The organism is Serratia sp. BNK-17 (assembly GCF_048684935.1).
Classification (GTDB): Bacteria; Pseudomonadota; Gammaproteobacteria; order Enterobacterales; family Enterobacteriaceae; genus Serratia; species Serratia nematodiphila.
Map to the genome: position 1 here is coordinate 3,520,037 of NZ_JBLQTR010000001.1, position 110,181 is coordinate 3,630,217.

The following is a 110,181-nucleotide window of genomic DNA, read 5'->3' on the forward strand; positions in this document are numbered from 1 at the left end:
CCCTATACCACCTTGCTGGGCGCCGGGCTGATGACGGCGCTAATGATCTCGACGGCGTTTACCGAATTCTTCCGCATGACGCTGTGGTTCGGTATTCCGTTCACTCTGCTGCTGGTGGTGGCTTATCACTTCCAGAGCCGCCGCGCGGCTGCGCCGTCGCCGCTCAAGGCGCCGGAAGTGGAGTAATGCGGGAAGGGGCTGAGGCGCACCTCAGCCCTGGGGATTAAAGCTGGCTTTTCGGGATCAGGTGATCGCCGAAGCTCAGGCGCTGGCGGCCCGGTTCGATTTCGGTCAGCGGCGCCACTTCGTGCAGCGAGGATTTGCAGCGCTGCACCAGATCCTGATACTCGCGGGTGCCGGCAATCTTCCAGGCCAGCTCCTGTTCGGTCAGATCGCGCAGCACGCGCGCCGGGCTGCCCACCACCAGCTTGTTGGCTTCGATCGTCGCAGCGGCTTTGACGAACGCCATCGCGCCGACGATGGTGTTCTCGCCGATCTCCGCGCCGTCCATCACCACCGCGTTCATGCCCACCATCGCGTTGCGGCGAATGCGGCAGCCGTGCAGGATGGCGCCGTGGCCGATATGGCCGTCTTCTTCCACCACCGTGTCCTGCTGCGGGAAGCCGTGCATTACGCAGTTGTCCTGAATGTTGGCGCCGTCGCAGATCACCAGGCGGCCAAAATCGCCGCGCAGGCTGGCGTTCGGGCCGATATACACGTGTTTGCCGACGATCACGTCACCGATCAGCACCGCCGTCGGGTGCACGTAACTGCTGGGGTCAACGACCGGCGTCAGGCCGTCAATCTGATACACAGGCATAGCGTGAGTTCCTTAATATGTAGGGTCGCGCGGCAGGCCGCCGAAGCGCCGATAGTAACCGGCGGCCGGCGCGGGCAGGGCGCCGATGGTGGTCTCCGCCAGCGAGCTGACGTACTCCGTCGCGGCGCGATCGACCTGCTGGTAGAGATTGATGCACAGGTTGCGGGCGATTTGGCCCTCCCACTGCGCGGGCAGCAGCGCGTCCGGCAGCAGCGGATCTTTCAACACCACGCGACGGAAGAAGTGAATCAATAATAGCTTAATCTGGAAACAGCGCAGCGGCGTCAGCGCCGCCGGGTCGACTTCGCGCAGCAGCGCCATCAGCGGCCGGAAAGAGACGATAAACTCATGATAACCGGCCGCCACCTCGCTCAATGACCAGCAGTCGGCCACCAGTTTCTGCAGCGTTTGCTCGGAGCGGTTGTAGGGGTAATCGGCGCGGAAGTAGATCACCTGCTCGCTGGCGTTCAATTCGCCGAGCAGCGCCGTCACGTCGGTTTGCGCATGGGTGGGGGCGGCCATCAGGTTGTTGGCGATCTGCCCGAACCCGAGCCAGCCCAGCTCTTTTTTCAGCCGCGCGCGCGCGCTTTTTTCGGCGCATTCCAGCAGCAGCAGCTCCCACTTGCCGTCCCAGGCGGGCTGCTCGCGCAGATAGATCTTCGATTCGGCGTGGCGGAACTGGCGCATCCCCTGCTCGGTCACGCGGTAGAAGCTGCGGCGGCCGATTCTCTCCACCGCCAGCCACCCCTCTTTCTGCAGGCGGAACACCGAGGTGCGCACGAAACGATCGCCGAAGCCGAAGGCCTCCAGCAGCGCGCTCAGGCTGCCGAGCCACACTTCGCCGCCGCGGTGGCTGAGCGCGTCGCCGTACAGCGAAATGATCAGCGAGGTGCCGCTGATCGGCTGCGCGTCGACGGCGTGGCGAATGAACTCATCCAGTTTATGTTCCATATTTTTCCATGGGTTAGCCTTCGATGAGCCACAACATTAACATAATTTGGGGCGGCGTCATCCGTGACGCCGTGCGCCTCAGCGCGGCCGCAGATCGACCACGCGCTGCGCCTTGCCTTCCGAGCGCGGGATATCGCCGCAGTTGGCGATGCTGACGTCGGTGCTGACGCCCACGATCGATTTGATGTGGTGGCGCAGCTGGTGGCAGATGTCGCAACGCTGTTGGTGGCTGAGGCTGAGCGCCGATTCTTTCAGCTCGACGCGCACCGCCAGCGTGTCCAGGTGCCCGCTGCGGCTGACCTGCAGTTGATAGTGCGGCGACAGCTGCTCGAACTGCATGATCTGTTCTTCCACCTGCGACGGGAAGACGTTGACGCCGCGGATGATCAGCATGTCGTCGGAGCGGCCGGTGATCTTGCCCATGCGGCGCATTTGGCGCGCGTCGCCCGGCAGCAGCCGGGTGAGATCGCGGGTGCGATAGCGGATCACCGGCAGCGCCTCTTTGGTCAGAGTGGTGAACACCAGTTCGCCGTGCTCGCCGTCCGGCAGGGCGACGCCGGTCTCCGGGCAGATGATCTCCGGCAGGAAGTGGTCTTCCCAGATGGTGGGGCCGCCGCCGCTTTCCAGACACTCCATCGCCACGCCCGGCCCCATCACCTCCGACAGGCCATAGATATCCAGCGCCTTGATGCCCATGCGGGATTCGATTTCGTGGCGCAGGGCTTCGGTCCAGGGTTCGGCGCCGAACACGCCGAGCCGCAGCGAACAGCCGCGCGCGTCGCCGCCCATCTTGCGCTCCAGTTCGTCGATCAGCGTCAGGCAATAGGACGGCGTCACCATGATGATGTCGGGTTTGAAGTCGAGGATCAGCTGCGCCTGGCGTTCCGTCTGCCCGCCGGACATCGGGATCACCGTCGCGCCGAGCCGCTCCGCGCCGTAGTGCGCGCCCAGGCCGCCGGTGAACAGGCCGTAGCCGTAGGCGACGTGCACCTTGTCTTTGGCGGTGGCGCCGCCGGCGCGCAGGCAGCGGGCGACGATATCGGCCCAGTTATCGATGTCGCGCTGGGTGTAGCCCACCACCGTCGGGCGGCCGGTGGTGCCCGAGGAGGCGTGGATGCGCACCACCTGCTCCATCGGCACCGCGAAGGTGTCGAACGGGTAGTTGTCGCGCAGATCCTGCTTGGTGGTGTAGGGGAAGCGCGCCAGATCGCTCAGCTGCTTAAGATCGTCGGGGTGTACGCCGGCCTGATCGAACTTGCGCCTGTACATCGGCACATTGTCGTAGGCGTGGTGCAGCGTCCACTTCAAACGCGCCAACTGCAACGCTTCAATCTCATCGCGCGAGGCGAATTCGATCGTTTTGAGGGGCTGTGGATTTATTGTCATGGTTAGCCTCAGGGGTCAGACACGCTCAATGATCATGGCGATGCCTTGGCCGACGCCGATGCACATGGTGCAAAGCGCGTAGCGGCCGGCTCGCCGTTCCAGTTCAAACAGGGCGGCCAGCGCCAGGCGCGCGCCGCTCATGCCCAGTGGGTGCCCCAGAGCGATCGCGCCGCCGTTGGGGTTAACCTGCGGGGCATCGTCCGGCAGGCCAAGCTGGCGCATCACCGCCAACGCCTGGGCGGCGAACGCTTCGTTCAGTTCGATGACGTCCATCTGCGCCAGGCTCAGCCCGGCGATCTCCAGCACCTTGCGGGTGGCCGGCAGCGGGCCGATGCCCATCAGCCGCGGCTCCACGCCGCAGGTGGCGGTGGCAACGATGCGCGCGCGCGGCGTCAGCCCCTGGCGCACCGCCATTGCTTCGGAGGCGACGATCAGCGCCGCCGCGCCGTCGTTCAGGCCCGAGGCGTTGCCGGCGGTGACGCTGCCGGGCTGACGGAATGGGGTTTTCAGCGCCTGCAGCTGCTCGAAGGTGGTGTCGGCGCGCGGGTGTTCATCCTGGCTGAACAGGGTGACCGCGCCTTTTTTACCGGTGAGGCTGACCGGGGCTATCTCCTGCGCCAGGTGGCCCAGCGCCTGCGCCCGGGCGGCGCGCTGCTGGCTGCGCAGCGCAAAGGCGTCCTGATCGGCGCGGCTGATATTGAACTGCGCCGCGACGTTTTCGGCGGTCTCCGGCATCGAATCGGTGCCGAATTCGGCCTGCATCCGCGGGTTGACGAAGCGCCAGCCGAGGGTGGTGTCGTACAGCTGCGCCTGGCGGCTGAAGGCGCTGTCGGCCTTGCCCATCACCAGCGGCGCTCGGGTCATCGATTCCGCGCCGCCGGCCAGCAGCAGCCCGGCGTCGCCGGCTTTGATGCTGCGCGCCGCCATCGCCAGCGCGTCCAGGCCCGAACCGCACAGGCGGTTCACGGTGGTGCCGGAAACGCCGACCGGCAGCCCGGCCAGCAGCAGCGCCATGCGCGCCAGGTTGCGGTTGTCTTCCCCGGCCTGGTTGGCGCAGCCGAGGATCACGTCGTCCAGCTGTGCCCAATCCACCTGCGGATGGCGCTCCAGCAGCACGCGCAGCGGCAGGGCGGCGAGGTCGTCAGCGCGCACTTGCGCCAGCGCGCCGCCGTAGCGGCCGATCGGGGTGCGCACGCCGTCGCAGATAAATGCCTGATTCATGCCTGATCTCCTAAAATGCTGTGGCCAAGGCGGTGCGCGCGGCCGCGAAACCAGGCGACGGTTTTGCCCTGTTGATTGACGATTTCGACGTCATACAGCCCGGTGGCTTTGCCCTGATGGCGCATCTGCGCGCTGGCGGTGAGGCGATCGCCGGCCAGCGCCGGGCGGACGAAGTCGATGCTGCAGCCGGAGGCCACCGCCGCCAACCCCTGGCTGTTGCAGGCGTAGGCGAAGGCGGTGTCCGCCAGGCTGAACAGTTGGCCGCCGTGGCAGGTTTGGTGGCCGTTGAGCATCTGCGGGCCGACGGTCATGCTGACCTGCGCGTATCCGGCGTCGACGGCGTCGATGTGCATCCCCATCGCCTGAGCGCAGGTATCTTGCTGGAACATCTGTTCGGCGCAGCGCTGAGCCAGCGCGCGCGGCGTATTGGCGTTCATCGTTCGGCTCCTGAGAAAGAGGCGGGGGAAGCGTAGCGGCGCAGCAGCGGCATCGGGCGATAGCGCGCTTCGCCGTAATAGCGTTGCAGGTTTTCCAGCGTCGTCAGAATGTGACGCCAGCCGAGTGCGGCGCCCCAGGCCAGCGGGCCGCGCGGATAGTTGACGCCGCGCAGCATCGCCAGATCGGTATCTTCGGCGCCGGCGACGCCTTTGTTCACCACGTCGAGCGCTTCGTTGGCCAGCATGGCCAGGGTGCGCATCGTCAGCAGGCCGGGATAATCCGGCAGTTGAATGACCTGCTTGCCGAGGGACTGCAGCAGGCGAATCGCGTTGGCATTATGTTGCGCGCCGTTTTGCGCCGCGCAGCTGATGGCGATGGCGGAGGCATGCGCATAGTCGGCACAGAGATCGAACAGCACCACAGGCGTTCCACGTTCGTCGGCCAGTTGGCCGGCGGTTTTACCATTGGTTAACATCAGTGTAACGTCGTCGATCGTGAGGTACGGGCTGGTCTGGCCAGGTTGTTTGATCGCCCCCGCATTTTCGATCAACAGTTCCGCGAAATCGGCCAGCGAAGACCAGTCGCCGTGCAGCGTGACGCGTTGCGGCGGCGCGGCCTGCGCCGGCGGCGCAAAGGCGATCATCTCTGCGGCGGAGCGCTGCGCGTCGTAGCGGTAAAAGCCGCGGCCGGATTTGCGGCCGAGATGTCCGGCGGCCACCAACTCCTGCTGCACCAGTGAGGGGGTGAAGCGCGGATCCTGGTAGAAGGCCTGATACACCGAGTCGGTCACGGCGTAATTGACGTCCTGGCCGATCAGATCGGTCAACTGCAGCGGGCCCATGGCGAAGCCGCCTGCGTCGCGCATGACTGCATCCAGGGTGGCGGCGTCGGCCACCCGTTCCTCCAGCGCGCGCAGGGTTTCGGCGTAGAACGGCCGCGCCACGCGGTTGACGATGAATCCCGGTGTTGAACGGCACACGACGCTTTGCTTACCCCAGCGCTGCGCCAGGGCCTGCAGCGCTGCGAGGGTCTCTGCCCCGGTCTCCAGACCGCTGACGATCTCCACCAGCTTCATCAGTGGCGCCGGGTTGAAGAAGTGCAGCCCGGCCATGCGCGCCGGGTGTTGCAAGGCGCCGGCGATGGCGGTGATCGACAGCGAAGAGGTATTGCTGGCGAACAGCGCCGTGGGCGAGCAGACCGCTTCCAGATCGCGGAACAGGCTCTGCTTAATCGCCAGATTTTCCGCCACCGCTTCAATTACCAGCGCGCTGTTGGCCAGTTGCTCGAGCGAATCGGCGCGTTCGAGGCGCGCCAGCAGCGCCTCGGTGGCGTTGGCGTCGGCCTTGCCGCCGTCGACCCGCTGCCGCAGGCGGCGAGCGAGTTCGTCTATCGCGCGCTGGGCAGCAGCGGGCGCGATGTCGAACAGCCGTACCGGGTGGCCGGCGGCGGCGGCCACCTGGGCGATGCCGATGCCCATGGTGCCGGCGCCGATCACTGCCACCTGGCCGTTAAGAAGGGGCGCGTTCATGGCTATTTCCCGCTGAAGTTTGGCGTGCGTTTGGCGAAGAACGCGCTGACGCCTTCGCGGTAGTCGTCGCTGCGGCCGCCCAATCGCTGCAGATCGCGCTCCAGATCGAGCTGCTGATCGAGGCTGTTGGTGGCCGAGCTGTAGATGGCTTTCTTGATAAGACCCAGACCGTAAGTCGGCTGGGTGGCCAGATGGCGCGCCAGCGTTTGCGTGCGGTCGGCCAATTCATCCGCCGGCACCACCTGCCAGATCATGCCCCACTCCAGCGCCTGTTGGGCGCTGATTTTGTCACCCAGCAAGGCCATGCCCATGGCGCGGGCGTGGCCGGCCAGCCGCGGCAGGAACCAGCTGCCGCCGGAATCCGGCACCAGCCCCAAACGGCAGAACGACTGAATAAAGCTGGCGTTGTCGGCGGCGATGACGATGTCGCACGCCAAAGCCAGCGCGGCGCCGGCGCCGGCCGCCACGCCGTTGACCGCGCATACCACCGGTTTCGGCAGGGCGGTCAGGCGGCGGATCAGGGGGTTGTAGAAACGTTCGACCGACAGGCCGAGATCCGGCGCCTGTTGATCGGCGCTGACGTTGCGATCGTTGAGATCCTGCCCGGCGCAGAAACCGCGCCCGGCGCCGGCGATCAGCAGGCAGCGCACGCTGTCGTCGCGCTCGGCCTGCGTCAGCGCTTCACTCAACTGGCGATGCATCTCGTCATTAAAGCTGTTGAGCCGATCCGGCCGGTTGAGGGTCAGCGTCAACACGCCGGCGTCGAGATGGCTGAGAATCAATGCGTTATCCATAAATCAGCGCCCCTGATAGTTTGGCGTACGTTTTTCGAAAAAGGCGGCGATGCCTTCGCGGCGATCGTCGGTGGCGGCCAGGGTGACAAATTGCTGACGCTCCATCGCCAGTCCCTGGCTAAGGCCGATTTCCTCGGCCTGTTTCAGCGCCTGCTTGGCGGCGCGCAGCGCCAGCGGCGCCTGGCGGCTGATGCGATCGGCAATCTGCTGCGTGCGCTCCAGCGTCAGGGCATCGACGCATACTTCGCTGATAAGGCCGGCCTGCAGCGCGATGCGGGCGTCGATGGCTTCGCCGGTCAGCACCATCTGGCTGGCGCGCGCCTTGCCGACGCAGCGGATCAGGCGCTGGGTGCCGCCGGCGCCCGGCATCAGGCCGAGGGTGATCTCCGGCAGGCCGAAGCGGGCGCTTTCGCCGCCGATAACGATGTCGCAGGCCAGCGCCAGCTCGCAGCCGGCGCCCAGGGCATAACCATTCACCGCCGCCAGCAGCGGCTTGCTGAACTGCGCCAGACGTTGCCACAGCTGCGGACGGCTGTCCGCCAGCGCGGCCGGCAGATCCTGTTGTTGCAGTTCGCGCAGATCGGCGCCGGCGGCGAAGAAGCGCGCCGCGCCGGCGATCACCACGGCGCCCACGCCGCTGTCGGCGTCAGCTTGCTCCAGCCGGGTAACCAGCTGTTCCAGGCACGGCGTGCTCAGGGCGTTGCGCGCCTCCGGGCGATGCAGCGTCAGCGTGACCACGCGGTGTTGCTGCTGATGCAAAATAAACGGGGTATCCATCGCGGCTCCTAGACGTCGAAGTCCAACACCACGCCGTCGCCTTTCGGCCACGACTGGCAGCTCAATACGTAGCCCGCCGCCAGCTGATCCGGCTCAAGGCTGTAGTTGACGCCCATCTCCACCTGGCCGGCCTTCAGACGGCATTTGCAGGTGGCGCACACGCCGCCTTTGCAGGCGTAGGGCAGATCGGCGCCCTGGCGCAGCGCGGCATCGAGAATGCTGTCGTCCTGTTCGCCGACCTCGATATCCAACCGGCGGCCGTCGAGCAGGATCGCCACCCGGGTGGCATTGCGATCGCCGCTGTGGCGCGGGCGGGCGACCAGGCCGCTGGTGTTGAAACGTTCGCTGTGGATGTGATTGGCCGGTACGCCGGCCTGTTCCAGCACGGTCTGCGCGTCGTCCATCATCGATTCCGGCCCGCAGATGAAGGCGTGGTCATAGTCGCGGAAATCCAGCAGCGCGCCGCCGATCGCCGCCAGGCGCTCACGGTCGATGCGGCCGCTGAGCAGCGGGCTGTCGAGGCTCTCCTGGCTGAACAGGTACAGCGGCTGAAAACGCTGCGGATAGCGGTTTTTCAGATCCGACAGCGCCTCTTTGAACATCATTGAACGGCTGTTGCGGTTGCCGTAGATCAGGGTGAAGCTGCTGCCCGGCTCAAGCTGCAGCGTCGCCTTGATGATCGACAGCATCGGCGTGATGCCGGAGCCGGCGGCGATCGCCAGATAGTTGCCGCGGCGCTCCGCCTGCGGCTGATAGCCGAAGCGCCCCTGCGGCACCATCACTTCCAGCGCATCGCCGACTTTCAGCATGCGGTTGACGAAGCCGGAGAAACGGCCCTGATCAATCGCTTTTACGCCGATCTGCAGCAGGCCTTCCTGCGGCGAACTGCAGATGGAATAGCAACGCCGCAGCTCTTCGCCGTTGACTAGCGCCTTGAGCGTCAGGTGCTGGCCGGGGGTGTAGCGGTATTGGTTTTGCAGCTCTTCGGGCACCCGCAGGGTGATGGCTACGGCGTCCGGCGTTTCGCGCTCGATGGCGGCGACGTTCAGGCGATGAAAGACCGTCATGGTGTCAGCGCTCCTATATGCATTTGAAATAATCGAACGGTTCCCGGCAGTCGCAGCAGCGGTACAGCGCTTTACAGGCGGTGGAGCCGAACTCGCTGATCTTCTCGCTGTGGGTGCTGCCGCAGCGCGGGCAGGCTACCGGGCCGTGGGCGTGCGGCCGATCGCAGGTGTGGCCCTGCGGCGGCGCTACGCCGTATTGCCGCAGCCGTTCGCGGGCGTCGGCGTTCATCCAGTCGGTGGTCCAGGCCGGGCTGAGGCGAATGTCCACCTGCACCGGGCTGAAGCCGGCGGCCGTCAGCCGCTGCTCAATGGCGTTGAGCAAAAATTCGGTGGCCGGGCAGCCGGAGTAGGTGGGGGTGAAGGTCACGCGCCAGCCGTTGCCGTCGCGCGCCACGTCGCGCACCATGCCCAAATCGGTGATCGACAGCACCGGCAGCTCGGGATCGCTGATCTGTTGCAGACAGTGCCAAATCTGCGGGATTTCAGCGGGTTGCAAACGAGTGACGTTCATCGCGGCCTCCTACCATTGGCCGTTTGGATAGGCGCGTTGCAGGAACTGCATCTCCGCCAGCAGCGGGCCGAGGTGTTCACTGTGTCGGCCTTGTTTGCCGCCGTGCCGGAACGCCTGCTCGGCGGGCAGCGTCAATGTCGCCTGGCGCAGTGTCTCTTCCACCTGCGCTTGCCAGGGAGCCTGCAGCTCGCGCGGATCGACGGCGATGCCCTGTTCCGCCAGCTCAAGCTCCAGCGCGTCGGCGTGGAACAGCTCGGCGGTGAAGCGCCACAGGTTATCCAGCGACTGCTGGATCTTGCGGTGGCTGACGTCGTTGCCGTCGCCGAGGCGGATCATCCAGCCGCGGCTGAAGCGCAGGTGGTAATCGGCCTCCTTCAACGACTTGGCAGCGATGGCGGCGATCTGCGCATCGCCGCTGCGGCTCAACGCCTGGTGCAGCTGCACGTGGTAGACGTCGAGCAGGAACTGGCGCACCAACGTGTCGTTGAAACCGCCGTTCGGCTGTTCCGCCAGCAGCAGGTTATGAAACTGGCGTTCGTCGCGCCCGAAGGCCAGGCTGTCTTCGCTGCAGGGCGGCCCGGCCAGTTCGGCGGCGTAGCCCAGGAAGTTGCGCGCCTGGCCGAGCAGATCGAGCCCGATGTTGGCCAACGCCAGATCGATCTCCAGCTCGGGCGCGTGGCCGCACCAGGCGCACAGGCGCTGGGCGAGGATCAGAGGCGTGTCGCCCTGGCGAAGCAAATAGCTGATGCGCGGATCGTTAACCGTCATGGTCGCCTCTACATGTTCTTGATGCCGTCGGGAATGGTGTAAAACGTCGGATGACGGTAGATCTTGTCTTCAGAAGGATCGAAGAAGGCGCCGCGATCTTCCGGCTGCGAGGCGATCAGATGGCGGGATTGCACCACCCAAATCGAGCAGCCTTCATTACGGCGCGTGTAGGCGTCGCGGGCGTTTTCCAGCGCCATTTGGTCGTCGGCGGCGTGCAGGCTGCCAACGTGGCGATGCGCCAGCCCTTGTTTGCTGCGGATAAACACTTCATACAGCGGCCATTCAACGTGGCTCATGATCTCGGTTCCTTATGTTGGCTATGCGGCGGAAGCGGCGTTTTTCGCGGCGTGGGCCATGGCGCCGTCACGCACCCAGGCGCCGTCTTCCCAGGCGCGGCGTTTGGCCTGCAGGCGTTCGTGGTTGCATTGGCCACGCCCTTTGATCACCTCATGCAGCTCGCTCCAGTCGATCTCGCCGAAGCGATAGTGGCCGGCAGCGGCATCCCAGTGCAGATCCGGATCCGGCGCCGTCATGCCCAGCACTTCCAGCTGCGGTACGGTGTTGTCGACGAACTTCTGCCGCAGCTCATCGTTGCTGTGGCGTTTGATTTTCCACGCCATGCTCTGGGCGCTGTGGGGGGAGTCGGCGTCGCTCGGGCCGAACATCATCAGCACCGGCCACCAGAAGCGATCGATGGCGTCCTGCAGCATGGCGCGCTGCGTGTCGCTGCCGTTGGCCATCGCCATCACCGCCTCGTAGCCCTGGCGCTGGTGGAAGCTCTCCTCTTTGCAGATCTTCACCATCGCCCGCGCATAGGGGCCGTAGGACGCGCGGCACAGCGCCACCTGGTTGACGATGGCGGCGCCGTCGACCAGCCAGCCGATCACGCCGATATCCGCCCAGTTGAGCGTGGGGTAATTGAAGATAGAGGAGTATTTCATCTTGCCGTCGAGCATCTTTTGGTAGATGTCCTGGCGCGAACAGCCGAGGGTCTCGGCGGCGCTGTAGAGGTACAGACCGTGGCCGGCCTCATCCTGCACTTTGGCCAGCAGCACCGCCTTGCGGCGCAGCGTGGGGGCGCGCGTCAGCCAGTTGGCTTCCGGCAGCATGCCGATGACTTCCGAGTGGGCGTGTTGGCCGATCTGCCGAATCAGGTTCTGACGATAGGCGTCCGGCATCCAGTCTTTAGCCTCAATGGCGATATCCGCCGCGATCTTGTCGTCGAAATGCTGCTGATACTGTGCGTCAGTTGTCATGCTTGCCTCTTGGTGATTCGTGTTTTTCACACTAAATATAAAATGTGAATCACTTTAACTAACCATAAGGCTACAAACTGATAACAAAAAGATCAAACGAGATTTATGTGGTTTTGCGAGCGTACTCACAAGTGTTTTTGTTAATTTTTTGATTTTATTTGATAAATATAAGCAGTGACTCCGTGTTAATGCCAGGGGAAACGGCTTGAAAGCGCTTCTTGTTCTCTTTTTGTTAAAATTGAGTTTGGCGTCGACTGGCATTTATGTGATACGTAATTAAGCTGTATTGTGAAAATTTATGAATTCCGGAGGGCACATGCAGCAGTTACACAGTTATCTTTCTGGCGCCTGGGTGTACGGGCAGGGAGAGGCGCGCGAGATCCGTCACGCCGTAACCGGCGAAGCGCTGTACCAGGTTTGCTCCGACGGCCTGCCGTTAGCGGCCAGCTTGAGCTATGCCCGCAGCCACGGCGGCCCGGCGCTGGCGCACATGACGTTCCAGCAGCGCGCCCAGATGCTGAAAGCGATGGCGAAACACTTGCTGGCGCATAAAGAGGCGCTGTATCAGATTTCCTATCAAACCGGGGCGACGCGCAGCGACGGCTGGGTCGATATCGAAGGCGGCATCGCCACGCTGTTCGCCTATGCCGGCATGGCCGGCCGCGATCTGCCGGACGATACGCTGTGGCCGGAAGATGAGCTGATCCCGCTGTCGAAACAGGCGCAGTTCGCCGCCCGCCACGTATTGACCTCGCGCCCCGGCGTGGCGCTGCATATCAACGCCTTCAACTTCCCTTGCTGGGGCATGCTGGAAAAACTGGCGCCGACCTGGCTGGCGGGCATGCCGGCCATCATCAAGCCGGCCACCGCCACCGCGCAGCTGACGCAGGCGATGGTCAGGCTGATCGTCGACAGTGGGCTGGTGCCGGAAGGCGCGCTGCAGTTGGTATGCGGCGGCGTCGGCGACATGTTTGCGCACCTGGATTATCAGGATGCGGTAACGTTCACCGGTTCGGCGCAGACCGGCCAGCGGCTGCGGGCGCATCCGCGGCTGTTGGAGAAATCGATCGCGTTCACCATGGAGGCGGATTCGCTCAACTGCTGCGTGCTGGCGGAAGACGTGACGCCGGAGATGCCGGAATTTGCGCTGTTTATCAAAGAAGTATGCCGTGAAATGACCGCCAAGGCGGGGCAGAAGTGCACCGCGATCCGCCGCATCATCGTGCCGGCGGCGCAGGTGGCGGCGGTGCGTCAGGCCTTGTTGCAGCGTCTGGCGGGGGTGACGGTGGGCGACCCGCAGTTGGAGCAGGTGCGCATGGGGGCGCTGGTCAGCCACGAGCAGCGTGATGATGTGCAAAGCAAGGTGGAGTTCCTGCTGCGCAACGGCTGCGAACCGCTGTGCGGCGCGTCGTTGGATAAGCTGGAAGTCATGGGCGACGGCGCGCGCGGCGGGGCGTTTTATCCGCCGACCCTGCTGTATTGCGCCGATCCGTTCACCCATCAGGCGGTGCACGGCACTGAGGCCTTCGGCCCGGTGGCGACGCTGATGCCGTATGCGGATACCGAGCAGGCGATCGCGTTGGCGTTGCTGGGGCAGGGCAGCCTGGCGGGATCGCTGGTGACCGCCGATCCGGCGCTGGCCAAGCGCTTTATCCGCGCGGCGGCCTGCGCTCACGGACGTATGCTGATTTTGGATGAGCAGGCGGCGGCGGAATCCACCGGCCACGGTTCGCCGTTGCCGATGCTGGTGCACGGCGGCCCGGGGCGCGCCGGCGGCGGTGAAGAGCTGGGTGGACTGCGCGCGGTGAAGCACTATATGCAGCGCACGGCGATCCAGGGCAGCCCGGCGATGCTGGCGGCCATCGGCGGCGAATGGGTGCGCGGCGCGCCGGTCGCTGAGCATCCGGTGCATCCGTTCCGCAAATATTTCGAGCAGCTGCAGCTGGGCGACAGCCTGTTGACCGCGCGCCGCACCGTGACCGAGGCGGATATCGTCAACTTCGCCTGCCTGAGCGGCGACCACTTTTACGCGCACATGGACAAGATCGGCGCTGCCGATTCGCTGTTCGGCGAGCGGGTGGCGCACGGTTACTTTGTGGTGTCCGCTGCGGCCGGGCTGTTTGTCGACGCCGCCGTCGGGCCGGTGATCGCCAACTATGGCATGGAGAATCTGCGTTTTATTGAACCGGTGAAGATCGGCGACACCATTCAGGTGCGGCTGACCTGCAAAAAGAAAATCCGCAAGCCGCAGAAAACCGCCGAAGATCGGCCGCACGGCGTGGTGGTGTGGGATGTTCAGGTGTTGAATCAGGAACAGCAACCGGTGGCGCTGTACAGCATCCTGACGCTGGTGGCGCGCCAGCAAGGGGACTTCGAGGCATAATGCGCGTTTCGCCGCCGCCGGCGCCCCGGCGGCGGCGAGCCATTCAGATCAGCGACTGCCCGCGCAGCTGTTCCAGCACTTTCAGCGGCGAACGCTGCGGATCCTGCATCTTGTTCACCGGCAACAGGAAGGTCTGTTCCAGCATAAACTGGCCGCCCATTGCGGCGTGCGGCGTTTGATCCGAGAAGCAAATCCAGCTGCTGCCCGGTGGGAATTCCAGCGCCAGCTGCGGACCCCGTTGCTGATAATCGCCGTCGGCCTTCATGGCGTCATGCAACTGCAGCATCAGGTGGTCATAATGGCTGCGGCGGGTCTTGGTGATGCGCACCTGATGCTGCAGCCAACTGCTGAGGGCGGAGTAGCGTGCGAGGCGCGGCATAAAGCGTGCCGCCAGCTCAGGGAACGGCTCGCCGACGCGCCATTGGCGAGGCTCGCCGTGCGGGTTGATGTTGGTGAAAATGCGCAGAATGCGTTCGCCGTAGTTCGGGCGCGACGGGAAAGCGTCAACGTGCAGGCGGCTGTCGTCTTTGCGCCAGGAACTGGTCGCACGCCAGGCGGAAACCGGGTGCAAACGCAGGCTGCCGGTCGGGTGGCGCAGCGCCTCCTGATACTCGGGCAACAGCCCGGCGATCAGCTGGCGGCAAGATTGATAATAGCGCTCCAGCAGTTGCTGAACCTGTTGCCGACGTTCCGCGACGGCGACGCCGGTCAGCTTGCCGGACAGCGGTTGATAGCTGATGTTTTTGCGCTTCGGATCGACCAGCGTCGGATCCAGCAGCGGCATTTCCTGCTCAGACAGGGTGAAGGCCAGTTCGGGCAGAAACAGTACCTTGCCCTGTTCCAGTTCGCTGACCGCGCTGGATGCTTCCGCTGCCGCCCATTGTCGCAACGGCAGCGTCAGGACGGCCTGTTCACGCATAATATCGCCAGTAGGCATGAGATCTCCTCGCAAATCTATATCGCTTTATTCCCGTCTTTCAGGTTGCCGCGTGATTGGCTGCACTGGCTTGCGCAGTGGCTGGCTGGAGCGGCGTCAGCAGGCCGCTCAATTGCAACGTGAAATTTGTGGGTTCTATTATGGATGTATCAGCAGGGCGCAGTGCGCCGAAGCGTGCGATGGCTTCCTGATATAGAGAATAGTCCTGATAAGGATATCACCGGCAATACCAATGAAAAGTAAACGAGGGCTAAACGGGGCTGTGCGTAGGCACGAATAATCAAAAATGGCACGAATTGTCTGTGGAATGGCGGTTTTTCATCTTGTTGAATTTTAATGGAAATAAATATTACGCTTATTATTGGCGTTATTTTATTCAGAGCGCAGGGTAACCCGGGAAAATAATGTTGCGGAGAGGAATTATTTCATTTTGGTTGGTAATAAATCGGGCCGCCAAAATTTGGTGGCCCGATTAATGATTAAGCGCCGTAAATGCAGTTTTTGCCTTTTTTCTTGGCCTGATACAACGCACTGTCCGCCTCATTGATAAAGCTGATCGGCGTATCGTTATACATATGCGGCACTTTGGCGCAGATACCGATGCTGATGGTGACGATGCCGTGCGGGTTGCCCAGATGCGGGATCTTCAGATCGCGCACCGCCTGGATGACGCGTTCGGCGAAAATCAGCGCGCCCTGCACGTCGGTATCCGGCAGGATAATCCCCATCTCTTCGCCGCCGTAGCGCGCCAGAATATCGTTGCTGCGGCACGCCAACCCTTTCAGCGTCTGGCCGATCTGCTGCAGGCACTGGTCACCGGCGACGTGGCCATAGCTGTCGTTATACTGCTTGAAATAGTCGATATCCAACATCAGCAGCGCCACGCTGCGATAGTTGCGCGAAGCCCGCGCCAGCTCGTTCTTCAGCGCGATATCAAACTGGCGGCGGTTGGCCAGCCCGGTCAGGCCGTCCAGCAGCGCCAGTTCTTCGAGCATCTGGTTGATGCTGGTCAGCTGATCGCGGGTGCGCATCAGCTCGGCTTCGGTTTGCATGCTGTGCTTGATTTGCCGCAGCAGCACCATGCCCATCGCCAATAGGATCATCAACAGAGAGAGGCCACCGGCGGCGAACAGACCCGCGTCGGTGCGCCAGTCCGCCAGCACGTCGCGTTTCGACAGCCCGGCGGCGATCACCAACGGAAAGCGATTGACCCGCGAATAGCCGTAGATGCGTTCCACTTTGTCGTACAGCGAGGTGATGGTGGCGTTACCGAATTCCGAATGCGGCAAAATTTCGCTGAACAGCACACCCTTGGCGATGTTTTTACCGATCGACGCCGCCGAATATGGGCGGCGGTAAAGGATGGTGCCGTCCGCCAGCAGCAGGTTCAGTGAGGCGTCGGTGTTGAGGGCGAAGCTGTCGTAAAACTGGCGGAAATAATCGACGTACAGCGTCGCCAGCACCACGCCGCCAAAGCTGCCGTCCGGATTGTTGAAACGCCGCGAAACGGGAATGATCAGCTCGCCGGTGGTGCGGCTGCGGATCACCTTGCCGATGTACAGACCGCCGCCATCGCGGTTTTGATGGTATTTGAAGTAATCGCGATCGGCGTTGTTGGCGTCCTTGATGAATTTGCCCGAGGAGGTCGCCAGCCAGCGGCCATCCGCATCGTAGATGAACAGCCCATGCAGCTGCGGCAGATAGCTGACCTGCGTTTGCATCACCCGCTGCAGTCGCGTCAGCTGCGATGAGCCCAGCCCGTCGGTCTGGAGACGTTCGGTCAGATCGAGCAGATTGCCGTCCACCTGCATGAATGTATCGTCGGCATGCTGCGCCAACGAACGGGCGAGGTTGGCGGATTCATGTTCGGCGCTGCGCAGGTCGCGCTGGTGCGCGTTCCAGATTTGCCAACTGTTAAAGAGGATCAGCGTGGCGGCAACGATGATGACAAACACGCCGGCCTGAAATAATAATGGGGAGCTTTTAACGCTGCGCGCCGGCACGGCATCCTGTATGGGTTGCTGCTGAGTCATGTCACCCTTGTTGTGCGATTATCGCTCGATTTGAGTTAAGAGCAGTCTTATATTTTATGCATAAATGCGGCAGACCACTAGTCCTTAACGAGGCGGTAAGGCGAAAGGCCGATCGCAACCCGCATCAGCGGCGGTGTGAATACGTCGGAGTGAAAGAGCAATGTCGGATTATATCATTATCGCTTTACTGACGCTGGCGGTGTATTACCCCCTTACGCTGGGAACGCTGGCGGTAATGATGTACTTCGCCTGGCGCCGCCGCCGCTCGCCCTATTGGCGGTTGGGATTAGCGCTGTTGGCGCTGCTGTTCGTGTTGTTCGCCAAGGCGGCGTATGACTGGCACCGCTATAGTTAGCGGCGCCATGACGGGTTATTCGACGTTGATCATCCAGTTGACGCCGAATTTGTCGGTCAGCATGCCAAAACCTTTGGCCCAGAAGGTGGCTTGGTAAGGCATCGTCACCTGGCCGCCCTGCGCCAGATTGTCGAACAGTTTGCGTCCTTGTTCCGCATCGCTGGGGTTCAGCGACAGCGAGAAACCTTTGTGAGAAGCACCGCCGCTGTCATCTTGCGGACAGCCGTCGGAGGCCATCAGCACGCCTTCGCCGATCAGCAGGCGCGCATGCATGATCGCTTCCGGATTGACGTCCTGCGATCCGCCTTGCCGGGCTTCTTCGGGCATGTCTTTAAAGCGCATGACCATTTCAACTTTGGCATTCAACTGCTGTACGTAGAAGTTAATCGCTTGCTCACAGTTACCGCTGAAAAACAGATAGGGTTGTACCAGCATGACATTGACCTCGATTATGGCCCGACAGGCAACGACCGACTCTCGGGCGGACGAAATGATTGCTGGCGGCAATAATTGCCGTCGGTGACTTACTAGTGTAGTTCCCCTGGCGCAGAATGCTTGTGCGAGGTGAGCGCGCCTTCGCCGGCGGTGTGACGGGCAAAGGCACGTGGGGGTCAATACAGCGACGGTTCGCCGGGTGGGCGGGTTTTAAAGCGGCGGTGCAGCCACATGTATTGGTCGGGGGCCAGCAGCACCTGTTCTTCCACCACGCGGTTCATCTTGGCCGCCGCGCGCGTTTCATCATCCAGCGGGAAGTCCGTCAACGGCGGCTGCACGATCAGCTCATAGCCCTGAGCATTTGGCAGGCGGCGCGGCACGAAAGGCACGATCGACGGCCGCCCCATGCGCGCCAGGATAAAGGTGCCGGTGGTCGTGGCGGCATTTTCCACGGCGAAGAACGGTGTGAATACGCTACTTTGCGCCCCATAATCGTGATCCGGCGCATACCACAGGATTTCGCCCTGTTTCAGGTTGCGGATCATACCTTTGATATCTTTACGATCGATCATGAATTTATTCGAGCGCAGCCGGCCGCGGGTCTGTACCCATTCCATCAGCTTGTTGTTGTGCGGGCGATGCACACCGATGCCGGGGTTTTGCATGCCGAAAATGCGCGCGCCCAGTTCCAGCGTCAGGAAATGCAGACCGATCAGCAGAACGCCTTTGCCGTCCTGACGCGCCAGCCGCATGTTTTCCATGCCGCTCACCTTGAACCAGCGGGCGATGCGCCAGTCGGGCCAGAACCAGGCCATGCCGACTTCGAACAGGCCCATGCCGACGGACTCAAAATTTTTGACGATCAGCGCCTCGCGCTCGGCGGTGGGCATTGCGGGGAAACAGAGTTCTAAATTGCGGCGCGCTATTTTTACCCGGCGTTTCATTAGGCGCATGGCTATTCTGCCAAGGCCGTGTCCGAGCCGATAAATGAGCGGGTAGGGCAGTAATACCAAGAGATAGAGTATTCCCAGTCCTATCCACAACAACCAATAACGAGGGCGCAAGAATTCGCGCTCAAAACGTTGGTTAGAAAGCATTTTTCCTGTTATTCCTTTTCTTTGCCAATGGGACCTTAACCCAAATTGTCATGAGGAAGATGATAGAATATTTTGTGCTAAACAGGATTTTCCATTAATGCTTTTTTTTACGCTTTATTTAAACGCAGGCGAAAAACGAAGCGAAATAGGATTTTTACCGAGGGATGAGGGGATATTTTCCGCTATTTCAATCGGCTGGCGAAATTGAAAAATAAAGACACAATTAAGCGCATCGCAAAAGTGACAACGGCTATGTAACCTTAATGAAACAGTAACGCTACGGAACCGTCCCAAGCGGCGGCCAGTGCGTACAGTAGCGCGAGGATCAGGACAAAAGGTGCATTGAACATCGGCGTTTCCTCCCGGAGGATATGTTTAAAGTTTAGCCTTGCAAGATGACAGCGGGATGAAATCAGATCGTTTTTTGTATGGTGAAATTCAGACGGACGGAAATAGGTAAACCGCTGATTTTTTACTATAGTCATAGTGTGAAGTTGTGCGTTTGCCGCCGGACGCCTCCGCATTGAGCGGCAGCGGGCAGATTGCCCAGAGCAAGATCGCGGAGCGGATGGCACCTGGCGCGAAACATGTGACGAAATTCTCAGAGGGTTGGTCTGTAAGGATTTGACATGTCATATGAAAATGACGATCTAAACGGTGTTGAGCAACCGAGCGACTACGTGAAAACCACCGCCTGCGAAGTGAGCAGCGGTGTAAAAGCAGCGCTCGAGCAATCATGTGCCTGCCTCAAGGATAACCCTTGGGCGGGGATAGGCGCCGGCGCCGTCGTGGGCCTGGTAATAGGATTTCTGTTAGGCAAAAGGTAATAGGGAGAGTAAATATGGGCATCATTTCCTGGATCATTTTTGGTTTAATCGCCGGTATCCTGGCCAAGTGGATTATGCCGGGCAAAGACGGCGGCGGCTTTATTGTGACCGTTATATTGGGGATCGTGGGTGCCGTCGTCGGCGGCTATATCAGCACCTTCTTCGGTATGGGCCGCGTTGACGGTTTTAACCTGGGCAGCTTTGTGGTGGCGGTCATCGGTGCCCTGGTGGTGCTTTTTGTCTACAGGAAGATCAAAGGCTAAGCAGCCGTTGCTCAACAGGGTCGCCGCGGCGGCCCTTTTTCGTGAAATCAATCCGGCGGTGCGGCGCGGGCCGTACCCGCTGAAAGGGGAATATCATGGGTCTGTTCGATAGCGTATTGGGTAACATTCTGGGCGGCGGCGCCAACGGTGGTAAAGGTATCGACTACATCGCCATTATGCAGTGGGTCGAGCAACAAGGCGGCCTGCAGGCCATTTTGGACAAGTTCCGTCAGGGGCAGTTCGGCGATATCGTCGGTTCCTGGCTCGGCAATGGCGAAAATCAGCCGATTACCGGCGACCATGTGCAGCAGGCGTTGGGTAGCGACGCCATCAACCAACTGGCTGAAAAGCTGGGCATCGATCCTGCACAGGCGTCCAGCACCATTGCACAGTTCTTGCCAACGGTCGCGGATGCCGCCTCACCAAACGGTGAAGTGCAGCAAGACAGCAACGAGCTGGGCGATATGGTCGGTAAACTGTTCAAGTAATGATTAGGCTCCCGGCGTCTGGCCGGGAGCATTCACTCAGCTAATTCCCTCGATCGCCGTCAACGCCTGCTGCAGATGCGCCACCCAGGCGCGCACTTTCTCCGGAATAAAACGTAAAGCGGGATAGACCGCGTGCAGCGCCATGGGCGGGTAGCGGTATTCCGGCAAAACGGGCACCAGCGCCCCCGTCGCCAGTTGCTCGGCGATTAAAGGCCGTTGGGCGCCGCCGATACCGGCTCCAGCCTCAATGGCGGCCAGCAGCGATAGCGTATTGTTGGCGCGGAACGTGGGCCGCAGAGCGACCATCTCGGGGCCGTGCGGCCCGAACAGAGTGAGCGTATCGCCGTCGTTCAAACCGCTGTAACGAATGTGCGCATGTTTAGCCAGCTCCGCCGGCGAACGTGGAGCGCCATACTTGGCCAGGTAGGCCGGTGACGCCACCAGCAGGCGTTGCAGCTCGCCCAAACGTTTAGCCACCATGCCGGGCGCATGCAGTTCACCGAAACGCAGCGCCACGTCGATGCCTTCGCCGATCACGTCGGCGCGACGATCGTCCAGCAGCAGCTCGATGGCGAGGTTCGGATGACGTTGCTGGAAAGCGATGGCCAGCGGCGTGACGTGCAACTGCCCGAACCCGGTCGGGGCATGAATGCGCAGATTGCCCTGTAGCTGGTGGTGCTGGCCGTGCAGCGCTTCTTCCGCTTCGTCGACCGCCGCCAGAATCGGTTTGAGGCGCTGATAATAACTGCTGCCGGCATCGGTCAGGGTGACCGCCCGGGTGCTGCGAAACAGCAGTTGTGCCCCCAGTTGCTGCTCCAGACCGGCGATTTGCTGACTGACCGCCGGCTGCGTCAAACGCAGATCGCGAGCGGCGGCCGACAGGCTGCCCAGCTCCGCCACCCGCATAAAGGTTTTCATTGCGTTCAGCTTATCCATGTCGATCTTGCCTATAGATTTTTCTTATAAGTGTTAGTGTAAGGTCTCTTCTACCGCAAGTATTACTAATCAATGACACTCAGGGTATCGACAACCTGAGGAGTGGCAAGATGAATACAAAGCGACAGGCATTGGTGATCGGCGCCAATGGCGTGATTGGGCGCCGATTGATTGAGGAGCTGACCGGCCAGGGCTGGCAAGTGGTGGGCGTCTCGCGCCGGGGGGACAATCGGCGCCGGGGATGCGCCACCTTCAGATTGATCTGCTGGATGCGGCGGCGACGCGCGACGCGCTGCGGCCGCTGAGCGCGATTAGTCACGTTTTCTATGCCGCCTATCAGGATGCGCCGGACTGGGCGGGGCTGGTGGCGCCGAACCTGCAGATGTTGCAACACGTTGTCGAAGGGCTGGAGCCGATCGCGCCGGCGTTGGAGCACATCAGTTTGATGCAGGGCTATAAGGTGTATGGCGCGCATTTGGGGCCGTTTAAAACGCCGGCGCGCGAAAGCGATGCCGGGCATATGCCGCCGGAGTTTAACGTGGCGCAGCAGCAGTATCTGGCGCAGCGGCAGGCCGGCAAGCGCTGGCGTTGGAGCGCCATCCGTCCAAGCGTGGTGGGGGGCTTCTCCCTCGGCAACCCGATGAATCTGGCGTTAAGCATCGCGGTTTACGCGTCGATCAGTAAAGCGCTCGGGCTGCCGTTGCGCTTCCCGGGTAAACCGGGCGCTTACCACAGCCTGCTGGAAATGACCGACGCCGGGCTGTTGGCGCGCGCCACGCTGTGGGCGGCGACCGAACCTGCGGCGGCCAATCAGGCGTTTAATATCAACAACGGCGATCTGTTTCGCTGGAGCGAGATGTGGCCGAAAATCGCCGCTTACTTTGGGCTGGAATGCGCGCCGCCGCTGCCGATGTCGCTGGAGGTCATGATGACGGACAAAGCGTCGCTGTGGCGGGAGCTGGCGCAGCGGCACCAATTGGCCGAACCGGACTATCGCGCGGTGGCCGGCTGGCGTTTCGCCGATTTCGTCTTTTCCTGGGACTATGACATGTTCGCGGATGGCAGCAAGGCGCGGCGCTTCGGTTTCCACCAGTTTGTCGAAACCGAAGCCATGTTTTTCTCACTGTTCGATGAGTTCCGCCGCCGCGGCATCATTCCCTGAACGTGGCATTGGTTTCTCCGCAGCACCGGCCGCGGGGAATGGGCTCAGAACGTCAGCATGATCTTGCCGATGTGCTCGCTGGACTCCATCAGCGTATGCGCGGCGGCGGCTTGCTCAAGCGGGAAGGTTTTAAAAATTTGCGGTTTCAGCACGCCGCGCTCCAGCAGCGGCCAAACCTTTTCGCGCAGATCGGCGGCAATCTGCGCTTTGTCCGCCACGCTGCGCGAGCGTAGCGTCGACCCGGTATGGGTCAGGCGTTTCAACAGCAGCGGCATCAGATTGAGCTCTTTCACCACGCCGTTTTGCGTGCCGATTTGCACGATGCGGCCTTCCATCGCTGCGGCCTGATAGTTTTTGGCGACATAATCGCCGGCGATCAGGTCGACGATGACGTCGGCGCCTTTACCGTTGGTGGCGTCTTTGGTGCGTGCGACAAAGTCTTCGCTGCGGTAATTAATCGCCACGTCGGCGCCCAGCGCCAGGCTGGCCTGACGTTTCTCTTCGGAGCCGACGGTGGTGATCACCTGGGCGCAGAAGGCCTTCGCCAGCATGGTGGCGACCGTGCCGATACCGGAGGTGCCGCCATGGATCAACACGGTTTCGCCGGCTTTGAGATGACCGCGCTGGAACACGTTGACCCAGACGGTAAAGAAGGTTTCCGGCAGCGCGGCGGCCTCGGTCAGGCTCAGCCCCGCCGGCACCGGCAACGCATTGCTTTCATGCACGGTGCAGTATTCCGCATAGCCGCCGCCGGCGATAAGGGCGCAAACCCGATCGCCGAGCGCGAAGTGGGTCACGCCTTCACCGATGGCCACCACTTCGCCGGCAATTTCCAGTCCGGGGATATCCGAGGCGCCGGGCGGCGGCGCATAGTTCCCCTGGCGCTGCAGCACGTCGGGGCGGTTAACGCCGGCGGCGGCGATTTTCACCAGCAGTTCGCCCGCTTGCGGAGCGGGCACCGGGCGTTCGGTAACGACCAGAACGTCGGGAGCGCCCGGTTGGCTGATTTCAATCGCTTTCATCGTGCCGGGCAGCGCTGCATTTGTTGACATGGTTACTCTCCTCATCGTGGCGGACGTGGTTATCAGGCGAAACGTCCGCAATAAAGTCTGCTGTTAGCTTAGCGAAATCGAATGAGGCGCGCGTGGTTGAATAGAGCGGTTTTGCGAGGAAGAGGCGAAGCCGCCGCGATGGGCGGCAGGGCATTAATCGTTAGGCGGGATGCGGAACCCTTTTAACGAGACGATGAAGTGTTCTTTTCCTTTGGAGATTTTGGCGCCTTTATCGCACCACAGGCTGGCAAGCTGGAAGAAGTCGTCGCTGCCGATATCGTAAGCCAGTTCGATTTTCTTGGCGGTGCCGGCGCGGATGAGTTTTTCTGCTTCCTGATGGTTTGCAGCTTTAATTATGGTCATGGGCGAAATCCTTGGTGTTAAGCCAGAGCGGATAAACGCGAATCATCATATGGCCATAATGTGACAATTTTGTGATGAAAGCATGACAGCTCGCGAAGGCGCGGCGTGCGATGTGCCGGGCCTTCGCGGTGAAAGCGCGTTGTCGGTTACCGATCGTGCGGGTGGACGAGTGTGCTTTTTTTCTGAGATTTTAAATGCTTGTAGAGGGCGAAGCCCGCAATGCCGGCCAAGACGGCCAGGAGGGCAAGGGATCCTGTGGCCATGAACGTTACCTCCGAATAAGAATGGCAAGGAGGCGTATTTGTGACATTCATCACTTTGTGGGGCAATGAGAGCAATCTGTAATCGGGAGACGCTTTGAGGGATAGGCAAAAAAAAGCGCCTATAGGGAGGCGCATAAAGATTTGCAACACAGCTTGTTGTGTTCAACACCAGGAGGAGTGGTGAACTGAGGCATATTCTATGCAGCGGCAAAGGAGGCTGATATAGGTATTACTCCGAAAGCGCCACTACCACTCATAGCCCAACTGAATGTTGTAATCGGGATCCTTATTGGTGGAATAGGGATCAGACTGGCGGCGGCGATCGGTTTTCTTCACCGGGCCTTCATACGCGGGATAAGGTTTGGCGCGCGGTTTGCTGCAGCCAGGATGATCGCACTCAATATCGACGCGAAAACCGCTTTTATCTCTCGCCTCTGTCCAGGCAATCGGCGGTTTTCCCGTTTTGGGGGCCGGCCCTGAGGGGGCAGGCGGCTTGGGGGCGGGAACCATGCTGGGGTCGGGGGCTTGATAATTGAGCTCCAGTGCACTCTGCGGAGCGCTGTAAGCGGCAAAGGCCAGCAGGGCGGCGGCACTGACAGCCGGTAATGTAAGCCATCTCGGCATGGTGAATCTCCCTGAATGATTTCGTCAGGCAACTATAAAACAGCAGAACGAGAATTACTATCATTTGCCTTGGGCGTTACGGGCGAGCCAGGCGGCGGCCCTATCGGCAGACAGGGTCAAATCCTGTGCGTTTAGCCGAGATTAGCGTCCCATAGCGGCGAAAAAGGTTGCTATTGCCGCTCGCTCATGAGTTAATGATGTCGGCCTGTGGTACAGACCTATTTATGCACGACATTTTGAGTAAAGTAGTTCAAATTTAAAGCGTTATCCCGGATAGCCCTTCTCTGACGAATTTCCTTTCCAGTGCCTCCATAAGTAACTGATGACCGGCTACCTCGCCCATGGCGGCTTACATTTATTATTGAAGGAAATTAGACATGTCTAACATGATCAAAGGTCAAGTGAAGTGGTTCAACGAAGCTAAAGGTTTTGGTTTCATCACCCCAGCAGACGGCAGCAAAGACGTATTCGTACACTTCTCTGCTATCCAGGATCAAGGCTTCAAGACCCTGGCTGAAGGCCAGAACGTACAGTTCTCTATCGAGAACGGTGCGAAAGGTCCATCTGCGGCTAACGTTACCGCTATCTAATTGGCGTTTACCGCTGATTGAAAAGAACCCGCTACGGCGGGTTTTTTTATGCCTGCAATTTGGCAGCGCGCAAAAAAAAAGGCCCGCAAGTCTGCGGGCAAAAGTTCCTTGTTACTTCTTCATTTGCGAGCGCTTCTCTGGGGGGAAACGCCTGAAGACAGACTACGCGAGGCCGGCTTAAGATTCTGCGGCCAAACCGTTAAGAAAGTGAAAAACCAGGCGGCTGCTACGCTGATAGCAGAGGCCGGCAGGGCTGGAGCGGTGTCCATCGCCTCCGGTTTTGTAATACACTGACGGCAATCGCAAATAAGGGGGAACGGTATGCAGGTTAACGATCGAGTGACGGTAAAAACAGACGGCGGCCCGCGGCGTGAAGGTGTCATTCTTGCCGTAGAGGTATTCAACGAAGGCACCATGTATCTGGTTTCTCTTGACGACTACCCGGCGGGCGTATGGTTTTTTAATGAGATCGACAGCCGTGACGGCACGTTTGTGGAGCCCTGTCGCGAACACGGGCAGTAACTTAGGCTAATCTCATTAATTTGCTAATGAAATTGTCCATTTTGAGATTATTTCGTTGCGGTAAGATTTTTTTTATCGACGGCAAAAAAAATACCCGTTGCGCTAGCGGGGGATAACGCAGCAGGTATTTTTTGTGGTCCCAGCGGTTGTTATCCAGATGACATTATCACCGGGTGTTTAACGGCTGGTAAAACAGAGCGGGGGCGTTCTCTGTGGTTTAGCGGCTATTGACGAATATTCCACTGGTCAATGTATCGGTCAAACGAACAACGTGATAAATGATCTGCTTGTTGTGCGTTTTTATTTTCCGCTTGATGTTTCCCTTGTGGGAAGAGACCGTTTTGGCCTTTATTTGCATCTGGTCTGATATCTGGATGGTGCCTTGACCGGACATCCACATGCGTAACATGTTCGATTCAGTCTGGCTCAGCGTTACCGGCGTTTGATCCAGAGAAAATTTCTCCGTACGGAGGGACGTTCTCTCGAGATAGTGACTAAGTAGCTGATTCATAGTCTCTGGTTTGATGGATTTTGACGATATGATGACGTTCTTGCGAACATATAAATAATCGTCGAAATGTACGTTGGTAATGGCCATGAAGATGAAGAATAACGTATCCGGGTGCAGTGAAATCACCCGTTTTATTCGCTCGGTGGCGTTTGCTTCATGGATGAAGCAGTCCTCGTTAATAAACACCAGGCTCGGATTCAACTTGCTGCATTTTTCATGCAGGCTGTCAATGTCCTCGATGGCATTAATATGGCGCCTCTTCACGCCATGCGAAGTCAGATAGTCGGTTAACCCCAATCTGGTATAGCTACATGAATCCATGATAATCGTTGGCATATCGCACCCCCACTTAAATCCGTTTTACTGCGGTAATATGAGAAAAAGCCTAAAAAGCCGAAAGGCAAAATGGAACAATAATTCAGTGTAGCCAGTGTTCTATCAATAAACACGACGGCACTCAATGATATTTTCATACTAAACTTATTAATTGCATGAATCTATAAGTTTGGCTTAAGTCAGGGCGATCTGCTGCTCGTCCCGCTTAGGCATGTTGAGCCTGATTTGCGCTTGGCGCCAGTGCGTGTCTGCATTACTTGCCGCGAATCTGCTCATCTTGTCACGAAACAAAATTTTAGTTTGCTAGGAAAAGTCTTAAAAAAAATTCATGTGTCGTTTTTTTGATGTCTTTCAGCGCATTTTTTGAGTGATCAAAAAGCGTTCAGTCTGAGGTTGTTGATTTTTTATATATAAAAATCAAAAGATTAATTTATTTTTTTGCTCTCCATGCTAATGATAAGCACTTCTTTTTTTATCATAACAACAAACAAAAGTTAACATTATGGCCGGAATGTGTAGCTTAATTGTTGCTGTAAATCACCGTTTTACAATGAGTTATATGGGTATTTATTTCACGTGAAATAGTTTTCGTGAATGTTGAACGATGATTGAGTGATTTTTCTAAACTATCATCCTGCTGCCCGATCCGCAGGGGAGGAATGGCAGGTCGGAGTTGTCTCTGGCCCGCGTTGGTTTTAACTTGCCTCTCCACCTTTCAAAAACAGGATGTCGCGGTGAGACGGAATCAGTATGGGCAGCCGATAGGCGAAGCCCTCCCTCATTGGCAGCCGGCAGGCATGCCCGGACACTCGCCACTGCAAGGGCGGTTTTGCCGCCTCGAACCGCTTAACCTCGAGCGCTGGGGGGAGGCGCTTTATCAGGCTTATCAATCCGCCGAGGACGATCGCGACTGGACTTATCTGTTTTGGGAACGGCCGCAGTCGCACGCAGATTTCCAGCGTTATCTTCAGGCTCAGGCGTCCAGCGCTGACAGAAACACGATGGTAGTGATCGATCAGTCAAACGGGCGTGCGGTGGGAAGCTGCGCTTTTTTGCGCATCGATCCTGCCAACGGCGTGGCCGAACTGGGCACCATCAACTGGTCGCCGCTGATGAAGCGCAGCGCGCTGGGCAGCGAGGCGATTTTCCTGATGCTGCGGCATCTGTTCGACGATCTTGGCTACCGGCGATGCGAATGGAAATGCGATAGCCTCAATCTTCCTTCACGCCAGGCCGCCGAGCGCTTGGGTTTCCGCTATGAAGGCACCTTCCGCCAGGCCGTCGTCGTCAAAGGACGCGCGCGCGACACCGACTGGCTGTCGATCGTCGACGGGGAATGGCCGGCGCGGCGCGCGGCGTTTGCCGCCTGGCTGTCGCCGGATAATATCGGCGATGACGGGCGGCAAGAACGGCGTTTGCAGGCCTTCCAACTCGGGTAATGCGCCGCGCGCGTTAGGCCGTTTCCGCCAGGCAATGGCGCAGCGAGTCCAACGCCAGCCGGATGTCCTGTTCCTCCGTCATCCAGTTGACCAGTGCGGCGCGGATCCCCGGCTGACCGTTATAACGCGTAGGGGTGCAGCACACCACGCCGTGCCGGCTCAGGCGCTCGAGAAAACGATCGCGCGCCGCCTCGCTGTCGCCCTGTGGATGGCTGAGTGCGAAGCAGACCACGTTCAAATTCACCGGCGCCAGCAGCTGGAAACCCTCATCGGCTGCCAGCGCCGCCCCCAGCGCCTGCGCCAATCGGACGTTGCGCTCGACGATATCCCGTATGCCGCTGCGGCCATAGGCTTTCAGCGTCAGCCAGAGCGGCAGGGCGCGGAAGCGGCGCGAATTCTCCGGCGTCAGATGCAGATAGTTGTCTGGCCGCAATGTCGGTGCTTCCAGGTAGGCCGAATGGTTCTGAAATACCTGCATTTGCAGATCCAAATGGCGGGTAAATTGGATCGCGCTGTCATAAGGCACGTTCAGCCATTTGTGTGCGTCGACAGTGATGGAATCGGCATGCTGCCAACCCTCAAGCCTTGGAGCGTATAGCGGTGAGCAGGCCGCCACGCCGCCAAATGCCGCATCGACATGCAGCCAAAACGGATAACGCTCCCGCAACGTCAGCAGACGCGGCAGGTCGTCGAACGCGACGGTGTTGACCGTACCGGCGCTGGCCAGCACCAACGTTGGCTGGCCGGCGCCGGCGGCGAGCTGCCGTTCCAGTGCTTCCATATCCATGGCTTCCGAGTCCGGCAGGCTGGCGACGGTCGTCAGCGCCTCGCGGCCGATACCGAGCATGCTGAGCGCCTTCACGCTGCTGGAATGTGGATTGGCCGACAATACCCGGATGGAACCCAGCGCCGTCAGGCCCTGTTGGGCGATATCCACGCCGTGCTGTTGTCCCAGCCACTGCCGGCCAATGGCCAGCCCGGTGAAATTGGCCATGGTCGCGCCGCTGACCAGGCTGCCGCTGAACGTTTCCGGCAGGCCCAACAGGGATTTCAACTGTGTCACGGCCGCCAGCTCGATCGTGGCTGCGATGGTATCATGGCTGAGCAGGCTATTTTGGTCTGTCACGCTAACCAGCCAGTCCGCCGCTACCGCTGCCGGGGTTCCGCCGCCGGTGACGAAGCCGAAATAACGCGGGCCGGCGCTGGCGGAAATGCCGGCCTGATAGCGTTGCCAAAAGTTATCCAGCGCCGCCAGGGCGCCTTCGCCGTTTTCCGCCAGCCGATCGTCTCCCGGATGCAGCTGCTGTTGATCGCGCGGTGGGCAGACCGAGCGTTGCTGCAGCCCGGTCAGAAAATCTTCCGCCAACTGGCGAGTGTGGTCGAGGATCTGCGGAAACTGTGCGAGGTCTTGTTGTAAACGTGGGTGCATGGCGGCTCCGAAAGCGTCAGGGATGATGGGGTAAACATAGAACATTTGCCTGCCGGTCAAAATCGATGAAAAATAACCTTTTTGGATAGCCTGGTTAACCAATGATGAATGAACGCATTCCCCTGCATGTCTTGCCGACCTTTGCGATCGCCGCCAGGTTGGAAAATTTGCGCGCCACGGCGCAGCAGGTGCATTTGACGCACGGTGCGGTCAGCCAGCAAATTCAGTTGCTGGAGCAGGCGGTCGGCTATCCGCTGTTTGAACGGTGCGGGCGCGGTGTGCGCCTGAATGCGGCCGGGAAAGAGATGCTGGCGGCGGTAGAGCCGGCGCTGCAGGCGCTGCAGCAGGGCGTCGCCCGCGCCCGGCGTGCGGCGACAAGCCAGACGCTGCGCATCAGCGTGTTGCCGTCTTTTGCCCACTATTGGCTGTTGCCGCGTCTGTCGGCATTCCATGAAGCCTGCGCCGATATTGCGCTGGATATCGATGCGTCGCTGACGCTGCAGGATCTGTCGCAGCGTGGGTTTGATGCGGCGATCCGCATCGGCAGCGGCCAGTGGGTGGGGCTGCAGGCGCAGCGCATCGCGTCGGGTGACGTGCTGCCGGTCGCTTCGCCGGATATGGCGCGAGAATGGGGGGCGGCGTTCGAGAACGGTGGCGATATTCCGTTGCTCGAGCACGACGTCAGTCCCTGGCGCGACTGGTTCAACGCGCAGGGGCGGCCGTTATGCGGGCGGCAACAGGCGTTATTCAACGATGCCGGATTGTTGATTCGCGCGGCGGAGCAAGGGTTTGGCATCGCGTTGGCGAAAAAGCTGCTGGTGCAGGATGCCCTCGACGCCGGGAGACTGGTGGCGTTGGCCGCGCCCCGTCGCCTGAGCGATGACGACGTTTATCTGGTGTGGCCGCAGACCGCCGGGTTGACGCCGGCGGTCACCCGCTTGCTGCAGTGGCTGCAGCAACAGTTGGCGGCGATTTAGCGGCGTAGCCATTCCGGTTGCGAGGTGCCGAGCGTAGTCGCCGGCAGCGCCCATTGCAGCGCCGTGCCCTGCAGGCTTAACGGGGCGCGCAGGCGTTGCGCGGCCCCCCAGTAAGTCAATTCCGTTTCCGGGTTCTCGTCGGCGGGGCCGGCCGGCGCCAGCGGTTCCGGCCGATAATCTGCCGAACAGGGATGCCCCAGCAGCTGCTGCGCCGTGCGCGCCAGCGACAGCCGAGCGTGGTAGCCGGTGCCGCGGCTCAGGCGCTGCGCCATACCGGTCAGCACCGCCGCCGCCATCAAATAGCCGGTGGCGTGATCCAGAGCCTGTACCGGCAACGGCACCGGCAAACTGGCGCTACGCCAAACCATGCCCGCCTCCGCCAACCCGCAGCTCATCTGTACCAGGCTGTCGAAACCGCGCCGGGTGCGCCACGGCCCGCTCCAACCATAGGCATTCAGGCAGACGTCTATCAGGCCCGGCGCCAGCGCGCGCCTTTCCTCCGCGCCATAACCCAACTTCTCCAGCGCACCGGCACGATAGCCGTGCACGATCACGTCGGTGTTTCTCAGCAGATGTTCAAACGTATGGCGATCGTGCGCATTGGTCAGGTTGAGGCGCGCGCTGCGCTTGCCCAGCATGACTTCGTGTTCAACGCCGGGCTCATCCCAACCGTAGGGATCGATGCGCAGCACGTCGGCACCCAAACCGGCAAGAAAACGCGTGGCGATCGGCCCGGCGAGAATGCGCGTCAGATCCAGCACCCGTACGCCGTGCAGCGGCCGGGCGATGGGTAGCGCCCAGCCCGGCGGTGGCGCTTCCGGCTGCAGCGAGGCGTGGATCAGCGGTTCGAGCGCTACGCTTTTGCCCTGAATATGTTGTCGCCACGCGGCCGCCGAGCGCATTTGGGCCGCGCAGCCGCCGGCTTCGATCACCGCTTCCTCCAGCTCACTTTTTTTCCAGCCCAGCACGCGTTCCGCCAGCGTGCCTTTATCCGATGCCGAACCCAGCACCTGCTCCACCGCTCGCCGATGGTGCGGCGCATTGGTATGCAGGCGTATCCAGCCATCCGTCGTCGCATAGTCGCCGGCCAGCGCGTCCCAGGCCGCAGGCAGCGTCCACCCCAGCGGACGCAGCGTCCAGCCGAACCAGAGCGAGGCCAGGCGTTGATCGACCCAGACCTGCGGCGCGTCGGCTGCCTCGCGGCGAAGCAACTCGGCGCAGGCCAAACCGGCGGCGCTCCAGGCGGCGGTAGCCAATTCGGTTACGGGAAAAGCCGAAGGCAATGCGCCGGTGCCGCTTACGGTTAACCGGTCGGCGGGGGCGGGGCGCTGCCCCAGGCTTTGCCAAATTTCGTCGAGCAGAGTGTGGATCAGAGGCGTCATCGGCCACTCCTTGCGGGTCGTCGGAAATATAGCCTAGCGTAGCCCACCGCCGGCGACCTTGCTAAGGTGCAACGTCGAACGTGCGGCCATCGGCCAGTTTGGCGCGCAGGCTGCGGGCCGCTACGCCGGCGAATGGCTGCGCGCTGAAGTTGGCGGTCAGCGCTTTGTCCCACAGGGCCTGATGCAGCGGCCGGAAGGCGGCGTCGGCGCCCAATGTCGCCATCTTCTATTTGTGACATTGGAATATCATTGCGGGTATTCCAGTTTATTTTTCGTTTAATAAATTAGCCTTTACTTCATTACCCGACGTCACTATACTCAGCCAAAATTTCGGTGGAGAAACCCAATTGGACAGTTGTAGTTGTAATAAAATAAATAAGGCAAGCTGACCAATTCTCTTCTGATTTGTTGCTTGCCGTTATCGGCGGGCAGCACCCCTCTCCAGTTATTTCTGAGCTGTGCATACCCGAATAAGAAAACGTTTCCTGATGCCAGGTGGCTTCAGGCGAATTGAGTTGGACGTTATTATGGTATTCTGCAGCCACAGCCTTTTCCCTCCAGGCATGACACGCTGATTCGCTGATTTATTTTCAGCGCGTTTTCGCGTGTGCTAAACAGCACATGATTTTATCTCCTGTGATTAATTAAGGGGAAAGTCATGGCTATGACTCCTTTCGTTTTAAATTTATTGCTGGCGATGTGCCTGGGCGCGGTGATTGGCGCCGAGCGCCAGTGGCGCCAACGCATGGCCGGCCTGCGCACCAATGCGCTGGTGGCGACCGGTGCGGCGGTCTTCATTCTCAGCTCCATGTCCACCGATCCGGCCAGCGCCGGCCGGGTGGCCGCGCAGATCGTCTCGGGTATCGGTTTCCTCGGCGCCGGCGTAATCATGCGTGAAGGGCTGAACATTCGCGGCCTCAACACCGCCGCCACGCTGTGGTGTTCGGCGGGGATCGGCGTCCTGTGCGGCCTGGGCCAGCATTGGGATGCGGTGGTCGCCACGCTGGTGATCCTGTGCGCCAATATCCTGCTGCGCGAGGCCGCGCAGCGCATCAACCTGCAGCCGCACCAGCAGGCGACCGATCTGGAACTGTGCTATCGCATTCAGGTGACCTGCGGCGAGCAGGATGAAATTCTGGTGCGCACCCTGATTCTGCAGGCGCTGAACGGCGTCGCCTTGCGGCTGCAATCCTTGCGCAGCGCCGATATTGCCAGCCCGGGGCAATTGGAAGTGTGCGCGGAAATTACCGCTACGCCGGCCGCGCAAAAAGAAATTGAGGGTATTGTTTGCCGCGTCAGTCTGGAAAAAAGCGTGAGTGCCGTGCGTTGGCGCGTCGCGTCCGAATTACCGGTCTGAGTAATAATATAAATATTGATTAACTTGATTATATGTTCGGTTTTATTCATGAGTGCCTTGAATAACGCGGAGCATTAAGGAGGCGTTATGGACGATGACCCCGGAAGGGAAATGATTCTTGCGTGGCTGACAGGGTAATCACGCTATTCAGTCACGCTAATTAAAAAATTCCACTCTGCGCAGAGTCACCTGTTTATCGGGCGGGATCTCCCTGTGCGCAGAACGAAAATAAGAGAATAGCGTTATGACTCAGATTAATGAAAGAATGCGTCGCCGTGATAAAGACGCGGTGACCTACGCCATTGCGCAAGAGGCGACCAACAGCATCGCCCAAACGCTGGCGAACCTGAAGTGCAACCGCAACGGCTTGACCCAGGACGATGCCGATGAGCGGCTGGAGCAGTTCGGCGCCAACCAGGTCGCCCACGACAAGGCACCGCATGCCTTGATTCAGTTGATCAAGGCCTTTAACAACCCGTTTATCTTCGTGCTGATGGTGCTGGCTGCGATCAGTTTCTTTACCGATTATTGGCTGCCGCTCCAGAGCGGTGAAGAAACTGAACTCACCGGCGTCATTATCATTCTGACCATGGTCACGTTGAGCGGGCTGCTGCGGTTTTGGCAGGAATACCGCACCAACAAAGCGGCGGAAGCGTTGAAGTCGATGGTGCGCACCACCGCTACTGTGCTGCGCCGCAGCAGCTACAGCGCGCATCCGCTGACGCTGGAAGTGCCGATCCGCGAACTGGTGCCGGGGGATATCATTCAGCTCTCCGCCGGTGACATGGTGCCGGCCGACGTGCGTCTTATCGCCTCGCGCGATCTGTTCATCAGCCAGGCGATTTTGACCGGCGAAGCGATCCCGATCGAGAAATACGATGCCATGGGCAACGTGGCGCAGAAGTCGAGCGAAGGGGAAGTGTCCAGCGAGAACGCGCTGCTTGAGCTGTCCAATATCTGCCTGATGGGCACCAACGTCGCCAGCGGCACCGCCACGGCGGTGGTGGTGGCAACCGGCGGGCGCACTTACTTCGGCTCGCTGGCCAAGTCGATCGTCGGTTCGCGGGCGCAAACCGCGTTCGATCGCGGGGTGAACAGCGTCAGCTGGCTGCTGATTCGCTTCATGCTGGTGATGGTGCCGGTGGTGTTGCTGATCAACGGCTTCACCAAAGGCGACTGGAGCGAGGCGGCGCTGTTCGCACTGGCGGTGGCGGTCGGCCTGACGCCGGAAATGCTGCCGATGATCGTCAGCTCCAACCTGGCGAAAGGGGCGATCGCCATGTCACGCCGCAAGGTGGTGGTGAAGCGCCTGAACGCCATTCAGAACTTCGGCGCCATGGACGTGCTCTGCACCGACAAGACCGGCACCCTGACCCAGGATCGCATCATTCTCGAGCACCACATCGACGTCACTGGCGCCAGGGATAACGAGGTGTTGCACCTGGCCTGGCTGAACAGCTTCCATCAGAGCGGCATGAAGAACCTGATGGACCAGGCGGTGATCCGTTTCGGGCGCGGCAAACCGGGGATCGAAGCCCTGGGCCGTTTCAGCAAGGTGGATGAGCTGCCGTTCGATTTCGTGCGCCGCCGTTTGTCGATCGTGGTGGCGGACGAAAATGGCAAGCAGCAGCTGATCTGTAAGGGCGCGGTAGAGGAGATGCTCGAGATCGCCACCCACGTGCGTGAAGGCGACAAAACGCTGGAACTGGACGACGCGCGCCGTGCGGCGCTGCAGGCGCTGGCCCGCGAGTATAACGAAGACGGTTTCCGCGTGCTGGTGCTGGCGACGCGCGAGCTGGATGCGAAGCGCCCAACCGAACCGTTGAGCGTGGCCGACGAGCGCGACATGGTGGTGCAAGGGCTGCTGACTTTCCTCGATCCGCCAAAGGAGAGCGCGCAGCAGGCGATCGCCGCACTGCAGGAAAACGGCGTGACGGTGAAGGTGCTGACCGGCGACAACCCGGTGATCACCTGCAAGATTTGCCGGGACGTCGGGCTGGAGCCGGGTGAGCCGCTCTCCGGGCTGCAGATTGAACAGATGGATGACGAAGAGCTGGCGCGCGAAGTGGAACAACGCACGGTCTTCACCAAGCTGACGCCGCTGCAAAAATCGCGGGTGCTGAAAATGCTGCAGGCCAACGGCCATACCGTCGGCTTCCTCGGCGACGGCATCAACGATGCGCCGGCGCTGCGCGATGCCGACGTCGGCATTTCGGTCGACACCGGCACCGACATCGCCAAGGAGTCGGCGGACATCATCCTGTTGGAAAAGAATCTGATGGTGCTGGAAGAGGGGGTGATCAAAGGGCGCGAGACCTTCGGCAATATCATCAAGTACCTGAACATGACCGCCAGCTCCAACTTCGGCAACGTGTTTTCGGTGCTGGTGGCCAGCGCCTTCATCCCGTTCCTGCCGATGCTGGCGATCCACCTGTTGATTCAAAATCTGATGTACGACATTTCCCAGCTGTCGCTGCCGTGGGACAAGATGGACAAAGAGTTCCTGCGCAAGCCGCGCAAGTGGGATTCCAAAAACATCGGGCGCTTTATGCTGTGGATTGGGCCGACCTCGTCGATCTTCGATATTACGACCTATGCGCTGATGTGGTACGTGTTCGCCGCCAACAGCGTAGAACACCAGGCGCTGTTCCAGTCCGGCTGGTTCATTGAGGGGCTGCTGTCGCAAACGCTGGTGGTGCATATGCTGCGCACCCAGAAGATCCCGTTTATTCAGAGCACCGCGGCGCTGCCGGTGTTGCTGACCACCGGGTTGGTGATGGCGCTCGGCATCTACATTCCGTTCTCGCCGCTCGGCGCCCTGGTTGGCCTGCAGCCGCTGCCGTGGGAATACTTCCCGTGGTTGGCCGCAACGCTGGTCAGCTACTGCGTGGTCGCGCAGTTGATGAAGCGTTTCTATATCCGCCGCTTCGGCGAGTGGCTGTAAGCCGCCTCGGCGTTCACTTCGGGGGCGAAATTCGTCGCCCCCGCACCGCTACAGCAGTTTGTTGACCAGCAGGCCGAGCATGATGGTCAGCGTGAAGGAAAACAGCGTGCCGAGCAGCACATACTCGGTACGCATCTTATCGTCGCTCTGGCGCAGATCGCCGAAACGGAAGATAGATTTGGCCGCCAGTAAAAAACCGATCGCCGGAATTTGCCCCAGCAGCACGAAGGTCAGGATCAGCGTTCTTTCCAGGTAGCCAATCTGTTTGCCCGCGCGCAGCAGCGAGTCGTTGTCGGCCTTGGCCGAAGGCGGCATTTGCGGCGTCCAGTGCGCCAGCAGTTGCCCGATCAGCAGGCTCATCGGCAGATAAATCAGGCTGTAGGCCACCAGCACCAGGCCGGTTTGCCAACGTCCCAGCTGCCGCCCCAGCGCGGCGAGCAGTTCACCGGCATTCGGCGTCAGCCCCAACCACAGCAAGGCGATCACCGCCAGATGCAATCCCTGATCGAGCAGAAAGCTGCGGGCCGGGCTCAGGCGGTTCATCGCAGTGACTTTCAGCAAATCGATCAGGTAGTGGCTGACGGCGATGGCCAGCAGGCTGGCCAGCACCTGCAGTGAAGAAAGCCCGCCGTGCAGCAGGCCGAAACCGGCCACCGCCCAAGCGGCCAGCACCCCGTGCAGCAACGCGTGCAACAGCAGAAAACGCGAACGCGCGCGATGTTGGATTTTATCTTCCACCCAACTCAGCGGCTGCAGCGGAAAATCCGCCAGCAGATGGACGAGCAACAGCCAGGCCAGCAAAGGCGCATAGGTCAGATCCATGGTCAGACGATCCTGTTAATGGCGTGAATAAACCGCATGATTTCCTCGTAGGCCGCGCGTTTCAGCGCGGCGGAGACCGTGGAGGCGGCTTTTTGCAGCTGGTCCGCCACGGCGGCGCCGCTGTCGGCGAACATTCTCGCCTGAACGATGCGCGCTTCGGCCTGTGACAGGCGGCCAATCACATGATCTAACATCGGCAACAGATCGCTGACAATGGCGTTTGTCCGATCGTTGTCGGTTTTCAGAGCCAGCCGGCAATTTTTTGCCATGGCGTCCAGCGCGCTGCCGGAGTTGATAAAGGCGCTGCCGTAACCGGCGGCGTCGGGCCGTTGGCTACCCAGCCCGACGGCGATGCGCGCATCCCAGTGCGCGGCGCCCATCGCCCGCAGCGCGAGGCGTATGTACACCGCCAGCAACAGCCCCTCCTCCGGGGCGGCCTGCGCCTGGAAGGCATCGCCGCGAAAGATTTCCACCTGATGCAGCCGCCCGTCACGCCGCAGCCGATCGAGCAGGTTATGCAGCCCATTGAGGTAGTTGACGGTGTCTGATCGGCGGGAATCGACCAGATCGCCGCTGATTACGCTGATTGGCGTCGGCATGGCGTGTTCCATTATTTGCGGAGGGATGATTATAAATTCGCACCTGGATACGAATATGTCAATAATTCGCCTCTAGGTGCGAATCTGTGGGGTTTTCGCCTGTGAGGGCGAAACGGGCAGGATGAGGAACGTGGGATGAACGGCCGGGAATGCGCGGGCCTGCCAGGCTCGCCACCGGCGGCGTAGAGGGAAAATGGCCGGCAACCGGCTGTTCAGAAGCTTTTAACCAGCACGTCACGCGGCATTTCGCTGCCGTGTTTCAGCAGATGCTCAAACGATCGCTCGCTGCTTTTCAGCTGCTGCAAAAATTCCTGCGGCGACAGATCGTGTTTTTTGCCGCTCATGTAAGCCAGCGCCAGTTCTTTTGCCTGATAGCGGGAGAAGTTGTACATGGTGTCCTCGATACGGTGAATGTCAGTGCTCACGATTGTAGCGAAAGAGCACATAATGAACAGCGGCTTTGGCGTATGGAATCGATAGCCGAAACTTAACTTGCAGGCTGCAACAGCTCATCGCACAGGCGCTTGATCACCTGAGCTTGCGGCAGGCCGTTGTGCAACATCTGGCGGATATGCTCCGAATCGCTGATGCCCTGGCGGACATGGCACTCGACGGCCTGCAGCAGGGCACGATCCTCCCGTCGCTCGGCAAAACCGCTCAGCGCTTCGAGAGTGTGCAGGATGTGGGCGGTCAGGCTGCTGCGGCGCAGCGTCGCGGGATCGACGTATTCGGCGGCAAAGCCGCTGCGATAGGCGTTGATCTTGTTGTAATTGGTGAAGGCATCGTATTCCGGCGCGATCGGTGAGCGGTGCTGCAACAGAAAATCGGCCAGCAGGCGGCAGTAACCGACCAGCAGCACGGCGTGGGTGAGGCGCAGCGGCGTATCGCAGATGCGGATCTCTACCGTGCCCAGCTCCGGTTTTGGCCGCGCATCCCAGTAAATATCCTTGACGCTTTCAATCACGCCTGCGGCATTCAACCGTTCGTAGTAGGCGTTGAATTCATGCCAGCTGTAGATGTGTTCCAGGCATCCGTAGTTGGGGAAGGAGTTCTGGGCGCTGAAGCGGGAACTGGCAAAGCGCGTGTCGACCCCCTGATACAGCGGCGACGAGGCGCTGAGCGCGATCAACTGCGGAAAGTAGGGCGTCAGCGCATGGCACAGGTACATCGCTTCGTCCCCGTCGTTGACGCCGAGGTGAATGTGTTGGCCGAACACGCAGGCCAGCTTGGAGAGATAGCCAAAACGGCTGGCCAGCTGCCTGTAGCGCACGTTGTCGCTGATGACCTGCTTGCGCCAGTCGTTGCTCAAGTGGCGGCCACCGCCGCAGACGTCACAGCCCAGGCGCTGCGCGCTGCGCCGGACGGTATGGGTCAGGGCGCGCAGCTCGGTGTGCAGCTCATCGAGATCGCGGTGCACCGAGCTGTTCAGCTCCACCATCGATTTGGTGAGCTCATGCTTGACGCGCCGGCGGTCGCCGACCGCGCTGACCACCCGATCGGCTCGATCCGTAAGATCGTAGTGCTCGGCATCGACCAGCTGTAACTCTATTTCGGTGCCGATGGAGAGCCTTTCCGAACGTTTGAATGTGAGCGGCATGGTACCTCCTCCTTCCTGCAAGAACGGCATAAAGATAAGTATATGTCTCGGTGAGGAGGGCAACGTTTTGCATTTTATATTTGTTTTTTCGCATGTGAAGCTGGTATCTTCACGAGCGAGTTGTGGTGAAGAGAAAGGTTAACGGGAGTGTGACATGCCGTCATTGACGCCGCTGAAGCTGTTTAAAAACCTGTCTGACGAGACGCGTCTGACCTTGGTGCTGCTGTTGCGCCACGCCGGTGAACTGTGCGTGTGCGAGCTGTCGGGCGCACTGGCGCTGCCGCAACCCAAGATTTCAAGGCATCTGGCGATGCTGCGTGAAAGCGGGCTGCTGCTCGATCGGCGCGAGGGTAAATGGATACATTATCGCCTGTCGCCGCATATGCCGGCCTGGGCGGCGGCGATTATTGAGCAGGCTTATCAGTGCCGGCCAGAACAGATGACGGAGTTAGCGCAACGCGTGGCGAAAGGTTGTCCGTAACGGTAAAAAATTTACGCAAACACATATGAAAAATCGAATATGTAAACTTAAAGGGGCGGAAGGACAGCGATGATAGTGGCAGGGGCGATCTTTATTCTGACGTTGATCTTGGTCATCTGGCAACCGAAGGGGCTGGGTATTGGCTGGAGTGCGTCGATCGGGGCGGGATTGGCATTATTGAGCGGCGTGGTGCACGTCGGCGACATCCCCGTGGTATGGCAGATAGTCTGGAATGCGACTGCGACCTTTATCGCCGTCATCATCATCAGCCTGTTGCTGGATGAAAGCGGCTTTTTTGCCTGGGCCGCCTTGCACGTCGCGCGCTGGGGCAACGGCAAGGGCCGCTGGCTGTTTACCTATATGCTCCTGTTGGGCGCGGCGGTGGCGGCGCTGTTCGCCAATGACGGCGCCGCGTTAATCCTCACACCGATCGTGATCGCCATGCTGTCGGCGCTCGGTTTTCGTCCTGCGGCGGTGCTGGCTTTCGTCATGGCGGCGGGCTTTATCGCCGATACCGCCAGCCTGCCGCTGGTGGTGTCCAACCTGGTGAATATCGTTTCGGCGGATTTCTTCCACTTGGGCTTTACGGAGTATGCGGCGGTGATGGTGCCGGTCAACCTCGTCGCCGTGGCGGCGACGCTGGTGATGTTGCATTTGTTCTTCCGCAAGGATATTCCGCCGGGCTACGCGTTGACGCGTTTACCGGTACCGCGGGAAGCGATCCGCGATCGCGCGACGTTTCGAGCCGGTTGGGCGGTATTGGCGCTGTTGCTGATCGGCTTTTTCGCCCTGGAACCGCTCGGCGTGCCGGTGAGTTTGGTCGCCGCCTGCGGCGCGCTGGTGCTGCTGGCGGTAGCGAAACGCGGGCGGGCGATCGATACCGGCAAAGTGCTGCGCGGGGCGCCCTGGCAGATCGTGATTTTCTCGCTGGGCATGTATCTGGTGGTCTATGGGCTGCGCAATGCCGGCTTGACTGATCTGCTGTCCGGCGTGCTGGATGCGCTGGCGCGGCAGGGGCTGTGGGCGGCGACGCTCGGCACCGGCTTCCTGAGCGCGTTTCTCTCTTCCGTCATGAATAACATGCCGACGGTGTTGGTAGGGGCGCTGTCGATCGACGGCAGCAGCGCGGAAGGCGTCATCAGGCAGGCGATGATTTACGCTAACGTCATCGGCAGCGATCTCGGCCCCAAAATCACCCCGATCGGCAGCCTGGCCACGTTGCTGTGGCTGCATGTGTTGGCAAGGAAAAACATCGTCATTACCTGGGGCTATTATTTCCGCGTGGGACTGGTGATGACGCTGCCAATTCTGTTCGTCACCCTGGCCGCGCTGGCGCTGCGGCTGTCCGTTTTGCCATAACCGGAGCAACTGACATGAGCGACATCAAAATTTATCACAACCCGGCCTGCGGCACGTCGCGCAATACGTTGGCGCTGATCCGCAACAGCGGCGCTGAGCCGGAGGTGATTCTGTATCTGGAAACGCCCCCCAGCCGCGAACGGTTGATTGCGTTGCTGGCCGACATGAACATGACGCCGCGCGCGTTGTTGCGTAAAAACGTCGAGCCTTACGCCGAGCTGCGGCTGGACGACTGCGCCTGGAGCGACGATCAACTGATCGACTTCATGGTGCAACAGCCGATCCTGATCAATCGCCCCATCGTGGTGACGCCGCTTGGCACGCGCCTGTGCCGTCCGTCGGAGGCGGTGTTGGAGATTCTGCCGGATCCGCAGCGCGGCGCCTTCAGCAAAGAGGACGGCGAGCCGGTGATCGACGCGCAGGGCCGCAGGATAACCAAAGGCTGATCGCTGCGGCCCTGCGCCTGTTTTATCCCAAATCGCCGCCGGCGACCGGCAGCACCGTTCCGTTAATGTAACTGGCTTCGGCGCTGGCGAGGAACAGAATAGCGGCGGCTTGTTCATCGACGCTGCCGTAGCGGTGCATCAGACTGCTGTCGAGAGTCTGCTCAACCACCTGTCGATACCAACTTTCTTCCTGCTGCGTCGGGGATTCGCGGTTGCGTGGCGTCAGCCGCGGCGGTGCTTCGGTGCCGCCCGGCGCCGTCGCGTTGATGCGAATGCCGGCTCCAGCGTATTCAAAGGCCAGTGACTGGGTCAGGGCATTGACGCCGCCTTTGGCTGCGGAGTAGGGAACGCGATTGACGCCGCGCGTGGCGACCGAAGAAACGTTGACGATCACTCCGCTCCCCTGCGCCAGCATATGCGGCAACGCGGCGCGGCAACCCCATAGCGTCGGGAACAGCGAACGCCGAATCTCCGCCTCAATCTGTTGCGGCGCATAGTCGGCAAATGGTCGCGCCCAGATGGTGCCGCCCACATTGTTCACCATAATATCCACGCGCCCAAAGTGCTGTTGCACCTGATCCAGCGCCTCGCGTGCTTCCTCCCAGTGCTCCAAATCGGCCTGCAGGGCGATGATATCGGTGCCGCGCTCGCGTAAAACGGCTACGACCTCCTCCAGATAGGGGGAGCGGTCGATCAGCGCCAAACTCGCCCCTTCCCGAGCCGCGCGTTCGGCCACCGCTTTGCCGATGCCTTGAGCGGCACCGGTTATCGCCATTAACTGGCCGCTGAAACGTGACTTATCCATGGTCAACTCCTCTGATCGGCCTGGCTGGGGGCGAACTTCTCATAATGGAAGCTATTCGGGATAAAGGCGCGTCGCTGGAAATCGCCAAGCACCGCTTCCACCATCGGCGGCGGCCCGCACAGGTACACGTCCAGGTCACCCTTATTGAGCAGGCTTTCGTCGAGATGCTGGGTGACATAGCCTTTATGCGGTGACAGCGACACCTCACTGGCTACACAGCTCAGATAGCTGAAATTCGGCAGGCGCCGGCGATATGTCTCCAGCTGTTCCAGCTTGACCAGATCGTGGTCATGGGTGACGCCGTAGATCAGATGCACCGGCTGTTTGCTGCCGCCGAGCGCCAGATGTTCCAGCATGGAAAGGAACGGCGCCAGCCCGGTGCCGCCGGCCAGAAATAACATTGGCCGCACCGGCGTGCGCAAATAGAAACTGCCCTGCGGGCCGCGCAGACGGATCGCGTCGCCGGGTCTCGCCTGTTCAGTCAGATAACGGCTCATTATGCCGCCGGGCACGTTACGCAGCAGAAAAGAGAGTTGCCGGCTGCCGGGCGGCGAACTGAACGAATAGGCGCGGCTGACCACGCTACCGGGAACGTCGATATTCACATATTGTCCCGGCAGGAACGCGATGCCCCGCTCATCATCCAGCGTCAGGCAGAACTCGATGGCGCTGTCCGACAGGGCGGTGGCGGAGGTGACGGTGGCGGTAAACATTTCGCTGGCGGTTTTACACATCGTCGAGGGCATCGGCACCTCAATGACGCAGTCCGAGAGCGGCACCATCTGACAGGTCAATACCCGCCGCTGTGCGGCTTCCTGCTCTGACAGCGCCTCTTCCAGGTAGTCATCGCCCAACTGATACTCTCCTTGCTCACAGTGGCATTTACAGGTGCCGCATACGCCGTCCGAGCAGTCCATCGGCAGGTTGATCTTTTGTCGGTAGGCGGCGTCGAGTACTCTTTCATTCGGATTGCATTGAATAAAGCGGCTGACACCGTCTTCAAAATTAAGGGCAACGGTAAAAGACATACCTCACCTCCTGCATTAAAGATGATAAATATCAATAACATGATTGATATAGTCATTATCCAGACGAATTTTTTTGCGCTTAATTTGCAGCGCATCCCCGGTAAGATCTATCCACAAACGGGTTGAGCCGAAATAAGTGTCCGTGTGGTTGTAGCGGTGATAGAAGGTGGCCCAGTGGTAGTTCACCTCGGCCTGTTCCGCGCCGGACGATAACAGCTCCACGTTGCTGATAAGATGCACCGTACGCGGCTCCGGCATGCTGCTGGCGGCTGAGCGTTCGGTTTTTATGCGATAAACGCGATCTTCCAGGCCTTCGCGATTGGCGTAATAAATCAGCGAAATCTCGCTGTGGGGATCCGTCGTCTGGCGATCGTCGTCAGCCCAGGCCGGCATCCAATATTCGACCTGCGGATGGTAGCAGGCCAGCCAGTCATCCCACTGCCGGTCATCCAGCAGGCGTGCTTCGCGGTACAGAAATTGTTCCAGCCGCTGTTGCAGGTTACATGTACTCATTGCGCCACCTCGTCGTTTCGTTGCTGGCGCTCCAGCTGGCGCAGCAGAATGTTTTGCCAATGATGATGCTGACTGAGATACAGGGCTTCATCTTCCGGGCGGGGGCCGGTCATGTCAGGTACGATCCCCAGCGCTTTGGCGTTGTCGTCAGCCTGGCCCTCCAGCCAGCGGGTAGCGCCGCGGCTCAGATCGCTCCAGGGCATGTTGCCGGCGTTGAACCCCAGCTGGCAGGCGCGGAATTCCTCCAGGTCGTCCGGCGTACCCATGCCGCTGACGTTGAAGAAATCCTCATACTGACGAATGCGCAAGGCTCGCTCGTCGGCGTTTTCGCCCTTCGGCGCAAAGCAGAATACGGTCACTTCGGTTTTATTGACGGCAATCGGGCGCACTACGCGCAACTGGCTGGAAAGCTGGTCCATGATGTACAGATTGGGGTAAAGGCACAGGTTGCGGGTTTGGTTCACCATCAGGTCGGCACGGTGTGCGCCGAACGCATCGTTCAAACGGGTGAAGTGCCGATAAATGGGGCGCGATTCCGGGTTCAGCACCCGGGTCCACAACAGCAGATGACCATTCTTGAAGCCGTAGGCTCCGCCGTCGTTTTTTGACGACCAGCAGTTGGCGTCCATGGTTTGGGTGCCGCTGGCGGCATCCCGATGCGCCATGGTGGAGACATAGTTCCAGTGCACCACGCTGACGTGGTAACCGTCCGCACCGTTCTCCATCTGCAGTTTCCAGTTGCCGTCGAAGGTGTAGGAGGATGAGCCGCGCAGAACTTCCAGCCCGCTCTCAGCCTGATCGATGATGAGATCGAGGATCTGCCGCGTTTCGCCCAAATAGTCCTCCAGCGGTTGCACCTCATCACTCAGGCTGCCGAACAGAAATCCGCGATAAGACTCAAAACGCGGCAGTTGCTTCACATCATGTGAGCCGTCCTGCTTGAAACAGGGAGGATAAGCGCCGGTTTTCTCGTCCTTGGCTTTCAGCAGGTGGCCGGCGTTATTGAAGGTCCAGCCGTGGAAGGGGCAGGTGAAGGTACTTTTATTGCCGGCCTTGCGGCTGGCCAACATCGCGCCACGGTGCGAGCAACTGTTGATCATGGCATGCAGCCGCATGTCTTTGTCGCGCGTGATGATCACCGGCTGACGCCCAATGGTGAGCGTGTAATAATCGCCTGAGTTGGCGATTTGGCTTTCATGCGCCAGATAAATCCAATTACCTTCGAAAATGGCTTTCATTTCGAGTTCAAACAGCGCCTCATCGGTAAAAATACCGCGATTGCACTGATATATGCCATTTTCTTTATCAATAATTAAAGCGTGATTTATTTTTTCTTTCAGCTTAGATATTGTCGGATTCAATAATGAATGCATGTTCATGGCCTCATAGAAAATGGATAGACGGGGCAGTGGGCAATCAATAACCGATTGCCCGTTATTAGCGTCGCTATTCTTTTGTGCGAAAAATATTAATCTTGCAGCGCGCGAGGGCGATTTATTCTGTTCTGCTCGATGCGGTCCGCCGCGGCATAAAGCGTAAAATCAAACTGCACTTCGGTATGCGGGCCGGGCAGATCGCGTTTTGCCGCCAGCGCCGGATCGGTGATTTTCACCGGGTTGGCGATCAGCTCATCGCGGGTAGCGAAAGCGAAGTCATCCCACAGATAACGGTCGCCATTGAGATTGATTTGCGTCGTCAGGTGTTTATGCGCCGGTGCGGAGACGAAGAAATGAATATGCGCCGGACGGTTGCCGTGGCGCCCCAGTCGATTGAGCAAAGCCTGGGTGGGCCCGTCGGGTGGACAGCCGTAGCCCGACGGCACGATGCTGCGCGCCGCGTAGCGGCCATCGGCGTCGGTGGTTATCCGCCGGCGCAGGTTGAAGCCGCTCTGCGATTTATCGAAGAAAGAGTAGTTGCCCAACGTGTTGGCGTGCCAAATATCAACCACCGCCCCCGCCAGCGGCTTGCCGTCGGCGCCTTTGACCTGGCCGTGCAGCCACATCACCTCGCCGTCGTCGTCGCCGTCATCCATCCGCGCGAAGCCGGCGCTCACTGGCGCATTGGCCACATACAGCGGCCCCTCGATGGTGCGTGGCGTACCGCCGCTCAGCCCCTGTTGGCGCTCGCGCTCGTCGTCGCGCAGATCGAGGTAGTGTTCCAGCCCCAAGCCGGCGGCCAGGAGCGCCGCCTCTTGACGTTCGCCCAAGACGTGCAGATAGTTGATCGCCTGCCAGAATTCTTCAGGGGAAATATCATAGCGATCGATGAGCTGACAAATATCGCCCAGCAGATGATGCATGATTTTTTTGAAACGCGGATCTCCGTTATCATTAGTAAAACCGCTGCTGATTTCCAGCAATTTGATAATGTCTTGACGTTGATTGAAGGATATAGACATTGCGAATTCCTCATTGCTTATAATGTAGGTTATACAGAGAACAGGAATTAACAGCTAACCTTGCGGGTTATTATCCCGGTATTTTATTTGTCATCGTCGCGGATCGATGACGGGTGTCGGCATAACGCCGTTACGCGAATTTTCATATAAGGGTAAAGCGGCAGGGCGAATAACAGCTCGTGCAGCTCGGCATTGCTTTCCACATCGAAAATGCTGACATTGGCGTAGCTACCGGCTACGCGCCAAAGATGTCGCCATTTTCCGCTCGCCTGCAGGGTTTGCGAATATGCTTTTTCGCGCGTTTTTATTTCGTCGGCGAGCGCTTTAGGCATATCGAGCGGTAATTTCACGACCATTTCAACTTTGAATAGCATGGCGTAGTCCCTCGTAGTTATTTGCGTCGATAAAAGCGCAGTTTGTCTTCATCGATATCGACCCCCAGGCCCGGGCCTGACGGCAGACTGACGTGACCGTTGGCGAAACGCAGCGGCGTGGTGACCACGTCGTCTTTCAGCAACAGCGGGCCGAACATCTCGCTGCCCCAGTCCAGCTTCAGCGTCGACCAGGCGTGCAGCGAGGCGACGGTGCCCAGCGTGCCTTCCAGCATGGTGCCGCCATAGACGCCGACTCCGGCGGCCTGTGCGACCTGCGCCAGTTTCAGCGCCTGCGCCGGGCCGCCGGCCTTGGCTATCTTCAGCGCGTAGGCGCCGGTAAAGCCGCCCGCAGCCAATGCATAACCGTCGTGAGCGTCGGCCACCGCTTCGTCGGCCAGGATCGGCAGAGTGAAGCGCTGACTGAGCCGGATTAACGCCGTGCGATCCCATTGCGGCACCGGCTGTTCGACCAGATCGATGCCGATCTGCTGCAGCGCCGCCATTCCGCGTACGGCGGTGGCGGCATCCCAGGCCTGGTTAACATCGACGCGAATGCTGATCTCCGGCCCCAGCGCTTGCTTGATAGCCTGGGTGTGGCGCAGATCTTCCTCCAGTGGCCGGGCGCCGATCTTCAACTTGAAGGCGCGATGACGGTCTTCCGCCAACAGGCGTTGCCCTTCGATGATGTCTTGCTGCGTATCGCCGCTGGCCAACGTCCACAGTACCGGCAGGGTGTTGCTGAGCGCGCCGCCGAGCAGGGTGCTGACCGGCAGGCCGAGGCGTTTGCCCTGGGCATCGAGAAAGGCGGTTTCCAGCGCCGACTTGGCAAAGGTATTGCCCTGGATCTGGCCATTCATCAACGCAACCAACGGCGCCAGACCGCTGAAGCTTTTGCCGCTCAGCAGCGGCGCGAGGTAGCCGTCGATCGCCGACTTGATCCCCTCCGGGCTTTGCGGGCCGTAGCTCAGCCCGCCGATGGTGGTGGCTTCCCCCCAGCCGATCAGGCCGTCGGCGCAGGTCATGCGCACCAGCGTCAGCGTTTGGCAGCCCATCGTGGCCATCGACAATTTGTGTGGCCGAATAGTGGGAATATCCACCAGCCAGCTGTCGATGCGTTCAATGCGAAGTTCCATGCTTTATTCCTTTTCAGTAAGAAACTCGACAACGCAGCGGTTGAAGAGATCCGGACAGGCGATGTTGGAAATATGCGATGTCGGCAACCGCCGCAGATCGGCGAGTGGCGCATTGGCGACTAAAAACTCGGCGTCCGCCACCGTCGTGACCGGATCTTGCTCACCGGCAACCACCCGCATCGGCCGCGTCATCGAGGCAACCTCGGCGCGCAGGTCGGCCCGCGCCAGTGCCTCGCAGCAGGCGGCGTATCCCTGTGGATTACCGGCCGCCAGCGCTGCCACCAGCGCCGCCACCTGCTCGGGGTGGCGCTGCGCGAATGCCGCGCAGAACCAGCGCGCGGGGGAGGCGGCGGCGATCGGCGCCAACCCGTGTTCCCGTACCTGCTGCGCGCGTTGTCGCCAGCCTTCGGCGCCGCCGATGCGGGCGGCGGTATTGGCGACCACCAGCCGTCCGATGCGCTCGGGGTGATAACGACTGAGCCAGAGCCCGGTCAATCCGCCCATCGAAATGCCGCAAAAATGGGCGTTCGGCGCATCCAAATGGTCGAGCAAGGTGATGACGTCTTCAGCCAACTGCTGCAGTTGCAGTGGCGCTTTCGCCAACGGGGTGGCTCCGTGGCCGCGCTGGTTGTAACGCAATAGGCGAAAGCGTTCGGTCAGCGTCGCCAATTGCGGTTGCCACATCTCGAAAGTGGTACCCAACGAGTTGGACAGCACCAGCAGCGGTGCGTCGGCCGGGCCGTCGAGACGATATTCAATATCCATGATTGACCTCATACCCGTTCGATAATCAGTGCAATGCCCTGGCCGACGCCGATGCACATGGCGCACAGCCCGTAGCGCCCGCGCGTTTTTCGCAGTTGCCAGGCGGCGTTCATCACCAGCCGGCCACCGGAGGCGCCCAGAGGATGGCCGAGCGCAATCGCGCCGCCGTTCGGGTTCACCTGCGGCGCATCGTCGCGCAGTCCCAGCTCGCGGGTCACCGCCAGCGCTTGCGCGGCGAAGGCTTCGTTCAGTTCGATCACGTCCATCTGTTCGAGGGTCAGGCCGGCAATATGCAACACTTTGCGCACCGCCGCCGCCGGTGCAAAGCCCATGATCGCCGGTTCGATGCCGGTGACGGCGCTGGCAACGATGCGTGCCATTGGCCGCAGGCCATGGCGAGCCACGCTGCGCTCGCCGGCCAGCAGCAGCGCGCAGGCGCCGTCGTTCAGGCCGGATGCGTTGCCGGCCGTAATGCTGCCCTGCGGGGCGACCACCGGCCTGAGTTTTTCCAGTGCGGCTAAGGTGGTGGCGCGCGGATGTTCGTCCTGGTTGAAGGTCAGCGGCTCGCCTTTCTTCTGCGGGATAAGCATCTCGATCAGTTGGTCGCTGTAAAAACCGCTTTCCTGCGCGGCGGCGGTGCGTTGCTGGCTGCGCAGGGCGAAGGCGTCCTGATCGCGACGGCTGATACCGAATTGCGACGCCACGTTTTCGGCGGTCTGCGGCATCGTGTCCACGCCGTACAGCGCCTGCATCTGTGGGTTGATAAAACGCCAGCCCATGGTGGTGTCTTCAATCTTCATCGTGCGGCTGAAGGCGCTTTCCGCCTTGCCCATCACATAAGGCGCCCGCGACATGCTTTCCACGCCGCCGGCGATCATCAGCTCGCTCTCGCCGGTTCTGATGGCGCGCGCCGCAGCTGCTACCGCATCCAGGCTGGATCCGCACAGGCGATTGATGGTGCAGCCGGGCACCTGCACCGGCAGGCCGGCGAGCAGCAGCGCCATGCGCGCGACATTGCGGTTGTCTTCCCCCGCCTGATTGGCGCAGCCGAACAACACGTCGTCCACCTGGCTCCAGTCGAGCGTCGGATGGCGTGCCTGCAGCGCTTTCAACGGCAGGGCGGCCAAGTCGTCGGCGCGTATGCCGGCCAGGCTCCCATTGAGGCGACCGAAGGGCGTACGGACGGCGTCACACAGATAAGCTGGATTCATGGCGCGGTTCCCCGTGTTGAAGGGTGAAAGTCAGTTCGACCGGGGTGACGTCCTGCAGTTGTTGCGGGGTCAGGCCGGCAAATATTTCGCGCACCACCAGTCCCTGGGGGGTGACATTCATCACCGCCAGATCGCTGTAGATGCGGTCAATGCAGCCGACGCCGGTCAACGGATAGCTGCATTGGCGGACGATTTTGCATTCACCCGTTTTGGTCAGGTGTTCGGTCATCACAAACACCTGACGTGCGCCGATCGCCAGATCCATCGCGCCGCCGACCGCCGGAATCGCCCCCGGTGCGCCAGTGCTCCAGTTCGCCAAATCGCCGCGTTCGGAGACCTGATAGGCGCCCAGCACGCAAATATCCAGGTGGCCGCCGCGCATCATGGCGAAAGAGTCGCCGTGGTGGAAAAAGCAGCCGCCTTTCAGCAGCGTAACCGGTTGTTTGCCGGCATTGATCAATTCCGGGTCCTCTTCGCCCGGCGTTGGCGCCGGGCCCATGCCGAGAATGCCGTTTTCGCTGTGCAGGAAGATCTCTTTATCGGCCGGCAGATAGTTGGCGATCTGGGTTGGAATGCCGATACCGAGATTGACGTAGGCGCCTTCAGGAATATCGCGCGCGATGCGCTCAGCCAGCTGTTGATGGGTCAGTTTGCTCATGATGCGTTCCTTAAGCCGAAAGCTGGGCTGCACGGGGAGAAGAGGGCACCAGACGCTGCACGAAGATGCCGGGCGTGATGATGTTTTCCGGATCCAGTTCGCCCAACGGCACCATATGGTTGACTTCGACGATGGTGCAGTTGGCGGCCATCGCCATAATCGGCCCGAAGTTGCGCCCGGTTTTGTCATAGCGGAGGTTGCCCCAACGGTCGGCTTGTTCAGCCTTGATCAGCGCGAAGTCGGCCTTCAGCGGCAGTTCGAAAACGTATCGGCGGCCGTCGATCTCGCGGGTTTCCTTTCCTTCCGCCAATTGGGTGCCATAGCCGGTCGGGGTATAAAAACCGCCGATCCCGGCGCCGGCGGCCTGGATGCGCGCCGCCAGATTGCCTTGCGGAACCAGCTCCAGTTCCAACTCGCCGCGGCGGTAGAGGTCGTCAAACACCCAAGAATCTGCCTGCCGTGGGAAAGAACACACCACTTTGCGCACACAGCCGGCTTTCAGCAGAGCCGCCAGGCCAAAATCGCCGTTACCGGCATTGTTGCTGATCAGCGTAAGCGCGCGTGGCCGGCGACGGATCAGCGCATCCAGCAGTGCGTAGGGCTGCCCGGCCGGACCGAATCCTCCGACCATAAGGGTGGCGCCATCCGGAATATCTGCGACGGCGGCGTCTGCGGACGCCATGCTTTTATCGATCATCAGTTCTCCTCAAGGCTCGGTTAGGACGTTGCGCCAACAACCAGCGGGTTTGAAATTAACCTAGAGGATGAAAAAAGCATCAGCAAGTGCGAATATCAGAACATTGTGCGATTATCGGTGCATTGAGGTTTTAGGTCTGCATTTTGTGATGCAGGCGGCTAAATTGGCATCGGATGTGATACGCAGGGCTTTGCTGCCGTATTGAGCGTGTAAATTGAGAGCAGATACTAATGGGAGGCCTGAATGAGTGAAGTTCCTGAATTTGGCACCGAAGAACTGCGTCGGCTGCAGGAGATCGGTGATTTAAGCAACGACCAGTACAAGGGCGATCCTAATTTTATGGCCTCGTTGGCCAGAGGGCTGGAGGTGTTACAGGCCTTCAAGCCACAGTATTCGCAGATGTCGGTGTCAGAGATCAGTCAACAAACCGGCATTCCGCGCGCAGCGGTGCGCCGTTGTTTGTATACCCTACGAGCGCTGGGATTCGTGCATTGTCCCGATGGGCGCCACTATCGCTTGCTGCCGCGTGTGCTAACTATCGGTCACGCTTATCTTTCCTCTTCCGAGCTGGCGAAGGCGGCGCAAAACTCGCTGGACTATCTCAGCAAATTGCTTAATGAATCCTGCTCGGTGGCGACGCTGGATGGCGATAACATTTTGTATATCGCCCGGGCCTCGGTTAAACGCATCATGACTATCGATCTGGGGCGCGGCAGCCGTCTGCCGGCCTATGCGACATCGATGGGGCTGGTGTTGCTCAGCGCGCTGGACGAGGGAGAGCTGGAGGATTATCTGTCGCGGGTCACTTTCGAACCGCTGACCGAGTTTACCGTCACCTGTGCGGAGCAGCTGCAGGAACAGTTAGCCAGAGTTCGCAGACAGGGGTATGCCATCAACGATCAACAGTTAGAGATCGGCCTGCGTTCCATTGCGGTGCCGATGCATTCACGCAAAGGCGGGGTTGTGGCGGCAATGAACGTTGGCGTCAATGCGTCGCAGATCTCGGCGGCGGAGCTGCGCGAACGAGTGCTGCCGCAGCTGCAGCGCACGGCGATGGAGCTGGCGCTGCTGCTGTAGGGAGAACGGATTAATGCAGTTCGGCGCCGCTGCGATCGGCCAGCGCTTCCAGCAGCGGGGCGGAAGGCACGAAGAACAGGGTGCCGGTCACCGCGTGGCTAAAATCGAGCAGCCGATCGTAGTTGCCGGCCGGGCGGCCGATAAACATGTTTTCCAGCATCTGCTCGATCGGCTGCGGGGAGCGCGCATAGCCGATAAAGTAGGTGCCGAACTCGCGCAGGCCGGGGCGGCCGAACGGCATGTTATCGCGCAGAATTTTCACCTCGTTGCCTTGCTCGTCGGTGATGGTGGTCAGCGAACTGTGCGACGACGACGGTTTGACCGCTTCATCCAGCTCGATGTTGGACTGCTTATGGCGGCCGATGATTTTCTCCTGCGTTTCCACGCTGAGCGAATTCCAGCCCTGCATGTCGTGCAGGTATTTCTGCACCAGCACATAGCTGCCGCCGCTGAACGCCGCGTCTTCGTCGCCGATCACCGTGTAATCGAAGGCTTCATGCCCTTCCGGGTTCTCCGTGCCGTCGACGAAGCCGATCATGGCGCGCTGATCGAAGTAACGGAAGCCGTGCACCTCCTCGATCACCGCCACGGCGTCGCCGAGCTTGCCAATCAGCTGAGAGGCCAGTTCAAAACACAGATCCATTTCATCGGCGCGGATATGCAGCAGAATGTCGCCGGGCGTGGCGACGGCGACGCGTTCCCCGCTGCCGATCGGGCTGAATGGATGCAGCTGGCGAGGGCGCGGCGCGCCGAACAGCGTATCCCAGGCCTCGGAGCCGAAGCCGCAGACGCAGGTGAGGTTGCCCGCCGGCGCGCGTTTGCCGACCGAACGCACCACAGCGGCGATGTCGCCGCACCAGGCGCGCACCGCCGCCAGATGGGCGGGAACGGGCGACAGGGTGGCGACGATAAAGATGGCATGGCGCGTCACCGGCGTGAATACGGCTTGCGGCAGGGGGGTATTTGCATTCATTGCATTCGGCTCCAGTGTGTTCGGGTGAAATAGCTCAGATCAAATTAAAGTGCTCGTCGGGTTTCATCGGCGGTGGCAGCGGGCTTTGGTCATTCATTTCCAGCAGGTTGCGCTCAATGGTGTTGCAAATGGCGTTTAACGGCAGATGGTTGGCCGACACGCCGAATGGATCCTCCAGCTCTTCGGCCAGTGAGTCCCAGGATAAGAAGGTATAGGAAATGAACACCGAAACAAACGGTGTCATGTAATGCAGATCGGTCACCAGGGCAAAGGGCAACAGGCTGCAGAACAGGTAAACGGTGCGCTGCAGGATCAGGGTATAGGCGAACGGCACCGGGGTGCTGGCGAGCCGTTCGCAGCCGCCGAGGGCGTGGGACAGCTCGCTCAGCTTGTTGTCGAGCAGCTCGAAAGTGATGTCGCTCAATAGCCCCCGTCGGCGCAGCTTGCCGATCTCCTGGCCCAGCATCAGCAGGATGCGGTTGGTCGGCATCGGGCTGGCGATCACTTCGGCCAGCTCTTTGCTGCTGAGATTGTGGTACAGATCGGCGGTGGGATCGGTGGCGCGCAGCTGATGCTTCAGGCTCCAGCTGAAGGCGATCAGCAGCTTGGCGACCTTTTGCTGCACCGCCGGTTCGTCCGGCAGCAGGCTTTTGATCTGGCGCAGCAGGGATCGCTCGGTAATCAGCAGCGAGCCCCACAGGTTGCGCGCCTCGACAAAGCGGCTGTAGCCGGCATTATTGCGAAAGCCGAGAAAAATCGCGATGGCGATGCCCAGCAGGCTGAACGGCGCGATAGTCAAATGCACGCCGAGCTGTTCGTACCATTGGTAGCTGATCACCGCCACTATCGACATCAGCACGTTCAGCGACAGGCGAAAGGTAATTTTTGACAGCACGGATCCGTGCCAGGCGAACAGGCGAAAAAACCAGTTCTGGTGCGGGCGGATTATCATAACGTGGGCGCTTCCTGGTGTCCTGCTATTGAGAATAGTCGATTCTTATCCGGCGGCGTTAGGCCGCCGTTGTCGATTGCCAGAGCCGCTGCGGGTGCGTATAGACGGTGGCGCGCCCCGGCTTGCTGAAGCCCACCAGCGTAAGGTTGCTGCGCTCGGCCACCTCCACCGCCAGGCGGGTGGCGGCGGAAACGGCGAACAGGATCTCGACGCCGCACATGGCGGATTTTTGCACCATTTCATAGCTGGCGCGGCTCGACACCAGCGCCGCCCCTTGCAACCACGCCTGTTGGCTGCGATAACCGAGCAGTTTGTCGAGCGCCACATGTCGGCCGACGTCTTCACATCCGCCGCTGAGCGCGCCGTCCGGCTGGATCCAGGCCGCCGCGTGGGTGCAGCCGGTCAGTTTCCCCACCGTTTGCACTTCCTGCAGCTGCGCCAACGCCCGATCGAGCAGCGCCAAATCGAAACGCTGCGTGAAAGGCAGCGGCGCGATGGGCTGAGCGACCTCCTGCAGTTGCTCGACCCCGCAGACGCCGCAGCCGGTGCGGCCGGCCAGGCTGCGGCGCTTCTCTTTCAGCTGCATAAAGCGGCGGCTCGAGAGTTCCACATGCACTTCAATGCCATTGCAGGCCGGTTGCTGGCGGATGTCGTAGATATCGTCGGGGGAGGCGATGATGCCTTCGGACAGCGAAAAACCGATGGCGAAGGCCGCCAGGTCTTTCGGCGTCGCCATCATCACCACGTGGGAAATGCCGTTGTACACCAGGGCAACCGGCACTTCTTCCGCCAGCCAATCTTGTTGCGCCTGAGCCAGATCGGTGCGCTGCCAGACCGCATGGCGAGACAGGCAGGCCGAGTCTGCATCGCCGGGTTCGTCGAGAATCAAATGCTTGTTCATGATGGTTTCGCGGCGCCGGCGGATACAGCGCCGGCGTCAGATAGAGTCTGATGAGTGATAGCCGATTTTATCATAGATGGCGTGCTTGAACAGGGTGAAACGGGGCGACGTTAATCAGGCGGCTGATCAGAGGGGGGAATCTGTAGATCTCGCTGAAACCAAACGGAGTATTGGTGGGAGGAATAAGAAAATGGCTCTATGCCGTGGCGCGGTTATTGCGCCTTAAATAAGGATTGCTCAATCGATCCTTAACCCGATTGGTATTGCCTCAAAGGTGAACCTGCAAAAGCATGTTGCCTGGCGTTCGTAACGACGATGACCTGCTAATGGAAAGCAAGTCATGCAGGTATACGATTGATAAGTTGACGTCCTTCGCCCGGCGTCCGAGCGAAGGGGTTATGCTGTCACTGCGCTACCTTAATGGTGTAATTGGCAGGGATCCAGCGATAGCCATTGCCATCGGTTTTTACATGGCCGAATCCAGGGAATGAAAAATGGGCTGCTCCAACCCAACTCCCTTCTTTCGCTATTTGCGCCAAAATACGCTCGCGCGTTTTTATCGCCTGCGGCTGGTCAAAATCAAAATGAATGGCAACTTTAGGATCGGGCATTTGCACTGCCTTGGCATGAACCAAATCACCCCAGAAAATCAATGACTGGCCTTCGCTTTCCACGCGATAGATAACACTTCCTGGCGTATGGCCGGGGGCTGGGAATGCACGAATGCCTCCCACCAGCGTTGCCGGGGCATTAAATGTTCGCAACTTTCCAGCCGTTTTTATAGGGTTAAACGCATTTACTGACTCATTGAACATGCCTTTTTTATCTTCCGATACTTTATTAAGGTTGGCGGCAGGGTTTAACCAAAATTCGGCGTCTTTTTGCTCAACGTATACTTGCGCATTTGGGAATGCCGGCTTCCCATTTAATGAGATCCCGCCTGAGTGATCGCTGTGAATATGGGTAATGAGTACTGCATCAATGCTTTCTGGCGGATAACCCGCTTCCCGCAAGTTATCCAACAGATGACCTCCTGTCTTGCCAATCAGCGAACCGGCGCCGGCATCAATAAGGATTTTTTGTTTGCCAGTATCAATAACAAAGGTGTTGATTGAGGTTTCTGCTAATGACGATATCCCATCGTCAGCCAGGCGTTTTTGCAGTGTTTCTGGGGAAATATTTGTCAACAGCTGCTCTAGTGGGAGTGTAACGGTACCGTCTGAAACGGCAGTCACCGTCATTTTCCCCAGCGGCATTCGATAGTAACCGGGAGCCTGACTGTTCGTCTCCGCAAGTGCGGCAGAGGTAATCAACAGACCGGCTGCAGCAAGCAACCAACATGTTTTTCTCTGCGCTAAACTCTGTTTCATAAACTCTCCTGGAATAAAAAATCGCATTCAGATCTCAATAGTATTATCTTGGAACGATGGAACATTATTCAAATTGAATTAAATGATTATGGCTATCAGAGAAAATGATTTTAACCGCTTCGATTTGAACCTGATTAAGGTGCTAATGGTGTTATTCCGTGAGCGCAGTGTTTCACGGGCTGCTGAAAAATTACACTTGGGGCAGCCTGCGGTGAGCGGGATATTGGCCCGGCTGCGCGAAATGTTCAACGATCAACTCTTTGTCCGAACCGCGCAAGGAATGGAACCTACGCCGCGCGCAGAGGCACTTGTGCAAGCGCTGGCTCCCCTGATGGTGGAAATGCAGCAAGCTTTATTCCAGCAGCCTGTTTTCAGCCAAGCCACGACAAACACATATTCCGTTTGGGCATGGCTGATTGGGTTGAAATGTGGCTAATGCCCTCTCTGTTGGCTTTAATAAAGCAACGAGCGCCGCGAGTCGCTTTGAATGTGATAAGAATTGCGCCTTCTCAGACGGAAGAGATGCTGGAAAGCGACCATATTGATTTAGCTTTGACGGTTGCTCCTCATGGCCCGCGCTGGCTCCAGCGTGAGTCTCTAATCAATATGAGTTTTCGCACCCTGTGGCATCCGGATCAATTAGATCTGCCTGACGTATTATCGTTGGCGGATTATGTTGCACAAGAGCATCTGCTAATTCCTTACCGCGGCATTAACGCTTGCGTTATTAATCATCAATTGGGCGAATATGGGCTAAAGCGTACCGCGCTCTATACTACGACCAACTTTGCTGCTTTACCGTTAATTCTGCAAAGCACGCCTGTATTGGCGAGCGTGCCGACATGTCAAGCCGCCGTTTGGAGCCGGGATTACGGCCTGAAATATAGCAAGTTGCCCCTGGCTAATCCCCCTAGCGTTAACGTGGAAATGTTATGGCACCAGCGTTGTAGTCAGGAATCGACATTGCAATGGCTGTTGGCGCAAGTCAGGGAAGTCTCGCAGCATCTCTGCTTGTCAGAAGAAGGGGGCTGTTCCCCCCATCGTTAACACGCTGCATCAATGGGGCGGCGGCGGGCTGTTTGAGTGAATCGTTTGCGGCCCCACCAGGTTATCCACAGTTTTAGTGGATAACGTGTGCGCAAGGCAGAGTGAAACCGTTAGCAGGCGTAAAAAAAAATCGCTCAGAAAATTATTATATTACGCGGCAAAGCGCGATCCGCAGGGGGATTTGGGGTTGCGCGCGTTCGCGTTTTGTTTATGCCTTGCTGTATAAATATACAGTTTGGTTGTGATTATGCTGAGCAATTCAAGGTTGTATGCTTTTTCACCAGGTGAGTCTCTGACGTTACCGCTGTTTGCCGATCGCGTGGCCTGCGGTTTTCCTTCTCCCGCACAGCACTATGTCGAGAGCCGGCTGGACATTGGCAAGCTGCTGGTGCGGCATCCTAATGCCACTTATTTCGTGCGTGGCGCGCTGCAGGTCGTCGGCGGGTATCAGGCCGCGTATGATGCCGGACTGCCGGTGCAGATCCTGGTGAATGACGGCCGTATCCGGGCAAAGGAATAGACGCTGGGGTTGGAGCCTGTCCTCATCGGCGCTTTGCTGGAGACTGATGCGGAAGTATGCCGCCCCCAAACGGTAACTGATATTTTGCTGGTTGAGCAGATAGACCGCCTGACCCGTCTCAGCAACAGTGACTGGATGACGTTGAAAAAGCAGATTGAGCAGCATGAGTTACGGATTGTCAGCCTGGATGTCCCTACCTCATGGCTGGCGCTGTCAGAGAAAGATCCTTCACAGGCGGACCCGATCACCCGTGCAGTAATAACCGCCATCAATAACATGCTAATCGACCTGATGGCCGCGATGTCACATAAGGACTGGTTGAGTCGCCGCCAATGGCAAAAGCAGGGAATTGAACGGGCGCATACGTTGGGTAGATACCGGGGAAAGCAGGCAGATCAGAAACGACATCAGAAAGTCCTGTACTACCGACAGATTAAGAAACTGAGCATCCGAGAAACAGCAGACGCGACAGGCTACAGTACTTCCCAAGTTTGTCGCATTCAGGCCTTCTATAAAGAAGTTGAGACTGATTAAAAAGCAGCCTTAATGTACAATAATTTTCGATATCCAAGCTGACCCCATGAACAATCAATGAGTGAGAGGTGAAAGATGATTTCATACAAAAAAACCATACCTGCTCTTGTCATATTCGCTTTATCTAATGCAGTGGCATATGCGAATGATTTCGACAAATCAAATGAAGCGATGGCAATTTCAGCAATAGGTTTTTCTGGCTCAAATGCTCGTGTTGCACATGATGTTTGTGGGGCAACCAATGAGAAGATTGATAAATATAAAAAACAAATAAAAGACTCATTAACTAGAACATTAAAGTATGAACAGTCAGGATTCGATACGCATTGGGATAATGGTTGGAAAAATGCTGATTTTTTGGTTAAGTCATTAAGTAATGATGAAGCCTATAAAAAAGAATATTGCCGAGAGGTTTTAGATGGAATTAATAATCCTGAAATGAATTAAGGACTATTCCTTATTCGGGGTTCTACGCCGGAACCCCAGATTTTTCCGTCCGCTAAAATTATCCCCGGTTGAGCAGCTTTATACCGTCAGCTCGCAGTGGACCATCAGGGGAAATGTGGCGGTACAGCGTTTGTCGGGTGATCCCAAGCTCCTGGCATAACGTACTGACTTTCGTCTCTGGCCGTCCCATTGATGCCATTGCCAGTCGCAATTTTATTGGCGTCATTTTGTAAGGCCGTCCGCCGTTCCTCCCGTGGGATCTTGCTGAGGCAAGGCCTGCTGCTGTTCTTTGCGGCGCTGTACGCAGCAGAGACCGACGGCCGCGCGCGACTGGCTCGACACCCGCTTAGTCCCGCCCTCTGGTCAAATGCAGGCTGACGTGTACAGCCTGCAGGCAGAGGATTTCGTCTGGCAACCGGTATCGCCCGCCGTCGGCGCCGTTCGCAATGACAATCCCTCACTCATCCTGCCCATCGATACGCCAACGGTCTGAGTGCCGAATTATCCACAGTTTTGGTGGGTATCATGTGTGCAAACACACGTGAAGAACGCCAAAATCTGCAGGAAAAATCACTCAGAAAATTATTATATTACGCGGCAAAGCGCGATCCGCAGGGGAATTTGGGGTTGCGCGCGTTCGCGTTTTGTTTATGCTTTACTGTATAAATATACAGTTTGGTTATGATTATGCTGAGCAATTCAAGGTTGTATGCTTTTTCACCAGGTGAGTCTCTGACGTTACCGCTGTTTGCCGATCGCGTGGCCTGCGGCTTTCCTTCCCCGGCGCAGGACTATGTCGAGAGCCGGCTGGATATCGGCAAGCTGCTGGTGCGGCATCCCAACGCCACCTACTTTGTACGCGCCAGCGGCGAGTCGATGATCGACGGCAATATTCAGGACGGCGATCTGCTGATTGTCGACAGTGCCCTGACGCCGGAACACGGCAATATCGTGATCGCCGCCGTGGACGGTGAATTCACCGTCAAAAAACTGCAGCGCTACCCCGACGTGCGGCTGTTGCCGATGAACCCCGCCTATGCGCCAATCGTGTTCAATGACGAGGCGCAGCTGGAGATCTTCGGCGTGGTGACCTTTATCGTCTACGCGGCGCTGTAACCATGTTTGCCCTGGTAGACGTCAACAGCTTCTACGCCTCCTGCGAAACCATCTTTCGGCCCGATCTGCGGGGGCGGCCGGTGATCGTGCTGTCCAACAACGACGGCTGTGTGATCGCCCGCAGCGCCGAGGCGAAGGCGTTGGGCGTGCCGATGGGCGCGCCTTATTTCAAAATCAAAGAGGAGATGCGCCGCCGCAACGTCGCGGTGTTTTCCTCCAACTACGCGCTGTACGCCGATATGTCCCGCCGGGTGATGGACACGCTGGAGGAGATGGCGCCGGCGGTGGAGATTTATTCGCTGGACGAAGCCTTTCTGCGGCTGGACGGCGTGGCGCGCTGCGAAGCGCTGGAACCGTTCGGCCGGCGGGTGCGCGATCGCATCCGGCGCGAGCTGCATTTGACGGTCGGGGTCGGCATTGCGCCGAGCAAGACACTGGCCAAACTGGCCAACTTCGCGGCCAAGAAATGGCGCGGCACCGGCGGCGTGGTGGATTTATCCGATCCGGTGCGCCAGCGCAAGCTGCTGGCGTTGATCCCGGTGGAAGAGGTGTGGGGCGTGGGGCGCCGCCTGACACGCCAGCTGCAGGCGATGGGGATCCACACCGCGTTGCAGCTGGCGGATTGCGATACCCGGCTGGCGCGTAAAACCTTCAGCGTAGTGCTGGAGCGCACGATACGTGAACTGCGCGGCGAATCGTGCCTGCGGTGGGAAGATGAGGCGGCGACGAAAGAGCAGATCATCTGTTCCCGCTCGTTCGGCCAGCGTTTGACGCATTACCCGCACATGCGCGAGGCGATCTGCAGCTACGCCGAACGCGCCGCCGAAAAGCTGCGGCAGGAAAAGCGCTATTGCCGCAACGTGTCGGTGTTTATCAAAACCAGCCCGCATTCGGCGGGCGAAGGCTATTACAGCAATATGGGCACCGCCCGGCTGCAAACCCCGAGCAACGACAGCCGCGACATCATCGCCATGGCGGTGCGCGCGCTGGAGAGCATCTGGCAGGAGGGGCGGCGTTATCTGAAGGGCGGCGTGATGTTGGGGGATTTCAGCGCCGCCGCCATGGCGCAGATCGATCTGTTCGACGACTGCCCGCCGCGCCGCAACAGCGAGCGGCTGATGGCGACCCTCGATCGCCTGAATCAGGAAGGGCGCGGGCGCGTATGGTTCGCCGGGCAGGGGATCGTCAAACCGTGGCAAATGAAGCGCGAAATGCTGTCGCCGGCTTACACCACCCGGCTGGCGGATATCCCGCTGGTGCGGTTGGGGGAGCGGGAGCCGCGTGATGCCGAGCCGAAGGAGGAAAAACGCCGCGGGTGACAGCCGGCGGCGTGGGTAGGCTATGCGTTACTTCACCGCTGCCGGATCCGGCTTATCGGGGGTGATGCCATACAGCGCCATGGCGCGGTTGACCTCGCTGCGGGCGATACGGCCTTCGTCAGCCAGCAGTTTCAACGCGGCGAGCGCGATGAAATGGCGGTTGACCTCGAAGAACTCACGTAGCGCCTCGCGGGTGTCCGAGCGGCCAAAGCCATCGGTGCCCAAGGTGATAAAGGCGCGGTCCGGCAAGAACGGTTTGATCTGATCGCCGACGATCTTCATATAGTCCGTCGCCACCACCACCGGGCCAGGATGCGCCGCCAGCAGACTCTGTATATAAGGGACTTTCGGCGGGTCTTCCGGGTGCAGCAGGTTCCAGCGTTCGGCCGCCATGCCGTTACGGCGCAGTTCGCTCAGGCTGGTGGCACTCCAGATATCGCTGGCGACGCCAAAGTCCTCGGCCAACAGCGCCGCCGCCGCCAGCGCCTCGCGCATGATGGCGCCGCTGGCGATCAGCTGAGCGCGCGGGCTCTCTTGGTTTGCCGTTTCGTTCTGTTTGAGCAAATAGGCGCCCTGGATAATCCCGTCCTCCACGCCCGCCGGCATCGGCGGCTGCGGGTATCCTTCGTTGAGCAAGGTGATGTAGTAGTAAATATCCTCTTGTTCAACGAACATCCTGCGCATGCCGCTCTGAACGATCACTGCGAGTTCATAGGCATAGGTCGGATCGTAGGAGACGCAGCTGGGAATGACGGAAGACAGCACGTGGCTGTGGCCGTCGTCATGCTGCAAGCCTTCGCCCATCAGAGTGGTTCTGCCGGAGGTGGCGCCGAGCAGGAAGCCCTTGGTGCGCGCGTCTGCCGCTGCCCAGGCGAGATCGCCCACCCGCTGCAGCCCGAACATGGAGTAAAAGATATAGAACGGGATTGTCGCGACATCGTGGTTGCTGTAGGCGGTGCCGGCGGCGATCCAGGTCGATATCGCGCCGGATTCGTTGATGCCTTCCTGCAAAATCTGGCCGTCTTTGGCCTCTTTGTAGTAGCTGAGCTGCCCGGCGTCTTGCGGGGTATACAGCTGGCCGAGCCAGGAATGGATGCCAATCTGGCGGAACAGGCCTTCCATGCCGAACGTGCGCGATTCGTCCGGCACGATGGGCACAATCAGTTTGCCGATGTTGGCGTCTTTGAGCAGCGTGCCGAGGATATTGACGAAAGCCATGGTGGTCGACATGTTGCGTTCGCCGCTGCCCTTCAGCAGGCCGTCGAAGCGCGATAGTTCCGGTATCGCCAGCGGAGCGGATTGGCCGAAGCGGGCAGGGATGTAGCCGCCCAGCGCAGTGCGCGTCGCGGTGATGTACTTCGCCGCCGCGCTGTCGGGTTCAGGCTTCAGGTAAGGGATCTCTGCCAGTTGGGCGTCGGAGATTGTCAGCCCTAAACGGTCGCGGAAGGCTTTCACCGCATCCTGGCTCATTTTTTTCAGCTGGTGGTTGATGTTCTGCCCTTCACCGGCTTCCCCCATGCCAAACCCTTTGACGGTTTTGGCCAGCACCACCGTCGGTCTGCCCGTGGTATGCACCGCCTGATGGTAGGCGGCGTACACCTTTTGCGGATCGTGGCCGCCGCGGTGCAGCGCCCAGATCTCATCGTCGCTCAGGTCGGCGACCAGCTCGATCAATTCCGGGTACTTGCCGAAGAAATGCTCCCGCACATAGGCGCCGCTTTGCGATTTGAAGGTCTGGTAATCGCCGTCGACGCACTCCATCATCCGCTGCATCAGCAGTCCGGAGCGGTCTTTTTGCAGCAGTTTGTCCCAGCCGCTGCCCCAGATCACCTTGATTACCTGCCAGCCGGCGGCTTTGAAGGTGCCCTCCAGTTCCTGAATGATCTTGCCGTTGCCGCGCACGGGGCCATCCAGCCGCTGCAGGTTACAGTTCACGACGAAGATCAGGTTATCGAGTTTTTCTCGCCCGCCCAGCGCAATCGCCGCCAGCGATTCCGGTTGATCCATCTCGCCGTCGCCGAGGAACGCCCACACCTTTCTTCCCTGGTGAGGTTTCAGCTCGCGGTATTCCAGATAACGCATGTAGCGCGCCTGGTAGGCGGCGGTCAGCGGCCCCAGCCCCATCGAAACGGTGGGATATTGCCAGAAATCCGGCATCAGCCGCGGGTGCGGGTAGGAGGAGAGGCCACGGCGCGCGGATTCGCGACGAAAGTTGTCGAGCAGCTCCTCGTCGATGCGGCCTTCGAGATAGGCGCGGCCATAAATACCGGGGGCGGAGTGGCCCTGGATATACACCATGTCGCCGGCGAAATCATCGGTGCGCCCACGGAAGAAGTGCGTGAATCCCACATCGTAAAGCACTGCGGCCGATTGGTAGGTGGCGATATGCCCGCCAACGTTGGAATGTTTGCCGGCGCGCAGCACCATCGCCATGGCGTTCCAGCGAATAAACGCATTGATGCGCGCTTCAGCGGCCAGATCGCCGGGATACGTCGGCTGCTTATAAGCCGGAATGGTGTTCACGTAGGGCGTGGTGACCAGGCTGAAGAAATCGCCGTATTTTCGCTGATCGGCTTCGGCCATTTTCTCCAGTAAAAAATGCGCGCGCTCACGGCCGTCGATATCGGTGACGCCTTCAAATGCCTCAAGCCATTCAGCCGTCTCTTGCGGGTCAAGATCTGCTTTAACCACGGGTTGGTTCATAAAAGCTCCAAATGTACTTACCTGATAAGGCGCTGAGCGATACAGGGATTTATTGAATTGCAAGTGCAAGAGTTGCAAATGCAACAATGGCGAAAGCCACTCTATCCCTTTACAATTGCAATTGCAACTCACCGCTTTTGACGAGAAAAATGACATGACAGATAAACAACCCGACCTGTGGTTCTCCTTTGTGCGCGCGCATCGGGCGATGATCAGAAAGATAGAGGCGAAGTTGTCGGAAGCGGGGCTGCCGGTTTACGCCTGGTATGACGTGTTATGGGGATTGGAAAGCGGGGAAAACGGCACACGCCGCATGCATGAGCTGGCGGACGTGTTGGTGATTGAGCGTTACAACCTGACCCGCCTGATGGATCGCCTGGAAAAAGAGCGGCTGGTCACGCGTTTTCGATCGGATGACGATCGCCGGGCCTCCTTCGCGACTATCACCGAGGAAGGCAAGGCCCTGCGGAAAAAGATGTGGGAGATCTACCGCACGGTGGTCAACACCCATTTTCTCAACCAGTTCAGCGAAGAAGAGATCGCACGCTTCTCCGACGCGTTGGACAACGCGATGCAGCTGGCCAGAGAGTGATCAGGCATCGGGTGTGATGTGCAGAACGCGCAGCGCATCGGCGATCAGCGCCGAAGGGATTTTCTGCTCGTCGGCCAGCAGTTTGAGGGCGCAGAGCGCAATCCATTCCGCCTGCGGGTAGTGGATTTCGCCGCGCACCCGTGAATCTGAGCCCACCGCGGCAAAGCGTGCGGGAATGAATCGCTTGAGCTGATTGGCAATCAGGTGCGAGTAGTCGGTGACGGCGATGACGGGGGCATTCCCGGCACCCAGGCACGTTTTCAGATGGCATTTGCCGCCGCTGTCCTGGCGCTGCATGTCGGCGAGTTCGGCGTCCTGCGCCAACCGCGTGTAGCTGGGGCAGCTCCAGATTTCAGACGCAATCCCCCAGTTTTTCAATACCTCGGCCGCCTGCTGAACGCGGGCGAGCGCACGGCCGGCGCCGCACAGACGAACCTGCAACGGTGAGTCTGCCGCGGTGGCGACGCGATACATTCCCCTGAACGCCTGTTCTGCGACAAACGGCTCCCCTGAAGAGAGGGGGCCATTGTCTGCGTTGGTCGCGAGATACACCATCTTTCTCGTTCCCTCCAGATAGAGCGCGCGCAGGGCGTGATGGAGTATCGCGCCGGTTTCTCTGGCATTGGCCGGATCGAAAGGCAACCAGCCCGGCATGGCCGTGAGCTGAAGCGGGAACCAGGCCTGAACGCCTTTCGGCAAATCGGCATTGCCGGTATCTGCATCGCTGATGAAAATCCCCTTGCGATTGGTTTCCGGCTCAAGCCCGCGGAGCATGTCCACCGAGGGCGTGTTGACGAAGTAAAACAGCGGCTTCTCATAACGCTCTGATTGATGGCCAAACCAGAGCGGCCAGGCGGTGGCGTAGCGGGAAATCGGCGGCTCGGCGCGCCTTCTGCCGTCGATAAGCCAGATGTCGCCGCTGGCGTTGAGTTCGCCCAGAGTTTGCGCCGTCCAGGCGCTGGCAGAAGGGCGCGAAGCGCCGGCTTTTTGGCTGGCGGAGGTCATCTTGCGGATACAGGCTTCGGCCAGGGTTTGGGTTCTGGCCGAGGCGGCGGGCAGTGTTATACGTTGAGGCGACATGCGGAGCATTCTCTTTAAGTTGCAAGTGCGATGATTGTAATTGCAATTCATGGCGTGTGCCAATGACTTCTGAACAGGTCGCAGCCATCCAGGTGTGTCCCGCGGCGATATATTCAGGTTCTGCAGACGCGATCCTATTTGTTTCACCGACCAGACAGCCGCCATCCGTTGTCCTTATTTCTGCAGTTTTTTATAAATGACGGGCAGCTAAAAACGGTTTGCCGATAGGGATAATGCGCGTGTCAATCCGCGTTAAACGAGAATATCGGCATCTTAAAAATAAAACGAAATAAGGATGAAAGCATATGCCTGGATTTAATTATGGCGGTAAAGGAGATGGGACTAACTGGAGTTCTGAACGCGGTACGGGCCCTGAGCCAGGGGGCGGCGATAAAGGCCATTCCGGCGATCGCGATCGCGGCGGCGCCGGCGTTGGCAACAGCCCTGAACAGCAACAGATAGCGGCGATCCAAAACGATCCGGCGCTGCGCATGAAGCTGGAGGCGGTGATTAAGGCGGCGCGCAGAATTAACCCGGATGCGAAATTGCATATTGAAAGCGTCAGCCCATCCGGCACGCTGAGCCTTTCCGCCACCGGTTTGACGGCCGAGCAGGCGAAGCACATTGGCCTGGGGGGGCTGGTGATGGGGGTCAACGCCAAGGGGATGACAGTGGCGATCGGGGATATCGAAACCGGCCATGCGCGCAAGCCCTCAACTCCTGGCAAAGGCGGCAACAATGGCCTGAATGCCGGGCAGATCGGCGCCTCTTCGTTAGGCAGTTTCGTGACAGACTCGCATCGCGATCGGCCCGTCAGCGGCTGGCATGGCAACGGCAAAACCGGCGAATTCTCGACGACCCGCACGACCGGGAGTTACTACGGTTTTCATCATTTGAAGGTGGAAAAGCAAGACGGAGTGGCGACCTACAACCTCTACTATAAGGCCAATAAGAACCGGCCCGCGTTTATCGCCGTGGTGAGAGGGGATAACCTGAATGCCATGGAGGTGAAATATGCCAACGGCAAACCGGTAAAATCGCCCGGCTCGGTAAAAACGATCGTTAAGGAATTCGTCGAATATCAAAATGCGGAATTAAAAGCCATCAAGGATGGCGTCAGCCTGGCCGCAGGTATCAATAAAGATATCGCGGAAAAGATCGGCGCGAAATACGCCAAACTCGCCAAGGATTTGGAGGCGGGAATACAAGGAAAATATATCCGCAACGTGCAAGATGCGGAGAAAACCTACGAGCAATTGACGAAGGGCCTGAACAAAAAGCTTAAGGCGCAGGACAAAGCGGCGATTGTCACCTGGCTGAAAATGATCGATGCGGAACAGTATGCCCGCAATGCGCGGGTATTAGGCAAGGTCTTCACCGGGGTGGATTGGGCGATCAAAGGCGCGGATCTGGTAAACGCCGCGATTGAAGGTTTCTCAACCGGCAACTGGAAAGCGTTCCGCAACCAGCTCGAAGCGCTCGGGTTGTCGATCGGCGCAGGGTATACGCTTTCCGCTATCGCCGCGTTTTTCGCGCCGACGCTGGTGTCGTCGACGGTGGGCATTTTCGCCTTCGCTTACCTGTTTGGCTGGGCCACCAGCTATATCGATGCGGAACGTGCGGGGGAGCTGGAGAAGTGGGTCGCTGACCTGTAACGGCATGAGGGGGCTGGCCCCCTCATTTTACACCTCACACCCTCTACCTCTTTCACACCACCGGCGCCACTGTCAGCAGCAGATTGGCGAAACGGCGCTGTTCGCCGGAGGCGATCACCAGCAGCGTTCGATCCGATTTGACCGCGGCGTAAAACGCCTCGCGCGGCAGGTGTTCGATCGGGCAATGTGCCGGCAGCAGCTGCCGGTATTCGGCTTCGATGGTGTTGGTGAAGTCCGGCGGGCAGGCCATCAGCGCCGCGCTTTCCACGTTGATGCAGGCCAGCAGTTTTTCCAGGATTGGCGGGGCGGCGAGCGTGCCGGGCGCCAGGTTCAGATAGACCACGGTGGCGTCTTTCGGCGCGTGGGTCACGCAGGCGTAGTTGCCGTCGGCGATCAACACCTGGGTTTTATGCCCGCATTGCGCCAGTGCGGCGAGCAGCGGCGGGTGAGTGATGGCGGATTTGATCATAAAGCGATTCCTGAATGGGCGGGCGGCATGCGCGCCGCCCGCAGCTGAATTACATGCGGTAGATGCCGCCGTTGATGTCGAGAGTGGCGCCGGAGATGAAGCCGTCGTATTCCGCCGCCAGGAAGGCGATGGCGCGCGCCACGTCGTCCGGTGTGCCTGCGCGGCCCAGCGGGATGGCGCGAACGGTTTCCTCCGCCGATGCCTGGGTGGTGTGGCGATTGTGGAAACGGGTGCCGAGGATCAGGCCGGGCGCCACCGCATTCACCCGAATGCCGTGCTCGCCGAGCTCCGCCGCCAGCGAGCGCGTCCAGGTGAGTACCGCGCCCTTGGTGGCGGAATAGACCAGCGAGCCGGCGTGCCCGCCGGCGCGGCCCGCCTGTGAGGCCAGGTTAACGATGCTGGCGCCGTCCGGCGCCGCTTTCAGGTGCGGCAGCGCGCTCTGGGTGACGTTCAGCATGGTGGTCATGTTCACGTCGATCACGGTTTGCCAGAAGGCGCGGTCGATCTCGCCCAGCCATTTGCGCCCGACGATGCCGCCGACGTTATTGATCAGGATATCGATGCCGCCGAGCAACTCGGCGCCGGCCGAGACGCAGCGCAGCGTTTCGTCGGTATCGATGAGATCGGCGTAGCCGTAGGCGGCCTTTTGCCCCAATGAATGGGCCAGCGCCACCAGCGCTTTGGGGCCGCTTTCGTCGCTGTGATAGTGAAAATAGATGTCGCAACCGGCCTTGATCAGCCGCTCCGCGGTGGCGCGGCCGATGCCCTGTTCCGCCCCGGTGATAAAGACCTTTTTGCCCGCAAGATCGCCCATGATTGACTCCTTATTGGTTCGTTAAGAATTGATGACGCCTTCACGCTGTTTGGCGCAGTAGAAAATGCAGATCAACCCGGTGGCCAGCAGGCACGAAGCCAGGAAAAACAGCCCCGGCGCGCTGCTGCCGGTCAGATCGTTCAGCACGCCCACCGCATAGGGAGCGACGAAACCGCCGATATTGCCGATGCAGCTCACCACCGCCAGCCCGGCTGCTGCGGCCGCGCCGGTGGAAATGTTGGCGGGCATGGATAGGAACGGCGGCACGGCGGTATAGATGCCGATGGCGGCGATGCACAGGAATGACAGCGCGACGAACGGGTCGTATTTAAAAAATGTCACCGCGCCCATCAGGCCGATGGCGGCGATCACCATGCTGAGGCCGGCGAACACGCCGAGTTTTTTGGTTTTGCTGGCCCACAGGCTCCACGGATAGACCAGCAGCGCGGCCAGGCCGTAGGGAATGAGCGCCAGCAGGCTGACGCGGAAGATATCGCCGCCGGAAATGGCGCTGATGATCGACGGCAGCCAGGTGCCGAAGCCGTAAATGCCGCACACCATGCCGAAGTTGAGCAGCGCGTAGAGCAGGTATTTCTTGTTTTTAATGCCCTTGAGGAAGTCGCCCAGCGTGATTTTAGAGCCGGATTTGGAGCGGCCGGCGTTGCTCATCAGCCAGGCTTTTTCCTCCACGTTCAGATAGCCGACATCCTTGGGTGAGTTCTTGATCAGGAACGGGATCAGCAGGCCGATGACGATCGGCGGCAGCCCTTCGAGGATGAACAGCAGCTGCCAGGGGGCGAAGCCGAACCAGTCATGCTGAATATTGAGAATAAAGCCGGAAATCGGCGAGCCGACCGCGTTGGACAGCGGCTGGACGATGATGAACATGCCGAGAATTTTAGTGCGGTACTTTTCCGGGAAGAAGACCGTGAAGTAATACACCACCGAGGGAAAGAAACCGGCTTCGCACACGCCCAGCATAAAACGGCAAATATACAGCTCCAGCGGCGTGCGCACAAAACCGAGCAGGGTCGCGAAGATGCCCCAGGAAATTAATATTCTGGCGAACCAGATGCGCGGGCCGAATTTTATGGTGCCGGCGTTGCTGGGTATTTCAAACAGAAAATAGCCGATAAAGAAAATTCCGGAGGCGAAGCCGAAGGCCGAGGCGGTCAATCCCAAATTATCTTCCAGCGCTTTGGCGGCGTAGGCCATATTGTTGCGGTCGAGAAAGGCCAGGAAATACAACAATATCATGAGGGGCACAATATGCAGCGTCAATTTCCTGATGGCGCTGCGTTCAATATCCTTTGGCATTGTTTTTTTCATCATGGTTTTTTCCATGTGGTTAATCGGAATAATAGCGGTCCGGCCCAAAGCAATGAGCGGAGAGCTGAATAACGACGTTACGTGCATAAAAGCGTCGCGCCGTTTATTTATTGCGACGATTCTATTTTTTCTGCTTTTAGCTGTGACGATCCGGACGATGCCGACTGCGCATCGTCTGGGAAAGCCGTTTTTACTCTATTAACCGGCGGTTTTGACCGAGCGCCGGCTGATGACCGTCGGCGGGAAGAGAAACTCGCCGGGCGGTTGCGAATCATTGTTGATGCGGCCGATCAGGCGTTCGACCATCAGCTGCGCCATCTCCGCCAGCGGCGGACGGACGGACGTCAGCCCCGGTTCGGCCAGGCCGGCCAGCGCGATATTGTCGATGCCGATCACCGAGATGTCTGCGGGCACCTGGACGCCGGTGGCGCGCAGGCCCACCATCAGCCCGATGCCCAACGCATCGTTAATCGCCACGATGCCGTCCGGGCGTGGCGCCAACGCGAGAACGCGCGGCGCCAGCGTCAGCCCCAATTCGAACATTTCCGTGTCGCCGTAGGCGCTGGTGGCCTTGCCTTCGATCACCCGTTGGCGTTCGCTCAGGCTGTGCCCCAGGGCGCTCAGAAAACCGTCGATCTTGTGGCTGCGCCCGACGGTCAGCGTCGCTTCGGTGGCGAACACGATGTGCCGGCAGCCGCGTTCGAGCAGGTGCTGCGCGGCCAGGCGCCCGGCGGCGATATTGTCCATCGACACGCTGTCGAACAGCCGGCTATCGGTGGCCATCTGCTCGGCAAACGGGCTGTCGTAGCTGACAATCTTCATGCCTCGCTCGGCGGCCCGAACAAAATGGGTCTGACGAATGTCGCTCGCCGCCACGATGATGCCGCGCACGCCGTGCAGGAACATATCGTCGATAAACGCGGCCTCCTCCTGCTCCTGGCGGTAGGCGTTGCCGAGCAAGACCCGGTAACGGTGAGCCCGCGCCGCGCCGTCGACCGCATGCGCCAGCGCCGAAAAGCTCGGGTTAACGATCGACGGCAGCAGCAGGCCGATGATTTTCGCCTGCGGCGTGGGTGCCGTCGCCGATTGAGCCGGCCGGTAGCCCAGGGTCGCCATCGCCCGTTCGATGCGCTCACGGGTCTGCGCGCTCATCTGGTGACTGCGATTATTCAGCAGGTTCGACACGCTGCTGATGGACACGCCGGCCAACCGCGCCACATCACGAATATTTGCCATTTGCCGCTACCTTGCTGCCTGCCGTTAGCCTGCAATCTATAAGGGAAGCCGGCCGCAGGCAAGCTGCAACCGGGGCGCCGCGTGCATGGGATCGCGCATTTGTGAGAGTCGTCAGGCGGCAGCCGTGTTGTTTACTAAACAACAGCGGGGTGGGGGTACTGTGTTAACGCAGATGAGTGAGATCTGCGAAGCATCTCTCGTTTATCGCCCTTCGGGGCGGCGGGTTCTGTACTATTGTTTTCTCTTTGCGGCACGTTCCAGGCCGATGGGGCGCTGGGCGCAACGGAGATCACAGATGAACAAACGGGAATTAGAAAGCGCGATTGTCACCGATTTTTCCAAACGCATGAGCTATGGCGACTACCTGTGCCTGGACCAACTGCTGGACTGCCAGCACCCGCTCTCCAACCCGCCGCATCATGACGAAATGCTGTTCGTGATACAGCATCAAACCTCCGAACTGTGGATGAAGCTGATGCTGCACGAGCTGCAGGCGGCGCTGCGGCTGGTGCAGCAGGACAAACTCAGCCACTGTTTCAAAATCCTCGCGCGCGTCAAACAGATCCAGCGGCTGCTGTTCGAACAGTGGGCGGTGCTGGAAACGCTGACGCCGTCGGAATACGTCGAGTTTCGCGACGTGCTGGGCAGTTCGTCGGGCTTCCAGTCGCACCAGTACCGGTCGATCGAATTCCTGCTCGGCAACAAGAACGCCGCCATGCTGGCGGTGTTCAGCAGCGATGCGGAAAAGCACGCCGCGCTGAAGGCGATCCTCGAAGCGCCGAGCCTGTACGACGAATACTTGCTGTACCTGGCGCGCCACGGCTTGCCGATCCCGCAGGAGTGTCTCGAGCGCGACTGGACGCAGCCCTACCAGCGCAACCCGGATCTGCTGCCTGCGTTTAAAGTGATCTACGACAACCCGCAAACCTACTGGGAAGCGTATGAAATGGCGGAGAAGCTGGTGGATATCGAAGAGAGTTTCCATCTGTGGCGTTTCCGCCATATGAAAACGGTGGAGCGGATCATCGGCTTTAAGTCAGGCACCGGCGGCTCCAGCGGCGTCAGCTTCCTGAAAAAGGCGTTGGATCTGACCTTTTTCCCCGAGTTGCTGGACGTGCGTACCGAAATCGGCGCCTGAGACATTGTGAGGGGGAAGGGCGATGAGCGTGAGGATTATCGATAAGGCGGCGGAGAAGGTGGTGGGAGTGAGAGTCGTGGGGCCGTATCCGCAGACCATCCCGCAGGGCTCGCAGCAACTGTTGGCATGGCGGCAGCGCCACGAGGTGCCGTTCGGCAAATGGCTGGTGCTGTATTGGGACGATCCGGCGGAAGTGGCGCCGGAAAAGCTGCGCGCCGACGTGGTGATGAGCGTGGCGGACGATTTCGCGCTGCCGGCGGGCAGCGAGGGCGTCACCGTGCAGACGCTGCCCGCCGGGCAGTATGCGGTCTACCACGTGCGCATCAGCGATGGCGATTTCGAGCGGGTGTGGGGCGAGTTCTATCAGAAGCTGCTGCCGGCCAGCGGCTACCAGCCGGTTGAGGGGGTGAGCTATGAGCACTATCTCAACGACTGCGAAGCCGACGGCTATTTCGACCTCGATATTTACCAGACGGTGAAGAAGTGGTGAGAGCGGCTTGATGCGCAGAAAGGCTGAATCGACGGGATGTGCCGATTCAGCCTGTGATTGTCATTCCTGTTCGGTTTAGGAGCGGTGACAAGAGGAGGGAGTGTCACTCGCACTGAGGTATAGGCCGTTTGATATCTATACGGTGTAGGTAGATAGGCCAAGTCTCACTTTATCGTCTTGGAATCAAGTGCCTTGGAATCACCCGGTGGCGGTTGTGGTGGCTATTTCCCCCAAGTTCCTTTTTGATTCATTAATATCTTACCATTCTTTATAACTGTCAGTGTGTTATCAATTTTACTGAGCATGTAGGTCGTCGATGCATTTTTAAACTCATAACTGATTATTGGGCATGGGGCTGTATTGCAATCAGCACGTGTAACTTTTCCCTGCAAAGTTACAGCAGCACCATCTTTTTTACGCTCTCCATAATAAGTAGCATCATTACAGTTTCCTTTACTGATGCAAACAGTCATGAGCTTGATAGAGAATGACTGTGTGTCAAAGTATTCTTCCTCAGTCCTCACCTTATTTCTTTTGCTGTCTGAGGAAAAATGCATGTCTTTGAAGCGTGCAGCCCAATGCAGAATATCTTTATTAATAGGGGAATCTTTATCAGATGATTTGTAATTTATGATATCAGAATCAGGTACAACCCAGGCGACATAAATTTTCCCATCGGGATTGATGACCAGAGCAGAGGCATTTTCCAGATAAAGATCTTTTAGCCAGCCTTCAACAAATAACCCACCACCTGGGGTTGAATGAGGTTCACCGAACACATCAAAGTTGTTGATGTACTTTTCATAGTCTTGACCCAGTATGCTTTTAAGATTGTCAGTGACCGCTTTATCGTTGACCAGCCCGCTTACTGTGTTGATTTTGTTATATTGTAACAAATCTATCGCTGATGTGGATTCAATGGAGCAAAGCAAAGAAGCAGCAAACAATGTAGGTAATAAGATTTTTTTGAACATAAATCACTCGTTTGATAATTTTAAAAATTCTTCTGCTTCCCGGGCATACCGCTTTTGAAGGCCATTACCATAACGTGCCCACCAGTTGTACTGTTTACCACCCTGCGTCGTGATGGTATCTCCATATATTGCTCTATCGTATTCTACCCGAGCTTTAAGTAAATTATCCTGAAAGCTTTCCGCCGACATACTTTCAATTTTGGCTATTGCCTCCGGCGTTAAGGTATCAGCCTTAACTATTCGTCCGGACTCCATGGAGTTCAGGATCGCTTGTGCGCCAGATGAGCCACGCATATGTGCCAATGAAGTTATTGCCCCTTGTTTTCCTGGATCAGAAAAGTTCAGTGCACCTGCAGACTTCGCTGATGCGCTCATTGCTTTGGATACTTCCTCAAACTCTTCAGCGCTGCCTTGGCCGTATTGGTTACGAGCAGCAAGGATTTTGTCATAGGCATTGCCATTTCCTTTTCTGAATCCGTATAACTCACGGCGCCCACCTTGTTCTCCAGCACTCCCTTCAGAGGCCATGACCGATTCAACAACCCGATTATCAATTCTGCCGGGTTTTGTTGTCGATTGAGCATTTTGCGTGATAGATGCCGGCGCCGCTGCCGCCGCCCGAGGGGCGGCGTTAACCGGCTTTCCCGGCGTACCAATTACCTACTCTTTAGGGAACAGCTGATCGACGGCGCTCTGGATCGCCGCCTGATGGCCGCCACCCGGTGCGGCGGTGCGTGCGGCGCCGCCAGGCTGGTTGAGATCCAGCTGGCCGCCGGTGTTGATCGCGCCATCCTCTTTCACCGTGATATTGAAACTGGTGCCGGTGATGTTGATTTGGCCGTCCGCCAGCAGTTCGATCACGCTTTCGCCGCACTCGAGCCGCAGCGATTCGCCGGAGCCGAGGGTAAAGGCATTGACCACGGCGTCGCTGCGCGTTTTGCCGGTCAGCGCGGAGGCGTCGCCTTTGACGCCGGTGGCCTGATTGAGCACCACCCGCTTGATCTGGTTGCCGCCCACCAGGTGGGTGTGGTCGTTAGCGATGGTGTGGCTCTCATCGTTTTTCACCTGGGTGTCCATGTTGCGCTCCGCCTGGATCCACACCTGCTCGGCGCCGGCCTTGTCTTCGAAACGCAGGGCGTTGGCGTTGTCGGCGGTGCCGTCCTTGGTGCGGCTCATAAAGCCCATCTGGGTGGCGGCGGCCGGCAGCGCCCAGGGCGGCATGCTGGCTTCGTTATAGACGCGCCCGGTGACGATCGGCCGATCCGGATCGCCGTTGATAAAGTCCACCACCACTTCGTCGTTCACGCGCGGGATCTGCACGCCGCCGTAGCCCTGGCCGGCCCAGGCGCTGGAGACGCGCACCCAGCAGGAGCTACCGTCGTCTTTCGGCCCGAAGCGATCCCAGTGGAACTTCACCTTGATGCGGCCGTATTTGTCGGTCCAAATCGATTCGCCGGCCGGGCCGACCACCCGGGCGGTCTGCGGTCCGTGGGTTTTCGGCCAGCTGGCCTGCTGCGGCGGGTGCCAGGGCACGTCCGCCGGCAGGACGATGAAGTCGATGCGGTGTTCGCTGCTCTGATCGTCGCCGCTGGCGTAGCGATTCTCTTTCAGATGGTAGCTGGCCTGCAGCGTCAGATATTCGCGATTGTCGTCGGCATGCGGGGCGTTATACAGCGTGAAAGTACTGCCGGGGGCGATGCCCATGGCGGTGGCGGTGCCTCGGATCTGCTGATGTTCGGCCTGCCAGGCCTCCTGGCGCACACGGGCGTAGAACTCGCCCTGCTGATGCTCGGTGTAGCGGCCCGGCCAGTCGTAAACGTCGATCTGCCCCGGCGTGGGTGAGACCGGGTTTTGCCGCGCCTGGAACAGCCAGGCGTTCGGTTTGCGAAAATCGTAGTCGTCCAGGCTGTAGATGCCCGGCGTGACGCGATCGGACAACGTCCACTGGCTGATGCCTTCCTCGCTGGTGCTGCCGCCGGACGGCGTCAGGTGGTAGGGGATCATCTCGTAGCCGGGATAGGGCTGGTGGTGGTGGGGCGCATCCCCGAGCACCAGCGTGTGTTTGCCCATCTCGTGTTTGAAATAGTAATAGATGCCCTCCAGCTCCATCAGGCGGCTGATGAAGTTGAAGCTGCTTTCGTTGTACTGCACGCAGTAGCCCCACAGGCGATAGTCGCCGGTCAGCTGATCTTCCAGCTGCACGTTGTGCTCCGCCAGCAGGGTCTTGACGATCTGCGGAACCGTCTGTTCCTGGAAGATGCGGAAGTTGCGGTCTTTGGTCATCGGCCACAGATCCGGCTGCACGTGCAGGTTATACACCGCGTAGCGCGTGCCGCCGATCTCTTCGCTGCTGACGGCGATGGCGGTGATCTTGCCGTTCAGGTAGCGCGGGGCGCTGAGAAAGCCCTGGGTCGGGATCTCCAGCGTCAGCGGTTGGCCGAGCAGCGCTTTGCGATCGAGCCGCGCGTCGGTGCTCAGCAATTCAATAGAGAAGTCGAAAGGAGTGGAAAGCGCTTCGATGCCGTCCAGCGAGCGGAACAGCAGTTGCTCCTGGCCCAGCGGCGTGTGCGCAATAATGCGATCCAACATGAGAACGTCCTCTGTGATTGACGTCATGCCCTGCATACTCCGGCGTTGCAGCGGCCTTGCCGCGCGGCCAATGAGGGGGCAGTTGCTCGTCAGTCTCATGAAATAGGGAAAACCCCGCCGCGGCGGAGTTTCAGAACGGGATTAACCGGCGGTGGCCGGATTGACCAGCCAGGTGCCGGCGGTGTCGATGCTGAGCTGTTGGCGGCGCAGCCGATCGTTGTGGCGGATCTCCAACTGATAACGGCCCGGCGCCAGGTTCAGGCTGGCGAAGCCGTTTTCGCCCGCAGTGACCTGCTGCGGCTTGCCGTCGAGGCTGACCTGCTCACCCGGCTGCAGTTTGAAGTACACCAGCGCCACCGGCTGCGGTGGCGGCGCCGCTTTTTCAGGTTCTGTCGCTGCAGGCTGCGCGGTTTGCGGCGCGCTCGGCTGCTCCGTCAGGGTTTTCTGCGCCGGTGACGCTACGGTGTTTTGGGCGACGGCCTGAGCGTCGTCCTTGCCGCCGCTCAGCCAGGCGACGGCGCCGATCACCAGCAGCGCCGCGACGCCGGCGCCGGCCATTATCGGGCGCGAGAATTGGGTGCCGCGCGCGGTAACGGCGCCGGCGGCGGCCGCAGCGGCGGCCGGGTTGGCGGCGACCAACAAGTTCTCTGGCGCGGCGGCCGGGGTGCTGATGATTTCGTTTTCATCGGCGATCGGCAGGTGCAACAGCTCGGCCATTTCGTCGATGGTCTGCGGGCGGTCTTCCGGCTTCAGCGCCAGCGCGCGATCGACGGTGCGCAGCAGCTCCGGCGAGTAGCCGGCGGGGCGGCGCTCGGTCAGCGGCTGGTAGCTGTCTTCGATGCTGCGCACCACGCTGACCGGCGGCGGCGAACCGACGATCAGCGTGTGCAGCACGGCGCCCAGCGCGTAGATATCGGTCCACGGCCCCTGTTCGCCGTCGCTGTTCTCGGTGTACTGCTCGATCGGCGCGAAGCCCGGTTTGAGCATGATCTCCGTTTCGTCCGACAGGTTGCCGATCTCTTTGCGCGCCGACCCGAAGTCCAGCAGCACCGGCAGCTGGCTCTCCTGGATCTGGATGTTATCCAGCGAAATGTCGCGGTGCAGATAGCCTTCCTGATGGATGGTGTTGATGGCGCTGAACAGCGGCGGCAGCAGCCGACGGATCCACGCCTCGTTGATTTTTTCCGGCTGCTGCGCCTGCAGGTTTTTCAGCGTGGTGCCGCTGTAAAACTGGGTGCCCATATAGGCGGTGCCGTTCTCTTCCCAGAAGCGCAACACGTGCAGCAGGCCGGGATGCGAGAAGCGCGCCAGCAGACGCGCCTCCTGAATAAAGCTGTTCAGCCCGGCCTGGAAAGTTTTGCCGAAGCGCTCGCCGCGCAGCCCGATACTGAGATCGTCGTTGCGTTTCGCCAGCGAGGTCGGCATGTACTCCTTGATGGCGATGGTGCGTTCCAGTTGGTGATCGTAGGCGCGATAGACGATGCCGAAGCCGCCTTCGCCGATCGCTTCCTGGATCTCGAATTCGTTGAATCGATAGCCGCTCGGCAGGCTGTTCGAATTCGGTTTGGTTATCCCGGTTCCCGACATAGTGATGACTCTCTGTGTTCAAAGGGCCGCCGTCTCGGCGGCCGCGGCGTTATGCCTGAAATTGACAAATGAATTCGTTGTTCTGCAGCGCGATATGCAGCTGGCGATAGCGCTGGTCGTTGGCGCTGCCGGTCAGCAGGGTGTGGCTGATCTGCGGCAGCAGGGTGTTGGTCAGGATGGCGTCGACCATGCGGCCGCCGGACTCCACCTCGGTGCAGCGGCTGACGATCTGCTCGATGACCGCGTCGTCGAAGGTGCAGACGATGTCGTGATTCTCCGCCAGGCGACGCTGAATGCGGCCCAACTGCAGGCGCACGATGTTGCCCAGCGTGGCGTCGGTCAGCGGGTAATACGGCACCACCAGCAGACGGCCGAGCAAGGCGGCCGGGAACACCGACAGCAGCGGTTGGCGCAGCGCGCCGCTCAGCGCCTCCGGCTCCGGCAGCAGCTCCGGATCGCTGCACAGCCCGGCGATCAGATCGGTGCCGACGTTGGAGGTCAGGATGATGATGGTGTTGCGGAAATCGATATGGCGGCCTTCGCCGTCCTCCATCCAGCCCTTGTCGAACACCTGGAAGAAGATTTCATGTACGTCCGGGTGCGCTTTCTCGATCTCGTCCAACAGCACCACGCTGTAAGGACGGCGGCGCACCGCCTCGGTCAGCACGCCGCCTTCGCCGTAGCCGACATAGCCGGGCGGCGCGCCTTTCAGCGTCGAAACGGTGTGCGACTCCTGGAATTCACTCATGTTGATGGTGATGACGTTCTGCTCGCCGCCGTACAGGGTTTCCGCCAGCGCCAGCGCGGTTTCGGTTTTGCCGACGCCGGAGGGCCCGGCCAGCAGGAACACCCCGACCGGCTTGTTCGGATCGTCCAGCCGCGCCCGTGAGGTGCGCACCCGGCGGGCGATCAGATCCAGCGCATGGCGTTGGCCGATCACGCGCTGGTTCAGGGTGTCGGAGAGTTGCAGCACCGCTTCAATCTCGTTTTTCACCATGCGGCCCAGCGGGATGCCGGTCCAGTCGGCCACCACCGCCGCCACGATGTTGGCGTCGACGGCGGCGAAGATCAGCGGCGCTTCGCCCTGCAGCGCGCTCAGTTGCTGCTGCAGCTCGCCCAGTTGGGCGCGCAGCGCGTCGGCGTCAGGGCTCGCCTCCGTTTCTTCGCCGGCAGGCTCCTCCGCTTCCTGCCGGTGCAGCTGGGCGCGCAGCGTGATGATCTCTTGGATCAGCGTCAGCTCTTGCTGCCAGCGCTCGGTCAGCTGTTCGAGCTCCAGGCGCAGCGCGGTCAGCTGAGCTTCAATCTCCTGCGGGCGCAGGGGATCGCCGATGCCGACCTTGGCCTCGCGGCGGGCGATATCCAATTCGATCTGCAGCGCATCGATGCGATGGCGGCAGTCTTCAACCTGGGCGGGCTCGGCGTGTTGGCTGACCGCCACGCGCGCGCAGGCGGTATCCAGCAGCGCCACCGCCTTGTCCGGCAACTGGCGGGCCGGAATATAGCGATGGGACAGCCGCACCGCGGCGTCCACCGCTTCATCCAGCAGCAGCACGCGGTGGTGTTGCTCCAGCGGGCTGACGGTGCTGCGCAGCATCAGCAGCGCCTTGTCTTCGCTCGGTTCGTGCACCTGCACCACCTGGAAACGGCGGGTGAGCGCCGGGTCTTTCTCGATGTATTTCTTGTATTCCGACCAGGTGGTGGCGCCAATGGTGCGCAGTTGGCCGCGCGCCAGCGCCGGCTTCAGCAGGTTGGCGGCGTCGCCGGTGCCCTGGGCGCCGCCGGCGCCGATCAGGGTGTGAATTTCGTCGATAAACAGGATGATTGGCGTCGGGCTGGACTGCACTTCGTCGATTACCGCCTGCAGCCGTTTTTCAAACTCGCCCTTAACGCCGGCGCCGGCCTGCAGCATGCCGATGTCCAGCAGGCACAGTTTCACGTCGCGCAGCTGCGGCGGCACATCGCCGGCCACGATACGCAGCGCCAGGCCTTCCACCACCGCGGTTTTGCCGACGCCGGCCTCGCCGGTCAGCAGCGGGTTGTTCTGGCGGCGGCGCATCAGGATATCGATGATTTGCCGGATCTCTTCATCGCGGCCGGCCACCGGGTCGATCTCGCCGTCGCGCGCTCTGGCGGTCAGATCCTGGGCATACTGCGCCAGCACGCTTTCACCGCTGCGCGCCGCGCCGGATGCGTTCTCGGCGCGGCTTTCCGCCGGCGCATCCTGGGCGTTTTCCGCCGAGTGAGCGGTAATGACGGCGAACTGTTCCATCAACAGATCGGCGTTGATGCGCTCGAACTGCGGAGAAATGGCCTTCAGCAGATGGCGCAGGCTGTAGGTTTTCAGAATGCCGAGCAGCAGGTGGCCACCGCGGATGCGCGCCGCGCCGAATTTCAATGAGCCATAGACCCAGGCGCGTTCTACTGCGCTGTCGATGTGCTCGGACAGATCGGAGATGGCGCTGGCGCCACGCGGCAGGCGATCGAGCGCCTCGACGATGTCGCGCGCCAGCTGCGCTTCGTCCAACGTGAAGTGGCGGACGATCTGCTGCAGATCGCCATCCGGCGATTGCATCAGCTGATGCAGCCAGTGCGCCAGTTCGACGTAGGGGTTACCGCGCAGCTTGCAAAACGCCGTCGCACTTTCCAGAGAGGTGAATAACAGGCTATCCAGTTTGCCGAATAATACCGAGCGGCTGATTTCAGACATGGTTTTCCTCAGGTCTCAGAGTGGCATGACGCCGCAGGGCGCCGGCCGAAATAGGGTCAGAACGGGTTTTCCAGCGGTTCAGGGCTGAAGATCAGATCGTCGAGATCGCGCTGTCGCCGATGGTCGGCCAGCCAACTGCTCAGGCCCAATCGCTGCGCGCCGCCGAGCTGGATGCCGTGCGCCTGTTCCTTCGCCAGGATCAGGCGCACTTCCCAGACGAACTCGATGCCCAGGTATTGGCGCACCCAGTCGCGCAGTTGCCGGCACAGCTCGGCGCCCGGCAGGAAGCGGTCATAGTCCTGCTGCGGCATCGGCCCCAGCTCGATGCGGAACTTGTGCTGGATATCGCGCACCGCGATGCCGAGAAAGGCCGACTCGCCGAGCCGCGGCGCGCCGCGGCCGGCCTTGAGCCGCGCCTGCTCGCGCGGCTCCACCCGCAGCCAGTGCGGCACGTTTTCGACGATGCGCACCGGCACCTTGAAATACTGCTGCAAAATCTTGCTCAGGCCTTCCGGATCGCGGCTGTGGCGAATCAGATGACCGGCCATAAAATGCTTGGCGTGGGCGTTGATGCTGTCGCGTTCCTGCTGCGCCGGCTGGCCGATGCCGATCAGGCTCGACAGGTACTCGTCGAAGCGCCGGTTGTCCGGGCGATCCAGCGATACCGTCGGTTGCGCGTCGGCCCAGGCGCGGTAAAACAGCAGCGTCAGCCGGTGATGGAACAGATTGGTGAACGCCAGCAGGGTGGTGTCCTGATGGTGATACACCCGTTCGCGCACGTATTCGGTCAGGTGCAGCGGCAGCGGCCCGTTGGGGCCGAACAGGCCGAAACTGAAGATCGAAACGTCGTGCAGCGGGCCGTTGGCGCGCGGCGTCACCTGCGCCAGCGTGGAGGGCGCGAACGACAGCGACGGCTCCTGGCCCAGGCGCAGCATCTCGTGGCGCGGCAGCGGCGCGCGCCCCAGCAGGTAGGGCTGGCCTCCCTGGGCGTCGATGCGCCGCAGCAGCTGAAACAGATCGTGCTGGTAAGGCGCGCTGCGCAGCCGCGGCCAGAAGTCGTCCGGCAGGCGATACAACGCGTTGATCTGCGGCGGCGCCAGTTCGGTGGCGATCATTTCCGCGCTCATATCAGCGTCCTTTTGCCCATGCGCGCCTGCCAGTGGGCGATTTCGCCGCGCTGCTGGCTGGAGAGCGTCATCTCGGTGAAGGTGTTCATCGCCACCAGGCGCGAGAACAGGCGCTCCAGCACGCTGCCGAGCAGGTAAGGGCTGTTGCCGGAGAACGCCTGCTCATCGACCGTCAGATCGATGGCGATGCCGCGCGCGAATACGATGGGGCCGGGCTCCGGTACACGCCGATAGACCGGCCGCAGGTTGCAGTGGCGCACGCCCTGGATCTGCTTGGCGATCGCCGGTTCGCTCAGGTTGCCGTACAGCCCCAGCAGCTGGCGCAGGCTGGCGGCGCCCTGTTCCGGATCGCCGTCCATCATGCTGAGGTAGTTCAGCTGCAGCTGGCTGATCAGCCGCCAGGTGATCATCCCTTCGGCCAGCGCCGGGCGCGGCGGGGTGGGGCCTTTGCGCAGCGAGACCTGCTTGATCGGGATCGAATCGGGCATCACGAAGTTGCCCTGATCCTGTTGCAACAGCATCAACGGCAGATCGCGGCTGGTGCACAGCACGTCGGCGGTGAGGTATTTCAGATCGCTGTGCCACGGCGATTGCCGTTCGTCCACCAGCGACACGAACACTTCCGAACCGGCGTAGCCGGTGCGGGTGCCGTAGCGGCTGGCGTGCTCCGACAGCGTGCGCTGTTCGCGCCGCAGCGAAAAGTAGGCGCCATAGTTGCCGTCGTCCGCGCTCAGGGTGCTGTAAAACGGCCGAAACTCTTGCTCGTAGCGTTTTTCGCTGGCGCTGCCGCCGAGCCGCTGCACCGAAAACACTTCGTAATCCAGCGGCCGGATATTGTCGACCACCAGATGGTATTCGTGGTTCTTTTCGTTGATCGCGATGCGTTCGGCCACTTTCGGAAACAGGTTGATCACCGGCGTGCAGTGCAGCGCCAGGTGGGCGGCGTCGACCACCCGTTCCAGCGCGGCATCATGCCGATCCAGCAGTACCACGATTTCGAACTGGCGCAGCCCCTTTTTCCCTTCGCGCACGCTCTGCAGCAGCGGACGCAGGCCGTTGACGCTGAAGAACTGGAAGCGCGCCGGGAAGGCGAAATACTCCTGCAGCAGCCGGTAGCCTTCGAAGTTGCGCAGATCGTTGGGCAGCAGCGCCTGATCGGCGGCGAAGCCCTCCTGTCGCAGCCCGTCCAACGCCAGCGCCCGCCGCTGCGGCTGAGCCTCCACCGTTTGGCAGACAAGCCCGACGCTGTGCTGCATCAGCAACTCCAGCAACTGCTGCGCCTGCATGTCCGGCCCGGCCAGGTAAAACATCAATTGATCCAGCTGCAGGTTGTTGAGCGTCACACTTTCGTAGCACTCAAGACGAATGCGCAGCGCGCTGACGCAGCCGCTGTGCTGCAGCCCCAGCGAGGCCAGCGGGATATCGGCCGGAATGCCGCCCAGCTCGACGCCGGCGATGCGCACCGGCTGTAGCGTGACGTCATGCGCCGTGGTGTAACTGCAGGTGATGCCGCTTTTCTTCAGCGTCTGGCTGTCCATCATGGTGCCGCGCGGCACCACGAAGCCGTTGCTGATGTCGCCTTTGCTGCTGTCCGGCTGCAGCTCGGCGATCGCCATCGACGGCGTCGGCGACAGGTAGTTGGGGTAGATGATCTCCAGCAAGCGCTGAGAAAAGCGCGGGAACTCGGCGTCCATTTTCAGCTGCACGCGCGAGGTGAGGAAGGCGAAGCCCTCCATCAGGCGCTCGATATAAGGGTCCGCCACATCGATGCCGCGCATGCCGAGGCGGCCCGCAACCTTCGGGTACTGTTCGGCGAACTCGGCGCCCATCTCACGCAGATAGGCCAGCTCGCGGTTGTAATAATCTAACAGTTTACTGTCCATCGCCTTACCCTATGTCTTTCAGATCGAAGTGGCCGTTTTCCAGATCCACGTCGGTACGGAACAGAAACTCCAGCGGATAGGGCACGCACCACAGGCGGCCCTTGATTTCGATCGACAGCACGTTGTGCAGCTCCAGCGAGCCGGTATCCGAGATGCAGCGCACCTGCAGCCCCTCGGGCAAAATGCGCGGCTCGAAATGGAGAATGGATTCGGTCAGCGCGCGCTGAATGTCGAGCCATTCGATGTCCGACATGCGCTTGCCCGCCAGCGAGGCGATGCCGTAATTCAGGGTGGAGCGCCGCACCTGCGGAAAATCGCCGAGATCCAGATTGGATTCACTGTTGACACAGTTGAACAGCCACTGCAGATCGCGCAATACCCGGCGGCGCAGCTCGCTGTGCGACACCAGGTTGCGCACCTGCGCCTCCTGCTTTTTCTGCGGTTCGTCGTCGGTCAGCATATCGAGCAGCACCGGCTGCATTTTGTCGCGCGAGGTCAGGCGTTCGCTGTCCTGACGATAGCGATAGCCCTGGTGGCGCAGATCGCCGCCGTCGTAGTGGGGTGGGCGCTTATCGTTCATGGTCAGGCGCTCGCGTCGAAGCTCAACTGCCGCAGGCTGTGCAGTGGGAATTCATCGCTTTCGCTGAGCCAGGTTTTCAGGCCCAGCCCCGCATAGTGGGTGCCGTCGCCCAGCGGTTGCCATTCGGTGCGCTTGCCGAGCAGCAGCGCGTCGTCGCTGCCTTCTGCCAGCGGGTAACGGGCGGGCAGTTGGCATACCTGTTCGCGGCCATCGGTCAGGCGCACCAGCGCATGGCTCCACACCAGGTCGATGGCGCTCTGCGGCGCCTGGAACTGGATCGCGGCGATGTCGGCAAACGGCAGCCAGTAGTAAACGCCGTTCAGCGCCAGTTCGCATACCGGCCCGAGGCGGCCGTCACCGTCGGTCAGCCAGTCGAAACGCAGCTGCCGTTCTTGTTCGCCTTCGGCCAGCGTTAACCGCCCGGCGCCGGCCGGAGCGGCCTCCAGCGCTTCATCACGCAGCGCCTGGGCCGGTTCGGCCGCCCCTTGCGCATCCTGATGCAGCGCCTGCACCATCAGTTTCAGCCAAGGCTGATCCTGCCGCAGCAGCGCCGGCGCGGCCGTGCCGGCAAACACCGCCTGGCGTTGCAGCTCGGCGTTGACTGACTGCATCAGCAGCAGCGTGGTCGGTTGGGCTATCGGTTTCAGCGCCTGCCAGGATTTCAGCTGCGCGTTGGCGCGCGTCCAGTTGCCGCTCAGGCACAGCAGTTGCACCAGCGCGGCGCGCAGGTCGGCATCCGCCGGTTTCGCCTTGATATCGTTTTCGACGGCGGTGATGGCCGCGCCGATCGACTGGCCTTGCAGCATGCTTGCTAATGATTTCACAGGCTTTCCTTATAATCAGTGAGTGACGCCGTTAACCGACAGGTAGCTGCCGCTGGCGGGATCAACGCGGTCTGCGGCCAGCTTTTCCACCAGTTTGAAAGTCAGTGGGGCGGGGGCGCTCAGCAGCGGCTGCCAGGCGGTTTGCGCCTGCTGCACGCGCTGTTTGATCTTGTTCTCGTCGGCGGCGTCGACGCGCGGCATTTCAACGATCGCTTCACCGTTGAACGCCCAGGCGTGCAGCTTCGGTTCGAAGTTCAGCAGCAGGAAGCTGCCCGGCGCCTGCGGGTTGCCGCCCAAAATGAGCCGTTGGGCGTTGGCGCTGACGACGGTCAGCGCGCGATCGCCGCCGTTAACCTGCGCCAGCGGGTAACCTTGCAGGAACCACAGCGTCGGCGAGAGGGTCTGGCCGCCCTGTTGCAGCGTGACCGCGCCGCTGCCCTGCAGCCAGCCGTCCTCGCCGCAGCGCAGCGCGGCGCCGGCGGGAATGAACAGCGAGCCGCCGTTGGCCTCGTCACGCCAGAAGGTGCGGAAGTGGCAGCCCTGCGGCAGGCTGAAACGCTGAGCCGGCGCGCTGTCCGCCTGCGGAGAAGTCACGGCCACCGCCGCAGGGATCGCCGGTTGCGGCGGGGTTTCCGGCGGCTCGGAGGCCTCTTGTTTGACCACCGGTTTCCAGCCGCGCGCTTTGGCGGCTTCGCCGCTGGCCAGTTTCTCTCCGCGCTTGTCGGTCAGCGTCCAGGGCAGGTGGCCGGCTTTCGGGCACTGCTTTTCCAGCAGATTGCCGACGCGGGGCAGAAAGTCGTTCAGCACCGTCGGATCCTGGCTTTGCGCCGAGACGATACGCAGCGGGATGCTTTTGCCGCACCAGCTTGCCGGATTGCTGTTTTTGACGTCATCGATAAACACTTCCAGCTTCTGGCTGGGGGAGTAAACCAGGCGATAGTTCATCGCCTGCGCGGTCGGCACCGCCATCAGGGCGACGAGCCCCGGCATCCAATATTTCATAGTGAACCTTGCTGTGAATGTGCGCTGCTCAGTCGCGGCTCAGAAACCGCTCCGCATCCGCCAGCGAATGCAGCAGGGTGGTTTCCTGCGGTGAGCCAATCCAGACGGCGATAGCGCTGTAGTTATCGCTGTTATTGTTTTTCTTCCATGCCTGCTGCATCAGGGCGATCCACTCGCTGGGGGAGTTGACCATATGCAGCGACTGTTCCAGTTCGGCCTGGCTGAAGCTGTGCCAGAAGCCGTCGGTGCACAGCAGGAAAACGTCGCCGTCTTCCAGCTGCAGCACGTCACTGTAGGTGGCGTCGCGCTCTTCGTTGAGCCCCAGCGCGAAATACAGCAGGTTGCTGTTGATGCCGTTGGTCTGGTAGCCGGCGTCCTGCATCTGTTGGATCAGGCTGTGGTCGGTGGTGACGGCATGCAGGTAACCGCGGCGGAACAGGTACAGGCGGCTGTCGCCGGCGTGCGCCCAGTAGGCCAGCTGGTAATCGCGATCGATAAACAGACTGACCAGCGTGGTGCCCATCTTGCTGTATTCGTCCGACTGCCGCTGCTGCTGGTGGATGGCGGCGTTGGCGCTGGTGATGTGCTGACGAATGCTCTGGGCGTTCAGGTGCTTTTCGCCGTCGAAGTTTTGCAAAATGGTGTCGCGCGCCAGTTTGGCGGCGATATCGCCGCCCGGAAAACCGGCGATGCCGTCGCACACCACGAAGCAGGCGGCGCGGTTGCCGAGCACTTCGCCGGTCTGATCCTGGTTGGAGGCGCGGCCGCCCTGGTTGGAGGTAGAGGCTATGGTGATATTCATTACGCGTCCGGTTTGGTCTGTGAGTCTTTGTATTGATTCACTTCAACGTCATAGGCGTGCAGGAAGGCTTCGCCGAACAGGGTGTGGAAATCGTCCTCGATTTCGCCGGAGGTTTGCTGATAGTTCTTCACGAAGTAGTCCCACAGCGCGGCCTTGCGGTTGGCGGGCAGCGACAGACGCGGCGCCACGCCTTCCTTGCGCGCTTCTTCTTCGAGACGCTCCGGGTTAAACGACTGCAGCATGGCGGCGATGATGGCGCGAATGCCGGCGATCATCCCCAGCTGGTGCGCCTGCAGGTCGATCAGCGCGTCGCGCACCGCCTGCTCCGGCGGCATAAAGCCCGGCATCTGGCTGCCGAACATCTGCATCAGCACCGTTTTGCCCGAAGGCAGCAACTTGAACGGGTTGTTGGCTTCGTCGAGGATCATGGTCATCTCGGCCTTCACGCCGCGCTTGAGGATCGAGCGGGATGAGAGCAGGGCGACGGTGCCCTGCGAGAACAGGCTCAGCAGGCGACCGGCCAGGCGGATCTGTTGTTCGTCGAAATGCGGCTGCGGCTGCAGATCGTCAAGACCGACGCCTTGCAGCAGCGCCGCCAGCAACGGTCCTTCCAAGGTGTCGCCATTCGGCGCGGCGGCGTGCTGCCGCTGAGCGGATTGGTAGGCAACCGGATCGATGCCCAGGCGGTTGCCCTGGCGCGGACGCGGCGGCTGCGCAGGCGGCTCCTGCGGGCTGAACTGCGGCTCGGGTTGGGGCTGCGGCTCGGGCATCTGCACGGGCGGCGGCGTCGGCTGAGGGCGCGGCGCTACCGGCTGGGCGGCGACCGGAGCCGGTGCTGGCGGCGGGGACGGCGGCTGTACCGCTTCCTCCGGCTGAGCCAGCGGCACGGCGCCGCCCATCAGCAGCCCCAGCGGATCGTTGCTGTTCAGCGTCTCTGGCGAAGCGGGCGCGGATGAGCCGCCGAACAGCGCCAGCGGATCCAGTTCTTGTTCCGGTTGCTGCGCATTCCGGACGGGGGGGGCCGGGCGCGGTGGCGCAGCCTGCTCCGCCAGCAGCGCGCTGGGGGTGGTGTCGGCCAGGATATGCTCACGCTCAAAAGTGGAGTCAGTGTTGAATAAGGCGGCCGGATCGGTTTGCTGTTGCTGCAATTGGCGCAGATCGACATCGCCCGCCAGCTGCGCCAGCGGATCGGCCGGGTTCAGCTCGTGAGCGGGGGTATCCAGCAGCGGATGATTGTCCGGATTGGCGATCGGCGGCGGTGTGACGGCGGCCGGCGCGTTAGGCGTAAATTCTTCCACCAGGCTGTCCCAGATTTCGTTGGGAATTGGCGCGGCGGATTTTTCGGTGGCGGCGGCTGCTGGGGCCGCAGCAGCGGCAACGGCAGCAGCCTTGGCCACCGGTTGAGCCTGTGGCGCGGCGTGTTGCTGTAGCGCGCTGACTTCAATCTGGTAATCGTCGATGCCGAGCACGTCGCCATCCTGCAGTTCAACCTGGCGGCCACGCTCCAGCGGAATATCGTTCAGCAGCACGCGGGTGACGTTGCCGCGATTGGTGATGCGGCATTCGCCGTCAGAGGAAATGTGCACGATCGCCTGCAGACGGGAAATGGCGCGCTCTTCGTCCGGCAGCACCAGGTTGTTGTCCACGCTACGGCCGATGGTGCCGCCCGGCGGCAGAAAATCGCAACTGCTTTGCGGCGGAACCTGGCCGCTTTTATTTTTTACAATGGAAAATCGCATAAGGCATTCCTGCTGATGGGGATTTTAGACTGCTTTGGGCGTATGTTGATTTAGTCATCTAATCAGATGGCTAACTTCGATTCTTTTCTTCTTTGTAATAGGTGTTTTTTGGTAGTTGAGTTAAGTAGATAAAGGTGAACATCAAACTGCCGTAGTGAATAGAGTCATAGTTATCGTTGCCTATTGGGTAGAAAAGATTAAGAAAATCATTTCCATATGCAAAAATTGAGAGCTGTAGGACTCCCATAACAACAACAATGAGACAGTTGAAAACAAACAATGGATAATTGTGTTTGCGTGCCGATATTTTTTTTAAGTAATATAATGCCACTAAAATTATGAGTGACAATGAAAAGTAGGAAAATAAGAATCCATATGAGTAAGTTGATAGCGTGACGTCTGGAGTCATTTTCTTTGGTTGTCCTTTATGAGTTCGTACATCCCGCTGCCGGTTGTTAAATCTGATATAACCTCAATCGTCAAACCTGTTCGGCCCATCTCTTGCCAACCACGAATAAAGTCGCTATTGATATTCCTATATAATCTCCAGGCATCTGGTTTTAATGTTTTCCTGATCATTCCATATCCAGATAGGCTAAGATCTACAGTGCCATAAATTGTATCCGCAGCATCCTGACTATATCCTAGTGCTTTTGCAGTATATCGATAGGCATTTCTGACACTGCCTGATTTATCTTTTCGGAAAAGTAAATAGTAACCGTTTTCATAAATATTGTTAGTACCTTGAGCAATCAGCGGTAAGCCAAAACCGCCACACGCCATACCGAGAGTCGCTGCACAAGTACCGACTCCGGCGAATATTTGTGTTCCTCCACCGACAAAACCTATCTGCTTCAAAATAAGGTTGGTGGTGTTGTTACTCTTCTTTTTTTCTATTGATATATAGAGCGTATTTCTTCCTGCGTCGATAGCAAAAGCTTGGCGTTTAAGATGATTAGTCTCGTCTTCAATGTCCCTGATTGCCCCAGCGTAGGATGTGCAGTGTATACTGATATCCCTTTGTGCAAACTGAATAAGTTGGTCTATTTCCAGTGAGAAATTAGCTCTTGATTCGTTGGTGTATAGATACTGTCGTGAAAACGTTCTTGATAGTTTTTTGAGTTCATCGACAGATCTATCCAGATCTGCTTTTGTTTTGTATTGCATCAGGATTCCTTTCCTATTTTTCTAAACTAACATTTATTATATGTAAGGATGCGTATTTATTATCAGTTGTCGTCTTTCCCTTGGTACTTCTTGATGATGGCTTGCAGCTCTTGGCTATGTACAAGATCGATGCACTTGGCCATCGTCATCGGCTTCCCAGACATGCTGTCATAGGGCTTTGCCAGAAATCCTTTTGCCAGCGTCCTGACGGCGGTATGCGCCTCCAGAGAATAATCGCCGAACTCCATGTAACCCCGAGCGGCGGCGGCGGCATCGTTTTTGACTTCTTTTGCTGAGTACCCCTCGGCGATGCAAACGCTAAGCGCGTAGTTTTTGAGGTACTCAGCAGGGGAATACTTTCCGTTGGCGGAAGCTTCAGTATTCAATACCGCCAACATGAGTAGGAACGCAGTTTTAATCGTGTGACGTAAGTGCATCGATTCGTTTTTGCATCGTATCGGCCAGGCAATCTTTGTCATCTCGGCATTTATCCCTTTGCAGTAACCAAGATCTTTGCGTGCTGTTTAAAGAAGCCGCCAGTTTTTTATCCCCTACATCGGTCGCCTGCTTTTTTGCCAACAGCCAAGCTTGGGAAACGCTTTTGTCATAGGCGGATAAATTGAAGTCTGAGCAGATAGTTTTTTCAACAACGCTTGTAGATTTGGCACAGTCGAAAGACGCTGCAGGTTTAGGATCTTTCGGTAACCGTTCTAATTGCAGTAGCGAACCATCGTACCAATTAACCAGCATTTTTTTTGGATTGAGAGCGGCAAAGCTGGAGCCTGCACCATTATCGGATGGGCCGAATGATCCGGAGTGACAAGCGATCTTGAAAAGAGAGACTTCTGCTTGGCCGTTTTCATTCAATGCATAGTTTTTAGCCGAGATGCTTTTATCTCCGCCCATCGACTTACCGATGAATTGATTTAGCGTGCTTCTCTCAATACTTAAGGTTGGCGCTGTGCAGACGTCTTTTTCAGGCAGATTGTTTTCTATTGATTTAGTGGAAATATTGATTACCCTTCCTAGTAATCGAGGGTCGTTAAGTTGATAGCTAAGCGTGCGGGTAGTCTCATTGTCTATGTTGACCTGAGTCACTTGCCATAAGCCATCAATAGTTGATGATGTTGGGGTATTAACGTTTTTTTCTGCTGCACATGCAGTAAGTGAGAAAAATACGCTACTAATTAAAAATGCAGATAATTTCATTGTGGCGAATTCCTTAGCGATAGTTTCCATTTAAATAGAGCTCGACTTCGTAATTTCTTCTGTTTATCAGCCCTTTCATCACTTTTCCACCTGAGGTAATGGCACGTTTTATTTCTGTCATTGCATCAGATATTTTGCTCTGATTAATGAATGCTGCGACGTTGTTGAGTCGACCACCTGGATTATAAGCAAAGGAGACTAACGCATCAAACTCTTGTTGTGTGAGTGGAACAAGAATTTTATTCCTAATAGCTCTTTCATAGGCAGGTACTATAAATTTAAGTAGTTCCGTTTCCTGTGTGTCGGTTAAAACCACTAAATTGTGATTTTCTTTCGCGAAGTCTTTAGCTTGCTGATGATGTAACCCGGCGGCTGCACTGATTTTATCTGCAGTTGCGCTGTCTAATCCAATCGCGATCATGGTATTTTTTATTGATTCTATAGAGCGAGCTTTCATATCATAACCCGGCCCCAGAGTGACCCCGCTTGCACCGCCAGGCCAATGTAGGTGGTTACTTACTCCGCGCCATGCTTCAATATTAAAGATAAACCTTAAACCGCTTTGTGAAATGCCCATAGCTCCGGGACCTTGACGACCTGCACTACCACCGATAGGAGGTTGTGGTGCTCGAGTTTCGACGTGTGAACCCAGGGCTAAGAATGTTTTTCGACCAGCGATGCCGTCAACATGCAGACCTTTTTTACGTTGCACTTTTTTTACTGCTAATTCAGTCTTTAGACCGAATATGCCATCAGAGTTAAGAATAGCCCCCTGTTTATTAAGCAATTCTTGCAATGATTTTACGTGATTTCCTCTGTCACCTTTTCTAATCGCTTTCATCATGATTTCCTTATCTAAAATACATCGCTTGCCAAACCAACCTCCCCATAACGGGGAGGTTGTATAACAATTAAGCTTCGCGGTTTTCCTTGATGTTCCAACCTGCGCTGCTTTCGGCGCCTTTGCCGCCTTTGTCGCTCTGCTCCCAGTACTGCTGTTTCACTTTCGCCGCCTGGAAGGAGTAGGTGACGCCCACGGTGTCTTCGCCGCCTGCACCGGTGTACTGCACGGCGGTGACCAGCACGTCTTCCAGGGTGATTTTGGCGTATTCAACCTGGGTGCCGCCCGCCTTGCAAACCGACAGCTCAATCTTGGTCAGGTGTTTGCCGCTTGAGCAGTGTTTCAGCAAGGCCGGGGTTGACTTGTCGATCAGCGCGTTGACGTGCAGATCGTTGAAGCACACTTTGCCGGCGCCGCCGCCGCCGCCAACGCCCATATTGCCCGGTTGAGAAGCGCCCCAGGAGAAAGAAGTAATGTCGGTCCAGCCTTTGTGATTCGAATCTTTGGATTCGCCGCTGGCACCTTCAACTTTCAGGAACATATCAATAGCCATAGTTTCTTCACTCTTTATTAAGGGTTAACAGTAGTATTAACGTTACGTTGAAAAACTCAGGTAATAGCAGCAGGAATTGCAAGTGTGGTAATGCATTACCAATTTATATCCTTGTGCCATGCACCTTCTTAAATACCGAAAATTATCGGTACGGGTTACCGAGCCACTATTAAGTGCTAATGGCTCAATGCTTAATTATTTCGCGTTGTCTTGGTTCCATGTTCGTTCTGGATTGCCTGCTATGAGCTGTCGGGAAAGCTTGTCCAATTCCGTACTATGGTACAACCGCAGGCAGTTTAAGGTGACACCTTGACTCTTGTCTTTGGTTTCGCTGTGAAACTCATTGATTCTGGATTTATATTTGCCGATGAGAGCATTGATTTTCTCATCACCTGATTCGATATCGAATGGCATCCATTCTCTCATCGCATTCGCCGTTCTGGCTGCATCAAGAGAGAATGCCTTATCCGAATCGGAGACCTGTGCCAGGCAGCGTGACAATGCCAGTTCTTTTACGACCTGGTGATAAGGCATCTGTTTGATAAATGCCACCGGATCCTGAATCGGCGCTGCTTGCAGCCTTAATGAGGTGATAAGCAAGCATGCAGTTAAACCAAACTTCATGCATTTACTGATAAGCCGATGGAACACTAGCTCAACTTCCAAAACCAGACCTCTTTGCAGTTAAAATAGCAATGGGAATGGCAGGTTAATAGCGAGTTTTCTGGTTCGATAAGATCAATGTGTCCGCCATCATAGTTAGTGATCTTATTGAAGAACACGACTCCTTTTTTATTGCCAATACCTTTCTCTGCATCTGGAGCATTAAAGAAAATTTTGGCTTTGCCAAAACTACTGGAGCGATGCAACTGATCGGCCAGCAATTTGGCTCACGGTTCAATCGTTTTACCCTTATAGGCGCCTTTCTTGATTGGCAGGCGGCCTTTGAAGCTGATACCGGTTTTCAACAGCGCCAGGCTCATGCGGACGGCACAGGTATTGGCATAACCAGGATTTTGCTTTAGAAGCGTATCAAGCTCATAGCCAATCTCAGCGTAAACGGCTTCTGCTGCCAAATATCCCGGGCTAGAGTAATCAGAGGAGTAATGGCTGCTTTTTAGCTGACGATATAAAGGTTTCATGCTTTGCCTCCTTTGCAGGGGAAGCGAGTCGCCAGAGCCTCTTCAATCAGGGGGGCAGCCCTTTCGTGCAGGCGCGCAGCGGGAAGTTTATTAAAGAATTCGAACACAAACTCCTGCAGAGTGACGGTTTGTAGCTGGCTGTATTGGCACCAGCTTTTTCCTTCTGTCGCGTCCAGCACGCCCAGCAAATAAATTCGCGCTTTCTCTTTTTCCTGTTTATCTGTACTGCGATAGAAACGGAAAAAGTCGCTGCCTGGCAGATTGACATCATCGGACGTCAAATGCGCTATCGATGTCTGCTCTGCGAAAGCTGGCGGCGCGGCGGAGAGCGAGCAGACGACTGCCAACAGCGATGCCAGATAAAACCGCTTTGTCTTCATCTTTCTTTCCCTGTGATGAGGTTAATGTATCAGCCAGGCCGCACTACCGCGGCCTGACTTCAGTCCATCAGGACGCGTCGTTTTGCTTCAGCGAAGGCAGCTTCGACACCAGGCGCAGAGAAACGGTCAGGCCTTCCAGCTGGTAGTGTGGGCGCAGGAAGAACTTGGCGCTGTAGTAGCCCGGGTTGTCTTCGATCTCTTCCACCTGCACTTCCGCCGCGGCCAGCGGTTTGCGCGACTTGGTTTCCTGCGATGAGTTGGCCGGATCGCCGTCCACGTAGTTCATGATCCAGTCATTCAGCCAGCGCTCCATATCGTCGCGCTCGCGGAAGGAGCCAATTTTGTCGCGCACGATGCACTTCAGATAGTGCGCGAAGCGGCAGCAGGCGAACAGGTATGGCAGGCGCGCGGAAAGCTGGGCGTTGGCGGAGGCGTCGGCGTCGTAGTATTCCGCCGGCTTCTGCAGCGACTGCGCGCCGATAAAGGCGGCGAAGTCAGAGTTTTTGCGGTGCACCAGCGGCATAAAGCCGTTTTTGGCCAGCTCGGCTTCGCGACGATCGCTGATGGCGATCTCGGTCGGGCACTTCATGTCCACGCCGCCGTCGTCGCTGGGGAAGGTATGGCACGGCAGGTTCTCCACCGCGCCGCCGGATTCCACCCCGCGAATGGCGGTGCACCAACCGAACTCTTTGAACGAACGGTTGATGTTGGCGGCCATGGCGTAGGCGGCGTTGGTCCAGGTGTAGTTGCCGTGGGTCGCGCCGTCGGTATCTTCTTCGAAGTCAAACTCGTCCACCGGATTGGTGCGGATGCCATACGGCAGGCGCGCCAGGAAGCGCGGCATCACCAGGCCCAGGTAGCGCGCGTCTTCCGATTCGCGCAGGCTGCGCCAGGCGGCGTATTCGGTGTTCTGGAAAATCTTGGTCAGATCGCGCGGGTTGGAGAGCTCCTGCCAGGACTCCATCTGCATCACGCTTGGCGCGGTGCCGGCGATGAACGGGCAGTGTGAGGCGGCGCCGATCTTGGCCATTTCACCCAGCAGCTCCACGTCCTGCGGGCTGTGATCGAAGTAGTAGTCGCCCACCAGGCAGCCGAAGGGCTCGCCGCCGAACTGGCCATACTCTTCTTCGTAGATTTTCTTGAAGATCGGGCTCTGATCCCAGCCCACGCCTTTATAACGCTTCAGCGTGCGGCCCAGCTCCTGCTTGGAAATGCTCATGAAACGGATCTTCAGCATCTCGTCGGTTTCAGAGTTGTTGACCAGGTAGTGCAGGCCGTGCCACGCGCCTTCCAGCTTCTGGAAATCGTCGTGGTGAATGATCTGGTTGATCTGCTGCGACAGCTTTTCGTCGATTTCCGCGATCAGCGCCTGGATGGTGCGGTAGGCGTCGGAAGAAACGGTGACGGTATTTTCCAGCGCCTGCTGCGCCAGAGTTTTCACCGCGTTCTCGACCGCTTCTTTGGCCTGATCGGTCTTCGGCCGGAACTCTTTGTTCAACAGCGCGCTGAACTCATCGCTGGAAAAAGTCTCGGTGGTTTGCAACGCATTTTGTTGCTGAGGCGAGTTGCTCATCGATTAATCCTCACGCTCGTTGTTGTCATCGTTAACCGCCGGCTTCGGCGCGTCGGTCAGGGATTTCAGCAGCGCCGGGTTTTGCAGGATCTTGGAGATCAGCTCCTCGGCGCCGTTTTTACCGTCCATGTAGGACAGCAGGTTGGAAAGCTGGGTGCGGGCGTCCAGCAGATTGTCCAGCGCGTCGACCTTGCGGGCGATAGCGGCGGGGGAGAAGTCTTCCATGCTTTCGAAGGTCAGATCGATGTTCAGCTTGCCTTCGCCGGTCAGGGTATTGTCAACCTGATAAGCGACGCGCGGCTTCAGCGATTTCATGCGCTCGTCGAAGTTGTCGACGTCGATTTCCATGAACTTGCGCTCTTCCACGCTGGCTTGCGGATCGACCGCTTTCCCCACCAGATCCGCCATCACGCCCATCACGAACGGCAGCTGGATTTTGCGCTCTGCGCCATAAATTTCGACATCGTATTCAATCTGTACGCGCGGCGCGCGGTTGCGGGCGATGAATTTCTGCCCGCTGCGGGATTTCGAGTTTGACATGATTTACTCCATCTAATGGCGATTGGGAACGCGCCTCGTCCGGCTGGGAGAGTCAGGTTCTGATTCGGGTCTGCGCAGGGGCAGACGGTATCGGGTGTCGTCAAGAGAACAAAAGTCGGCGGCTAGCTGTTCTCCTCGTTGTCGGGGCGACCGAGAATGGTCTCCAGTTGGTTAAGCCCATCGGGCGCCAAATCGCGGACGATTTGCATAAAGTCCAGCGTAATCAGTCGCTGTACCCGATCGATCATCAGCGGCGCCGGGTGGCTTGGCTCATGAAGACGAAAATAGTTTTTCACCTTGTCCAGCATCAGCTGGGCGTCGTCGCGCGACTGGATCTGCGCGCTGCGCCAGTTGAGTGGGGCAGAGGCGCTCTGCACGGCGGCCGGTGGCTGCTCAGCGGCGGTTTCCTGTGTGGCGTCCGCTTCGGTGGCGGCCGGGGCCTCGCTCTGGCCAGCAAGCGCCACCAGCGAAAAGACCTTGGTCAGCGCGCTCATTTCCGGCAGCGCGCTTTCACCCAGATGGCGGGTGACTTCGCTGCGAATGGCGGCCAGGGTGTTGGCGATATGCATCACCAGCGCGCCTTCGGGGCGATCCTGCTGCGCCAGTTCATCCTGCAGCCGTGCGCGGCCGCCGGGAAAGTTGGGGCACTCTTGCTTGCTGCCGTCGAGCAGGGCGCCGGCATCGCGCAGCGAGATTTCACCGGCGGCGCTTTTCAGCAGCGGCGCGGCGCGCACGCTGGCGGCCAGCGCGGCCTTGTCGCCAAGGTCGGCCAGTGCGTTGATGCGAAACAGCGGGTCGGCCTCGCCGTCGAACTCCAGCGGCGGCTGCAGGGCATCCCAGTAGCGGAGTATCGCCTGGTGGATCAGCGTCAGCCCGTCGGCATAGCCCGGCAATCCGCGCAGCTGGGTCCAGGCGCGGGTGAGATACAGCATGACGCGCAGGTCTTTGGTGCGCGCCAGCAGCGAGCTTGCGAGGCGCTCGACCTGCACCCAGTCCGGCGCCTCTTCCGGAATGATGGTGCTGCCGAACTGTTGTTCGGCCTTGCCGGTGGCGGCGCGCGCCATGGCCAGAAAGTCGGCGTCGTATTCCAGGTTGTCGCCGCAGGGCGTGTCCGCGTCAACCGGGGCCAGCAGGGTATCGGTGTCGATAGCCATAAAATTTCCTTCAACGAGCGATGTTAATCAAACATTTGCGGGTACTGGCCGCCGCGGCCGGGGCGCGCCCAGCCGTTGGGCTCGAACAGCAGTGAAAACAGCTGCACGGTGAGGTTGCCGCTGTGCACGTGGGTGTAGAGCGGGTGTCCGTCGGCCTGGTTGGTCCACCAGAAGCTGGTGTACTGCGCCGGATCGAAACAGTCGGCGGCCTGTTGCCAGCCGAGGCCCGGCACGTCCGGATGCTGGAACCCGATAATCGACAATATCTCGGAGTCCGCTTCCGCCGGTGGGCTGGGCAGCGTCGGGATCGCCTGCAGCGTGCGGTCGATCTGTTCGGCGGAGAAGCCGTTGCGCACGCCGTTCAGCAGGGTATGGCCGAGCTGTTGGTACCAGCTCGCCGCCATGTTCAGCTGTTGCGGGCGCCAATCCTGTTGGCTGAACAGGCGCAGCGCGCAGATGGGGTAACGCCGCCCGACGCGGTCGCGCGCCGGCAACAGGCAGCCCATCTGCACGTACTGGCTGCCGAGCGTGGCGGGGATCACGAAGTTCCACACCGGCGCGTTGCTGAACGGGTGATCGTTTGGCCCCTGCGCGTCGCGCTGCAAATTCACCAGCCCGTTATGGAACCAGTGAGCCCAGTTGTTGACCACCGGGTCAGGCAAACGGCGTTGCAGGAAGTCACCGGCGGAAGGAAGTTTGCCGTACCAGCCGATGCTCGTCGGGGCGCTTGAATCAGTGCTCATGGTCATGTCCTTTCGGGGCTACGGGCACGAGAAGGCCGGCAGTTGGAACGGATTGCGAATGCTGTTGGGCGTGAACTCCAGCGTGACGCGGTGGCCGTCGAGATTGAACGTCGCCTGACGGCCGAGGCCGCCGGTGCCCGAAGACTGCGCCATATCCACCAGGCGGTTCAGCGCCCACGGCCCGCTGGTCACCAGACTGGCGGTAGTGCCGTTGGCCAGCGCCAGCTGCAGATGCACCTGGTTGGTATTGCGGGTGCCCGGCCAGCTGACCACCAGCGGCACCTGCGGGCCGTGGCTGTATTTGAACAGCTGCCCGTCGATATCCAGCGTCAGGTTGAGGATGTCGTTATCCATCCGCACCGGCCGCACGGTCACGCGGTACGAGGGCGTCGCGGTACCGTTGGCGAAGAAGGCGTCGCGGATGCGCTGCGCCTGCTGGAACGAACGCAAGATGCCTTCGCCGCCGGGCAGCGTCTTGCCGTCCACGCCGGGGGTAAAGCGCCAGTTGGCGCGGGTAGTGTCGACCTTGCCCTGCAGGTTGTCGCGGAAGAAGCTGTCCATCAGCCCGCTGTTCGGCGCGAACATGCGCGCCAAATCGTCCGGCGTCACTTCCTGGCGCGCCCGGGCCACCAGCGGATAACGCCCGGCGATCGCCTGGCGGCAGAAGCTGCCGACCTCGAAGCTGATGCGCTTTTTCACGTTCTCCATCTCTTTGCGCTGGGTGTCGCTGCTGGCGCCGATCGCCAGTGACAGCAGCATCTGTTTGAACGGCACCGGCAAGCGGCCGGACTCGGCCTGCAGGCGCGGGATGATGTCGCTCGGCGGCGCCGACATGCCGCTGTTGGCCGCGCCTTGCACCGCCGTCAGGTAGCTGTACAGCTCATCGACCTGTTTCAGCACGCTGTCGAAAGGGATCGCCTTATTGCCTTCGCCCTGGCTTTGCGCCAGCTCCAGCAGCGGCGCGAAGTGCGCCATCACCAGCTGTTCCGGCTGGGCCGACACGTCGCCGTCGGCGTTGGCCGGCCGGTTGGTGAACAGCGCCTCCAGCGTGCGGTTGGCGTTTTGATTCAGCCTGTCTTCGGTTTTGGCCAGCAGCGAGCGGGAATCGGCGTCGCTTTTCTCGTCGCGCAGGGTGACGTTTTTGCTGACGTTGACCAGCAGGTTGCGCATCGGCGACGGGTTGCCTGACAGCAGGCGCGCGCTGCTGATGCGTTGGGTCAGGTTGCCGATGTTGGCCAGTTGGATATCCCCCAGCAGCTCATCCCAGGCGCTGATGAAATCCTGCATGTACAGCTGGCGGATGGTCTTGGTCAAATCGGCGCTCTTCTGCTCCGGCGTCTGGCTGTTCAACACCCAGACGTCTTCCTTGCGCAGGGTATCGGTCACCGGATCGATGTTGTCGTTGAACGCTTTCCAGTACCCTTGCGAGGTGAACAGGCCCGGCACGCCGTCAGTGACCGGTTTGCCGCTTTTGCGGCTGAACGCCAGCTCGGTCTGCGGGCCGGCCAAATCGACCAGGCTGACCGGCTTGATGTCGGTCTGTTTCAGCAGCAAGCGCTTGAGGCGGCCATAGACGCGCTGCGACAGCGGCGCCCGATTGATGGCGGCCTGCGCCTGCGCCACCAGCTGTTCATCTTTGGCGTAGGGCGAGGCCTGGATCTGCGCATCCAGCAGTTGGCTCAGGTGCCATTCGATCTGCTGCAGCTGTTTTTGGGTGCTGCCCTGCGGCAGGTTGCGCTGCAGGTTGAGCATCACCCAGGCGCGCAGGAATTTGCCGTCGTACTGCTTCGGCAGATACAGCATCTGGTAGGCCTTCAAAGCTTCATAGCTGAAGTCCGCGTCGCCGTGGTTGTCGTTGCGCAGCGTGGTGGCAATCTGTTGCGCCACCTGCGGCAGCAGCAGCTCTTTCAGCGCTTTTTGATACAGGGCATTGCCGGCGTCACCGACCTGATCGCCGCGGAACAGCCCCATGCGGTAAGTGAACGGCGGATCGTCCAGCGAAAAGTTCTGGCTGTCCGGCAGGTGCAGCAGGCTGTTGAGGAACGGCAGCAGCGAGAACATGTCGCCGTTGCCCACCTGCGTCAGGTTTTGCCCCTGGCGCTCGACGCCGGGCACCTTGGCGGCCACTTCCGTCAGGTAGGCCTTGTTGTTGCCGTAGCTGGTGAACCAGAGCATCGCCAGCACCGCCAGGACCACCGCCAGCGCGATGTAACCCGCCCAGTGCAGGGCGCGGTTGCGGTATTCCCACCAGCGGTTGCTGCCCGCCAGCCCGGACTCCTGGAAGATCACCGATTCCAGCGTCTCTTTCAGGAAGAAGCTCTGGCCCTTGGCCGCCGGGATCGGCGTTTCCTGGCCCACGCTGTCCCAGGCCGCGTTGGCCTGCGCCCCTGAGTTGGCCGTCGGCAGCTGCAGGTAGCGGTTCAGTTCGCCCATCACCCGGTCGAACGGCAGCCCCTCTTGGGTGCCGCTGGTGAAATAGATGCCGCGCGGGGTAAAGCGGGTTTCAAAACTGGAGGTGGCGAACACCTGTTCCAGATAGTGGCCGAGCAGCGGGCGCAGCGCGGCGAATTCCTGCGGGAACAGATAGCTTTCGGCGCGTTGGCGCGCGTCGTGCTCCATCAGCAGCGTATCCGGCAGCGCCGCATCTAGCCGTTGTTGCAGCAGGGCGTATTGCTGTTCGAAGGCGGCGTTCAGGTTGAAGTCCGGCTGCCGCGAGCGTTCGTAAGGGAAGGTGAATCCCCAGATCTGGTCGCGCTGCGCTTTGTCGAAGCTGCCGAAATAGGCCATAAAGCCGTTGAGCAGGTCGGTTTTGGTCACCAGCACATAGACCGGGAAGTGAATGCCCAGCTGTTCGTGCAGTTCGATCAGGCGTTTGCGCAGCGCGCTGGCCTGGGCGGCGCGCGCTTCGGCGCTGTCGCTCAGCAGATCGGCGACGCTGATGGTGACCATCACGCCGTTGATTGGCTGGCGGGTGCGATATTTTTTCAGCAGCGCGACGAAGCTTTGCCATTCGCCGGCGTCTTCTTCGCGCTGGCTTTCCTGGGTGGTGTAGCGGCCGGCGGTGTCGAGCAACACGGCGTCGTTGGTAAACCACCAGTCGCAGTTGCGGGTGCCGCCCACGCCGCGCAGCGCGGATTTGCCGAAGCGATCCGCCAGCGGGAAGTGCAGGCCGGAATTGACCAGCGCGGTGGTCTTGCCGGCGCCGGGCGCGCCGATGATCACATACCACGGCAGTTGGTACAGGTATTGGCGGCTAAAGCGGGTCATCCAGCGGTGTTTGCCGTCGCCCTGGCCCGGTGCGAAGCGCGCCTTTTTCAGCAACTGCGCCGCTTCGTCGAAGCGCTGCGCCAGCTGATCGTCTTGTTTAACCTCGGGCTTGCCGTCTTCCGCCGGCACCGTTTCGGCGGCGCGCAGGTTGCTCAGCAGGCGGCTGTTGAACCAGGCGCTGTAGAGGCGCGGGATCAGGCGGCACAGGAACCAGATCAGGTAGATGACGCCAATGGCGATCTGGCGGTTGAGTTCCGGCTCCAGCGGGCGATAGTCGCCGATGGCCACCAGCGGGCCGATCATCCAGATGATGAACGCCAGCGCGGTAATGCCGACAAAGCCCCACAGCAGGCGGCTGGTGATGATGGAGAATAACGTACTGAGCATTACTTTCCGGTTCCTTGCGGCAAGCCGTTGATTTCCGCCTGGGTGTTTTCCGGGGCGACCAACAGCGTAATTTCTACCCGGCGGTTCAACGCGCGGTTCACTTTGTTATCGTTCGGCGCGACGGGGTTGCTCTCGCCGCGGCCCTCGGCCTTGACCCGCTGCGGGTTGGCGAGGTGTTTTTGCAAGCGGGCGCTGACCGCTTCGGCGCGCGCCAGCGACAGCTCCCAGTTGGAGGCGAAACGGGCGCTGCGGATCGGCAGGTTGTCGCTGTAGCCGGTGACCAGGATCTTGCCGCTGACGCCGTTCATGGCGGCGGCGATGCGGTCGATGACCGGGATATAGTTGGCGCGCACCGTGGTGGCGGCGGAGTCGAACAGCCCGTCGCCTTTGAGGATCACCACGCTTTGCTGCGCTTCGTCGCGCACCACCACCAGCCCTTCGGCGATCTCTTTGCGCAGGAAGCTTTTCAGGCTCAGCGTCGGCGGCGCGGCCGGCGCCGGGTTACCGATCGCCACCTGCGGCAGATTGGTTTGGTAAATCGCCGCCAGCACCGGGCTGGTGTTGTCGCCCAGCCGCCAGTTGAGGGCGATGAACAGCAGCGAAGCCAGGAAGCCGGTCAGCGCCACGCAGGCCCACAGCGGCACCAGCGGGCGCCACAGTTTTTGCTGTACCGGCAGATCCAACGCATGAGGCGACAGGGGAGGGGCGTAGCCGCCGCGCACCGTCCGGATCAGCTGCAGCAAGCGCTGTTTCATGGTTTCCAGCTGAGAACGGCCGTTTTCCATGACCCGATAGCGGCCTTCAAAGCCCAGCAGCAGGCAATAATTGATCAGCTCCAGCAGGTTGATGTGCTCACGCGGACTCTGCGACAGCTTGGCCAGCAGCTGGAAAAACTTTTCGCCGCCCCAGGTTTCGTTATGGAAGGTCACCAGCAGCCCGCTGCCGGACCACACGCTGTTGCTGCCCCACGGGGTCAGCGCCGCCGCTTCATCCAGCGCGGTGCACAGGCAATAACGCGCGCCGATGATCACTTCGTACGGCAGATTGGCGCGTTGGCCGCGGATCTCGAAGCGGCGCATTTCGTCGATCAGTTGTTGGCGCAGCTGCGCCGGGTTGGCGTGCGTGGCCGACTGGCGGATCTGCGAAATGGCGTTCAGCAGCGGGTTGGCGGCGTCCACCAGCGGATTGGCCGCTGGCGCCATGCTATTTTCCTGAGTCATAGGTTACCGGTCCGTATGGCTGCGAATCGCCCAAAATTCCATGTCCAGCCCCGGGAACTCACCGGCCAGATGCAGGGCGAAGGCGCTGGATTTTTCCATCTGTTTCCACAGGTCGCCGCCTTTTTCCAGCTCGAAATAGGTATAGCCGGCGTGATAGGGGATCTGACGCGGCGCGGCGGGCATGGTGCGCAGGCCGATGCCCGGCAGCTGCAGCTGCACCAGATCGCGGATGCGCGTGACCGGGGCGATCTTCATCTGCGCCGGGAAGTGGGTCAGCAACACCTCGGCGGCCACGTCGGCGCGCACTGCCAAGACGAAACCGAAGTCGCGCATCATTTTGGTGTCCTGCACGGTGGCGACGTTCAACCCGTGGGATCGTTCGACCAGCGTCAGCTGAATGGCGTTGTCTTCCAGCACCACTGACAATCCTTGACGCAGCAACAGCATCAGCTTACCGAAGCACAGCGCCAGGTTGTCGTGGTCGTACACCGGCAGGCGGCCTTCCGGGGTGCGCTGCGCCGAGAAGCTGGCGAGCTCGGTGGCGAACTGCAGCCAATCGGCGAACAGGCGTTCCGGGTGCAGATGGTCGAGGTGATAGGCATGGCTCACCTGGCCAAGATGGCGGTTGATCAGCTGCAGCAGCATGAAATCGACCATTTCGGAACTGCCGCCGCGGCCCGGCTGCAGCAGGCGTTGGCTCATCTGCTGGCTGCGCTGTTGCAGCAGGCCCTGCAGATCGTTGATGAAGGTCTTCAGTACCGGGTTGCCCTGACAGTTCAGCATCGGCGGGATTTGCGCTGTATCGAGACGCAGGCTGTTGTCGCCGCGCTTTTCCAGCACGCGGGTGACGCCGAGCGCCGTCCATTCGGCGTTCAGCTCGCTCTCCAGCATCAGCCGCAGGCGCAGGCGACCGAATTGCAGCGCCGCGCTGCCCACCGAGACGGCGTTGAGATCGTCGACTTCATTCTCGTAAGCCAGATAGCGCGCCAGCGCCTCCGGGCTTTCCTGAAAGATCACGTCTTCACGCCCTGCGCGGTAAGTCGGCAGGGCCAGCACCACGTTTTCACCGGTCTTGTTGTCGGCGATGGCCAGCGGCGCGGGCGCCTGCTGGGCGCCGGAGAAGCGAAACGGCGTGCCGTCCGGCATGATGCCGCTGGCGGCGTTGAGCGCAATCTTGCCCTGGCGCAGCAGCGTTTGGTCCAGATCCAGGGTCAGGAACCCCCAGAAACAGCCACTGTGGGCCTGGCCCCAGTTGCGCATATAGCCTTCGAGATAGTTTTCCGCCTGCTGGAAATGGTGAGGGCGTAAAAACATCCCCTCAGTCCAGACAACCTTATGAGCATCTTTCATCATCACACCTATAGTTACTTCGCTTCAGCGCAGCGGTAGATCAGTCGACCTTTTTTACGGGGCGCAGGCCATTCACGCCCGCGACGATATGCGCTTCCAGCTCATCCGGCGAGAATTGCCATACCTTGTAGAAATTGGTTTCGGTGGGCTCCGGCAGCGGCAGCGAAATGCGCCAGGCCTTGCCGTCCAGGTTTTGATACTCGGCGATCACGCCGATGTAACGTGCGTCCAATGCGCTTTGCCCGCCGAGCGTCTTGCCGGTCTGGCCCGGCGTCAGGAAGAACTGATCGCTGTCCAGCAGGCTATTGCCGAGCACGCTTTTGGCGTCGTTTTGCAGACTGAAGAAGTCGGCATCCATGAATTCCGCATCCGAACGCAGTAGCAGCACGCGAATTTTTATCGGCGCCGGTTGCGCGCCGGCGGCGGCGTTGACCTGGCGATCGGCATCGAACACCAGGCTGTAGCGCGACGGCACGCTTTTGGCGGAAGACATGCAACCGCCGAGCGCCAACGCGCCCAGCAGCAGAAACAGCATCCCGCACCAGCGGGAAGCGATAGGGGTCGTCATCATGGGAATCTCGTCGCCCGCAGGCGTACTGACTACTGGAGGATCCAGGTGGCTGAGCCGGCGTTTTTACACGCCTTGCTGTCGCCGCCGACTTTGACGCAGTCCTGTTTGGCGGCGCGCGCGCGGCGCGGCAGATCTTTGCGCAGCGTTGATTTGTAGCGCGCTTCCGGCACGCCGGCGTTGGCCTGGATATAACCCACCAGGTCGCCGCCGCGAATGGCGGAGATCGCCAACCAGTTGTTTTCCACTTCGCCCAGCGCGTAGAACGCGGCGGCGTTGTCCAGGCTGCCGACGGCGGTGCCGGTATAATCGGGGCTGCTCATGATGCTGGCGGCGTACAGGCTGCGGTATTCCTCACCGATCGGCTTGAACTGTTTCGGCGCGCTCACCGCGGCGCGGTGTTTTAGCGTGACGCCATTGACTTCACTGCTGACGATGGCGTCGTTATTGAGCGCCGGCGGCGGTGGCGGCGGGGTGGAACAACCGGCAAGCGTCAGGGCGGTCAGCAGCGTCAGGGTAATCCGTGTTTTCACAATGTCCTCTTTTTCTTGATTGAATGGCTGTGTAATAAGGCGCCGTCATCAGGGCGCAAGCAGCAACACTTTTAATTGGCTCGGCACGATGCGCATGCCGAGCGCGTTGGTGGAATTCTGCAGGCTGAGGCTGGTCAACCGGGTGGCCGGGGTGCCTTTGAGCAGCACGGTAAAGGCGCCGGTCAGGTGGCGGGACGGCCCCATCACCGTGCCGGAAGCGACGCCGGTGGCCACGCCGGGGTTGTCGCCGTTGGTCAGGGGCGTCACCGTCGCCATGTTGTGCGCCGGGGTGCCGACGAACAGAATGTTGAACGCATTCGGGATGGCGGTCGGCGCCAGGGCGATATCCGGGTAAGGCACGGGCACCGGTGCCGGGCTTGGCGTCAGACAGACGTCGGGAAACGCCAGGTCCACGCCGATCATTTGGCTGTTGGCAAACATAAAGGCCTCCGCAGGTTATCCGACGTGGATTTGTTCCGAATCCAGCTTGGTGATGTCTTTCGAGGTAATCAGCGTGTTGCGCGCATGAATGCGGGCGTAATCTTCCGCCTGGTAATCCAGCTGCCCGGCGCGCACGTGCTCGGTCTGGCGCACTTTGCGGAACAGCGAATGGCTGATCTGGCTGACCGAATGCCACAGCGACTCGCAGCGTTTGCCGACCAGGCGGCTGAGGCTGACGAAGGCCGACAGCTCTTCGCCGCTGTATTTCATCTTGTCGACGTGGCAGTCACCGCTGTTCGCTTGCAGCGTCATGGCGTCGCCGCTCAGGTTCAGCGCCTGCGCGCCGTGCAGCGACAGCGAGCCGTTCGGCGTTTCAATGTGCAGATCGCCTGCGACGCAGAGCCGCGCCGCGCTTTGCGGCTCTGCGCGCTCAAGGACGGCGATCGCCCACAGCTGGTGGCCGCAACCGGCGACTAGCACGTTATCGCCGAGGGCCGGCGTCAGCAGGCAGCTCGCCGCCCGGCGGCAATGCCAGCCGCGGCCTTCGCACTCCACCACCAGGCTGCCGTCCGGCAACAGGTTGACGACCTGGCCGGCGGCCTGCTGGGGCGGTGCGATGTTGACGGCGCGAGTTGTGTTGGCAACGCTCATGGTGATCCCCTCGTGAAGTGGTCAATGCATTCAGATTCGGCTCTGGCGCTGTGCGCTCCAGGTTTCGGCGGCGTACAGTTCTTCGTCGCGCTCGAGGATCCCGCTGCGATCGCCCCAGCGCGTTTGCTGCTGGTGGGCGCGGTGCAGGCGGGTGCGCATAAAACGCGCGCGCCGGAAATCGGCGGCGCCGATGTCGGCGTAACAGAAGTCGGCGTAGGTCAGGTCGCTGTCGCTGAAATCACAGCGCGCCGCGCGGCTGCGCTGGAACACGCATTGATACAGGCGCGCCTGGCTAAAGTTGGCGGCGTCCAGCGTCGCTTCGCTGAAGATCGCCTGATCGAACTGCCCGTTGCGGCACTGCGCGTGGGTCAGATTGGCCTCCAGCCACAGTGACTGCTGCGCTTGCACGCCCGTCAGGTTGGCGCGCAGCAGCGAAGCGCCCTTGAAGTTGCTTTGACGCAACGTCGCCTGGCTGAAATCGACGTCGTCCAGTTGGTTATCGGTAAACTGGCAGGCGATGAGGCGCTGCCCGGCGTAACTTTTGCCGCGGTGATCACATTCGAAAAACGTGACGCGGTCGAAATCAACCCCTTCAAACCTTGTTTCACAGAGATTTAATCGAAAGAACGTGACAAGTGACAGCCTCGTATGGCTTAAATCTGCGCCGTCGAGCGGGCTTTCGTAAAAGGTGGTGCGATCGTGCTGAGTGGCGGAAAAATTCGCGCCGGCCAATTGGCATGACATCCAGTGGCTTTGGTTGAGCGACAGCCGGCTAAAGTCGCTCTGTTCAAGCCGGCAGCCGTTGAACATCGTCAGTTCGATATGGCTCTCGCTGAAGCGGCCGCCCGCCATGGCGCACTGATTGAAGGCCGTTTGCTTCAGGTTCGCCCGCGCAAATTGAGCGTGTTCGAGCCGGCAATCGCTGAAGACGCTGTCGCGCAGATCGCAATCGGAAAAGTTCACGCCGTTCAGGTTCAGTTCGTTGAACATGCCGCCGGCCAAATCCATACCGGCGAATGACAGGCCGTGCAAATCCTCACCGGCAATCAGCTCGCCGCGTTTCACGCGCTGGCGTATCTGCTCAGGTTTTGACGTCATACTTCCTTCCCGTTGTGGCGAGGCAATGTTTTCACCCTGGCGGTATAGGCACCGTCGAGCCGGGTCGCCTGATCCACTTGCGACTGAGACAAATCGGCCCGGAACAGATTGGTGCCCTGCAGGTCGGCGCCTGACAGCACGCATTTTTGCAGGATCGCCGCGATGAAATTGGCGTCGCGCAGGTTGGCCTGGGACAGATCGCAGCGAATGAACAGGCTGCCGCTGCCGTTGGCCTGACGGAAATCGGCCTCGTTCAGCCGGGCTTCCGACAGGTCGCAGTTGTCGAGGCGCGCACGGCTGAAATTAGCTCGCTGCAACGGCATCTGGCGCAAATTGCACTGGTTCAGCGTCGCGTCGCCGAAATCCGCCTGCGGCAACAGCGTCTTTGCCGCGAAGGCGCAGGCGGTGAGGCGTGCGGCGCGGAAGCTGAGGCTTTGCGTCTCGGTATCAACCCAGGCGCAGCTCTCTAGCCGCGCCCGATCGAAGTTCACCGCCAGCAGCCGGCATTTGACGAAGCTGACTTTGTCGAGCCGGGCGTGGCTGAATGTCAGCTGCTCCAGTTGCAGCTCCATCAGCGTAATGTTGGCCAGCGTGGCGCGGTTGAAGTCACACTGCCCGAGCAGGGTTTCGTATCCCAGCAAGTCGCGTAACGACGCCATCGTGAAATCGCAGCGTTGAAACAACGTTTGCTGAATGTTGGTTTCGTGCAACTGCGCGCCGCCGAAATCCGTCGCTTCACATTTCGCCAGGGCCAAGGAGGCGTGGCTCAAATCGGCCTGCTGTAAGACGGCGCCGCTGAGATCGGCGCGCGCCAACATCGCCTCGCGAAGATCGCAACCCACCAATTGGGTTTGGCGCAGATCGGCGTTTTCCAGCAAAGCGCCGCGCAAGTTAGCCTGGCAGAGATCCATGCCGGACAGATCGGCGCCGGTGAGATCCAGGCCGCTGAGATCCTTATCGCGCAGCATGGCGGCGGCGACGCGTTGGCGAATGATTTGCGCCAGATCGCCACGCAGGCGCAGTGCAGGGCTTTGCGCCTGTGCCGACATTAAATACATTTGGTGCAGCGCGCGTTCGCTTTCCCCCAGCTGCTTGTCGCTAAACGCGGCGGGGCGTTGACGCGCCTGTTGAAACAGCTGGTCGCGCTGCTGTTGGTAGCTTTCCGCGCCGGAAAGGTCGGCGGGGCCTGGGCCGTCAATATCAATGCCGTTTGCCAGCGCGTCATCGCGGATTTCACGGTAATGCGCTTCAGCGCGCTGTTCCATGTCGTCGACAAATTCGGCCAACTTCTCCAAAGAGGGCATCGGTTCAGCTGGCGGCGCGGGAAACATGTCGTCGATGTCTCGGCCTTCGCGCTGCAGACGTTGGCGGTGTTGTTCGCGTTGGTGATGTTCGTAGGCGGCGATGTTTTCTACCATCGGGCTTTGCTGCGTCGGCGTTTCCGTATCCAACCAAGGGCCGATACAGCTCTCCGGCAGCAAATCTTTTTCACGAAAAGCGTGCAAAGCGCCATGCTCTTTATCAAGCCGCTGATCGAGCACCTGCCGATAATGAGCGACGGTGCGGCTTTTACCCTCAATTTCCAGCGCCGGCATGAGCTGCATGACGTCTGCGGCATCGTCTTCATTGATGGGAAGGCTGCCCTGGTAGATCAACAGCATTTGTTCGCGATGGGGAAAGAACCACACGGTGGTGTGGCGCATCGCGATTTCCCCGAAATGCGCTTCGCTGCCGCGCAGCCGGTTAATGAAGCAGCGCGCGCGCCACGGCGGCAAACGGCCTTGCTGAATCGGCTCTGAAGGATGCATGTTCCATATCCGGTAGGCGGCCTGAAGCGGCAAGCTGTCGCGTTGGGGAAACTGCTGATCGCTTTCCGCCATGTTGAACAGACGCCAGTCGATATCGTTGGCGAAGCCGGGAAAACCGTGTTTCAACCAGTCGGCGTCGTAGTTTTTACCGATGCGTGAGAAGCGGCGCGGCCAGGTGATATCCAACGCGTCAAAGCTTGCCGGCAGGGCGTTTTGCCGAGGAGACGCGAGGCGCCCCTGCAGCGGTTCAACATTGGGTAGGCGATGGATGCGGCCTTGCGGAAATGTTTCTGGAGTGGCGCCGATGCCGTGTGGATTATCGGCGAACTGAGTCCCGCCGTAAGCCCGGCGCCAGTCCAGACGCATTTCTGCAAAAGGGAGGGGAGAGGAGGGGCGATCGTTGATCCAATGGCGATCGCCGAAAACCACCAGCGTTTTCTCCAGCGAATCAAGCTGGATCTTCACGGCGCAGGCGGTTTTGTCTTGTTGATGGTGGGTGTAGGCGTTGCCGGTGGCGAGAAACTCTGCACAGGCTTTTGGGATAGCCAGATCGAGCACGCCGCCGCTCAACGTGAGTTCGTCGGCGGCCAACTGCCACAACTCCGGTTCGGGGCGCAGGCGCGGGGAAGCCCCCATGTCGGCCAAGGCCAAAACGGAAACGCCCAGATGATTTTGCCCTTGCCAAGAGAAGGGGCGATGAAGCGCGCTGAGGCGCAGAGGTTTTACGACTTTCATTGTGTGTGTAAAGCTTCCTGTGGATATCAGCCGGCAGCCAGGCTGCATGCTCAAAAACAATCCGTTTTTCGGTTTAATAGATATCAGGCTATGTCACAACAGATGAAGAAAACGATGCGGCGTCCAGAGCCGATCGC

Annotated in this window: 110 protein-coding genes and 4 pseudogenes (1 of these 114 running past the window's edge); 29 read left to right on the top strand and 85 right to left on the bottom strand. The window is 59.8% G+C overall.

What is annotated here, in order from left to right; all coding sequences use genetic code 11:
- Window positions 1–186 carry the 3' end of an amino acid permease gene (locus tag ACMGF7_RS16660; protein WP_021505795.1) on the top strand. 1,212 nt of this gene lie to the left of the window's left edge, so the window shows 186 of its 1,398 coding nt (coding positions 1,213–1,398); the start codon falls outside the window, past its left edge; the stop codon is at window positions 184–186.
- A gap of 37 nt (window positions 187–223) precedes the next feature.
- Here ACMGF7_RS16660 and paaY read toward each other — a convergent pair whose 3' ends face one another.
- The 13 genes from paaY to paaA form a co-directional block, all read right to left on the bottom strand.
- Window positions 224–820: a phenylacetic acid degradation protein PaaY gene (paaY, locus tag ACMGF7_RS16665; protein ID WP_004935205.1), complete on the bottom strand. Its 597-nt coding sequence runs from the start codon at window positions 818–820 to the stop codon at window positions 224–226.
- A 12-nt stretch (window positions 821–832) separates the two neighbouring features.
- Window positions 833–1,771, bottom strand: a complete 939-nt coding sequence (gene paaX, locus ACMGF7_RS16670) for a phenylacetic acid degradation operon negative regulatory protein PaaX (protein WP_197799724.1) — start codon at window positions 1,769–1,771, stop codon at window positions 833–835.
- A gap of 78 nt (window positions 1,772–1,849) precedes the next feature.
- Window positions 1,850–3,157 carry a phenylacetate--CoA ligase PaaK gene (paaK, locus tag ACMGF7_RS16675; protein WP_049240725.1) on the bottom strand — a complete coding sequence of 436 codons (1,308 nt, stop codon included), beginning with the start codon at window positions 3,155–3,157 and terminating at the stop codon, window positions 1,850–1,852.
- Window positions 3,158–3,172: 15 nt separating this feature from the next.
- The gene (gene pcaF / locus ACMGF7_RS16680; protein WP_004935196.1) at window positions 3,173–4,378 is read right to left on the bottom strand and encodes a 3-oxoadipyl-CoA thiolase; all 1,206 of its coding nucleotides are present in this window, start codon (window positions 4,376–4,378) and stop codon (window positions 3,173–3,175) included.
- Window positions 4,375–4,815 carry a hydroxyphenylacetyl-CoA thioesterase PaaI gene (gene paaI, locus ACMGF7_RS16685; RefSeq protein WP_015378355.1) on the bottom strand — a complete coding sequence of 147 codons (441 nt, stop codon included), beginning with the start codon at window positions 4,813–4,815 and terminating at the stop codon, window positions 4,375–4,377. The genes pcaF (ACMGF7_RS16680) and paaI overlap by 4 nt, the downstream gene beginning before the upstream one ends.
- On the bottom strand, window positions 4,812–6,344 hold the full coding sequence (locus ACMGF7_RS16690; protein ID WP_420286532.1) for a 3-hydroxyacyl-CoA dehydrogenase: 1,533 nt from the start codon (window positions 6,342–6,344) through the stop codon (window positions 4,812–4,814). The genes paaI and ACMGF7_RS16690 overlap by 4 nt, the downstream gene beginning before the upstream one ends.
- Before the next feature lie 2 nt (window positions 6,345–6,346).
- On the bottom strand, window positions 6,347–7,138 hold the full coding sequence (gene paaG, locus ACMGF7_RS16695) for a 2-(1,2-epoxy-1,2-dihydrophenyl)acetyl-CoA isomerase PaaG (RefSeq protein WP_123895347.1): 792 nt from the start codon (window positions 7,136–7,138) through the stop codon (window positions 6,347–6,349).
- 3 nt (window positions 7,139–7,141) lie between these two features.
- The gene (gene paaF, locus ACMGF7_RS16700) at window positions 7,142–7,915 is read right to left on the bottom strand and encodes a 2,3-dehydroadipyl-CoA hydratase PaaF (protein WP_044030937.1); all 774 of its coding nucleotides are present in this window, start codon (window positions 7,913–7,915) and stop codon (window positions 7,142–7,144) included.
- An 8-nt stretch (window positions 7,916–7,923) separates the two neighbouring features.
- Entirely contained in the window at window positions 7,924–8,982 is a 1,059-nt protein-coding gene (paaE, locus tag ACMGF7_RS16705; RefSeq protein ID WP_015378351.1) for a 1,2-phenylacetyl-CoA epoxidase subunit PaaE, read from the bottom strand.
- A 13-nt stretch (window positions 8,983–8,995) separates the two neighbouring features.
- Complete coding sequence (gene paaD / locus ACMGF7_RS16710) at window positions 8,996–9,493, bottom strand: 1,2-phenylacetyl-CoA epoxidase subunit PaaD (RefSeq protein ID WP_015378350.1); 498 nt, start codon at window positions 9,491–9,493, stop codon at window positions 8,996–8,998.
- 9 nt (window positions 9,494–9,502) lie between these two features.
- A complete protein-coding gene (paaC, locus tag ACMGF7_RS16715) occupies window positions 9,503–10,261 on the bottom strand; it encodes a 1,2-phenylacetyl-CoA epoxidase subunit PaaC (RefSeq protein WP_049240713.1) in 759 nt (252 codons plus the stop codon).
- Window positions 10,262–10,269: 8 nt separating this feature from the next.
- On the bottom strand, window positions 10,270–10,557 hold the full coding sequence (gene paaB / locus ACMGF7_RS16720; protein WP_004935173.1) for a 1,2-phenylacetyl-CoA epoxidase subunit PaaB: 288 nt from the start codon (window positions 10,555–10,557) through the stop codon (window positions 10,270–10,272).
- Window positions 10,558–10,578: 21 nt separating this feature from the next.
- Complete coding sequence (paaA, locus tag ACMGF7_RS16725; RefSeq protein WP_164095710.1) at window positions 10,579–11,517, bottom strand: 1,2-phenylacetyl-CoA epoxidase subunit PaaA; 939 nt, start codon at window positions 11,515–11,517, stop codon at window positions 10,579–10,581.
- Between the two features lie 316 nt (window positions 11,518–11,833).
- Here paaA and paaZ point away from each other — a divergent pair, with 316 nt between their 5' ends.
- Window positions 11,834–13,900 (top strand): phenylacetic acid degradation bifunctional protein PaaZ, encoded by a 2,067-nt coding sequence (gene paaZ, locus ACMGF7_RS16730; RefSeq protein ID WP_197799118.1) that lies wholly within the window; start codon window positions 11,834–11,836, stop codon window positions 13,898–13,900.
- 43 nt (window positions 13,901–13,943) lie between these two features.
- Here the strand turns inward: paaZ and ACMGF7_RS16735 are convergent, their stop codons facing one another.
- Window positions 13,944–14,837: a Kdo hydroxylase family protein gene (locus ACMGF7_RS16735; RefSeq protein WP_049240709.1), complete on the bottom strand. Its 894-nt coding sequence runs from the start codon at window positions 14,835–14,837 to the stop codon at window positions 13,944–13,946.
- Between the two features lie 479 nt (window positions 14,838–15,316).
- On the bottom strand, window positions 15,317–16,870 hold the full coding sequence (locus ACMGF7_RS16740; protein WP_049240708.1) for a sensor domain-containing diguanylate cyclase: 1,554 nt from the start codon (window positions 16,868–16,870) through the stop codon (window positions 15,317–15,319).
- A gap of 160 nt (window positions 16,871–17,030) precedes the next feature.
- On the opposite strand from ACMGF7_RS16740, the gene ACMGF7_RS16745 reads away from it, so the two are divergent.
- Complete coding sequence (locus ACMGF7_RS16745) at window positions 17,031–17,225, top strand: hypothetical protein (RefSeq protein WP_049240706.1); 195 nt, start codon at window positions 17,031–17,033, stop codon at window positions 17,223–17,225.
- Window positions 17,226–17,240: 15 nt separating this feature from the next.
- On the opposite strand, the gene yjdN is transcribed toward ACMGF7_RS16745, so the two are convergent.
- Both yjdN and ACMGF7_RS16755 read right to left on the bottom strand, forming a co-directional pair.
- Window positions 17,241–17,660, bottom strand: a complete 420-nt coding sequence (yjdN, locus tag ACMGF7_RS16750; protein ID WP_021505787.1) for a VOC family metalloprotein YjdN — start codon at window positions 17,658–17,660, stop codon at window positions 17,241–17,243.
- 176 nt (window positions 17,661–17,836) lie between these two features.
- Complete coding sequence (locus ACMGF7_RS16755; protein WP_049240704.1) at window positions 17,837–18,757, bottom strand: Kdo(2)-lipid IV(A) acyltransferase; 921 nt, start codon at window positions 18,755–18,757, stop codon at window positions 17,837–17,839.
- 629 nt (window positions 18,758–19,386) lie between these two features.
- Between ACMGF7_RS16755 and ACMGF7_RS16760 the strand changes: the two genes are divergently transcribed.
- From ACMGF7_RS16760 to ACMGF7_RS16770, 3 genes are all read left to right on the top strand, one after another.
- The gene (locus tag ACMGF7_RS16760; protein ID WP_004935148.1) at window positions 19,387–19,584 is read left to right on the top strand and encodes a glycine zipper domain-containing protein; all 198 of its coding nucleotides are present in this window, start codon (window positions 19,387–19,389) and stop codon (window positions 19,582–19,584) included.
- 14 nt (window positions 19,585–19,598) lie between these two features.
- Window positions 19,599–19,847 carry a GlsB/YeaQ/YmgE family stress response membrane protein gene (locus tag ACMGF7_RS16765; protein WP_004935146.1) on the top strand — a complete coding sequence of 83 codons (249 nt, stop codon included), beginning with the start codon at window positions 19,599–19,601 and terminating at the stop codon, window positions 19,845–19,847.
- A gap of 95 nt (window positions 19,848–19,942) precedes the next feature.
- A complete protein-coding gene (locus ACMGF7_RS16770) occupies window positions 19,943–20,335 on the top strand; it encodes a YidB family protein (protein WP_004935144.1) in 393 nt (130 codons plus the stop codon).
- A gap of 36 nt (window positions 20,336–20,371) precedes the next feature.
- Here ACMGF7_RS16770 and ACMGF7_RS16775 read toward each other — a convergent pair whose 3' ends face one another.
- The gene (locus ACMGF7_RS16775) at window positions 20,372–21,271 is read right to left on the bottom strand and encodes a LysR family transcriptional regulator (RefSeq protein WP_197842699.1); all 900 of its coding nucleotides are present in this window, start codon (window positions 21,269–21,271) and stop codon (window positions 20,372–20,374) included.
- A 110-nt stretch (window positions 21,272–21,381) separates the two neighbouring features.
- On the opposite strand from ACMGF7_RS16775, the pseudogene ACMGF7_RS16780 reads away from it, so the two are divergent.
- A pseudogene (locus ACMGF7_RS16780) lies at window positions 21,382–22,433 on the top strand (SDR family oxidoreductase).
- Between the two features lie 44 nt (window positions 22,434–22,477).
- Here ACMGF7_RS16780 and ACMGF7_RS16785 read toward each other — a convergent pair.
- The 3 genes from ACMGF7_RS16785 to ACMGF7_RS16795 form a co-directional block, all read right to left on the bottom strand.
- Window positions 22,478–23,485 (bottom strand): NAD(P)H-quinone oxidoreductase, encoded by a 1,008-nt coding sequence (locus ACMGF7_RS16785; protein ID WP_044030943.1) that lies wholly within the window; start codon window positions 23,483–23,485, stop codon window positions 22,478–22,480.
- Window positions 23,486–23,638: 153 nt separating this feature from the next.
- Window positions 23,639–23,848, bottom strand: coding sequence for a hypothetical protein (locus tag ACMGF7_RS16790; RefSeq protein ID WP_004935132.1), 210 nt, complete (start codon window positions 23,846–23,848; stop codon window positions 23,639–23,641).
- A 509-nt stretch (window positions 23,849–24,357) separates the two neighbouring features.
- On the bottom strand, window positions 24,358–24,735 hold the full coding sequence (locus ACMGF7_RS16795; RefSeq protein ID WP_049188334.1) for a hypothetical protein: 378 nt from the start codon (window positions 24,733–24,735) through the stop codon (window positions 24,358–24,360).
- Window positions 24,736–25,112: 377 nt separating this feature from the next.
- On the opposite strand from ACMGF7_RS16795, the gene cspE reads away from it, so the two are divergent.
- Complete coding sequence (gene cspE / locus ACMGF7_RS16800; protein ID WP_004935122.1) at window positions 25,113–25,325, top strand: transcription antiterminator/RNA stability regulator CspE; 213 nt, start codon at window positions 25,113–25,115, stop codon at window positions 25,323–25,325.
- 321 nt (window positions 25,326–25,646) lie between these two features.
- A complete protein-coding gene (dsrB, locus tag ACMGF7_RS16805) occupies window positions 25,647–25,847 on the top strand; it encodes a protein DsrB (protein WP_004935117.1) in 201 nt (66 codons plus the stop codon).
- A 217-nt stretch (window positions 25,848–26,064) separates the two neighbouring features.
- Here dsrB and rcsA read toward each other — a convergent pair whose 3' ends face one another.
- Window positions 26,065–26,694 carry a transcriptional regulator RcsA gene (gene rcsA / locus ACMGF7_RS16810; RefSeq protein WP_049240697.1) on the bottom strand — a complete coding sequence of 210 codons (630 nt, stop codon included), beginning with the start codon at window positions 26,692–26,694 and terminating at the stop codon, window positions 26,065–26,067.
- A 797-nt stretch (window positions 26,695–27,491) separates the two neighbouring features.
- Between rcsA and ACMGF7_RS16815 the strand changes: the two genes are divergently transcribed.
- Window positions 27,492–28,133: a GNAT family N-acetyltransferase gene (locus ACMGF7_RS16815; protein ID WP_420286534.1), complete on the top strand. Its 642-nt coding sequence runs from the start codon at window positions 27,492–27,494 to the stop codon at window positions 28,131–28,133.
- 13 nt (window positions 28,134–28,146) lie between these two features.
- Here ACMGF7_RS16815 and ACMGF7_RS16820 read toward each other — a convergent pair whose 3' ends face one another.
- Complete coding sequence (locus ACMGF7_RS16820; protein ID WP_049240798.1) at window positions 28,147–29,562, bottom strand: pyridoxal phosphate-dependent decarboxylase family protein; 1,416 nt, start codon at window positions 29,560–29,562, stop codon at window positions 28,147–28,149.
- 101 nt (window positions 29,563–29,663) lie between these two features.
- Here ACMGF7_RS16820 and ACMGF7_RS16825 point away from each other — a divergent pair, with 101 nt between their 5' ends.
- Complete coding sequence (locus tag ACMGF7_RS16825; protein WP_049240694.1) at window positions 29,664–30,539, top strand: LysR substrate-binding domain-containing protein; 876 nt, start codon at window positions 29,664–29,666, stop codon at window positions 30,537–30,539.
- Here the strand turns inward: ACMGF7_RS16825 and ACMGF7_RS16830 are convergent.
- Window positions 30,536–31,921 carry a CoA transferase gene (locus tag ACMGF7_RS16830; protein ID WP_273890097.1) on the bottom strand — a complete coding sequence of 462 codons (1,386 nt, stop codon included), beginning with the start codon at window positions 31,919–31,921 and terminating at the stop codon, window positions 30,536–30,538. The genes ACMGF7_RS16825 and ACMGF7_RS16830 overlap by 4 nt on opposite strands.
- 61 nt (window positions 31,922–31,982) lie before the next feature.
- Window positions 31,983–32,144, bottom strand: coding sequence for a hypothetical protein (locus ACMGF7_RS16835; RefSeq protein ID WP_162837997.1), 162 nt, complete (start codon window positions 32,142–32,144; stop codon window positions 31,983–31,985).
- 435 nt (window positions 32,145–32,579) lie between these two features.
- Between ACMGF7_RS16835 and ACMGF7_RS16840 the strand changes: the two genes are divergently transcribed.
- Together ACMGF7_RS16840 and mgtA are read left to right on the top strand one after the other, a co-directional pair.
- Window positions 32,580–33,278: an MgtC family protein gene (locus tag ACMGF7_RS16840; RefSeq protein ID WP_004935097.1), complete on the top strand. Its 699-nt coding sequence runs from the start codon at window positions 32,580–32,582 to the stop codon at window positions 33,276–33,278.
- Between the two features lie 244 nt (window positions 33,279–33,522).
- Complete coding sequence (gene mgtA, locus ACMGF7_RS16845) at window positions 33,523–36,222, top strand: magnesium-translocating P-type ATPase (RefSeq protein WP_049240691.1); 2,700 nt, start codon at window positions 33,523–33,525, stop codon at window positions 36,220–36,222.
- Between the two features lie 48 nt (window positions 36,223–36,270).
- On the opposite strand, the gene ACMGF7_RS16850 is transcribed toward mgtA, so the two are convergent.
- The 4 genes from ACMGF7_RS16850 to ACMGF7_RS16865 all read right to left on the bottom strand — a co-directional run bounded on the left by ACMGF7_RS16850 (window position 36,271) and on the right by ACMGF7_RS16865 (window position 39,240).
- On the bottom strand, window positions 36,271–37,044 hold the full coding sequence (locus ACMGF7_RS16850) for a DUF3307 domain-containing protein (protein WP_004935091.1): 774 nt from the start codon (window positions 37,042–37,044) through the stop codon (window positions 36,271–36,273).
- Between the two features lie 2 nt (window positions 37,045–37,046).
- Window positions 37,047–37,643, bottom strand: a complete 597-nt coding sequence (locus ACMGF7_RS16855) for a hypothetical protein (RefSeq protein WP_049240690.1) — start codon at window positions 37,641–37,643, stop codon at window positions 37,047–37,049.
- A 212-nt stretch (window positions 37,644–37,855) separates the two neighbouring features.
- Window positions 37,856–38,035, bottom strand: a complete 180-nt coding sequence (locus ACMGF7_RS16860) for a hypothetical protein (RefSeq protein ID WP_004935085.1) — start codon at window positions 38,033–38,035, stop codon at window positions 37,856–37,858.
- A 95-nt stretch (window positions 38,036–38,130) separates the two neighbouring features.
- Window positions 38,131–39,240: a YbdK family carboxylate-amine ligase gene (locus ACMGF7_RS16865; RefSeq protein WP_273890096.1), complete on the bottom strand. Its 1,110-nt coding sequence runs from the start codon at window positions 39,238–39,240 to the stop codon at window positions 38,131–38,133.
- A gap of 154 nt (window positions 39,241–39,394) precedes the next feature.
- On the opposite strand from ACMGF7_RS16865, the gene ACMGF7_RS16870 reads away from it, so the two are divergent.
- The 3 genes from ACMGF7_RS16870 (at window position 39,395) to arsC (ending at window position 41,526) form a co-directional block, all read left to right on the top strand.
- Entirely contained in the window at window positions 39,395–39,721 is a 327-nt protein-coding gene (locus tag ACMGF7_RS16870) for a metalloregulator ArsR/SmtB family transcription factor (protein ID WP_004935082.1), read from the top strand.
- 69 nt (window positions 39,722–39,790) lie between these two features.
- Window positions 39,791–41,080, top strand: a complete 1,290-nt coding sequence (locus ACMGF7_RS16875; RefSeq protein ID WP_015378327.1) for an arsenic transporter — start codon at window positions 39,791–39,793, stop codon at window positions 41,078–41,080.
- Between the two features lie 14 nt (window positions 41,081–41,094).
- Window positions 41,095–41,526 carry a glutaredoxin-dependent arsenate reductase gene (arsC, locus tag ACMGF7_RS16880; RefSeq protein WP_164094816.1) on the top strand — a complete coding sequence of 144 codons (432 nt, stop codon included), beginning with the start codon at window positions 41,095–41,097 and terminating at the stop codon, window positions 41,524–41,526.
- 22 nt (window positions 41,527–41,548) lie between these two features.
- On the opposite strand, the gene benD is transcribed toward arsC, so the two are convergent.
- The 11 genes from benD to ACMGF7_RS16935 all read right to left on the bottom strand — a co-directional run bounded on the left by benD (window position 41,549) and on the right by ACMGF7_RS16935 (window position 51,108).
- Window positions 41,549–42,331 carry a benzoate diol dehydrogenase BenD gene (benD, locus tag ACMGF7_RS16885; protein ID WP_420286537.1) on the bottom strand — a complete coding sequence of 261 codons (783 nt, stop codon included), beginning with the start codon at window positions 42,329–42,331 and terminating at the stop codon, window positions 41,549–41,551.
- Between the two features lie 2 nt (window positions 42,332–42,333).
- Window positions 42,334–43,359 carry a benzoate 1,2-dioxygenase electron transfer component BenC gene (gene benC / locus ACMGF7_RS16890; protein WP_031300652.1) on the bottom strand — a complete coding sequence of 342 codons (1,026 nt, stop codon included), beginning with the start codon at window positions 43,357–43,359 and terminating at the stop codon, window positions 42,334–42,336.
- Window positions 43,360–43,374: 15 nt separating this feature from the next.
- Window positions 43,375–43,872, bottom strand: coding sequence for a benzoate 1,2-dioxygenase small subunit (gene benB / locus ACMGF7_RS16895; RefSeq protein ID WP_021505770.1), 498 nt, complete (start codon window positions 43,870–43,872; stop codon window positions 43,375–43,377).
- Window positions 43,869–45,245, bottom strand: coding sequence for a Rieske 2Fe-2S domain-containing protein (locus ACMGF7_RS16900; protein ID WP_033632704.1), 1,377 nt, complete (start codon window positions 45,243–45,245; stop codon window positions 43,869–43,871). Before ACMGF7_RS16900 ends, benB begins: the two co-directional genes overlap by 4 nt.
- A 95-nt stretch (window positions 45,246–45,340) precedes the next feature.
- Complete coding sequence (catA, locus tag ACMGF7_RS16905) at window positions 45,341–46,270, bottom strand: catechol 1,2-dioxygenase (protein ID WP_021505768.1); 930 nt, start codon at window positions 46,268–46,270, stop codon at window positions 45,341–45,343.
- 83 nt (window positions 46,271–46,353) lie between these two features.
- The gene (gene catC / locus ACMGF7_RS16910; protein WP_015378320.1) at window positions 46,354–46,644 is read right to left on the bottom strand and encodes a muconolactone Delta-isomerase; all 291 of its coding nucleotides are present in this window, start codon (window positions 46,642–46,644) and stop codon (window positions 46,354–46,356) included.
- A 17-nt stretch (window positions 46,645–46,661) separates the two neighbouring features.
- Window positions 46,662–47,777 carry a muconate cycloisomerase family protein gene (locus tag ACMGF7_RS16915; protein WP_420286538.1) on the bottom strand — a complete coding sequence of 372 codons (1,116 nt, stop codon included), beginning with the start codon at window positions 47,775–47,777 and terminating at the stop codon, window positions 46,662–46,664.
- Between the two features lie 3 nt (window positions 47,778–47,780).
- Window positions 47,781–48,542, bottom strand: coding sequence for a 3-oxoadipate enol-lactonase (gene pcaD, locus ACMGF7_RS16920; RefSeq protein WP_197799713.1), 762 nt, complete (start codon window positions 48,540–48,542; stop codon window positions 47,781–47,783).
- An 8-nt stretch (window positions 48,543–48,550) separates the two neighbouring features.
- The gene (pcaF, locus tag ACMGF7_RS16925; RefSeq protein WP_049240683.1) at window positions 48,551–49,753 is read right to left on the bottom strand and encodes a 3-oxoadipyl-CoA thiolase; all 1,203 of its coding nucleotides are present in this window, start codon (window positions 49,751–49,753) and stop codon (window positions 48,551–48,553) included.
- On the bottom strand, window positions 49,731–50,411 hold the full coding sequence (locus tag ACMGF7_RS16930; protein ID WP_420286539.1) for a 3-oxoacid CoA-transferase subunit B: 681 nt from the start codon (window positions 50,409–50,411) through the stop codon (window positions 49,731–49,733). Before ACMGF7_RS16930 ends, pcaF (ACMGF7_RS16925) begins: the two co-directional genes overlap by 23 nt.
- Window positions 50,412–50,421: 10 nt before the next feature.
- Complete coding sequence (locus ACMGF7_RS16935) at window positions 50,422–51,108, bottom strand: 3-oxoacid CoA-transferase subunit A (protein ID WP_021505764.1); 687 nt, start codon at window positions 51,106–51,108, stop codon at window positions 50,422–50,424.
- Window positions 51,109–51,351: 243 nt separating this feature from the next.
- Here ACMGF7_RS16935 and ACMGF7_RS16940 point away from each other — a divergent pair, with 243 nt between their 5' ends.
- The gene (locus ACMGF7_RS16940) at window positions 51,352–52,185 is read left to right on the top strand and encodes an IclR family transcriptional regulator domain-containing protein (RefSeq protein ID WP_033632708.1); all 834 of its coding nucleotides are present in this window, start codon (window positions 51,352–51,354) and stop codon (window positions 52,183–52,185) included.
- A 10-nt stretch (window positions 52,186–52,195) separates the two neighbouring features.
- Here ACMGF7_RS16940 and ACMGF7_RS16945 read toward each other — a convergent pair whose 3' ends face one another.
- From ACMGF7_RS16945 to ACMGF7_RS16960, 4 genes are all read right to left on the bottom strand, one after another.
- Window positions 52,196–53,158 carry a Dyp-type peroxidase gene (locus ACMGF7_RS16945; protein WP_021505763.1) on the bottom strand — a complete coding sequence of 321 codons (963 nt, stop codon included), beginning with the start codon at window positions 53,156–53,158 and terminating at the stop codon, window positions 52,196–52,198.
- A 34-nt stretch (window positions 53,159–53,192) separates the two neighbouring features.
- Entirely contained in the window at window positions 53,193–54,110 is a 918-nt protein-coding gene (locus ACMGF7_RS16950; protein ID WP_004935069.1) for a bestrophin family protein, read from the bottom strand.
- Between the two features lie 58 nt (window positions 54,111–54,168).
- Window positions 54,169–55,011, bottom strand: coding sequence for a formate dehydrogenase accessory sulfurtransferase FdhD (gene fdhD, locus ACMGF7_RS16955; RefSeq protein WP_049240679.1), 843 nt, complete (start codon window positions 55,009–55,011; stop codon window positions 54,169–54,171).
- A gap of 404 nt (window positions 55,012–55,415) precedes the next feature.
- Window positions 55,416–56,381, bottom strand: coding sequence for an MBL fold metallo-hydrolase (locus ACMGF7_RS16960; RefSeq protein WP_197763455.1), 966 nt, complete (start codon window positions 56,379–56,381; stop codon window positions 55,416–55,418).
- A gap of 88 nt (window positions 56,382–56,469) precedes the next feature.
- Between ACMGF7_RS16960 and ACMGF7_RS16965 the strand changes: the two genes are divergently transcribed.
- The 5 genes and pseudogenes from ACMGF7_RS16965 (at window position 56,470) to ACMGF7_RS16985 (ending at window position 58,929) form a co-directional block, all read left to right on the top strand.
- Complete coding sequence (locus ACMGF7_RS16965; protein ID WP_239504264.1) at window positions 56,470–56,817, top strand: LysR family transcriptional regulator; 348 nt, start codon at window positions 56,470–56,472, stop codon at window positions 56,815–56,817.
- Window positions 56,817–57,428 (top strand): LysR substrate-binding domain-containing protein, encoded by a 612-nt coding sequence (locus ACMGF7_RS16970; RefSeq protein WP_239504274.1) that lies wholly within the window; start codon window positions 56,817–56,819, stop codon window positions 57,426–57,428. Before ACMGF7_RS16965 ends, ACMGF7_RS16970 begins: the two co-directional genes overlap by 1 nt.
- Before the next feature lie 247 nt (window positions 57,429–57,675).
- A pseudogene (locus ACMGF7_RS16975) lies at window positions 57,676–57,855 on the top strand (DNA polymerase V); the annotation flags it as partial.
- A gap of 117 nt (window positions 57,856–57,972) precedes the next feature.
- Window positions 57,973–58,482: a recombinase family protein gene (locus ACMGF7_RS16980; protein ID WP_420286765.1), complete on the top strand. Its 510-nt coding sequence runs from the start codon at window positions 57,973–57,975 to the stop codon at window positions 58,480–58,482.
- Window positions 58,483–58,557: 75 nt separating this feature from the next.
- Window positions 58,558–58,929, top strand: coding sequence for a hypothetical protein (locus ACMGF7_RS16985; protein WP_126171699.1), 372 nt, complete (start codon window positions 58,558–58,560; stop codon window positions 58,927–58,929).
- A gap of 58 nt (window positions 58,930–58,987) precedes the next feature.
- Here the strand turns inward: ACMGF7_RS16985 and ACMGF7_RS16990 are convergent.
- Window positions 58,988–59,221, bottom strand: a pseudogene (locus ACMGF7_RS16990) (resolvase); the annotation flags it as partial.
- Between the two features lie 21 nt (window positions 59,222–59,242).
- Between ACMGF7_RS16990 and ACMGF7_RS16995 the strand changes: the two are divergent.
- The 3 genes and pseudogenes from ACMGF7_RS16995 to umuC form a co-directional block, all read left to right on the top strand.
- Window positions 59,243–59,422, top strand: a pseudogene (locus tag ACMGF7_RS16995) (hypothetical protein); the annotation flags it as partial.
- Between the two features lie 188 nt (window positions 59,423–59,610).
- Window positions 59,611–60,045, top strand: a complete 435-nt coding sequence (gene umuD / locus ACMGF7_RS17000) for a translesion error-prone DNA polymerase V autoproteolytic subunit (RefSeq protein ID WP_015378308.1) — start codon at window positions 59,611–59,613, stop codon at window positions 60,043–60,045.
- Between the two features lie 2 nt (window positions 60,046–60,047).
- A complete protein-coding gene (gene umuC, locus ACMGF7_RS17005) occupies window positions 60,048–61,364 on the top strand; it encodes a translesion error-prone DNA polymerase V subunit UmuC (protein WP_049240676.1) in 1,317 nt (438 codons plus the stop codon).
- A gap of 27 nt (window positions 61,365–61,391) precedes the next feature.
- On the opposite strand, the gene aceE is transcribed toward umuC, so the two are convergent.
- Window positions 61,392–64,067: a pyruvate dehydrogenase (acetyl-transferring), homodimeric type gene (gene aceE / locus ACMGF7_RS17010; protein ID WP_420286541.1), complete on the bottom strand. Its 2,676-nt coding sequence runs from the start codon at window positions 64,065–64,067 to the stop codon at window positions 61,392–61,394.
- Between the two features lie 154 nt (window positions 64,068–64,221).
- Here aceE and ACMGF7_RS17015 point away from each other — a divergent pair, with 154 nt between their 5' ends.
- Window positions 64,222–64,659, top strand: coding sequence for a MarR family winged helix-turn-helix transcriptional regulator (locus tag ACMGF7_RS17015; RefSeq protein ID WP_015378305.1), 438 nt, complete (start codon window positions 64,222–64,224; stop codon window positions 64,657–64,659).
- Here the strand turns inward: ACMGF7_RS17015 and ACMGF7_RS17020 are convergent, their stop codons facing one another.
- The gene (locus tag ACMGF7_RS17020; protein WP_420286543.1) at window positions 64,660–65,739 is read right to left on the bottom strand and encodes a transketolase-like TK C-terminal-containing protein; all 1,080 of its coding nucleotides are present in this window, start codon (window positions 65,737–65,739) and stop codon (window positions 64,660–64,662) included.
- 305 nt (window positions 65,740–66,044) lie between these two features.
- Between ACMGF7_RS17020 and ACMGF7_RS17025 the strand changes: the two genes are divergently transcribed.
- Window positions 66,045–67,394 carry a colicin-like pore-forming protein gene (locus ACMGF7_RS17025; protein WP_420286544.1) on the top strand — a complete coding sequence of 450 codons (1,350 nt, stop codon included), beginning with the start codon at window positions 66,045–66,047 and terminating at the stop codon, window positions 67,392–67,394.
- 52 nt (window positions 67,395–67,446) lie between these two features.
- Here the strand turns inward: ACMGF7_RS17025 and ACMGF7_RS17030 are convergent, their stop codons facing one another.
- From ACMGF7_RS17030 to ACMGF7_RS17045, 4 genes are all read right to left on the bottom strand, one after another.
- Window positions 67,447–67,863 (bottom strand): RbsD/FucU domain-containing protein, encoded by a 417-nt coding sequence (locus ACMGF7_RS17030; RefSeq protein WP_049240670.1) that lies wholly within the window; start codon window positions 67,861–67,863, stop codon window positions 67,447–67,449.
- Between the two features lie 49 nt (window positions 67,864–67,912).
- Entirely contained in the window at window positions 67,913–68,677 is a 765-nt protein-coding gene (locus ACMGF7_RS17035; protein ID WP_021505753.1) for an SDR family NAD(P)-dependent oxidoreductase, read from the bottom strand.
- Between the two features lie 21 nt (window positions 68,678–68,698).
- Window positions 68,699–69,934 carry an MFS transporter gene (locus ACMGF7_RS17040; protein ID WP_228392596.1) on the bottom strand — a complete coding sequence of 412 codons (1,236 nt, stop codon included), beginning with the start codon at window positions 69,932–69,934 and terminating at the stop codon, window positions 68,699–68,701.
- A 270-nt stretch (window positions 69,935–70,204) separates the two neighbouring features.
- Window positions 70,205–71,242 carry a LacI family DNA-binding transcriptional regulator gene (locus ACMGF7_RS17045; RefSeq protein WP_154746414.1) on the bottom strand — a complete coding sequence of 346 codons (1,038 nt, stop codon included), beginning with the start codon at window positions 71,240–71,242 and terminating at the stop codon, window positions 70,205–70,207.
- 295 nt (window positions 71,243–71,537) lie between these two features.
- On the opposite strand from ACMGF7_RS17045, the gene kynA reads away from it, so the two are divergent.
- Together kynA and sbmC are read left to right on the top strand one after the other, a co-directional pair.
- Window positions 71,538–72,380, top strand: coding sequence for a tryptophan 2,3-dioxygenase (gene kynA / locus ACMGF7_RS17050; protein ID WP_033635042.1), 843 nt, complete (start codon window positions 71,538–71,540; stop codon window positions 72,378–72,380).
- Window positions 72,381–72,402: 22 nt separating this feature from the next.
- Window positions 72,403–72,870, top strand: coding sequence for a DNA gyrase inhibitor SbmC (gene sbmC, locus ACMGF7_RS17055; protein WP_049240665.1), 468 nt, complete (start codon window positions 72,403–72,405; stop codon window positions 72,868–72,870).
- 221 nt (window positions 72,871–73,091) lie between these two features.
- Here sbmC and ACMGF7_RS17060 read toward each other — a convergent pair whose 3' ends face one another.
- From ACMGF7_RS17060 to ACMGF7_RS17225, 34 genes are all read right to left on the bottom strand, one after another.
- Complete coding sequence (locus ACMGF7_RS17060; protein WP_053091199.1) at window positions 73,092–73,844, bottom strand: hypothetical protein; 753 nt, start codon at window positions 73,842–73,844, stop codon at window positions 73,092–73,094.
- A 3-nt stretch (window positions 73,845–73,847) separates the two neighbouring features.
- Window positions 73,848–74,372, bottom strand: coding sequence for a hypothetical protein (locus ACMGF7_RS17065; RefSeq protein WP_141241430.1), 525 nt, complete (start codon window positions 74,370–74,372; stop codon window positions 73,848–73,850).
- A 132-nt stretch (window positions 74,373–74,504) separates the two neighbouring features.
- A complete protein-coding gene (locus tag ACMGF7_RS17070) occupies window positions 74,505–76,433 on the bottom strand; it encodes a type VI secretion system Vgr family protein (RefSeq protein WP_164094823.1) in 1,929 nt (642 codons plus the stop codon).
- 141 nt (window positions 76,434–76,574) lie between these two features.
- Complete coding sequence (locus ACMGF7_RS17075; RefSeq protein WP_049240662.1) at window positions 76,575–78,020, bottom strand: serine/threonine protein kinase; 1,446 nt, start codon at window positions 78,018–78,020, stop codon at window positions 76,575–76,577.
- A gap of 49 nt (window positions 78,021–78,069) precedes the next feature.
- Window positions 78,070–80,727 (bottom strand): type VI secretion system ATPase TssH, encoded by a 2,658-nt coding sequence (tssH, locus tag ACMGF7_RS17080; protein WP_164094824.1) that lies wholly within the window; start codon window positions 80,725–80,727, stop codon window positions 78,070–78,072.
- A gap of 56 nt (window positions 80,728–80,783) precedes the next feature.
- Window positions 80,784–81,854, bottom strand: a complete 1,071-nt coding sequence (gene tssG, locus ACMGF7_RS17085) for a type VI secretion system baseplate subunit TssG (protein WP_164094825.1) — start codon at window positions 81,852–81,854, stop codon at window positions 80,784–80,786.
- Complete coding sequence (gene tssF, locus ACMGF7_RS17090; RefSeq protein ID WP_420286545.1) at window positions 81,851–83,737, bottom strand: type VI secretion system baseplate subunit TssF; 1,887 nt, start codon at window positions 83,735–83,737, stop codon at window positions 81,851–81,853. Before tssF ends, tssG begins: the two co-directional genes overlap by 4 nt.
- Before the next feature lie 4 nt (window positions 83,738–83,741).
- A complete protein-coding gene (locus ACMGF7_RS17095; RefSeq protein ID WP_004934985.1) occupies window positions 83,742–84,317 on the bottom strand; it encodes a type VI secretion system baseplate subunit TssE in 576 nt (191 codons plus the stop codon).
- A gap of 2 nt (window positions 84,318–84,319) precedes the next feature.
- Window positions 84,320–85,141 (bottom strand): type VI secretion system accessory protein TagJ, encoded by an 822-nt coding sequence (locus ACMGF7_RS17100; RefSeq protein ID WP_273874418.1) that lies wholly within the window; start codon window positions 85,139–85,141, stop codon window positions 84,320–84,322.
- Between the two features lie 15 nt (window positions 85,142–85,156).
- The gene (locus tag ACMGF7_RS17105; protein WP_273874419.1) at window positions 85,157–86,143 is read right to left on the bottom strand and encodes a type VI secretion system-associated protein; all 987 of its coding nucleotides are present in this window, start codon (window positions 86,141–86,143) and stop codon (window positions 85,157–85,159) included.
- A gap of 28 nt (window positions 86,144–86,171) precedes the next feature.
- Window positions 86,172–86,945 carry a PP2C family protein-serine/threonine phosphatase gene (locus tag ACMGF7_RS17110; protein ID WP_004934976.1) on the bottom strand — a complete coding sequence of 258 codons (774 nt, stop codon included), beginning with the start codon at window positions 86,943–86,945 and terminating at the stop codon, window positions 86,172–86,174.
- Window positions 86,945–88,684 (bottom strand): type VI secretion system-associated FHA domain protein TagH, encoded by a 1,740-nt coding sequence (gene tagH, locus ACMGF7_RS17115; RefSeq protein ID WP_420286546.1) that lies wholly within the window; start codon window positions 88,682–88,684, stop codon window positions 86,945–86,947. The genes ACMGF7_RS17110 and tagH overlap by 1 nt, the downstream gene beginning before the upstream one ends.
- Window positions 88,685–89,089: 405 nt before the next feature.
- Entirely contained in the window at window positions 89,090–89,851 is a 762-nt protein-coding gene (locus ACMGF7_RS17120; protein WP_033643557.1) for a DUF4225 domain-containing protein, read from the bottom strand.
- A gap of 62 nt (window positions 89,852–89,913) precedes the next feature.
- The gene (locus tag ACMGF7_RS17125) at window positions 89,914–90,249 is read right to left on the bottom strand and encodes a T6SS amidase immunity protein Tai4 family protein (protein ID WP_049240794.1); all 336 of its coding nucleotides are present in this window, start codon (window positions 90,247–90,249) and stop codon (window positions 89,914–89,916) included.
- A 16-nt stretch (window positions 90,250–90,265) separates the two neighbouring features.
- Window positions 90,266–91,060 (bottom strand): lysozyme inhibitor LprI family protein, encoded by a 795-nt coding sequence (locus ACMGF7_RS17130; RefSeq protein WP_075201885.1) that lies wholly within the window; start codon window positions 91,058–91,060, stop codon window positions 90,266–90,268.
- Between the two features lie 13 nt (window positions 91,061–91,073).
- The gene (locus ACMGF7_RS17135) at window positions 91,074–91,904 is read right to left on the bottom strand and encodes a pesticin C-terminus-like muramidase (protein ID WP_274851889.1); all 831 of its coding nucleotides are present in this window, start codon (window positions 91,902–91,904) and stop codon (window positions 91,074–91,076) included.
- A 67-nt stretch (window positions 91,905–91,971) separates the two neighbouring features.
- Entirely contained in the window at window positions 91,972–92,454 is a 483-nt protein-coding gene (locus tag ACMGF7_RS17140) for an Hcp family type VI secretion system effector (RefSeq protein ID WP_004934962.1), read from the bottom strand.
- A gap of 195 nt (window positions 92,455–92,649) precedes the next feature.
- Complete coding sequence (locus ACMGF7_RS17145; protein ID WP_197799780.1) at window positions 92,650–93,078, bottom strand: T6SS amidase immunity protein Tai4 family protein; 429 nt, start codon at window positions 93,076–93,078, stop codon at window positions 92,650–92,652.
- A 26-nt stretch (window positions 93,079–93,104) separates the two neighbouring features.
- Window positions 93,105–93,338, bottom strand: coding sequence for a T6SS effector amidase Tae4 family protein (locus ACMGF7_RS17150; RefSeq protein ID WP_420286548.1), 234 nt, complete (start codon window positions 93,336–93,338; stop codon window positions 93,105–93,107).
- A 6-nt stretch (window positions 93,339–93,344) separates the two neighbouring features.
- Window positions 93,345–93,596, bottom strand: a complete 252-nt coding sequence (locus ACMGF7_RS17155; RefSeq protein WP_420286549.1) for a hypothetical protein — start codon at window positions 93,594–93,596, stop codon at window positions 93,345–93,347.
- Window positions 93,593–93,976 carry a Rap1a/Tai family immunity protein gene (locus ACMGF7_RS17160; protein ID WP_047574724.1) on the bottom strand — a complete coding sequence of 128 codons (384 nt, stop codon included), beginning with the start codon at window positions 93,974–93,976 and terminating at the stop codon, window positions 93,593–93,595. The genes ACMGF7_RS17155 and ACMGF7_RS17160 overlap by 4 nt, the downstream gene beginning before the upstream one ends.
- A gap of 67 nt (window positions 93,977–94,043) precedes the next feature.
- Complete coding sequence (tssC, locus tag ACMGF7_RS17165) at window positions 94,044–95,549, bottom strand: type VI secretion system contractile sheath large subunit (RefSeq protein WP_004934958.1); 1,506 nt, start codon at window positions 95,547–95,549, stop codon at window positions 94,044–94,046.
- A gap of 3 nt (window positions 95,550–95,552) precedes the next feature.
- On the bottom strand, window positions 95,553–96,089 hold the full coding sequence (gene tssB, locus ACMGF7_RS17170) for a type VI secretion system contractile sheath small subunit (protein ID WP_015378282.1): 537 nt from the start codon (window positions 96,087–96,089) through the stop codon (window positions 95,553–95,555).
- A 122-nt stretch (window positions 96,090–96,211) separates the two neighbouring features.
- Entirely contained in the window at window positions 96,212–97,243 is a 1,032-nt protein-coding gene (gene tssA / locus ACMGF7_RS17175; RefSeq protein ID WP_033643554.1) for a type VI secretion system protein TssA, read from the bottom strand.
- A gap of 23 nt (window positions 97,244–97,266) precedes the next feature.
- Window positions 97,267–97,986, bottom strand: a complete 720-nt coding sequence (gene tagF, locus ACMGF7_RS17180; protein ID WP_049240651.1) for a type VI secretion system-associated protein TagF — start codon at window positions 97,984–97,986, stop codon at window positions 97,267–97,269.
- A gap of 18 nt (window positions 97,987–98,004) precedes the next feature.
- Window positions 98,005–101,640: a type VI secretion system membrane subunit TssM gene (tssM, locus tag ACMGF7_RS17185; protein ID WP_197799134.1), complete on the bottom strand. Its 3,636-nt coding sequence runs from the start codon at window positions 101,638–101,640 to the stop codon at window positions 98,005–98,007.
- Entirely contained in the window at window positions 101,640–102,842 is a 1,203-nt protein-coding gene (locus ACMGF7_RS17190; RefSeq protein ID WP_004934945.1) for a DotU family type VI secretion system protein, read from the bottom strand. Before ACMGF7_RS17190 ends, tssM begins: the two co-directional genes overlap by 1 nt.
- Before the next feature lie 21 nt (window positions 102,843–102,863).
- Window positions 102,864–104,210 carry a type VI secretion system baseplate subunit TssK gene (gene tssK, locus ACMGF7_RS17195; RefSeq protein WP_411295092.1) on the bottom strand — a complete coding sequence of 449 codons (1,347 nt, stop codon included), beginning with the start codon at window positions 104,208–104,210 and terminating at the stop codon, window positions 102,864–102,866.
- A gap of 40 nt (window positions 104,211–104,250) precedes the next feature.
- Window positions 104,251–104,781, bottom strand: a complete 531-nt coding sequence (tssJ, locus tag ACMGF7_RS17200) for a type VI secretion system lipoprotein TssJ (RefSeq protein WP_015378277.1) — start codon at window positions 104,779–104,781, stop codon at window positions 104,251–104,253.
- 29 nt (window positions 104,782–104,810) lie between these two features.
- Entirely contained in the window at window positions 104,811–105,311 is a 501-nt protein-coding gene (tagV, locus tag ACMGF7_RS17205) for a type VI secretion system accessory protein TagV (RefSeq protein WP_033632731.1), read from the bottom strand.
- Window positions 105,312–105,359: 48 nt separating this feature from the next.
- Window positions 105,360–105,752, bottom strand: coding sequence for a DUF4150 domain-containing protein (locus tag ACMGF7_RS17210; protein ID WP_004934933.1), 393 nt, complete (start codon window positions 105,750–105,752; stop codon window positions 105,360–105,362).
- Window positions 105,753–105,767: 15 nt separating this feature from the next.
- A complete protein-coding gene (locus tag ACMGF7_RS17215; protein ID WP_015378275.1) occupies window positions 105,768–106,403 on the bottom strand; it encodes a DUF3540 domain-containing protein in 636 nt (211 codons plus the stop codon).
- Window positions 106,404–106,433: 30 nt separating this feature from the next.
- Window positions 106,434–107,501 carry a pentapeptide repeat-containing protein gene (locus tag ACMGF7_RS17220; RefSeq protein ID WP_420286551.1) on the bottom strand — a complete coding sequence of 356 codons (1,068 nt, stop codon included), beginning with the start codon at window positions 107,499–107,501 and terminating at the stop codon, window positions 106,434–106,436.
- Window positions 107,498–110,044, bottom strand: coding sequence for a DUF2169 family type VI secretion system accessory protein (locus ACMGF7_RS17225; protein ID WP_273874424.1), 2,547 nt, complete (start codon window positions 110,042–110,044; stop codon window positions 107,498–107,500). Before ACMGF7_RS17225 ends, ACMGF7_RS17220 begins: the two co-directional genes overlap by 4 nt.
- Window positions 110,045–110,181: the final 137 nt, after the last annotated feature.

Bases quoted from the DNA above. Each gene is read 5' to 3' on its own strand.
- paaY (WP_004935205.1), bottom strand. From the start codon at position 820: ATGCCTGTGTATCAGATTGACGGCCTGACGCCGGTCGTTGACCCCAGC.
- paaX (WP_197799724.1), bottom strand. From the start codon at position 1,771: ATGGAACATAAACTGGATGAGTTCATTCGCCACGCCGTCGACGCGCAG.
- paaK (WP_049240725.1), bottom strand. From the start codon at position 3,157: ATGACAATAAATCCACAGCCCCTCAAAACGATCGAATTCGCCTCGCGC.
- pcaF (WP_004935196.1), bottom strand. From the start codon at position 4,378: ATGAATCAGGCATTTATCTGCGACGGCGTGCGCACCCCGATCGGCCGC.
- paaI (WP_015378355.1), bottom strand. From the start codon at position 4,815: ATGAACGCCAATACGCCGCGCGCGCTGGCTCAGCGCTGCGCCGAACAG.
- ACMGF7_RS16690 (WP_420286532.1), bottom strand. From the start codon at position 6,344: ATGAACGCGCCCCTTCTTAACGGCCAGGTGGCAGTGATCGGCGCCGGC.
- paaG (WP_123895347.1), bottom strand. From the start codon at position 7,138: ATGGATAACGCATTGATTCTCAGCCATCTCGACGCCGGCGTGTTGACG.
- paaF (WP_044030937.1), bottom strand. From the start codon at position 7,915: ATGGATACCCCGTTTATTTTGCATCAGCAGCAACACCGCGTGGTCACG.
- paaE (WP_015378351.1), bottom strand. From the start codon at position 8,982: ATGACGGTCTTTCATCGCCTGAACGTCGCCGCCATCGAGCGCGAAACG.
- paaD (WP_015378350.1), bottom strand. From the start codon at position 9,493: ATGAACGTCACTCGTTTGCAACCCGCTGAAATCCCGCAGATTTGGCAC.
- paaC (WP_049240713.1), bottom strand. From the start codon at position 10,261: ATGACGGTTAACGATCCGCGCATCAGCTATTTGCTTCGCCAGGGCGAC.
- paaB (WP_004935173.1), bottom strand. From the start codon at position 10,557: ATGAGCCACGTTGAATGGCCGCTGTATGAAGTGTTTATCCGCAGCAAA.
- paaA (WP_164095710.1), bottom strand. From the start codon at position 11,517: ATGACAACTGACGCACAGTATCAGCAGCATTTCGACGACAAGATCGCG.
- paaZ (WP_197799118.1), top strand. From the start codon at position 11,834: ATGCAGCAGTTACACAGTTATCTTTCTGGCGCCTGGGTGTACGGGCAG.
- ACMGF7_RS16735 (WP_049240709.1), bottom strand. From the start codon at position 14,837: ATGCCTACTGGCGATATTATGCGTGAACAGGCCGTCCTGACGCTGCCG.
- ACMGF7_RS16740 (WP_049240708.1), bottom strand. From the start codon at position 16,870: ATGACTCAGCAGCAACCCATACAGGATGCCGTGCCGGCGCGCAGCGTT.
- ACMGF7_RS16745 (WP_049240706.1), top strand. From the start codon at position 17,031: ATGTCGGATTATATCATTATCGCTTTACTGACGCTGGCGGTGTATTAC.
- yjdN (WP_021505787.1), bottom strand. From the start codon at position 17,660: ATGCTGGTACAACCCTATCTGTTTTTCAGCGGTAACTGTGAGCAAGCG.
- ACMGF7_RS16755 (WP_049240704.1), bottom strand. From the start codon at position 18,757: ATGCTTTCTAACCAACGTTTTGAGCGCGAATTCTTGCGCCCTCGTTAT.
- ACMGF7_RS16760 (WP_004935148.1), top strand. From the start codon at position 19,387: ATGTCATATGAAAATGACGATCTAAACGGTGTTGAGCAACCGAGCGAC.
- ACMGF7_RS16765 (WP_004935146.1), top strand. From the start codon at position 19,599: ATGGGCATCATTTCCTGGATCATTTTTGGTTTAATCGCCGGTATCCTG.
- ACMGF7_RS16770 (WP_004935144.1), top strand. From the start codon at position 19,943: ATGGGTCTGTTCGATAGCGTATTGGGTAACATTCTGGGCGGCGGCGCC.
- ACMGF7_RS16775 (WP_197842699.1), bottom strand. From the start codon at position 21,271: ATGGATAAGCTGAACGCAATGAAAACCTTTATGCGGGTGGCGGAGCTG.
- ACMGF7_RS16785 (WP_044030943.1), bottom strand. From the start codon at position 23,485: ATGTCAACAAATGCAGCGCTGCCCGGCACGATGAAAGCGATTGAAATC.
- ACMGF7_RS16790 (WP_004935132.1), bottom strand. From the start codon at position 23,848: ATGACCATAATTAAAGCTGCAAACCATCAGGAAGCAGAAAAACTCATC.
- ACMGF7_RS16795 (WP_049188334.1), bottom strand. From the start codon at position 24,735: ATGCCGAGATGGCTTACATTACCGGCTGTCAGTGCCGCCGCCCTGCTG.
- cspE (WP_004935122.1), top strand. From the start codon at position 25,113: ATGTCTAACATGATCAAAGGTCAAGTGAAGTGGTTCAACGAAGCTAAA.
- dsrB (WP_004935117.1), top strand. From the start codon at position 25,647: ATGCAGGTTAACGATCGAGTGACGGTAAAAACAGACGGCGGCCCGCGG.
- rcsA (WP_049240697.1), bottom strand. From the start codon at position 26,694: ATGCCAACGATTATCATGGATTCATGTAGCTATACCAGATTGGGGTTA.
- ACMGF7_RS16815 (WP_420286534.1), top strand. From the start codon at position 27,492: ATGCCCGGACACTCGCCACTGCAAGGGCGGTTTTGCCGCCTCGAACCG.
- ACMGF7_RS16820 (WP_049240798.1), bottom strand. From the start codon at position 29,562: ATGCACCCACGTTTACAACAAGACCTCGCACAGTTTCCGCAGATCCTC.
- ACMGF7_RS16825 (WP_049240694.1), top strand. From the start codon at position 29,664: ATGATGAATGAACGCATTCCCCTGCATGTCTTGCCGACCTTTGCGATC.
- ACMGF7_RS16830 (WP_273890097.1), bottom strand. From the start codon at position 31,921: ATGACGCCTCTGATCCACACTCTGCTCGACGAAATTTGGCAAAGCCTG.
- ACMGF7_RS16835 (WP_162837997.1), bottom strand. From the start codon at position 32,144: ATGGCGACATTGGGCGCCGACGCCGCCTTCCGGCCGCTGCATCAGGCC.
- ACMGF7_RS16840 (WP_004935097.1), top strand. From the start codon at position 32,580: ATGGCTATGACTCCTTTCGTTTTAAATTTATTGCTGGCGATGTGCCTG.
- mgtA (WP_049240691.1), top strand. From the start codon at position 33,523: ATGACTCAGATTAATGAAAGAATGCGTCGCCGTGATAAAGACGCGGTG.
- ACMGF7_RS16850 (WP_004935091.1), bottom strand. From the start codon at position 37,044: ATGGATCTGACCTATGCGCCTTTGCTGGCCTGGCTGTTGCTCGTCCAT.
- ACMGF7_RS16855 (WP_049240690.1), bottom strand. From the start codon at position 37,643: ATGCCGACGCCAATCAGCGTAATCAGCGGCGATCTGGTCGATTCCCGC.
- ACMGF7_RS16860 (WP_004935085.1), bottom strand. From the start codon at position 38,035: ATGTACAACTTCTCCCGCTATCAGGCAAAAGAACTGGCGCTGGCTTAC.
- ACMGF7_RS16865 (WP_273890096.1), bottom strand. From the start codon at position 39,240: ATGCCGCTCACATTCAAACGTTCGGAAAGGCTCTCCATCGGCACCGAA.
- ACMGF7_RS16870 (WP_004935082.1), top strand. From the start codon at position 39,395: ATGCCGTCATTGACGCCGCTGAAGCTGTTTAAAAACCTGTCTGACGAG.
- ACMGF7_RS16875 (WP_015378327.1), top strand. From the start codon at position 39,791: ATGATAGTGGCAGGGGCGATCTTTATTCTGACGTTGATCTTGGTCATC.
- arsC (WP_164094816.1), top strand. From the start codon at position 41,095: ATGAGCGACATCAAAATTTATCACAACCCGGCCTGCGGCACGTCGCGC.
- benD (WP_420286537.1), bottom strand. From the start codon at position 42,331: ATGGATAAGTCACGTTTCAGCGGCCAGTTAATGGCGATAACCGGTGCC.
- benC (WP_031300652.1), bottom strand. From the start codon at position 43,359: ATGTCTTTTACCGTTGCCCTTAATTTTGAAGACGGTGTCAGCCGCTTT.
- benB (WP_021505770.1), bottom strand. From the start codon at position 43,872: ATGAGTACATGTAACCTGCAACAGCGGCTGGAACAATTTCTGTACCGC.
- ACMGF7_RS16900 (WP_033632704.1), bottom strand. From the start codon at position 45,245: ATGCATTCATTATTGAATCCGACAATATCTAAGCTGAAAGAAAAAATA.
- catA (WP_021505768.1), bottom strand. From the start codon at position 46,270: ATGTCTATATCCTTCAATCAACGTCAAGACATTATCAAATTGCTGGAA.
- catC (WP_015378320.1), bottom strand. From the start codon at position 46,644: ATGCTATTCAAAGTTGAAATGGTCGTGAAATTACCGCTCGATATGCCT.
- ACMGF7_RS16915 (WP_420286538.1), bottom strand. From the start codon at position 47,777: ATGGAACTTCGCATTGAACGCATCGACAGCTGGCTGGTGGATATTCCC.
- pcaD (WP_197799713.1), bottom strand. From the start codon at position 48,542: ATGGATATTGAATATCGTCTCGACGGCCCGGCCGACGCACCGCTGCTG.
- pcaF (WP_049240683.1), bottom strand. From the start codon at position 49,753: ATGAATCCAGCTTATCTGTGTGACGCCGTCCGTACGCCCTTCGGTCGC.
- ACMGF7_RS16930 (WP_420286539.1), bottom strand. From the start codon at position 50,411: ATGAGCAAACTGACCCATCAACAGCTGGCTGAGCGCATCGCGCGCGAT.
- ACMGF7_RS16935 (WP_021505764.1), bottom strand. From the start codon at position 51,108: ATGATCGATAAAAGCATGGCGTCCGCAGACGCCGCCGTCGCAGATATT.
- ACMGF7_RS16940 (WP_033632708.1), top strand. From the start codon at position 51,352: ATGAGTGAAGTTCCTGAATTTGGCACCGAAGAACTGCGTCGGCTGCAG.
- ACMGF7_RS16945 (WP_021505763.1), bottom strand. From the start codon at position 53,158: ATGAATGCAAATACCCCCCTGCCGCAAGCCGTATTCACGCCGGTGACG.
- ACMGF7_RS16950 (WP_004935069.1), bottom strand. From the start codon at position 54,110: ATGATAATCCGCCCGCACCAGAACTGGTTTTTTCGCCTGTTCGCCTGG.
- fdhD (WP_049240679.1), bottom strand. From the start codon at position 55,011: ATGAACAAGCATTTGATTCTCGACGAACCCGGCGATGCAGACTCGGCC.
- ACMGF7_RS16960 (WP_197763455.1), bottom strand. From the start codon at position 56,381: ATGAAACAGAGTTTAGCGCAGAGAAAAACATGTTGGTTGCTTGCTGCA.
- ACMGF7_RS16965 (WP_239504264.1), top strand. From the start codon at position 56,470: ATGGCTATCAGAGAAAATGATTTTAACCGCTTCGATTTGAACCTGATT.
- ACMGF7_RS16970 (WP_239504274.1), top strand. From the start codon at position 56,817: ATGCCCTCTCTGTTGGCTTTAATAAAGCAACGAGCGCCGCGAGTCGCT.
- ACMGF7_RS16985 (WP_126171699.1), top strand. From the start codon at position 58,558: ATGATTTCATACAAAAAAACCATACCTGCTCTTGTCATATTCGCTTTA.
- umuD (WP_015378308.1), top strand. From the start codon at position 59,611: ATGATTATGCTGAGCAATTCAAGGTTGTATGCTTTTTCACCAGGTGAG.
- umuC (WP_049240676.1), top strand. From the start codon at position 60,048: ATGTTTGCCCTGGTAGACGTCAACAGCTTCTACGCCTCCTGCGAAACC.
- aceE (WP_420286541.1), bottom strand. From the start codon at position 64,067: ATGAACCAACCCGTGGTTAAAGCAGATCTTGACCCGCAAGAGACGGCT.
- ACMGF7_RS17015 (WP_015378305.1), top strand. From the start codon at position 64,222: ATGACAGATAAACAACCCGACCTGTGGTTCTCCTTTGTGCGCGCGCAT.
- ACMGF7_RS17020 (WP_420286543.1), bottom strand. From the start codon at position 65,739: ATGTCGCCTCAACGTATAACACTGCCCGCCGCCTCGGCCAGAACCCAA.
- ACMGF7_RS17025 (WP_420286544.1), top strand. From the start codon at position 66,045: ATGCCTGGATTTAATTATGGCGGTAAAGGAGATGGGACTAACTGGAGT.
- ACMGF7_RS17030 (WP_049240670.1), bottom strand. From the start codon at position 67,863: ATGATCAAATCCGCCATCACTCACCCGCCGCTGCTCGCCGCACTGGCG.
- ACMGF7_RS17035 (WP_021505753.1), bottom strand. From the start codon at position 68,677: ATGGGCGATCTTGCGGGCAAAAAGGTCTTTATCACCGGGGCGGAACAG.
- ACMGF7_RS17040 (WP_228392596.1), bottom strand. From the start codon at position 69,934: ATGATATTGTTGTATTTCCTGGCCTTTCTCGACCGCAACAATATGGCC.
- ACMGF7_RS17045 (WP_154746414.1), bottom strand. From the start codon at position 71,242: ATGGCAAATATTCGTGATGTGGCGCGGTTGGCCGGCGTGTCCATCAGC.
- kynA (WP_033635042.1), top strand. From the start codon at position 71,538: ATGAACAAACGGGAATTAGAAAGCGCGATTGTCACCGATTTTTCCAAA.
- sbmC (WP_049240665.1), top strand. From the start codon at position 72,403: ATGAGCGTGAGGATTATCGATAAGGCGGCGGAGAAGGTGGTGGGAGTG.
- ACMGF7_RS17060 (WP_053091199.1), bottom strand. From the start codon at position 73,844: ATGTTCAAAAAAATCTTATTACCTACATTGTTTGCTGCTTCTTTGCTT.
- ACMGF7_RS17065 (WP_141241430.1), bottom strand. From the start codon at position 74,372: ATGGCCTCTGAAGGGAGTGCTGGAGAACAAGGTGGGCGCCGTGAGTTA.
- ACMGF7_RS17070 (WP_164094823.1), bottom strand. From the start codon at position 76,433: ATGTTGGATCGCATTATTGCGCACACGCCGCTGGGCCAGGAGCAACTG.
- ACMGF7_RS17075 (WP_049240662.1), bottom strand. From the start codon at position 78,020: ATGTCGGGAACCGGGATAACCAAACCGAATTCGAACAGCCTGCCGAGC.
- tssH (WP_164094824.1), bottom strand. From the start codon at position 80,727: ATGTCTGAAATCAGCCGCTCGGTATTATTCGGCAAACTGGATAGCCTG.
- tssG (WP_164094825.1), bottom strand. From the start codon at position 81,854: ATGAGCGCGGAAATGATCGCCACCGAACTGGCGCCGCCGCAGATCAAC.
- tssF (WP_420286545.1), bottom strand. From the start codon at position 83,737: ATGGACAGTAAACTGTTAGATTATTACAACCGCGAGCTGGCCTATCTG.
- ACMGF7_RS17095 (WP_004934985.1), bottom strand. From the start codon at position 84,317: ATGAACGATAAGCGCCCACCCCACTACGACGGCGGCGATCTGCGCCAC.
- ACMGF7_RS17105 (WP_273874419.1), bottom strand. From the start codon at position 86,143: ATGAAATATTGGATGCCGGGGCTCGTCGCCCTGATGGCGGTGCCGACC.
- ACMGF7_RS17110 (WP_004934976.1), bottom strand. From the start codon at position 86,945: ATGAATATCACCATAGCCTCTACCTCCAACCAGGGCGGCCGCGCCTCC.
- tagH (WP_420286546.1), bottom strand. From the start codon at position 88,684: ATGCGATTTTCCATTGTAAAAAATAAAAGCGGCCAGGTTCCGCCGCAA.
- ACMGF7_RS17120 (WP_033643557.1), bottom strand. From the start codon at position 89,851: ATGCAATACAAAACAAAAGCAGATCTGGATAGATCTGTCGATGAACTC.
- ACMGF7_RS17125 (WP_049240794.1), bottom strand. From the start codon at position 90,249: ATGTTGGCGGTATTGAATACTGAAGCTTCCGCCAACGGAAAGTATTCC.
- ACMGF7_RS17130 (WP_075201885.1), bottom strand. From the start codon at position 91,060: ATGAAATTATCTGCATTTTTAATTAGTAGCGTATTTTTCTCACTTACT.
- ACMGF7_RS17135 (WP_274851889.1), bottom strand. From the start codon at position 91,904: ATGATGAAAGCGATTAGAAAAGGTGACAGAGGAAATCACGTAAAATCA.
- ACMGF7_RS17140 (WP_004934962.1), bottom strand. From the start codon at position 92,454: ATGGCTATTGATATGTTCCTGAAAGTTGAAGGTGCCAGCGGCGAATCC.
- ACMGF7_RS17145 (WP_197799780.1), bottom strand. From the start codon at position 93,078: ATGAAGTTTGGTTTAACTGCATGCTTGCTTATCACCTCATTAAGGCTG.
- ACMGF7_RS17155 (WP_420286549.1), bottom strand. From the start codon at position 93,596: ATGAAACCTTTATATCGTCAGCTAAAAAGCAGCCATTACTCCTCTGAT.
- ACMGF7_RS17160 (WP_047574724.1), bottom strand. From the start codon at position 93,976: ATGAAGACAAAGCGGTTTTATCTGGCATCGCTGTTGGCAGTCGTCTGC.
- tssC (WP_004934958.1), bottom strand. From the start codon at position 95,549: ATGAGCAACTCGCCTCAGCAACAAAATGCGTTGCAAACCACCGAGACT.
- tssB (WP_015378282.1), bottom strand. From the start codon at position 96,089: ATGTCAAACTCGAAATCCCGCAGCGGGCAGAAATTCATCGCCCGCAAC.
- tssA (WP_033643554.1), bottom strand. From the start codon at position 97,243: ATGGCTATCGACACCGATACCCTGCTGGCCCCGGTTGACGCGGACACG.
- tagF (WP_049240651.1), bottom strand. From the start codon at position 97,986: ATGAGCACTGATTCAAGCGCCCCGACGAGCATCGGCTGGTACGGCAAA.
- tssM (WP_197799134.1), bottom strand. From the start codon at position 101,640: ATGCTCAGTACGTTATTCTCCATCATCACCAGCCGCCTGCTGTGGGGC.
- ACMGF7_RS17190 (WP_004934945.1), bottom strand. From the start codon at position 102,842: ATGGCGCCAGCGGCCAATCCGCTGGTGGACGCCGCCAACCCGCTGCTG.
- tssK (WP_411295092.1), bottom strand. From the start codon at position 104,210: ATGAAAGATGCTCATAAGGTTGTCTGGACTGAGGGGATGTTTTTACGC.
- tssJ (WP_015378277.1), bottom strand. From the start codon at position 104,781: ATGATGACGACCCCTATCGCTTCCCGCTGGTGCGGGATGCTGTTTCTG.
- ACMGF7_RS17210 (WP_004934933.1), bottom strand. From the start codon at position 105,752: ATGTTTGCCAACAGCCAAATGATCGGCGTGGACCTGGCGTTTCCCGAC.
- ACMGF7_RS17215 (WP_015378275.1), bottom strand. From the start codon at position 106,403: ATGAGCGTTGCCAACACAACTCGCGCCGTCAACATCGCACCGCCCCAG.
- ACMGF7_RS17220 (WP_420286551.1), bottom strand. From the start codon at position 107,501: ATGACGTCAAAACCTGAGCAGATACGCCAGCGCGTGAAACGCGGCGAG.
- ACMGF7_RS17225 (WP_273874424.1), bottom strand. From the start codon at position 110,044: ATGAAAGTCGTAAAACCTCTGCGCCTCAGCGCGCTTCATCGCCCCTTC.